This window comes from Sphingosinicella humi (assembly GCF_003129465.1).
Classification (GTDB): domain Bacteria; phylum Pseudomonadota; class Alphaproteobacteria; order Sphingomonadales; family Sphingomonadaceae; genus Allosphingosinicella; species Allosphingosinicella humi.
This window is the reverse complement of the sequence record NZ_QFFF01000001.1, coordinates 1,031,944-1,146,483: the sequence shown is the minus strand read 5'-3', so window position 1 is coordinate 1,146,483 and position 114,540 is coordinate 1,031,944. Positions and strand designations below refer to the sequence as shown.

97 protein-coding genes and 1 tRNA gene (2 of these 98 cut by a window edge) are annotated in these 114,540 nt (G+C 67.0%); 56 read left to right on the top strand and 42 right to left on the bottom strand.

What is annotated here, in order from left to right:
* Positions 1-1,782, bottom strand: the 5' portion of a protein-coding gene (gene mutS / locus DF286_RS05595) for a DNA mismatch repair protein MutS (RefSeq protein ID WP_243444732.1). It extends 840 nt beyond the left edge of the window; 1,782 of the gene's 2,622 nt are visible here — the first part of the coding sequence; its start codon is at positions 1,780-1,782; its stop codon lies beyond the left edge, outside the window.
* Between the two features lie 101 nt (positions 1,783-1,883).
* On the opposite strand from mutS, the gene DF286_RS05590 reads away from it, so the two are divergent.
* Entirely contained in the window at positions 1,884-4,148 is a 2,265-nt protein-coding gene (locus DF286_RS05590; RefSeq protein WP_109270534.1) for an NADP-dependent malic enzyme, read from the top strand.
* A gap of 31 nt (positions 4,149-4,179) precedes the next feature.
* Here DF286_RS05590 and DF286_RS05585 read toward each other — a convergent pair whose 3' ends face one another.
* Entirely contained in the window at positions 4,180-4,656 is a 477-nt protein-coding gene (locus DF286_RS05585; RefSeq protein ID WP_109270533.1) for an outer membrane protein assembly factor BamE, read from the bottom strand.
* On the opposite strand from DF286_RS05585, the gene DF286_RS05580 reads away from it, so the two are divergent.
* The 3 genes from DF286_RS05580 to DF286_RS05570 are packed head-to-tail and all read left to right on the top strand — an operon-like array spanning position 4,655 to position 6,266.
* Positions 4,655-5,311 carry a ubiquinol-cytochrome C chaperone family protein gene (locus tag DF286_RS05580; protein ID WP_243444731.1) on the top strand — a complete coding sequence of 219 codons (657 nt, stop codon included), beginning with the start codon at positions 4,655-4,657 and terminating at the stop codon, positions 5,309-5,311. The two genes, DF286_RS05585 and DF286_RS05580, sit on opposite strands and share 2 nt — an antisense overlap.
* Positions 5,308-5,844 carry a YceD family protein gene (locus tag DF286_RS05575; RefSeq protein ID WP_109270531.1) on the top strand — a complete coding sequence of 179 codons (537 nt, stop codon included), beginning with the start codon at positions 5,308-5,310 and terminating at the stop codon, positions 5,842-5,844. Before DF286_RS05580 ends, DF286_RS05575 begins: the two co-directional genes overlap by 4 nt.
* Positions 5,845-5,861: 17 nt before the next feature.
* Entirely contained in the window at positions 5,862-6,266 is a 405-nt protein-coding gene (locus DF286_RS05570; protein WP_109270530.1) for a VOC family protein, read from the top strand.
* Positions 6,267-6,384: 118 nt separating this feature from the next.
* On the opposite strand, the gene ssb is transcribed toward DF286_RS05570, so the two are convergent.
* Both ssb and DF286_RS05560 read right to left on the bottom strand, forming a co-directional pair.
* Positions 6,385-6,861: a single-stranded DNA-binding protein gene (ssb, locus tag DF286_RS05565; protein WP_109270529.1), complete on the bottom strand. Its 477-nt coding sequence runs from the start codon at positions 6,859-6,861 to the stop codon at positions 6,385-6,387.
* Positions 6,862-6,959: 98 nt separating this feature from the next.
* On the bottom strand, positions 6,960-8,936 hold the full coding sequence (locus DF286_RS05560; RefSeq protein ID WP_109270528.1) for a cytochrome c/FTR1 family iron permease: 1,977 nt from the start codon (positions 8,934-8,936) through the stop codon (positions 6,960-6,962).
* A gap of 180 nt (positions 8,937-9,116) precedes the next feature.
* Here DF286_RS05560 and yajC point away from each other — a divergent pair, with 180 nt between their 5' ends.
* Genes yajC through DF286_RS05540 form a run of 4 tightly spaced genes read left to right on the top strand, consistent with a single transcriptional unit; the run spans position 9,117 to position 12,416 of the window.
* Positions 9,117-9,452, top strand: a complete 336-nt coding sequence (gene yajC / locus DF286_RS05555; RefSeq protein ID WP_109270527.1) for a preprotein translocase subunit YajC — start codon at positions 9,117-9,119, stop codon at positions 9,450-9,452.
* A gap of 4 nt (positions 9,453-9,456) precedes the next feature.
* Positions 9,457-11,061: a protein translocase subunit SecD gene (gene secD, locus DF286_RS05550; protein WP_109270526.1), complete on the top strand. Its 1,605-nt coding sequence runs from the start codon at positions 9,457-9,459 to the stop codon at positions 11,059-11,061.
* 9 nt (positions 11,062-11,070) lie between these two features.
* The gene (gene secF, locus DF286_RS05545) at positions 11,071-12,039 is read left to right on the top strand and encodes a protein translocase subunit SecF (protein WP_109270525.1); all 969 of its coding nucleotides are present in this window, start codon (positions 11,071-11,073) and stop codon (positions 12,037-12,039) included.
* On the top strand, positions 12,039-12,416 hold the full coding sequence (locus tag DF286_RS05540) for an Mth938-like domain-containing protein (protein WP_109270524.1): 378 nt from the start codon (positions 12,039-12,041) through the stop codon (positions 12,414-12,416). The genes secF and DF286_RS05540 overlap by 1 nt, the downstream gene beginning before the upstream one ends.
* Position 12,417: 1 nt before the next feature.
* Here DF286_RS05540 and DF286_RS05535 read toward each other — a convergent pair whose 3' ends face one another.
* Complete coding sequence (locus DF286_RS05535) at positions 12,418-13,581, bottom strand: glycosyltransferase (RefSeq protein ID WP_109270523.1); 1,164 nt, start codon at positions 13,579-13,581, stop codon at positions 12,418-12,420.
* Between the two features lie 117 nt (positions 13,582-13,698).
* Here DF286_RS05535 and DF286_RS05530 point away from each other — a divergent pair, with 117 nt between their 5' ends.
* The 5 genes from DF286_RS05530 to DF286_RS05510 are packed head-to-tail and all read left to right on the top strand — an operon-like array spanning position 13,699 to position 19,438.
* Positions 13,699-14,514, top strand: coding sequence for an outer membrane protein assembly factor BamD (locus DF286_RS05530; protein ID WP_109270522.1), 816 nt, complete (start codon positions 13,699-13,701; stop codon positions 14,512-14,514).
* Positions 14,515-14,547: 33 nt separating this feature from the next.
* Positions 14,548-16,209, top strand: coding sequence for a DNA repair protein RecN (gene recN, locus DF286_RS05525; RefSeq protein WP_109270521.1), 1,662 nt, complete (start codon positions 14,548-14,550; stop codon positions 16,207-16,209).
* Positions 16,209-16,925, top strand: a complete 717-nt coding sequence (locus DF286_RS05520; protein ID WP_109270520.1) for a dienelactone hydrolase family protein — start codon at positions 16,209-16,211, stop codon at positions 16,923-16,925. The genes recN and DF286_RS05520 overlap by 1 nt, the downstream gene beginning before the upstream one ends.
* A gap of 6 nt (positions 16,926-16,931) precedes the next feature.
* The gene (ligA, locus tag DF286_RS05515) at positions 16,932-19,076 is read left to right on the top strand and encodes an NAD-dependent DNA ligase LigA (RefSeq protein ID WP_109270519.1); all 2,145 of its coding nucleotides are present in this window, start codon (positions 16,932-16,934) and stop codon (positions 19,074-19,076) included.
* A 44-nt stretch (positions 19,077-19,120) separates the two neighbouring features.
* Complete coding sequence (locus DF286_RS05510) at positions 19,121-19,438, top strand: hypothetical protein (protein ID WP_109270518.1); 318 nt, start codon at positions 19,121-19,123, stop codon at positions 19,436-19,438.
* Here the strand turns inward: DF286_RS05510 and DF286_RS05505 are convergent.
* The 4 genes from DF286_RS05505 to DF286_RS05490 form a co-directional block, all read right to left on the bottom strand.
* A complete protein-coding gene (locus DF286_RS05505) occupies positions 19,435-20,358 on the bottom strand; it encodes a 50S ribosomal protein L11 methyltransferase (protein ID WP_109270517.1) in 924 nt (307 codons plus the stop codon). The genes DF286_RS05510 and DF286_RS05505 overlap by 4 nt on opposite strands.
* A 101-nt stretch (positions 20,359-20,459) precedes the next feature.
* The gene (locus DF286_RS05500) at positions 20,460-21,167 is read right to left on the bottom strand and encodes an SDR family NAD(P)-dependent oxidoreductase (protein ID WP_109272035.1); all 708 of its coding nucleotides are present in this window, start codon (positions 21,165-21,167) and stop codon (positions 20,460-20,462) included.
* A 38-nt stretch (positions 21,168-21,205) separates the two neighbouring features.
* Entirely contained in the window at positions 21,206-22,513 is a 1,308-nt protein-coding gene (locus DF286_RS05495) for a methyl-accepting chemotaxis protein (protein WP_109270516.1), read from the bottom strand.
* Positions 22,514-22,586: 73 nt separating this feature from the next.
* Positions 22,587-23,918 carry a methyl-accepting chemotaxis protein gene (locus tag DF286_RS05490; protein ID WP_243444730.1) on the bottom strand — a complete coding sequence of 444 codons (1,332 nt, stop codon included), beginning with the start codon at positions 23,916-23,918 and terminating at the stop codon, positions 22,587-22,589.
* A gap of 146 nt (positions 23,919-24,064) precedes the next feature.
* On the opposite strand from DF286_RS05490, the gene sdhC reads away from it, so the two are divergent.
* Together sdhC and sdhD are read left to right on the top strand one after the other, a co-directional pair.
* Complete coding sequence (sdhC, locus tag DF286_RS05485) at positions 24,065-24,460, top strand: succinate dehydrogenase, cytochrome b556 subunit (protein WP_109270515.1); 396 nt, start codon at positions 24,065-24,067, stop codon at positions 24,458-24,460.
* A complete protein-coding gene (gene sdhD / locus DF286_RS05480) occupies positions 24,457-24,846 on the top strand; it encodes a succinate dehydrogenase, hydrophobic membrane anchor protein (RefSeq protein ID WP_109270514.1) in 390 nt (129 codons plus the stop codon). Before sdhC ends, sdhD begins: the two co-directional genes overlap by 4 nt.
* Positions 24,847-24,897: 51 nt before the next feature.
* Here the strand turns inward: sdhD and DF286_RS05475 are convergent, their stop codons facing one another.
* Positions 24,898-25,794 (bottom strand): LysR substrate-binding domain-containing protein, encoded by an 897-nt coding sequence (locus DF286_RS05475; protein WP_109270513.1) that lies wholly within the window; start codon positions 25,792-25,794, stop codon positions 24,898-24,900.
* Between the two features lie 281 nt (positions 25,795-26,075).
* Here DF286_RS05475 and DF286_RS05470 point away from each other — a divergent pair, with 281 nt between their 5' ends.
* The gene (locus DF286_RS05470; protein WP_170303939.1) at positions 26,076-28,382 is read left to right on the top strand and encodes a CDC48 family AAA ATPase; all 2,307 of its coding nucleotides are present in this window, start codon (positions 26,076-26,078) and stop codon (positions 28,380-28,382) included.
* Here the strand turns inward: DF286_RS05470 and DF286_RS05465 are convergent.
* Positions 28,345-29,622 carry an MFS transporter gene (locus DF286_RS05465; protein WP_109270511.1) on the bottom strand — a complete coding sequence of 426 codons (1,278 nt, stop codon included), beginning with the start codon at positions 29,620-29,622 and terminating at the stop codon, positions 28,345-28,347. The two genes, DF286_RS05470 and DF286_RS05465, sit on opposite strands and share 38 nt — an antisense overlap.
* A gap of 282 nt (positions 29,623-29,904) precedes the next feature.
* Between DF286_RS05465 and DF286_RS05460 the strand changes: the two genes are divergently transcribed.
* Entirely contained in the window at positions 29,905-30,417 is a 513-nt protein-coding gene (locus DF286_RS05460) for a class I SAM-dependent methyltransferase (protein ID WP_243444729.1), read from the top strand.
* On the opposite strand, the gene DF286_RS05455 is transcribed toward DF286_RS05460, so the two are convergent.
* The gene (locus DF286_RS05455) at positions 30,414-31,595 is read right to left on the bottom strand and encodes a phospholipase D-like domain-containing protein (RefSeq protein ID WP_109270509.1); all 1,182 of its coding nucleotides are present in this window, start codon (positions 31,593-31,595) and stop codon (positions 30,414-30,416) included. The two genes, DF286_RS05460 and DF286_RS05455, sit on opposite strands and share 4 nt — an antisense overlap.
* A gap of 118 nt (positions 31,596-31,713) precedes the next feature.
* Between DF286_RS05455 and rpoZ the strand changes: the two genes are divergently transcribed.
* Positions 31,714-32,055, top strand: a complete 342-nt coding sequence (rpoZ, locus tag DF286_RS05450; RefSeq protein ID WP_109270508.1) for a DNA-directed RNA polymerase subunit omega — start codon at positions 31,714-31,716, stop codon at positions 32,053-32,055.
* A gap of 16 nt (positions 32,056-32,071) precedes the next feature.
* Positions 32,072-32,644 carry a methylated-DNA--[protein]-cysteine S-methyltransferase gene (locus DF286_RS05445; protein WP_109270507.1) on the top strand — a complete coding sequence of 191 codons (573 nt, stop codon included), beginning with the start codon at positions 32,072-32,074 and terminating at the stop codon, positions 32,642-32,644.
* Here the strand turns inward: DF286_RS05445 and DF286_RS05440 are convergent.
* Positions 32,641-33,102 carry a winged helix-turn-helix transcriptional regulator gene (locus DF286_RS05440; RefSeq protein ID WP_109270506.1) on the bottom strand — a complete coding sequence of 154 codons (462 nt, stop codon included), beginning with the start codon at positions 33,100-33,102 and terminating at the stop codon, positions 32,641-32,643. The two genes, DF286_RS05445 and DF286_RS05440, sit on opposite strands and share 4 nt — an antisense overlap.
* A 116-nt stretch (positions 33,103-33,218) precedes the next feature.
* Here DF286_RS05440 and DF286_RS05435 point away from each other — a divergent pair, with 116 nt between their 5' ends.
* From DF286_RS05435 to DF286_RS05420, 4 genes are all read left to right on the top strand, one after another.
* Positions 33,219-33,509, top strand: a complete 291-nt coding sequence (locus DF286_RS05435; RefSeq protein ID WP_109270505.1) for a CC_3452 family protein — start codon at positions 33,219-33,221, stop codon at positions 33,507-33,509.
* A 45-nt stretch (positions 33,510-33,554) separates the two neighbouring features.
* On the top strand, positions 33,555-35,642 hold the full coding sequence (locus tag DF286_RS05430) for a RelA/SpoT family protein (protein ID WP_109270504.1): 2,088 nt from the start codon (positions 33,555-33,557) through the stop codon (positions 35,640-35,642).
* Between the two features lie 9 nt (positions 35,643-35,651).
* Complete coding sequence (locus DF286_RS05425; protein WP_243444728.1) at positions 35,652-36,125, top strand: DUF411 domain-containing protein; 474 nt, start codon at positions 35,652-35,654, stop codon at positions 36,123-36,125.
* Positions 36,126-36,202: 77 nt separating this feature from the next.
* The gene (locus DF286_RS05420; RefSeq protein ID WP_109270503.1) at positions 36,203-37,006 is read left to right on the top strand and encodes a tryptophan 2,3-dioxygenase; all 804 of its coding nucleotides are present in this window, start codon (positions 36,203-36,205) and stop codon (positions 37,004-37,006) included.
* Here the strand turns inward: DF286_RS05420 and DF286_RS05415 are convergent.
* From DF286_RS05415 to DF286_RS05405, 3 genes are all read right to left on the bottom strand, one after another.
* Positions 36,950-37,984: a M48 family metalloprotease gene (locus DF286_RS05415; protein WP_109270502.1), complete on the bottom strand. Its 1,035-nt coding sequence runs from the start codon at positions 37,982-37,984 to the stop codon at positions 36,950-36,952. The two genes, DF286_RS05420 and DF286_RS05415, sit on opposite strands and share 57 nt — an antisense overlap.
* A 124-nt stretch (positions 37,985-38,108) precedes the next feature.
* Positions 38,109-38,336, bottom strand: coding sequence for a hypothetical protein (locus tag DF286_RS05410; RefSeq protein WP_146193568.1), 228 nt, complete (start codon positions 38,334-38,336; stop codon positions 38,109-38,111).
* A gap of 475 nt (positions 38,337-38,811) precedes the next feature.
* On the bottom strand, positions 38,812-39,810 hold the full coding sequence (locus tag DF286_RS05405; RefSeq protein WP_109270500.1) for an NAD-dependent epimerase/dehydratase family protein: 999 nt from the start codon (positions 39,808-39,810) through the stop codon (positions 38,812-38,814).
* 265 nt (positions 39,811-40,075) lie between these two features.
* Between DF286_RS05405 and DF286_RS05400 the strand changes: the two genes are divergently transcribed.
* The 15 genes from DF286_RS05400 to DF286_RS05330 all read left to right on the top strand — a co-directional run bounded on the left by DF286_RS05400 (position 40,076) and on the right by DF286_RS05330 (position 71,211).
* A complete protein-coding gene (locus tag DF286_RS05400; protein WP_109270499.1) occupies positions 40,076-40,312 on the top strand; it encodes a hypothetical protein in 237 nt (78 codons plus the stop codon).
* 483 nt (positions 40,313-40,795) lie between these two features.
* Positions 40,796-42,541, top strand: coding sequence for a ShlB/FhaC/HecB family hemolysin secretion/activation protein (locus DF286_RS05395; protein ID WP_243444727.1), 1,746 nt, complete (start codon positions 40,796-40,798; stop codon positions 42,539-42,541).
* A complete protein-coding gene (locus DF286_RS15465) occupies positions 42,541-50,277 on the top strand; it encodes a hypothetical protein (protein ID WP_109270498.1) in 7,737 nt (2,578 codons plus the stop codon). The genes DF286_RS05395 and DF286_RS15465 overlap by 1 nt, the downstream gene beginning before the upstream one ends.
* Positions 50,274-53,375 (top strand): CHAT domain-containing protein, encoded by a 3,102-nt coding sequence (locus tag DF286_RS05385; protein ID WP_170303938.1) that lies wholly within the window; start codon positions 50,274-50,276, stop codon positions 53,373-53,375. The genes DF286_RS15465 and DF286_RS05385 overlap by 4 nt, the downstream gene beginning before the upstream one ends.
* A gap of 66 nt (positions 53,376-53,441) precedes the next feature.
* The gene (locus DF286_RS05380; protein ID WP_341533230.1) at positions 53,442-55,580 is read left to right on the top strand and encodes an autotransporter assembly complex protein TamA; all 2,139 of its coding nucleotides are present in this window, start codon (positions 53,442-53,444) and stop codon (positions 55,578-55,580) included.
* A gap of 17 nt (positions 55,581-55,597) precedes the next feature.
* Entirely contained in the window at positions 55,598-59,794 is a 4,197-nt protein-coding gene (locus tag DF286_RS05375) for a translocation/assembly module TamB domain-containing protein (protein WP_243444726.1), read from the top strand.
* An 80-nt stretch (positions 59,795-59,874) separates the two neighbouring features.
* A complete protein-coding gene (locus DF286_RS05370) occupies positions 59,875-61,179 on the top strand; it encodes a metal-dependent hydrolase family protein (RefSeq protein WP_109270496.1) in 1,305 nt (434 codons plus the stop codon).
* Positions 61,180-61,276: 97 nt separating this feature from the next.
* Positions 61,277-64,879, top strand: a complete 3,603-nt coding sequence (locus tag DF286_RS05365) for a hydantoinase B/oxoprolinase family protein (RefSeq protein WP_109270495.1) — start codon at positions 61,277-61,279, stop codon at positions 64,877-64,879.
* Positions 64,876-65,673: a DUF969 domain-containing protein gene (locus tag DF286_RS05360; protein ID WP_109270494.1), complete on the top strand. Its 798-nt coding sequence runs from the start codon at positions 64,876-64,878 to the stop codon at positions 65,671-65,673. Before DF286_RS05365 ends, DF286_RS05360 begins: the two co-directional genes overlap by 4 nt.
* Complete coding sequence (locus tag DF286_RS05355; RefSeq protein WP_109270493.1) at positions 65,670-66,605, top strand: DUF979 domain-containing protein; 936 nt, start codon at positions 65,670-65,672, stop codon at positions 66,603-66,605. The genes DF286_RS05360 and DF286_RS05355 overlap by 4 nt, the downstream gene beginning before the upstream one ends.
* Positions 66,605-67,606, top strand: coding sequence for a DUF2891 domain-containing protein (locus DF286_RS05350; RefSeq protein WP_109270492.1), 1,002 nt, complete (start codon positions 66,605-66,607; stop codon positions 67,604-67,606). Before DF286_RS05355 ends, DF286_RS05350 begins: the two co-directional genes overlap by 1 nt.
* Positions 67,599-68,759, top strand: coding sequence for an acetyl-CoA C-acetyltransferase (locus DF286_RS05345; protein ID WP_109270491.1), 1,161 nt, complete (start codon positions 67,599-67,601; stop codon positions 68,757-68,759). The genes DF286_RS05350 and DF286_RS05345 overlap by 8 nt, the downstream gene beginning before the upstream one ends.
* 72 nt (positions 68,760-68,831) lie before the next feature.
* The gene (locus tag DF286_RS05340) at positions 68,832-69,647 is read left to right on the top strand and encodes an enoyl-CoA hydratase family protein (RefSeq protein WP_109270490.1); all 816 of its coding nucleotides are present in this window, start codon (positions 68,832-68,834) and stop codon (positions 69,645-69,647) included.
* Positions 69,647-70,816, top strand: a complete 1,170-nt coding sequence (locus DF286_RS05335) for an acyl-CoA dehydrogenase family protein (RefSeq protein WP_109270489.1) — start codon at positions 69,647-69,649, stop codon at positions 70,814-70,816. The genes DF286_RS05340 and DF286_RS05335 overlap by 1 nt, the downstream gene beginning before the upstream one ends.
* A complete protein-coding gene (locus tag DF286_RS05330) occupies positions 70,813-71,211 on the top strand; it encodes a RidA family protein (protein WP_109270488.1) in 399 nt (132 codons plus the stop codon). The genes DF286_RS05335 and DF286_RS05330 overlap by 4 nt, the downstream gene beginning before the upstream one ends.
* Positions 71,212-71,230: 19 nt before the next feature.
* Here DF286_RS05330 and DF286_RS05325 read toward each other — a convergent pair.
* From DF286_RS05325 to DF286_RS05265, 13 genes are all read right to left on the bottom strand, one after another.
* Positions 71,231-71,306, bottom strand: a tRNA-Phe gene (locus DF286_RS05325).
* Between the two features lie 38 nt (positions 71,307-71,344).
* Positions 71,345-71,554, bottom strand: a complete 210-nt coding sequence (gene yacG / locus DF286_RS05320) for a DNA gyrase inhibitor YacG (protein ID WP_109270487.1) — start codon at positions 71,552-71,554, stop codon at positions 71,345-71,347.
* Positions 71,532-72,521: a ribonuclease E/G family protein gene (locus DF286_RS05315; RefSeq protein ID WP_109270486.1), complete on the bottom strand. Its 990-nt coding sequence runs from the start codon at positions 72,519-72,521 to the stop codon at positions 71,532-71,534. The genes yacG and DF286_RS05315 overlap by 23 nt, the downstream gene beginning before the upstream one ends.
* The gene (locus DF286_RS05310; protein WP_109270485.1) at positions 72,514-73,086 is read right to left on the bottom strand and encodes a Maf family protein; all 573 of its coding nucleotides are present in this window, start codon (positions 73,084-73,086) and stop codon (positions 72,514-72,516) included. The genes DF286_RS05315 and DF286_RS05310 overlap by 8 nt, the downstream gene beginning before the upstream one ends.
* Before the next feature lie 16 nt (positions 73,087-73,102).
* Complete coding sequence (infA, locus tag DF286_RS05305; RefSeq protein ID WP_010162480.1) at positions 73,103-73,321, bottom strand: translation initiation factor IF-1; 219 nt, start codon at positions 73,319-73,321, stop codon at positions 73,103-73,105.
* A 65-nt stretch (positions 73,322-73,386) separates the two neighbouring features.
* Entirely contained in the window at positions 73,387-74,655 is a 1,269-nt protein-coding gene (locus DF286_RS05300) for an adenosylmethionine--8-amino-7-oxononanoate transaminase (protein WP_109270484.1), read from the bottom strand.
* Complete coding sequence (gene bioD, locus DF286_RS05295) at positions 74,652-75,287, bottom strand: dethiobiotin synthase (RefSeq protein WP_109270483.1); 636 nt, start codon at positions 75,285-75,287, stop codon at positions 74,652-74,654. Before bioD ends, DF286_RS05300 begins: the two co-directional genes overlap by 4 nt.
* Positions 75,284-76,411: an 8-amino-7-oxononanoate synthase gene (locus DF286_RS05290; protein ID WP_109270482.1), complete on the bottom strand. Its 1,128-nt coding sequence runs from the start codon at positions 76,409-76,411 to the stop codon at positions 75,284-75,286. Before DF286_RS05290 ends, bioD begins: the two co-directional genes overlap by 4 nt.
* 91 nt (positions 76,412-76,502) lie before the next feature.
* Complete coding sequence (locus DF286_RS05285) at positions 76,503-78,662, bottom strand: sodium-translocating pyrophosphatase (protein ID WP_109270481.1); 2,160 nt, start codon at positions 78,660-78,662, stop codon at positions 76,503-76,505.
* A 165-nt stretch (positions 78,663-78,827) separates the two neighbouring features.
* The gene (gene thiL / locus DF286_RS05280; protein ID WP_109270480.1) at positions 78,828-79,778 is read right to left on the bottom strand and encodes a thiamine-phosphate kinase; all 951 of its coding nucleotides are present in this window, start codon (positions 79,776-79,778) and stop codon (positions 78,828-78,830) included.
* Between the two features lie 109 nt (positions 79,779-79,887).
* Complete coding sequence (nusB, locus tag DF286_RS05275) at positions 79,888-80,343, bottom strand: transcription antitermination factor NusB (RefSeq protein WP_109270479.1); 456 nt, start codon at positions 80,341-80,343, stop codon at positions 79,888-79,890.
* Between the two features lie 109 nt (positions 80,344-80,452).
* On the bottom strand, positions 80,453-81,352 hold the full coding sequence (locus DF286_RS05270; protein ID WP_109270478.1) for an alpha/beta fold hydrolase: 900 nt from the start codon (positions 81,350-81,352) through the stop codon (positions 80,453-80,455).
* 21 nt (positions 81,353-81,373) lie between these two features.
* Complete coding sequence (locus tag DF286_RS05265; protein ID WP_109270477.1) at positions 81,374-81,661, bottom strand: BolA family protein; 288 nt, start codon at positions 81,659-81,661, stop codon at positions 81,374-81,376.
* 36 nt (positions 81,662-81,697) lie between these two features.
* Here DF286_RS05265 and DF286_RS05260 point away from each other — a divergent pair, with 36 nt between their 5' ends.
* From DF286_RS05260 to cobT, 3 genes are all read left to right on the top strand, one after another.
* Complete coding sequence (locus DF286_RS05260; RefSeq protein ID WP_109270476.1) at positions 81,698-82,282, top strand: J domain-containing protein; 585 nt, start codon at positions 81,698-81,700, stop codon at positions 82,280-82,282.
* Positions 82,283-82,299: 17 nt separating this feature from the next.
* Positions 82,300-83,304: a cobaltochelatase subunit CobS gene (gene cobS, locus DF286_RS05255; protein ID WP_109270475.1), complete on the top strand. Its 1,005-nt coding sequence runs from the start codon at positions 82,300-82,302 to the stop codon at positions 83,302-83,304.
* 139 nt (positions 83,305-83,443) lie between these two features.
* Entirely contained in the window at positions 83,444-85,273 is a 1,830-nt protein-coding gene (gene cobT / locus DF286_RS05250) for a cobaltochelatase subunit CobT (protein WP_109270474.1), read from the top strand.
* 117 nt (positions 85,274-85,390) lie between these two features.
* Here the strand turns inward: cobT and DF286_RS05245 are convergent, their stop codons facing one another.
* Positions 85,391-85,786: a glycine zipper 2TM domain-containing protein gene (locus DF286_RS05245; protein ID WP_109270473.1), complete on the bottom strand. Its 396-nt coding sequence runs from the start codon at positions 85,784-85,786 to the stop codon at positions 85,391-85,393.
* A gap of 147 nt (positions 85,787-85,933) precedes the next feature.
* On the opposite strand from DF286_RS05245, the gene DF286_RS05240 reads away from it, so the two are divergent.
* A complete protein-coding gene (locus DF286_RS05240; protein ID WP_243444725.1) occupies positions 85,934-86,956 on the top strand; it encodes an esterase-like activity of phytase family protein in 1,023 nt (340 codons plus the stop codon).
* 36 nt (positions 86,957-86,992) lie between these two features.
* Here the strand turns inward: DF286_RS05240 and rpmB are convergent, their stop codons facing one another.
* Positions 86,993-87,283: a 50S ribosomal protein L28 gene (gene rpmB, locus DF286_RS05235; RefSeq protein ID WP_109270471.1), complete on the bottom strand. Its 291-nt coding sequence runs from the start codon at positions 87,281-87,283 to the stop codon at positions 86,993-86,995.
* 198 nt (positions 87,284-87,481) lie between these two features.
* On the opposite strand from rpmB, the gene DF286_RS05230 reads away from it, so the two are divergent.
* Together DF286_RS05230 and DF286_RS05225 are read left to right on the top strand one after the other, a co-directional pair.
* Entirely contained in the window at positions 87,482-87,763 is a 282-nt protein-coding gene (locus DF286_RS05230; RefSeq protein ID WP_109270470.1) for a hypothetical protein, read from the top strand.
* A 117-nt stretch (positions 87,764-87,880) separates the two neighbouring features.
* Positions 87,881-88,336: a nucleoside deaminase gene (locus DF286_RS05225; RefSeq protein ID WP_109270469.1), complete on the top strand. Its 456-nt coding sequence runs from the start codon at positions 87,881-87,883 to the stop codon at positions 88,334-88,336.
* Positions 88,337-88,343: 7 nt separating this feature from the next.
* Here the strand turns inward: DF286_RS05225 and DF286_RS05220 are convergent, their stop codons facing one another.
* Both DF286_RS05220 and DF286_RS05215 read right to left on the bottom strand, forming a co-directional pair.
* Positions 88,344-88,670: a hypothetical protein gene (locus DF286_RS05220; RefSeq protein WP_109270468.1), complete on the bottom strand. Its 327-nt coding sequence runs from the start codon at positions 88,668-88,670 to the stop codon at positions 88,344-88,346.
* 120 nt (positions 88,671-88,790) lie between these two features.
* A complete protein-coding gene (locus DF286_RS05215; RefSeq protein ID WP_109270467.1) occupies positions 88,791-89,468 on the bottom strand; it encodes a YiaD family glycine zipper/OmpA-like lipoprotein in 678 nt (225 codons plus the stop codon).
* 139 nt (positions 89,469-89,607) lie between these two features.
* On the opposite strand from DF286_RS05215, the gene DF286_RS05210 reads away from it, so the two are divergent.
* Positions 89,608-90,936, top strand: a complete 1,329-nt coding sequence (locus DF286_RS05210) for a hemolysin family protein (RefSeq protein WP_109270466.1) — start codon at positions 89,608-89,610, stop codon at positions 90,934-90,936.
* Positions 90,937-91,048: 112 nt separating this feature from the next.
* Here DF286_RS05210 and DF286_RS05205 read toward each other — a convergent pair whose 3' ends face one another.
* The 3 genes from DF286_RS05205 to purD are packed head-to-tail and all read right to left on the bottom strand — an operon-like array spanning position 91,049 to position 93,407.
* Positions 91,049-91,609 carry a hypothetical protein gene (locus tag DF286_RS05205; RefSeq protein WP_109270465.1) on the bottom strand — a complete coding sequence of 187 codons (561 nt, stop codon included), beginning with the start codon at positions 91,607-91,609 and terminating at the stop codon, positions 91,049-91,051.
* A 21-nt stretch (positions 91,610-91,630) separates the two neighbouring features.
* Positions 91,631-92,065 (bottom strand): hypothetical protein, encoded by a 435-nt coding sequence (locus DF286_RS05200; RefSeq protein WP_109270464.1) that lies wholly within the window; start codon positions 92,063-92,065, stop codon positions 91,631-91,633.
* Between the two features lie 58 nt (positions 92,066-92,123).
* A complete protein-coding gene (purD, locus tag DF286_RS05195) occupies positions 92,124-93,407 on the bottom strand; it encodes a phosphoribosylamine--glycine ligase (RefSeq protein ID WP_109270463.1) in 1,284 nt (427 codons plus the stop codon).
* Here purD and xseA point away from each other — a divergent pair.
* The 3 genes from xseA to DF286_RS05180 are packed head-to-tail and all read left to right on the top strand — an operon-like array spanning position 93,406 to position 95,865.
* Positions 93,406-94,770, top strand: coding sequence for an exodeoxyribonuclease VII large subunit (gene xseA, locus DF286_RS05190; protein ID WP_109270462.1), 1,365 nt, complete (start codon positions 93,406-93,408; stop codon positions 94,768-94,770). The two genes, purD and xseA, sit on opposite strands and share 2 nt — an antisense overlap.
* Before the next feature lie 13 nt (positions 94,771-94,783).
* Positions 94,784-94,984: a DUF2093 domain-containing protein gene (locus DF286_RS05185; protein ID WP_109270461.1), complete on the top strand. Its 201-nt coding sequence runs from the start codon at positions 94,784-94,786 to the stop codon at positions 94,982-94,984.
* Positions 94,981-95,865, top strand: a complete 885-nt coding sequence (locus tag DF286_RS05180; RefSeq protein WP_109270460.1) for a M23 family metallopeptidase — start codon at positions 94,981-94,983, stop codon at positions 95,863-95,865. Before DF286_RS05185 ends, DF286_RS05180 begins: the two co-directional genes overlap by 4 nt.
* A gap of 119 nt (positions 95,866-95,984) precedes the next feature.
* On the opposite strand, the gene DF286_RS05175 is transcribed toward DF286_RS05180, so the two are convergent.
* Entirely contained in the window at positions 95,985-96,524 is a 540-nt protein-coding gene (locus DF286_RS05175) for a hypothetical protein (protein WP_109270459.1), read from the bottom strand.
* A 331-nt stretch (positions 96,525-96,855) separates the two neighbouring features.
* Here DF286_RS05175 and DF286_RS05170 point away from each other — a divergent pair, with 331 nt between their 5' ends.
* Together DF286_RS05170 and DF286_RS15110 are read left to right on the top strand one after the other, a co-directional pair.
* Complete coding sequence (locus DF286_RS05170; protein ID WP_109270458.1) at positions 96,856-100,050, top strand: TonB-dependent receptor domain-containing protein; 3,195 nt, start codon at positions 96,856-96,858, stop codon at positions 100,048-100,050.
* 153 nt (positions 100,051-100,203) lie between these two features.
* On the top strand, positions 100,204-100,362 hold the full coding sequence (locus DF286_RS15110) for a hypothetical protein (RefSeq protein ID WP_158274636.1): 159 nt from the start codon (positions 100,204-100,206) through the stop codon (positions 100,360-100,362).
* Positions 100,363-100,584: 222 nt separating this feature from the next.
* On the opposite strand, the gene DF286_RS05165 is transcribed toward DF286_RS15110, so the two are convergent.
* Positions 100,585-100,830 (bottom strand): hypothetical protein, encoded by a 246-nt coding sequence (locus tag DF286_RS05165; protein WP_146193567.1) that lies wholly within the window; start codon positions 100,828-100,830, stop codon positions 100,585-100,587.
* Here DF286_RS05165 and DF286_RS05160 point away from each other — a divergent pair.
* The 5 genes from DF286_RS05160 to DF286_RS15105 all read left to right on the top strand — a co-directional run bounded on the left by DF286_RS05160 (position 100,823) and on the right by DF286_RS15105 (position 107,828).
* Complete coding sequence (locus tag DF286_RS05160; protein WP_146193566.1) at positions 100,823-101,431, top strand: MvdC/MvdD family ATP grasp protein; 609 nt, start codon at positions 100,823-100,825, stop codon at positions 101,429-101,431. The genes DF286_RS05165 and DF286_RS05160 overlap by 8 nt on opposite strands.
* Before the next feature lie 26 nt (positions 101,432-101,457).
* Positions 101,458-102,618 carry an aspartyl/asparaginyl beta-hydroxylase domain-containing protein gene (locus DF286_RS05155; protein WP_243444724.1) on the top strand — a complete coding sequence of 387 codons (1,161 nt, stop codon included), beginning with the start codon at positions 101,458-101,460 and terminating at the stop codon, positions 102,616-102,618.
* Positions 102,619-104,127 (top strand): 2OG-Fe(II) oxygenase family protein, encoded by a 1,509-nt coding sequence (locus DF286_RS05150; RefSeq protein WP_109270454.1) that lies wholly within the window; start codon positions 102,619-102,621, stop codon positions 104,125-104,127.
* A 440-nt stretch (positions 104,128-104,567) separates the two neighbouring features.
* A complete protein-coding gene (locus tag DF286_RS05145; RefSeq protein ID WP_109270453.1) occupies positions 104,568-107,552 on the top strand; it encodes a TonB-dependent receptor domain-containing protein in 2,985 nt (994 codons plus the stop codon).
* Between the two features lie 129 nt (positions 107,553-107,681).
* Positions 107,682-107,828 (top strand): hypothetical protein, encoded by a 147-nt coding sequence (locus DF286_RS15105; RefSeq protein ID WP_158274635.1) that lies wholly within the window; start codon positions 107,682-107,684, stop codon positions 107,826-107,828.
* 21 nt (positions 107,829-107,849) lie between these two features.
* Here the strand turns inward: DF286_RS15105 and clpB are convergent, their stop codons facing one another.
* From clpB to DF286_RS05125, 4 genes are all read right to left on the bottom strand, one after another.
* Positions 107,850-110,429 (bottom strand): ATP-dependent chaperone ClpB, encoded by a 2,580-nt coding sequence (gene clpB, locus DF286_RS05140; RefSeq protein ID WP_109270452.1) that lies wholly within the window; start codon positions 110,427-110,429, stop codon positions 107,850-107,852.
* 91 nt (positions 110,430-110,520) lie between these two features.
* Positions 110,521-111,417 carry a sigma-70 family RNA polymerase sigma factor gene (locus DF286_RS05135; protein ID WP_109270451.1) on the bottom strand — a complete coding sequence of 299 codons (897 nt, stop codon included), beginning with the start codon at positions 111,415-111,417 and terminating at the stop codon, positions 110,521-110,523.
* A gap of 7 nt (positions 111,418-111,424) precedes the next feature.
* Positions 111,425-111,889 (bottom strand): carboxymuconolactone decarboxylase family protein, encoded by a 465-nt coding sequence (locus tag DF286_RS05130; RefSeq protein ID WP_109272029.1) that lies wholly within the window; start codon positions 111,887-111,889, stop codon positions 111,425-111,427.
* A 101-nt stretch (positions 111,890-111,990) separates the two neighbouring features.
* Positions 111,991-113,604: a M28 family metallopeptidase gene (locus DF286_RS05125; RefSeq protein ID WP_109270450.1), complete on the bottom strand. Its 1,614-nt coding sequence runs from the start codon at positions 113,602-113,604 to the stop codon at positions 111,991-111,993.
* A 125-nt stretch (positions 113,605-113,729) separates the two neighbouring features.
* On the opposite strand from DF286_RS05125, the gene DF286_RS05120 reads away from it, so the two are divergent.
* Positions 113,730-114,540: the 5' end (the start) of a M16 family metallopeptidase gene (locus DF286_RS05120; protein WP_109270449.1), read on the top strand. 2,093 nt of this gene lie beyond the right edge of the window; only the first 811 of its 2,904 coding nucleotides appear in the window; the start codon lies at positions 113,730-113,732; its stop codon lies beyond the right edge, outside the window.

Here is a 114,540-nt window from a genome sequence, read left to right as displayed (position 1 = left end):
CGCGTCCTCCACCACCGGATGCCGCCCGGCTTCGATCTCGAAGCAGCTGTGCGTCTCGAAATGCGGGCGGCACCAGCCGCCCTCGGCCGCGCGTTCGGCCAGCGCCGCCGCGACATCGAGCCGCGCCAGCGCGTCGGCGGCGGCGGCGATCACGTTGGCACGTTCCAGCGCGGCCGCGATCAGCTCTTCCAGATGCGCGGCTTCGGCGGCGAGCGCGTGAGCGCCTGCCTGGCCGACCCGCACCGCCTGCTCGTGAAGGTCGGGCGCGTTGAAGCGGACGACGCCGGCCAGGGTCTGGCGGTGGGTGAAGCCCGAGTCCGCGCCCATCAGCTTGTCGGCATGCTTGGCCGGCACCTCGATATGGTAGCCGAGGACGCCATTGTGCCGGATCTTCAGCGCCGGAATGCCGGTCTGCTGACGGTATTTCGCTTCCAGCCCGGCGATCGCCCGCCGCCCCTCGCCACCGGTGGCGCGAAGCTCGTCCAGCGCGGCATCATAGCCCTCGGCGATATAGCCGCCCTGCGCGGTATCGATCGGCGGCGCAGGCACCAGCGCGCGCGACAGCAGGTCGACCAAGGCGCCGTGGCCGGTGAGCGTCGGCAGCAGCGCCGCGAGAAGCGGAGGCTGCTCGGCCTCGCGAGCCAGCCGGTCGTGAAGGCGGCGCGCTTCGTTGAGTCCGTCCCGGAGTTGCCCGAGGTCGCGCGGGGAGCCGCGGCCGGCGGCCAGCCGCCCGAGCGCCCGGCCGATGTCGGGAAGCGCCTTGAGCTGCTTCCTTATGGCGTCGCGGAAACCGGAATCGCCTTCGAACAACGCCACCAGGTCGAGCCGCGCTTCGATGGCCGAGCGGTCGAGCAGAGGCGCGCCGAGATCGGCGGCGAGCAGGCGGGCGCCGGCACCCGTCACGGTGCGGTCCACGGCGGCGAGCAGGCTGCCCGCGCGGGTGCCCGCCTGCGATTTGGTAAGCTCCAAGCTTTCCCGCGTCGCCGCGTCGATCATCATGTGATCGTCGGCCGCGAGCGCTACCGGCGGCCGGAGGAAGGGCAGCGATTCTCGCGCAACTTCCTCGAGATAGGCGAGGAGGCCGCCGGCCGCGGCGAGCGCGGCGCGGTCGAACTGGCCGAAACCGTCCAGGGTGGCGACCCCGAACCGCTCCTTGAGCCGCCGTTCGGCCGAGAGGCTATCGAACCCGGCGCGGCGCTCGATCACGCCCGTAAGCGGCTCGGGAGAGATTATTTCCGCCGCCCCCAGCCGCGCCAGCTCCGAATCGAGCGCCCCCGATGACACGGACGTCAATTCGAAGCGGCCGGTCGAAATATCGGCGGCGGCGAGGCCGAAGCGTTCGCCCGCCCGCGCCACCGCCACCAGCCAGTTGGAGGCGCGCGAATCGAGCAGCGCCTCTTCGGTGAGGGTCCCGGCGGTGACGACGCGGACTATGGCGCGGGCGACGACGGCCTTGGAGCCGCGCTTCTTGGCCTCGGCCGGGCTTTCGGTCTGCTCGGCGATGGCGACGCGGTGGCCGGCCTTGATCAGCCGCGCGAGATAGGATTCGGCGGCGTGGATCGGGACGCCGCACATCGGTATCGGCTGCCCCTCATGTTCACCCCGCGCGGTCAGGGCGATGTCGAGGCAGGCGGCCGCCGCCTTGGCGTCGTCGAAGAACAGCTCGAAGAAGTCCCCCATCCGGTAGAAGAGCAGGCAATCCTCCACCTCCCCTTTCAGCGCCAGATACTGCGCCATCATGGGTGTGGGCGCGGAGGCCGTTTCCTTGAGCTTGGTCGCCATCCGTTCAGCGATAAAGGCTCGGCACGCTTCATGAAACCGGCTTGTGGCTTGCCCCCATCGCAAATCGGCGCCTAGAGCAGGCGAAAATAGGAGAGGCCCGCATGAGCGAAGGCAGCAACGTCAAATTTTCCGAAGCCGAAGCGCTCGCCTTCCACGCCGAAGGACGGCCCGGCAAGATCGAGATCATCGCCTCCAAGCCGATGGCGACGCAGCGCGACCTGAGCCTCGCTTACTCCCCCGGCGTTGCCGTGCCGGTTCGCACCATCGCCGAAGATCCCGCCGCGGCCTACGACCTCACCGCCAAGGGCAATCTCGTTGCCGTCATTTCCAACGGCACCGCCATTCTCGGCCTCGGCAATCTCGGCCCCCTCGCCGCCAAGCCGGTGATGGAAGGCAAGGCGGTCCTGTTCAAGCGCTTCGCCGACGTCGACTCGATCGATCTTGAGGTCGCGACGGAGGACGTCGACGCCTTCATCAACGCGGTCGCCCTCCTGGAGCCGAGCTTCGGCGGCATCAACCTCGAGGACGTCAAGGCGCCGGAATGCTTCATCATCGAGCAGACGCTGCGCGAGCGGATGAACATCCCCGTCTTCCACGACGACCAGCACGGCACCGCGATCATCACCGCCGCCGGCGTGATCAACGCCTGCTACCTGACCGGCCGGGATTTGAAGGACGTGCGGGTGGTGGTGAACGGCGCCGGCGCGGCCGCGATCGCCTGCACCGAGCTCATCAAGTCGATGGGCGTGCGTCCCGACAATGTGATCATGTGCGACCGCAAGGGCGTGATCTATCGAGGGCGCGAAGGGAGCATGGACCAGTGGAAGTCCGCCCATGCGGTGGACACCGACCGCCGGACCCTTGCCGAGGCGCTGGACGGCGCCGACATCTTCCTCGGTCTCTCGGCGGCCGGCGCGCTGAAACCCGAGATGGTGAAGGCCATGGCCAAGAGCCCGATCATCTTCGCGATGGCCAATCCCGATCCCGAGATCACGCCGCCCGAAGCCAAGGCAGCGCGGCCCGACGCCATCATCGCCACCGGCCGCTCCGACTATCCCAACCAGGTGAACAACGTGCTGGGCTTCCCCTTCATCTTCCGGGGCGCGCTCGACGTGCGCGCAACCACCATCAACGACGAGATGAAGATCGCCGCCGCGCAGGCCCTCGCCGAGCTCGCTCGCGAGGCCGTGCCCGAGGAGGTCGCAGCGGCCTATGGCGGCAAGGCGCACAGCTTCGGCGCCGACTATATCATCCCCGCGCCTTTCGACCCGCGGCTGATGGAGGTCGTGCCTGCCGCGGTCGCCAAGGCAGCCATGGAGAGCGGCGTCGCCCGCTTCCCGATCAAGGATCTCGAGGAATATCGCACCCAGCTGAAGTCGCGGCTCAATCCCACCACGTCGGTGCTCACCCTCGCCTATGAAGGCGCGAAGGCCGATCCAAAGCGGGTGATCTTCGCCGAAGGCGAAGAGGATGTCGTGCTTCGCGCCGCCATCGCCTTCCGCGACGGCGGCTATGGCATTCCCATCCTCGTCGGCCGTGACGATGTGCCGGACCGGCTTCGCGCGCTCGGCGTCGACGACCCCGAAAGCTTCGAGTTCGTCAACAGCCGCACCTATGGCCGCGTGCCGGAAATGGCCGATTATCTATACGAACGGCTGCAGCGGCGCGGCTATCTTCGCCGCGAAGTCGAGCGCATGGTGAACCAGGACCGCAACACCTTCGCGGCGTTGCTGCTCGCGCTGGGCGAGGCCGACACGCTGATCAGCGGCGTGACGCGGCCCTATGGCCAGACCATACGTCAACTCCGCCGCGTGCTCGACGCCAAGCCGGGCTGCACGCCGTTCGGCATCCATGTGCTGGTCGGCCAGAGCCACACCATCTTCATGGCCGACACGACCGTGACCGAGCGGCCGACCTCTGAACAACTCGCCGATATCGCGACGCAAACCGCGGCCGTGGCGCGGCGCATGGGCCATGAGCCGCGCGTCGCCTTCCTCTCCTATTCGACGTTCGGCAATCCGGAGGGCACCTTCCTCGAGAATATAAGGGGCGCGGTCCGCCTTCTCGACCAACGCGGCACCGATTTCGAATATGAAGGCGAGATGGCGCCCGACGTGGCGCTCAACCGGTCGCTCGCGCCCATCTATCCGTTCAGCCGCCTCACCGGCCCCGCCAATGTGCTGGTCATGCCCGGCCTCCAGTCGGCCAACCTGTCTGCGAAGCTCTTGAAGGAGCTGGGCGGCGACGCGGTGATCGGACCGATGCTGGTCGGCATGGCGCAGCCGGTGCAGGTCGCCGCGATGACCTCCACCGCGTCGGACCTCGTCACCCTGGCCGTACTGGCGGCGGGCGGAATCGTGCGCTGAACGCCGGCCGTCCCATCGGCGGCCGGAACGGTCAGTCCCGGTTGCTCGTGGGCGCGTTCATGCCGCCGGCACCGACCTGGCCGATATTGCCGAACAGCTCCCGGAAGAAGCCGCGCTTGCGGCCGAGGGTCGGCGTCTCGGCGTTCATGGGATCGATCCCCACCACCTGATCGAGGCCGGATTGCTCGACGGAGGCGACGTTGCCGGCTTCGTCGAAACGCACATGGAGCACCGTCTGGTCGACCGGCTTGGGATTGTTGAAGGCGAGCTGACGCGTCTGGCGCGAGACATAATACCAGTCGCGCTCGGTGAACTGGCCGGTGAAGGTCGGCCGGCCGAGCGTCGCCTGCACCGACTGCTGGTTGTCGATCCCCGGCTGTATCGCCGAGACGAGCACGGGATCCATGACATAGCCCTGGCGGTCGGGGATGGCCGTGCAGCCGGCGGCGGCAAGGCCGAGGAACAGCGCCAGTGCGGGTCCGGCGAAACGGGCTGAGGCGAGAGTCATGCGCGAAAGTCTCCTGAAAACGGCCGGCGCCCTGCTCCGCCGCCGGGGCACGCCTTGCGGGCGGCCGCGTCTCGCCCCAATATGCAAGATCGACCTACAGGCGCAAGAGCGCCTCGCTCCGACTCAAGAGGATAGTTTGGCCTTCCTGTCGCGAATCTTCGGCGAAAAGCGCGATCGCGAGCGCCTTCGCCCGCTCTATGCGGAGATCGTTGCGCTCGCGCGCGACCCCGCCTGGTATCGAGAGGGCGAGGTCCCCGACACGCTCGACGGCCGCTTCGACATGGTCGCGGCCGTGCTGGCGCTGGTGCTCCTCAGGCTGGAACGGGAGGGCGACGCCGCGAAGGACGAGTCGGTGCTCCTGACCGAAGCCTTCATCGCGGATATGGACGGCAGCGTGCGGCAACTGGGGATCGGCGATTTGATGGTCGGCAAGCATGTCGGCCGGATGGTGAGCGCGCTCGGCGGCCGCGTCGCCGCCTTTCGCGAAGCGGCCGCTGGCCCCCTGGATACGCCGGTGACGCGGAACATCTTCCACGAGTCGCCGCCCTCCGAGGCGGCGGTGCGCTTCGTGAGCGCCCGGCTCGCCGATCTTCGCGACCGGATGGCGGCCTTTCCCGCCGACCGGCTGCTGGCCGGGGAGGTGCCAAGGTCATGATGCCCGAGTTCAGCCGGACGGTGCGGATCGACACGCTGGGCGATGCCGCCCGGACGATGGAGATCGCCGCCGACGCGCCGGAGCGGGCGGCACTGGCCGAGCGTTTCGACCTTGCCGCCATCGATCGGCTCTTCGCCCGGCTGTCGATGAGCCGGAAAGGCGACAGGATCGCGGCGAACGGCACATTGCAGGCAGCCGTCACCCAAAACTGCGTCGTGACCGGCAATCCCGTGCCGGCCGAGATCGAGGAGCCTTTCGCCCTCGAGTTCCGGCCGCAGCCAGCCACCGGGGCGGAGGAAGAGATCGAGCTGGGCGAGGCGGAGATGGACGTCATCTTCTATGACGGAGCCATGATCGATGTCGGCGAGGCGGTGGCGGAGACCCTGTCGCTCGCCCTGGAGCCCTACCCCCGCTCGCCCGAAGCCGAGGCGGCGCTGGACGCCGCCGGAATCAAGGACGAGACGCAGGCAGCGCGCGAAGAGGCCGAGGCCAAGGAGAAGCGCAGTCCATTCGCCGTCCTCCGCAAGTCATAGACGGAAGGGAGAGCATCATGAACGGCGTCACACCCTATCTCACCATTGGCGGCGGCCGAGCGAATGAGGCGGTCGATTTCTATAAGCGCGCCTTCGACGCCGAGGAGCTCGGCCGTCATCCGGCCGATGACGGCAAGCGGCTGATGCACGCGCATCTCTCCGTCAACGGCGCCGACCTCATGCTGTCCGACGATTTTCCGGAATTTCATGGCGGCGGTGCCGCGCCGGCACCCGCCGGCGTCAAGATTCACCTGGCGGTCGAGGATGCCGATCAGGCCTGGTCGCGCGCGGTCGGCGCCGGCGCGGAGGTGACGATGCCGCTCGCCGACCAATTCTGGGGCGATCGCTACGGCCAGCTCAAGGACCCGTTCGGCCACCGCTGGTCGATCGGTGCCCCCAGCCGGGAACCCGATCAGGGCTAGATTGAGCCAATCTCTGGCATTTGCCGCATCGTCATTGCGAGGAGCAAAGCGACGAAGCAATCCAGCTGAGGGACTGGATTGCTTCACTGCGCTCGCAATGATCTAACGGTCTAACGGGTCAGAACGGGACGTCGTCGTCCAGGTCGCTGTCGAAAGCGGGCTGCGGGCGAGACTGGGGACGGTTGCCGCCGCCGAAGCCGCTGCTGTCTCCATAATCGTCGCCATAGCCACCGCCGCCCGATCCGCCGCCCTTGCTGTCGAGCAGGACGAGCTCACCGCGGAAACGCTGCAGCACGACTTCCGTCGAATATTTGTCCTGGCCCGACTGGTCCTGCCATTTGCGGGTCTGGAGCTGGCCTTCCAGATAGACCTTCGACCCCTTGCGCAGATAGGATTTGGCGACGCGGCCGAGATTCTCGTTGAAGATCACGACGCGGTGCCACTCGGTCCGCTCCTGGCGGTTGCCGTCCCGGTCCTTCCAGCTCTCGGACGTGGCGACGCGAAGGTTCACCACCTCGCCGCCATTGTTCAGCGACCGCGCCTCGGGATCGTCGCCGAGGTTGCCGACCAGAATCACTTTGTTCACGCCCGCCATCGGCCATTCTCCTAACCGTCACGCGGCAACGCGCCGCGCCTCTTGCGCACCACCTACGCGATTGTCGCGACGGAATCCAAGGCCTTGCCGACGGCGGATCACTCGGCGGGAGTAGCCGCGGCCTCGCTCTTGCTCCGCCGGGTCGAGCGGAAGCCGAAGATGACGATCAGCAGGGTCAGGAGCTGCGCTCCCAGCGCCTCGGCGGTCGGCGAGATACCGAGGATCGGCACCCTCGGACCATCGGGCACCAGCGTGATCGGGAGCATGCCCGCCTCCTGCAGCGCGGCCACGCCCTTGCCGGCGAGAACGACGGCGAGAACGGCGATCAGGATCGAGCTGTAGGCGAAGAACTGCGTGATCGGCAGCTTGCGGCTGTAGCGCAGCATCACCCAGGCGATGATCGCCAGCAGCACCAGCGCGGCCACCGCGCCGGCCAGAATCGTCCCGCCATTCCCCTGCGTCCACAGGGCGGCGTAGAAGAGGATCGTCTCGAACACCTCCCGATAGACGACGACGAAGGCGAGGGCGGCCATGAACCAGGCCGAGCCGCGCGAAAGCGCGCTGTTCATCTTCGACTGGATGTAGCGCCGCCATTCGTCGGCCTGCGACTTGCCGTGCATCCAGATGCCGACGGACAGCAGCACGACGGCCGCGAGCAGCGCGCCGAAGCCTTCGGTCAACTCACGGCTCGCGCCGCTGATGGTGATGAAATGGGTGGCGGCGAACCAGGTGGCGACGCCGGCGACGAGGGCCGCGACCCAGCCGCCATGGACGTAGCGCAGCTGCTCGGTCCGGTCGGCCTTGCGCAGGAAGGCGATCATGGCGATCACCACCAGCAGCGCCTCCAGCCCCTCGCGCAGCAAGATGGCGAAGGCGCCGAGGAAGGTGGAGAGCTCGCTCGCCGCTTCGGGGGCCAGCGCGGTCTCGGCGCGGGCGAGGAGCCCGTCGATTTCGGCAAGCTGCTGCCTGAGCTCCGCCTCCGGGCGACCGGCGGAAACCGCCGCCCGGTAGCCGGAAAGCGCCTGTTCGACTTCCAGCATCAGCTTGCCGTCGCGAGTCGCGAGCACCGCCTCGACCGGCTCGAAGCCGTCGAGATAGGCCGAAAGAGCGAGCTCCACGGCGGCCTTCCGATCGCCTGTAGCGTAGGCGGCGAGGCTCTGCGCGAGCTTGTCGCGCACCATATCGAGCGAACCCGAGCCGCCGGTGGCCACGACCGCGCCGGGATTGGCGCGGAGATAGGCGATCACCGCATAGGCCTGCTCTTCGCCGATCTTGTCCGCGAGCGCCGCCGGGGTGATGGCGGTCAGCGCCGCCATGTCGGGAATGAGCCGGCGCAGCTCCTCATTGTCGTTCCAGATTTGCTCGCCCTCGGCGGCGCCTTCGAAGGCGATTCCGCCGACATAGGAGGCGAGCGCCCAGCGGTCCTGATCCGGCATCGACGCGAAGCTCTGCATCGTCGTGCCTTCGAGGCCTTGCGTGATGACCTGATAGAGGCCGAAGACGCTCCGCTCCCTCGCCCGCTCGCGATCCGTGAAGTCGATCGGCGGCGGATCGAGCGCGGCGAAGGCGGCCGGGGGCGACTCTCCCGCGGCGCCGTGGCAGGCGGCGCAGTTCTGCGCGTAAAGCGCGGCCGCGCTGTCGACATCCGGAGCGGTCGTCGGCGCGAGCGGCACCGGATGGGCCGCCAGCAGGTCGGCGGCGAGGCCGCGCGCGAGCGTGGCTACCTCGGAAGGGGGCACCTTGGCCACGATCGCCTCCCGCAGACGGCTCGCATCCGCCGTCAATTCGGCCTGCGCCGGCGACGCGGGCAGCGCCGCGATGCGCTCGCCGACCGAGTTGGAGAACTCGACCATTTCGTCATATTCGAACTGGCTGACGATCCGGCCGTCCTGCACCGCCGCTCCATAATCGACGGCGATATAGTCGAGCAGCCGCCACGTGGTCTGCACGCCGTTGTCGCCGGACTGCGCCTGGGCGGGCAGCGCGAGCACCAGGAGAGCAAGGAAAAGCGAGCAGAGGAGGGCGGGAGCCAGCCTGGAGGAGAGGCGGCGCGGAGCGTGAGCGGTGCCGGTCATGCGGCACGATTAGCATGCTGCGATTGATTATCAATAACGAATGGAAGCCGAAGCGCGGATGTCTCAGCCCGGGTCTCCCGACGCGACCGGCCTTGCTTGCCTAACGGGCCATCGCCATGATAGTCGCGCGCCCTTCTGGACGGGTCCGCCCCGGATCGCTTCTCATCAGGTAAGATATTCATGTTCGCAACGCCCGCTTATGCCGCAAACGGCGCCGCCGCCACGGGAGGAGCCGCGGGGTTCTTCGTCTCGATCTTCCCGCTGGTCCTCATCTTCGTCATCTTCTACTTCCTGTTGATCCGTCCGCAGCAGCGCCGGATGAAGCAGCATCAGGCGATGATCCAGGCGGTGAAGAAGAACGACATGGTCGTCACCGGCGGCGGTTTGGTCGGCAAGGTCACCAAGGTCGACGAGGCCGAGGTCGAGGTCGAGATTGCCCAGGGTGTCCGGGTGAAGGCGCTCAAATCCACCCTGTCCGACGTGCGCCCGCACGGCACCAAGCCCGCGAACGACTGACGCCATGCTCGATTTCCCGCGCTGGAAGGTCTGGTGGGTCAGCCTATTGCTGGTCGTCGGCGTCGCCTTCGCCGTCCCCAGCTTCTTTCCTGAAGAGCAGGTGGCCAAGTGGCCGAGCTTCCTCCCGCGCATGCAGGTCAACCTTGGCCTCGACCTCGCCGGCGGCAGCCACCTGCTGCTCGAGGCCGACACGAGCGACGTAGCCCAGCAGCGCATCGCGCTGATGGAGGAGACGGTGCGCACCGAAATGCGCCGCGCGTCGCCTCGAATCCAGATCGGTGATATTTCGACCTCCGGCGGCAAGGTCAGCTTCATGGTGCGCGATCCCGCCCGCGTCGACGCGGCGGTGGAGATCATGCGATCGATCACCCAGCCGATCGGCCTCGGCGGCCAGCGCGACTGGAACGTCAACGTCATCGACACCAGCCGCATCGTGCTGACGCCGACCCAGTCCGGCCTGGGAGCGGCGCTCGACAGCGCCATGGATGTGGCCCGCGAGGTGGTCTACAACCGCGTCGATCCGGACGGCACGCGCGAGGTGACGATCGTTCGCCAGGGCAGCGACCGCATCCTCGTCCAGGTCCCGGGCCTCGATGATCCCGAAGGCCTGAAGGAGCTGCTCGGCAAGACGGCGCGGCTCGATTTCAAGCTGGTCGATCTCGATGCCGATCCGGCGCAGCTGGCCCAAGGCCGGGCGCCGCCGGGAAGCCAGGTCCTGCCCTATCCGGATAATCCCATGGGCGTCCCCTATATCGCGGTCGAGCGTCGCGCGATGGTGACCGGCGACCAGCTGATCGACGCCCAGCAGGGCTTCGACGCGACGACCAACGAGCCGGTCGTCAACATCCGCTTCGATGGTGCCGGCGGGCGTCGCTTCGCCCGGGTGACGCAGGACAATGTCGGCAAGCCCTTCGCCATCATCCTCGACGACGTCGTCATCTCGGCGCCCAACATCAACGAGCCGATCCTCGGCGGCCAGGCGCAGATATCCGGCAGCTTCACCGTCGAGAGCGCCAACGACCTCGCCATCCAGCTGCGCTCCGGCAAGTTGCCGGTCGAGCTGAAGGTGGTCGAGGAGCGGACCGTCGGCCCCGACCTCGGCGCCGATTCCATCCGTCTCGGCATCATCGCCGGCGTGGTCGGCACCGTGCTCGTCCTCGCCTTCATGCTCCTCACTTATGGCCGCTTCGGCGTCTACGCCAATATCGCGCTGATCCTGAACGTGCTGCTGATTCTCGGCATCATGGCGATCTTCAACGCGACATTGACCCTGCCCGGCATCGCCGGCTTCGTGCTGACGATCGGCGCGGCGGTCGACGCCAACGTCATCATCAACGAGCGCATCCGCGAGGAAGCGCGGCGGGGGCGGACGATCATCTCGTCGATCGAGCATGGCTACAAGGAAGCGCAGACGGCGATCTTCGACGCCAACATCACCAACGTCATCGCCGGCATGCTGCTCTTCTATTTCGGCTCCGGCCCGGTGCGCGGCTTCGCGGTCGTGATGATGATCGGCATCGTCACGTCTGTGTTCACCGCCGTCACCGTCACCCGCATGTTCGTGTCGCTATGGCTGGGCCGCAAGCGACCGACGGCGCTCAGGATTTAAGGGACCGACATGCGTCTTCTCAAACTGGTTCCCGACAATACCAACATCGATTTCCTGCGCTGGCGCGGGATCGCCATCACCTTCTCGGTGATGATGATCGTGGCGTCGGTCGCGCTGGTCGCCGTGAAGGGCCTGAACTTCGGCGTCGATTTCGCCGGCGGCCAGATGCTTCGCGTGAGCTTCGCCCAGCCGGTCTCGCTCGACGAGCTGCGCGACGATGTCGGCGGCATCGGCCTCGGCGAACCCAGCATTCAGGAATTCGGCTCTCCCAGCGAGGTTTCGATCCGGCTGCCGCTGCCCGAGGGCGGCGAAGAGGGCGCCAACGCCGCGGCCTCGCGGGTGCGCGACATGCTCGAGGCCGAGTATCCCGGCTCCCGCATCGACGCGGTCGAGACGGTCTCGGGCAAGGTCTCGGACGAGTTGGTGCGCGACGGTGCGCTGGCGCTGCTGCTCGCGATGATCGGCATCGCCATCTACATCTGGATTCGGTTCGAATGGCAGTTCGGCGTCGGCTCGCTCTTCTCGCTGTTCCATGACGTGACGATCACGCTCGGATTCTTCGCGCTGACCCAGATGGAGTTCGACTTGAACGTCATCGCGGCGCTGCTGACGCTGATCGGCTATTCGTTGAACGACACCATCGTCATCTACGACCGAGTGCGCGAGAATCTGCGCAAATACCGCAAGATGGACATTACTTCGCTGCTCAACCTGTCGATGAACGAGACGCTGGCGCGCACCATCGCGACCAACCTCGCCATGCTGCTGGCGCTAGGCTCGCTGATGTTTCTCGGCCCCGACGTCATCCAGAGCTTCACCACGGCCCTGCTGATCAGCGTCGTCATCGGCACCTACTCGACGATCTACATCGCCGCGCCCTGGCTCGTCTGGCTGAAGGTCAATTCCGACAGCTTCATCCCCAAGACGGCCGCGCCGGGCGGGGCCGAGCGGGTGGCGAGCCACAACGAAGGCTATTGATGCCCAGGATCGACCGCGATCCCGCGGCCAGCGGCCCGGTTGTCCAGGGCTTTGCCGGCGGCGGCTTCTCGGTCGACGGGGGCATCTACAAGGCGCTGCTGCTGACGCCGGAGCGGGCGGACTCCTGGGAGCCGCCCGAGCTTCGGGCATTGACGGTCGAGCATCTGGCTCCGCTCCTCTCGCTCGATCCGCAGCCTGAATTCATCCTCATCGGCACTGGCGCGGTCACGTCCTTTCCGCCGCGCGCGCTGGTCGCGGCGCTGGAGGCGCGCGGCATCGGCGTCGAATCGATGGACAGTCGCGCCGCGGCCCGGACCTGGGGTATGCTTCGCGGCGAGGAGCGCTGGATCGCGGCCGCCCTTCTTCCGCTAGGCTGATCTATCGAACGAGGGCGCCGAGATGCTCTCGTAGCTCGCGGGCATTCCGGTCCCAGCTGAACCGCTCCGCCGCGGCGCGCGCGGCGGCGGGTGCTGGAGGCGCGGCCAGAAGGTCGCGGACGGCGGCGGCGATGGCTCCCGCCTCGCGTCCCACCAGTCGGCCCGCTTCCGACCGGTCCACCACCTCGCGGGCGCCGCCGACGTCGCTGATCACGATCGGCGTGCCGCAGGCGAGCGCTTCGACCCAGACATTGGCGAGACCTTCGGACTGTGAGGCGAGGACCATCACGTCGGCCGCCGCGAGCAGCCTTGGCAATTCCTCGTGCGGCCGGTTGCCGAGGAATCGCACCCGTCCGGCAAGCCCGTTGTCGCGCGCATATCTGTGCAGGGCGCTTCTGTCTGGCCCGTCCCCGACGATGAGCAGAGTCGCGTCGTCCAGCTCGCTCAGCGCCTCCAGCACCAGGTCTTGTCCCTTGCGCGGGACCAGCGCTCCGGCCGTGACGAGCAGCGGTCCTTCCACGCCCAGCCGGGCCTTGGCCGCGTGCCGGTCGATGGGTTTGAACCGGTCGAGGTCGACTCCGGTATAATGAACGCGAATCGGCTCCGCCGGCAGGCCGAGCGTCACCATATCCGCCTTCAGCGCCGAACTGACCGCCAGCAGCCCGTCCGCCGCCCTGCCCGCTTCGAGGATCTGCTCGCCGATACCCGGTCGGGCGCCCCAATAGTGGATATCGGCTCCCCGCGCCTTGATCGAAAAGGGGACGCCCAGCGCCCGCGACAGGTGCATGGCGGCCGCTCCGTCAGGCCAGAAGAATTCCGCGGCGATCACGTCGAAGGGAAAGCGCGACCTCAAGGCGCGGAGCCGCGGCAGCAGCGCCTTCGCCATGGCGCGCGCCGCCTGTGCCTTGCCTACCTTCGGCATCGCCCGAAACCGGGGCCGGTGGACAGTCAGACCTTTCCAGTCTTCCTGCCGCGGCAGCCGCGCCCGAGGGGCATAATGGGGGTGCAGCAAGGCGGGCCAGGGTGGAAGGCCGAGGGCGGACACCACCTCGAGCCCCACGTCGTCGAGGCTCGCGAGACCCAGCGTCTGCCGCTCCACGAACACGCCCAGCGTCGGCTGCGCCGCATGGGGAAACAGCGTCGAGAGAGTGAGGACCCTGAGCATGAAGCGCGCATAGCAGGCGCGCCTTGTCAGCTGATTAAAGCGCGGTTCAGGCAGTCGGGCGTCTTTCGGTCCCTATCCCGCTTGGCCTCGCCCCGAGCCTTCGCTAAGAAGCCCGACATGCTGCATAACATGCCACGCCCCCTTGCCGCTCTTCTGGTCGCCGCCGCGACCGCCTCGCTCGCTGCCTGCGCGGGAGGGAGCGGTAACAAGGATGTTGATACTTCCTACGTCGCTCGCGACGTCAGCACCCTCTATTCCGCGGGCAAGACGCGGCTGGAGCGAGGGCAGTTCCCGCTGGCGGCCGGCCTGTTTGACGAGGTGGAGCGTCAGCACCCTTATTCGGTCTGGGCTCGGCGCGCGCAGCTGATGAGCGCGTTCAGCTATTATATGGCGCGCGATTACACCAAGGCGATCCAATCCGCGCAACGCTTCTTGTCGATCCACCCCGGCAACAAGGATGCGCCCTACGCTCATTATCTGATCGCGATCAGCTATTATGAGCAGATTGCGGACGTGAACCGCGACCAGAGCATTTCCCAGCAGGCTCTGGCGTCGCTGGGCGAGCTGGTCCGCCGCTATCCCAACACCGACTATGCCGCCGACGCGCGGCTGAAGATCGATCTGGTGCGCGATCATCTCGCCGGCAAGGAAATGGAGATCGGCCGTTTCTACCAGCGGCGGAACCAATGGCTCGCCTCGGTGCTGCGCTTCCGCAACGTCGTCGAGGAATATGAGACGACGACTCACGCGCCCGAGGCCTTGATGCGGCTTACCGAGTCCTACCTGGCGCTCGGCATCCCGGAGGAGGCGCGAAAGGCTGCGGCCGTGCTCGGCGCCAACTATCCCGGCTCCAAATGGTATGAGCGCGCCTATGAGCTGGTGCAGAAGAACGCCCCGGCGCCGACCCAGACGGCGGCCAAGCCTGGCGCTTGATCTGACGAATCCCGCAATGGCAAAAGCCGGTATATGCTGACCGGCCTTTCCATCCGCGACGTCGTCCTCATCGACACGCTTGACCTGGAGTTCGGGCCCGGGCTCGGCGTCCTCACCGGCGAGACGGGCGCGGGAAAATCCATCCTCCTCGACGCGCTCGGCCTGGCGCTCGGCGCCCGCGCCGACAGCGGCCTCGTGCGGGACGGCCAGCCGCAGGCGGTGGTCAGCGTCAGCTTCGAAGTGCCTCACGATCACCCCGCGCTGGACCTGCTTCGCGACAATGCGCTGGAGCCCGAGCCTGGCGAGCCGCTCGTCATCCGCCGCATCGTCAAGTCGGACGGCGGCAGCCGTGCCTTCGTCAACGACCAGTCCGCCTCGGTGGGCCTGCTCCGCGACCTCGGGTCGCTGCTGGTCGAGATTCATGGGCAGCACGACGATCGCGGCCTGCTCAATCCGCGCGGGCACCGCGCCCTTCTCGATGCCTACGGCCGAATCGACACGTTGGCCTGCGAAGGCGCCTATCGCGACTGGCGCACCGCTGAGGCGAAGCTCGCCGCCACCCGCGAGGAAATCGAGCTCGCCGCCCGCGATCGCGATTATCTCCAGCATGCGGTCGCGGAGCTCGCCAAGCTGGCACCGCAACCGGGCGAGGAGGAGGAACTCGCCGAGCTACGGGCCAATATGCAGAAGGGCGCGAGGCTCGCTGAAGACATCGCGGTGGCCGGACAATTGCTGGAGGGTTCGGAAGGGGGGCTCTCCCTCCTCCGCCAGGCCGCGCGGCGCCTGGAGCGGATCGCCGACGAGCATGAGAAATTGGGCGAGGCGCTCGCCGCCCTCGACCGCGCCGTGATCGAGGCGGCCGATGCCGAGGACCGCCTCGCCGAAGCCGCCGAGGCGCTCGCCTATGATCCGGCCCGCTTGGAGGAAGCCGAAGCCCGCCTGTTCGAAATCCGCGCGCTTGCCCGCAAGCACCGGGTCGAGCCCGACGCGCTGCCGGCCCTCGCCGAGGACCTCGCCGCCAAGCTCCACGCGATCGAGGTCGGCGACGAGAGCCTCGCCGCGCTCGAGACGGCGGCGCACGACGCGCACCGTCGCTACGCCGAAGAGGCGGCCCGGCTGACCGACGCGCGGGCCGGCGCGGCGGAGCGCCTCGATGCCGCCGTGGCGGGCGAGCTGGCTCCGCTGAAGCTCGATGCCGCCAAATTCCGCACTGTCGTCGAGTCGCTCGACGAAGCGCACTGGTCGGCCGCGGGCCGGGACCGGGTGGAGTTCGAAGTCTCGACCAACCCCGGCGCCCCCTTTGCGCCGCTCATCAAGATCGCCAGCGGCGGCGAGCTCAGCCGCTTCATCCTGGCGCTGAAGGTCGCGCTCGCCGAGGAAGGCGGCGCCACCACCATGATCTTCGACGAGATCGACCGCGGCGTCGGCGGCGCGGTGGCGAGCGCCATCGGCGAACGCCTCCACCGGCTGGCGGAGGGCGCGCAGCTGCTGGTCGTCACTCACAGCCCCCAGGTCGCCGCGCGCGGCAACCGCCACCTGCTCATCGAGAAGAGCCACCAGGGTCTGGTCACCCGCACCAGCGTCCACGCCCTGGGCGAGGACCGGCGCCGCGAGGAGATCGCCCGGATGCTCTCGGGGGCCGAAATCACCGACGAAGCGCGCGCCCAGGCGACGCGCCTGCTGGAGGCTGCCTGATGACCATCGAAACACGCTGCGTGGAGACGACGCACGACGGCGCCCTGCTCGAAGGCGTGCTGGCGTTTGATCCCGCCGCGGCGCCGCGCCCGACGGTGATGATCTTTCACAGCTGGGCCGGCCGCTCGGACGCCGAGGTCGAGGTCGCCCGGCGCATGGCGGCACTGGGTTATGCCGGCCTTGCCTGCGATCTCTACGGAAAGGGCAAGCGCGGCACCAACAAGGAGGAATGCGAAGCCCTGATGAATCCGCTGATGGCGGATCGGGACTTGCTGCAATCGCGCCTTCTTCATTGGCTCGAAACCGTGCACGCGCTTCCCGAGGTCGACGGCGATCGGATCGCGGCGCTGGGCTTCTGCTTCGGCGGCCTCTGCGCCCTCGATCTCGCCCGGACCGGCGCGGACGTCCGCGGCGTCGCCAGCTTCCACGGCCTGTTCATCCCGCCCGGCAACCGCGAGGGCACGCCGATCCAGGCGCGCGTCATCGCCTTCCACGGCTGGGACGATCCGATGGCACCGCCCGACCATGTCGGCGCCCTGGGCGAGGAGCTGACCCGCGCCGGCGCGGACTGGCAGATCCACGCTTATGGCGGCACGATGCACGCCTTCACCAATCCGGGCGCTGCCGATCCCGCCGCAGGCCTCCTCTACAATCCGACGGCCGCCGGCCGAGCCTGGACGTCCTTCGAGGCCTTCCTCGCTGAAATCTTTGGCTGAGGCGGCATGACGGAAGTGCCCGAACGGCTGGACGAGAAGGCCGCCGCCGCCGAACTGGCGCGGCTCGCGGAGGCGATCGCCCACCACAACCGCCTCTATCATGCCGAGGATGCGCCGGAGATTTCCGACGCGGCCTATGACGCGCTGGTCCGCCGCAACGCGGAGCTGGAGGCGGCCTTTCCGCATCTGGTGCGAGAGGACAGTCCCTCGCGGCAGGTCGGGGCGGTGCCGGCCGGGCCGCTCGCCAAGGTGCGTCACGCCGCGCCGATGCTCAGCCTCGACAACGCCTTTTCCGAAGAGGATGTCGCGGATTTCATCGGTCGCGTCAGCCGCTACCTCAATCTCGCGCCGGACGAGCCGATCGCCGTCACGGCGGAGCCCAAGATCGACGGCCTCTCCTGCTCCCTGCGCTACGAGAGGGGCCAACTCGTCCTCGCCGCGACCCGCGGCGACGGCACCACGGGGGAGGACGTCACCCCCAATGTGCGCACCATTTCAGACATCCCGCAGCGCCTGAGACTCCGTTCGTCGACCGAGGTTGAGTCGGAAGTGCCCGATGTTTTCGAAGTCCGGGGCGAGGTCTATATGTCCAAGGCCGATTTCGCGGCCTTGAACGAGCGCCAGGCGGAAGCGGGCGGCAAGATCTTCGCCAACCCGAGGAACGCCGCCGCCGGGTCGCTGCGCCAGAAGGATGCCGCCGTCACCGCCGCCCGGCCCCTGCGATTCCTCGCCCATGGCTGGGGCGAGGTGTCGGAGCTTCCCGCCGACACGCAATGCGACATGATGCGCGTCATCAGTGGCTGGGGCCTGGCCGTGTCGCCGGATTTCCAACGGTTCACCGGCCTGGACGCGATCTTCGCCCACTACCGCGCCATCGAGGCGAAGCGCGCCGACTTGCCCTTCGACATCGATGGCGTCGTCTACAAGGTCGACCGGCTCGACTGGCAGAAGCGGCTGGGCCAGGTGGCACGCGCTCCGCGCTGGGCGATCGCTCACAAATTCCCGGCGGAAAAGGCGCAGACGACCCTCAAGGCCATCGACATCCAGGTCGGCCGCACCGGCAAGCTCACCCCGGTGGCGCGGCTGGAGCCGGTCAATGTCGGCGGCGTCACCGTCACCAACGCCACCTTGCACAATGCCGACGAGATCGAGCGGCTCGGCGTCCGTCCGGGCGACCGCATCGTCATCCAGCGCGCCGGCGACGTCATTCCCCAGGTGCTGGAGAATCTGACCCGGGATGAGGATCGGCCAGCCTATGTCTTCCCGACCGAATGCCCCGAATGCGGCTCCGATGCGGTGCGGGAGGAAGGCGAGGTCGACATTCGCTGCACCGGCGGCCTCATCTGCCCGGCCCAGCGGGTCGAGCGGCTCCGCCACTTCGCCAGCCGTCACGCGCTCGACATAGAAGGGCTCGGCCTCGTCCATATCGAGAGCTTCTTCCGCGACGGCCTCATCCAGTCGCCGGCGGACATCTTCAAGCTCACCAAGGAGCAGCTCCTTTCCCGCGAACGCTGGGCGGAGCTGTCGGCCGCCAATCTGATCGCCGCCATCGATGCCCGGCGCCAGCCGCCGCTCGACCGCTTCCTCTTCGCCCTTGGCATCCGCCATGTCGGCGAAGTGACGGCGCGCGATCTCGCCCGGCGCTATCGCTCCTTCGACAATTTCATGGCGATGATCGACCGGGCGCTTGCCGTGCGCGCCGAGACCCGGCCGACGCCGGCCGAACCGGATCGGAAATTCGCCCAGCGCCGCGACAAGGCGGTGGTGGCGGTGATCGACACGCCCAATATCGGGCCCGAGGTCGCCAATGCGATCCTCGACTTCTTCGAGGAACCGCACAATCGCGAGGTGGTGGGCGACATCCTCGCCTCAGGCGTCGCGCCGCAGGACGTGGTCCACGAAACCCGCGCCTCGCCGGTCAGCGGTAAGACCCTGGTCTTCACCGGCAGCCTCGAAACCCTGTCCCGCGACGAAGCCAAGGCGCAGGCCGAGTCCCTCGGTGCCAAAGTGTCGGGTTCCGTCTCGGCCAAGACCGATTTGGTCATCGCCGGCCCCGGCGCCGGCTCCAAGCTCAAAAAGGCCCAGGAACTCGGGGTCGAAGTGATCGACGAGGCGGCCTGGGCCGAGATCGTGCGGCAAGTGGCGGGCTGACTCTCCCTGACATCGTGCTAGAATTGCGGACAAGGAGAGGGAGTATGCGCACCCTGAGCCTTATCGCCATGGCCGCGATACAGCTCGCGCCTGGCGCCGTGCCGACCATCGCGAAAGCGGCCTCCGAACCTGCCGACGGCGAAGCCAGCCAGGTCGATCGCCAAGGCGCCACGACCGTTCATCGGTCCGATTGCCTGTCCATTCAGCGGCAGGTCGCCGGCGAAGATCGGCGATATCCGGGCATGCGGCTGGACCAGCAGCCCCCGGGCCGGCTTCTTCATGCCGTCGACCGCCAGGTGGACGGCTGTCGCACCGTCACTTTCGTGGCCGAGGAGCGCGTGCGGCGTTCGCGGGAGCGCTAGCGCCAGCCCAGCGACTTGCGCTTGCGCATGACCAGGGTCGGCCAATCGCCCCGGACGATACTGGAGCTCAGCATCAGCCCCTGCCGGCGATAGGCGGCGGCCACGGCATCGGCCTGATGGTCGAGCAGACCGGCGAGCATCAGGCGGCCGCCGGGCTGCAGCGCTGCCGCGACCGATGGAGCGAGCTCGATCAGCGGCCCGGCAAGGATGTTGGCGATGATGAGGTCATAGGGGGCGCGCGCCTTCAGCCGCGCATGCTCCAGCCCCGGCGCCACGGCCAGCTCGACCTGGCCCCGCGCGCGGCCGAGCGCGATTCGGTTGATCCCCGCATTCTCCTCGGTCACTTCGATCGAGACCGGATCGATGTCGGAGGCCGTCACCCGCGCCGCCGGCCAGAGCTTCAGCGCCGCGAAGGCGAGGAGGCCGGTGCCGGTGCCGAGATCGAGGATGTTGGAGAAATGGCCGCCCGTCGCCTTCAATCGGTCGAGCGCCATCAGGCAGCCGGTCGTCGTCTCATGCTGGCCGGTGCCGAAAGCGCGGCCGGCGTCAATCTCCAGTGGCACGGCTTCGGCCGGAACCTTGTCGCGATGCGCGGGGGTGTGGACGAAGAAGCGGCCGGCGCGGATCGGCTCCAGACCTTGCTGGGAGAGCGTCACCCAATCCTCGTCGCTGAGCTTCTCGACGACGGGCTCCGCATCGGCTGCGCTCGGTGTCAGCGTCTTTAGCGCCGCAAGCGTCTCCGCCCCGGGCTCCTCGTCGAAATAGGCCTCAAGCAGCCATTCCTCCGGCCGCGCGGGATCGGGCTCGCGCGTCATCAGCACCGGCGTCGTCTCCAGCAGCACGAGCTGCGAGATGTCGGCCGCGACCGCTTCCGCTTCCGCCTTGGTGCAGGGCAGGGACGCCTTCCAGCTATCGGACATCGATGCGACTCCTCATCGTCATTGCGAGCGGAGCGAAGCAATCCAGCCTTGCGCCGACCTGGACTGCTTCGCCGCTCCGCTCCTCGCAATGACGAGGGCTGTTATCGGACAAAGCTGGCTCCGTTGACGTCGATCACGGCCCCCGTCGCCGACGCGGGCGCGTCCACGGCCAGCCAGCGCACCGTCTCCGCAATCTCGTCGGTCGTCGCGACGCGGCCGAGCGGGATGTCGGCGAGCAGCTTGGAGCCACCGCGGCTCTCAACATAATCCTCGGCCATGCCGGTCATGGTGAAGCCGGGGCAGACCGCGAAGGCGAGGATGCTCTCGCCCGCATAACCGCGCGCGATCGTCTTGGTCATGCCGATCATGCCGGCCTTGGACGCGGCATAATGCCAGTGCTGCGGCGAATCGCCCCGATAGGCCGCCCGGCTCGCCACATTGACGAGGCGCCCGCTGCCACGCTCGCGAAAGTGCAGCACGGCAAGCCGGCAGAGCTCGGCGGAGGCCGTGAGATTGACGCGCATCGTCCGCTCCCAGGCGGCGAGCCAATCGTCATGCGGCTGGTCGATCGGCGCCGCCTCGAAGATGCCGGCATTGTTGACCAGAACGTCGATGCGGCCGCCGAGCCGCTCCAGCGCCTCGCTCCAGAGCCGTTCGGGCGCGCCGGCCTTAGAAAGATCGGCGGCAATGCGATGATCGTCGCCGTCGCGGCTCGAATGGCCGACGACATTGTGCGCGGAAAGCGCGGCGGCGATGGACTTGCCGATGCCCCGGCTGGTGCCGGTGACGAGGATGTTGAGCTTGGTCATGCCCCGGCGATAGGCGGGCACGGCGCCGAGGGGAAGGCCTAGGCCGCGAAGCTGCTCACGAACTCGGCGGTCGTCGCGCGGAAACGGGCGAGCTGATCGTTGACCCGGACGAAGCCCGATTCGACCTCGTCGATCTCGGTCGTGACCCGATCGGTGTCCGCCCGGATCGCCGCGATGGTCGACGACATCGAATCGGCGGCGAGCGCGGTCTCGTCGACGGCGGCGGTGATCATGGTGACGGTCTGTGCCTGCATCTCCATCGCCTGGCGGATGCGGTCGGCCGAGGACTGGACCTCCCCAACCGTCTCCTGGATCGAGCCGTTCGCCTCCACGGTCTGGCGGGTGGCAGCCGTGATCGCGGTGATCTTGGCGGTGATGTCGTCGGTCGCCCGGGCGGTCTGGCTGGCGAGGCTCTTCACCTCCTGCGCCACCACCGCGAAGCCGCGCCCGGCGTCGCCCGCCCGCGCCGCCTCGATGGTGGCGTTGAGGGCGAGAAGGTTGGTCTGCCCGGCAATGTCGCGAATGAGGCCGAGGATCGATTCGATCGCCTCGACATGGGTGGACAGGGCCTGGCTGATCTTGACCGCTTCGGAAGCCTGCGAGCCCGCTCGTGTGGCGACGCCGGCGGCGACTTCCACTTCGTTGCGCGCGTCCTCGATCGCCTGGATGAGGCCGGCCGCCGTCTGCGCCGCCTCGCGCATCGCCACCGCCGACTGCTCGGCCGCTGCCGCGACCTCGCTCGTCTTGCCGAGCATGCCCCTGGCGGCGCCGGACGTGGCGGCGGTGCGGTCGCGAAGGCCGGAGGATTCCTTGGCCGTCGCGGCGATCAGCTCGGCTACGGTGCGTTTGAAAGCCTCGCTCTGCTTGCCCCGCGTCTCGGCGGCCTCGTCCGCTTCAAGGAGGCCGATCTGGGCGAGGATGATGTCGGTTTCATAGGCGCGCAGCCGCACCAGCGTCTGGGTCGCGCGGGCGAGCGCCGGCTCGTCGGCCGTAAAGGCGCCGCGCAGCGCTCCGATCAGTTCGGCGGTGAGGCGCGCGCCCCGGTCGATCACTTCCGGCACGGAGAGGCAGCGGCTGTAGAGTTCGATGCCGCAGGCGGCGATGCCATGAACCCAGTCGGCGTCGAGGGGGCGGGTGCACCGCTCCTGAAACTGCCGCGCCACGGCTTCACCGGCCCGCGCCTCGATGATCGGGGCGAGCACTTCGCCCGCGTCGCGCCACAAAGCCTCGAGCTCAGCCTGGAATGGCCCGTCGGCATTATAGGCGGCGAGGCGGTTGGCCACCTGCTGCTGCGTCAGCTTCTGCAATTTCCTGCCATCCTCATTCACATGAAAATCGGCCGTCATGACGCGTCCCCAAGCTTCCGAGATCACGGACTTCGATTAGCACGGCCGCGGTAAAGGAGAGCTTAGTGGAGGGTCAGGCGGCGAAACTGCCGACGAACCGCCCGGTCGCTTCCTTGAAGGTGGCCATCTGCTCATCCACCCGGCCGAAATTCTTCTCCACGTCGCCGATCTCGCTCACCACCGTCTCGGTGTCGGAGCGAATCGCGGCGATCGTCGACGACATGGAGTCGGCGGCCAGCGCGGTCTCGTCAACGGCGGCGGTGATCATGGTGACGGTCTGCGCCTGCACCTCCATCGCCTGGCGGATGCGGTCGGCCGAGGACTGGACCTCCACCACCGTCTCCTGGATGGAGCCATTGGCTTCGACGGTCTGCTTCGTCGCCTGCTGGATGGCGGTAATCTTGGCGGTGATGTCGTCGGTCGCCCGCGCCGTTTGCGACGCCAGCGACTTCACCTCCTGCGCCACGACCGCGAAGCCGCGCCCGGCGTCGCCCGCCCGCGCCGCCTCGATGGTGGCGTTGAGGGCGAGAAGGTTGGTCTGCCCGGCAATGTCGCGAATGAGGCCGAGGATCGATTCGATCGCCTCGACATGGGTCGACAGCGCCTGGCTGATCTTGACCGCTTCGGAAGCCTGCGAGCCGGCGCGGGTGGCGACGCCGGCGGCGACTTCCACTTCGTTGCGCGCATCCTCGATCGCCTGGATGAGTCCGGCTGCTGTCTGCGCCGCCTCGCGCATCGCCACCGCCGACTGTTCGGCCGCCGCCGCGACCTCGCTCGTCTTGCCCAGCATGCCGCGCGCCGCTTGGGAGGCATCGGCGGCCTGGCTGCGCAAGGCCCGGCTTTCGGTCGCGGTCCGCTCGACCACGCCCAGTATCTCGCTGTTGAACTCGGCGCCCTTCGCCGTCCGCTGCTCCTGCTCGGCGCGGGCGCGGATAAGGTCGTAATGGGCCGAGAAGATATCGACCTCGAGCAGCGTCGCCTGGCTCACTGCACGGTTGAGCCGGGCCAGCCGCTCGGCATCGCCGGCGACGCCCTTAGCGACCATGTCCTGGATCTTGGCGCCGGCGGCGGCGATGCCGGCGATGATGGCGGTGAGCGGCGCCAGCCTGGCCGCAACGGCGGCGAGATTGCCGGCGACGTCCACCCATTTCTGGTCGGCGAGATCCGGGAATTTGAGCGCGACATAGGGAAGGGTGAGCTTCACCAGCTCCGCTTCCCGCGCCGGATCAATCGACTCGCCGGGACTGTAGGAGGCGACATATTGGTGAGCGAAGGCCCGGCTGACCTCCTCGGCCTGCGGCTCGATCAGCGACCATATCTCGCGGCCCATGGCCGCCAAGGTTCCATCCTGGTCGAACAGGGGAAACCGGTCCTCGATACGCACTTTGCCGCTTTTGGTCGCCACGCCTTTGCCCTCGCTTCGCGAAAATAGCCTTTCCGTCCGCTGCTAAGGGTCAGTGGTTAAGATGCCGTTAGTGATCGGCGGCGACCGGCATACGTTGCAAATGGCGTCGCCCCGCGTAATAGCGGACGCGTCCATAGGGGAAGTCCATGCACCGCAATCCATCGCGCCCGCTTTCGCCCCATCTCAGCATCTGGCGCTGGGGGCCGCATATGCTGGTTTCGATCCTGCACCGGGTGACCGGTTCCGGCCTGGCCGTGGTGGGCGGGATCGTCTTCACCTGGTGGCTGGCGGCCGCAGCGAGCGGGCCGGAGGCCTATGACAGCTTCGTCGGCCATGCGACGAGTTGGTACGGCGTCGTAGTCTGGATCGGGCTCACCTGGGCGTTCTTCCAACACACCGCCTCGGGGCTGCGCCATTTCGTGCTCGACATGGGCGCGGGCTACGAACTCGGCACCAATAAATTCTGGGCCAATGTGACGGTCGCCGCCTCGGTCGTGCTGACGGCATTGACCTGGCTCTACATATTGGGAGTGAGCGCATGAGGATGGAAACGCCGATCGGGCGCGTGCGCGGGCTGGGCTCGGCCAAATCGGGCGCGCATCATTGGTGGCTGGAGCGGCTGACCTCCGTTTCGACCTTGCTGCTCTTCGTCTGGTTCGTCGTCTCGCTGCTCAGGATGCCGAGCCTCGATTATCGGTCGGTCGTCGAGTGGCTGTCGGAGCCGCTGGTCGCGGTGCCGATGCTGCTGCTCATCGTCTCGACCTTCTGGCATCTGAAATTGGGCCTGCAGGTCGTGATCGAAGATTATGTGCATGAGGAGGGGATGAAGTTCTTCTCCATCACCTTGCTCAACTTCTTCACCATCGCCCTCGGCGCGCTCGCGCTCTTCTCGGTTCTCAAGATCGCCTTTGCCGGGGGTGCTGCCTGACGGGATGCCCGAAGCTCATGGATAGCGCGGCGGGCCTCGATTTCTGAACGGCTAAACCTCGCGGGTCGTCGGGGCGACATTCTCGAACAGCCAGTCGTGGAAGATCTTCACCGGCCTGCGCCGTAGCGCCGAGCGGCGGCAGGCGAACCAGTAGCTGTAGGGGCTCTCCACGACGATATCGAACAGCTGGACGAGGCGCGGATCACGCGCCTCCTTCAAATGGCTTTCGAGCATCAGCGCGACGCCGAGGCCCTGCGCGGCGGCGTCGAGGATGAGAGGGCCGGAATCGAAATGGTCGACGGCGGCGGGCTGCAGATCGGGCAGGCCAACCGCCTCGCGCCAATGATCGAACGTGTCGGGCATGTCGCGGTGGACGAACACCGTCGCCTGGGCGAGTTGGGAGGGGTGAGTGAACCCCCCTGGCGTATCCTGGAGCGCGCGCGCGCCGATCGCGATGACGCGGTTGCTGTCGATCCGCCGCGAATAGAGGCTCGCGTCGACCTCCGGCGCGATCGCGATGGCGGCATCAAGTCCCTCGTCCAGGCGGGCGAAGACGTGGGCGCCGGTGTCGATGTCGATGTGAAGCGACGGGTGCAGCGCGCGCAGCTTTGCAAGGTTGGGTATCAGCCGCTGCGAGGCGAAGAGCGGCGGCACGCCGAGACGCAGTCGCATCAGCTCGCCGCTCCCGGTCGCCCGCTCCATGGCGAGGGTGAGCGCGTCGAGCGATGGCGCGATCTCGGCGAGCAGCCTTTCGCCGTCACCGTTGAGGTGGACCGCCTGGTGGCGCCGCTCGAACAAAGGCTGGCCGACGAAGCGCTCTAGCGCCTGGACACGGCGGCTGAGCGCCGGCGACGACAGCGCCAAGGACTCGGCCGCGGCCTTGACCGAGCCCAGCCGCGCGACCTGAACGAACGCCTCGATGGCGGTAAGGGGGGGCAGTCTTCGCATGCCGCTGTGTCACTCTCCAATTTTGCAGTGCAACTATGATGTTGCATCCGCTGCACGCCCGGAATTCAGCTAAAGTCCGGTTGCGTTCCTTGCATCTGTAGCAAAGCTCTTCGCAATTGCACAATGGCTCGCTTTGGACGAAGAGGTCCCTGCCTTTCAGGCATCCTCTCCTAAAAACTTCCGGGCCGGTCCTTCGGGATCGGCCCTTTTTTTGAACCCTCGGCTGGAACCGCCGTTGTCTCTCCTTATCTGTCTTACGGGGCATAAGGAGACGAATTTCCATGGCGGATGAGGAACGCGAGCCCAAGCGGCTGCAGGTTGCCAACATGCGGCCGGACGACAGCGGACGCGGCCTGGCGCGATTGCCGAGGGCGATGATGAACGCGCTCGGCCTCAGCGAAGGCGACGTCGTCGAGTTGGTCGGTAAGCGCTCCACTCCCGCCCGCGCGCTCTATCCCTATCCGGAGGATGAGGGTCTGGACATTATCCGGCTCGACGGCCTTCAGCGCGCCAATGCCGAGATCGGCTCGGGCGACTTCGTCGAGATCCGCAAGGCCGAGACGAAGCCCGCCCAGCGCGTCGTCTTCGCGCCGGCACAGCGGAACCTCAGGCTCCAGGGTTCGGCCAACGCGCTGAAGCGCAGCTTCGGCATGAAGCCGGTAACCGCCGGCGACGTCGTCGCGACCACCGGCCAGCAGCGGGTGGAGCGCAGCGACATCCCGCCCGAGCTGCGCGCCATGCTGAACGCGCCTGCCTTCGCGCTGCAGGAGATCAAGCTCACCGTCGTCTCGACCGTGCCCAAGGGCATCGTCCATATCGACGCCAATACCGAGGTCGAGCTTCGCCCCGAATATACCGAGGCGCGGGAGGCGCGCCGCGCCGACGTCACCTATGACGATCTCGGCGGCATCGGCACGACCATCGACCAGCTGCGCGAGATGGTCGAGCTGCCGCTGCGCTATCCGGAGATTTTCGAGCGTCTCGGCGTCGACCCGCCCAAGGGCGTGCTGCTCCACGGGCCGCCCGGCACCGGCAAGACGCGCCTCGCCCGCGCCGTCGCCAACGAGAGCGACGCGAGTTTCTTCCACATCGCCGGTCCGGAGATCATGGGCTCGGCCTATGGCGAGAGCGAGAAGCGTCTGCGCGAGCTGTTCGAGGAGGCGGGCCAGGCCGCGCCGTCGATCATCTTCATCGACGAGATCGATTCGATCGCCCCCAAGCGCGGCCAGGTGCAGGGCGAGACCGAGAAGCGTCTCGTCGCCCAGCTACTGACCCTACTCGACGGGCTGGAGCCGCGGCAGAATCTGATCGTCATCGCGGCGACGAACCGGCCGGAGGCGCTGGACGAGGCGCTGCGGCGGCCGGGGCGTTTCGACCGGGAGATCGTGATCGGCGTGCCCGACGAGAATGGCCGGCGCGAGATCCTCGCCATCCACACCCGCGGCATGCCCTTGGGCGACGGCGTCGACCTTCGCGAGCTGGCGCGCAAGACCTACGGCTTCGTCGGCGCCGACCTCGCCGCCCTGGCCCGGGAGGCGGCGATCGAGGCGGTGCGGCGCATCATGCCGAGGATCAACCTGGAGGAAGGCACGATCCCGCCCGAAGTGCTCGACGAGCTTTCCGTCTGGCGGGAGGATTTCGAGGATGCGCTGAAGCGCGTCCAGCCCTCCGCCATGCGCGAGGTCATGGTGCAGATGCCCAATGTCGGCTGGCACGATATCGGCGGCCTCGACGATGCGCGCGAGCGGCTGCGCGAGGGCGTCGAGCTGCCGCTGAAGGACCCGGAGGCGTTCCGCCGGCTCGGCATCCGGCCAGCCAAGGGTTTCCTGCTTTATGGCCCGCCGGGCACCGGCAAGACCCTCCTCGCCAAGGCGACGGCACGCGAGGCGGAGGCGAATTTCATCGCCACCAAATCCTCCGACCTCCTTTCCAAATGGTACGGCGAGAGCGAGCAGCAGATCGCCCGCCTCTTCGCCCGCGCCCGCCAGGTGGCCCCCACCGTGATCTTCTTCGACGAGCTCGACAGTCTCGTCCCCGCTCGCGGCGGCGGCCTGGGCGAACCCCAGGTCACCGAGCGGGTCGTCAACACCATCTTGGCCGAAATGGACGGCTTGGAGGAGCTCCAGTCCGTCGTCGTGATCGGCGCCACCAACCGACCGAATCTGATCGATCCGGCGCTGCTCCGGCCCGGGCGCTTCGACGAGCTCATCTATGTCTCCGTGCCTGACAAGACAGGGCGGCGGCGGATTCTCGGCATTCACACCGAGGACATGCCGTTGGCCGACGATGTTGATCTCGACGACCTGGCGGCCCGGACCGAGCGGTTCACCGGCGCGGACCTGGAGGATCTGGTGCGTCGCGCCGGTCTCTTCGCGCTCCGGGAATCACTCGAAGCCCGAAGTGTCGCCGCCGAGCATTTCGAGCGGGCGCTGAAGGAGACACGCGCTTCGGTAACGCCGGAGATGGAACAGGAATATGCCCAGATCGAAGCGAAGCTGAAGCAGGACGCGGCGAGCCCGAGCGGGATCGGCTTCGTCATGCCGGGAATGCTTACCCCGCGGGCGCAGAAGGATGGAAACGAAGGCTGACCCATAGAGCGAGGCCAAGCATCAGCGCGCCAGTGACCAGGAAGGGCAGCGGCATCCAGAGGCCGTAAAGGCCCACACCCACCGCGGGCGCGGCGATGAAGGCGACACCGTTCACCGAGGTGACCATGCCGGCGACGGCATTCTGCTCCTCCGGCTCGACCGACAGGGAGGCGCCGCTCGTGTAGCCCGGTCGGAAGAAACCGAAGCCGAGCGATGCCAGCGCGAAGCCCAGGGTTATGCCGTAGACCGTTTCGGAAACGCCTGTGATCACCGTACCGGCTGCGGAAAGAAGCGAGCCCCAGACCACAAGGCCATGGGGGTGCAGCGCCAGGCGCGGAATCAGGCCCCATTGCGCCAACAAGGTCGCTCCGGCGCCGGCCATCAGCACCAGCGCGATGGATTGCTGGGCGTCGTCGAGCGGCAGCGCCAGGCGGTCGATGATGAGGAAGCCGATCACGCCCAGCAGCGCGGCATGGCCATGGCCGCCGATCGCGCCGATCAGATGCCAGACGAAGACACGCGGATCGCGCCAGCGCAAAGGACTGGCGGCGCCTCCGTCGCGGGTGAGGGCGGAGCCCTTGTTCGCGCCGCCGATCCAGGGTTCGCCGACAATCTGTCCCCGCGCCGGATTTTTCGGCGTGTCGTCGGGCAGGCGGACCGCCAAGGCGACCAGTACGGCCGCGCCGAGGAGGGCGAAGACGATGAGCGGCCCCGACAGGCCCAGCGGATCGAAGATGAACAAGGGTGCCAGCGCGGGACCGATGATGGTGCCGAGCCCGAAGGAGGAAGCGATGGCGGCGAGAGCGTTGGTGCGCTGCTCGCCTTCGGTGCGGGCGGCGACATAGGCCTGCACCGCCGGCGGGGACGCCGATCCCCAACCGCCGTAGATGGCGCGCCCCAGGATGAAGACGATGAAGACGATCATCGGCGACAGCAGCCCCGCCAGGCCGGCGGCAAGGACGGAGCCGCAGACCAGCATCGAGATGATGAAGCCGTAGAGACCGAGTCGCATCAGCGCACGTCGGCCGCGCCGATCGGCCATCCGCGCCCAATGCGGCGCCGTCAGCACCCAGACCACCGCCGACAGGCTGAAGGCCACCGCGACCCATAGATCGGGCACCCCCAGCTCCCGCCCGATCGACGGCATCAGCGACTGCATGGCCGTGTTGCCGGAGGCGGCAACCAGCATGACCGCGAACAGGAGGGCGAAGCGCTCCTTGGAGAGGCTATAGCCGTTCATCCGGGCCGGACATCCCGGGCATTCATGGGTCTGACTCCTCGCTGGAATGCGTCCGGCGCGGAAAAATATCGACCCGTCCCGATCGATCCGAATTCGCCGCCGCTGATGCCTCGCCCTTGCCATTGCCGCGTTGATTTGCCAACGCACCTTGTTGCTCCAGGAGCTTACGGGACCATCATGACGTTATCGGCCGACCAAGCACAACGGGACGGAGCTTTCACGCGCAATGCGCCCGGCGGTCCCCTTTTGCATTTCCTACGCGGTTTTCTGAAGCACCCGGTGATGGTGGGGTCGGTCATCCCGTCCTCGAAGATCCTGATCGACAAGATGCTCGATCCGGTCGACTGGGACAGCGTCAGGCTGTTCGTCGAATATGGGCCGGGCGTGGGCACCTTCACCCAGCATATTCTCGAGCGGCTGTCCCCGGACGCGACCTTGCTGACGCTCGACACCAATCCCGACTTCACCGACTATCTGAACGGCAAGTTCACGGATTCGCGGCTGGAAGCGGTCACCGGATCGGCGGCCAACGTGCGCAAGATCATGGCCGACCGCGGCTTCGAGAATGCCGACTATATCCTGTCCGGCCTGCCCTTCTCGACCCTTCCGCCCGGCGTCGGTCCGAAGATCGCCGCGGAGACGGCGGAGGCCCTGCGGCCGGGTGGAGCCTTCCTCGTCTATCAGTTCTCGCCCAAGGTGCGGGACTATATCGCCCCCCATTTCAGCCGGATCGACAAAGGCTTCGAGTGGATCAACATCCCGCCGGCGACTCTCTTCTGGGCCTGGAAGGATTAGGAGGGCGTCGGCTCATCGCCGAAGTTGAGGCGGTGCGAGATGCTGTAATCGGCGATCGCCACCAGAAAATAGCCGATGCCCCAGCGAATGCGGTTGAACCAGGTCCGCTGGGCGGCGTGGCCTTCCATCGTGATCCGCACGCTCTGTTCCAGCTCGCCGTCGACATAGCGGCGCATCAGGTCGGCAAAGCCCTTGTCCTCGATCCGAAGCATCATTTCGAGGTTGAGGAAGAGGCTGCGCATGTCGAAATTGGCCGAGCCGATATGGACCACGTCGTCGAGCACGAACAGCTTGGTGTGCAGCTTCGTCGGCTGATATTCGTAAATCTCGACGCCGCGCTTCAGGAGCAGCGAATAGCTGTGGCGGGCGGCGGCGATGGTTGCACGATTATCCGATTTCGAGGCCGTCAGGAGTCGCGCCCGCCCGCGGCGACCGACATTGGCCGTGCGGCGCAGCAGGGCCGGGTTCGGCGCGAAATAGGCCGCAACCATGTCCAGCCTTTCGGCCCGGTTCATGTCCCGCCGCACCGCTCGTGCCCAGGGGCTGAGCCGCCGCGTCGGGCCTCCGAACAGCCAATGGAGCTTTCCGTCGGTTTCGCTGTGCTTGTGGAGCATGCGGCGAAGGTCGCGGATCTTGCCGTCGGGGTCCTTCGTCCAGCGGAAAAGGCTGTCGAAATAGCCGACGAGGCAATGGATATCGTCCCCTTCCACCTCGAGGCCCAAGTCCCTCCATGCCCCCGACTCGACGGTGCCGAAATAGTCGTCGGAGACGTTGAAGCCGCCGATGATCACCCGGCGTCCGTCGGCAAGCGCAAGCTTTTGATGATTGCGCAGGAGGTAACGGCGACCGAAGCGGGGGCTGAAGCGGCAGAACTCGCAGTTCGTCTCGATCAGCGGCGCGAAGAAGTCCGCCTGGGCGTTGTCGCTCCCGAAGCCGTCGATCAGCAGCGATACCTTCACGCCCCGGTTCGCCGCGGCGACCAGCGCGTCGCGCACGCGGCGACCGGACTCGTCGGCGCAGAAGATGTAATAAAGGATGCGGAGCGACTCCTTGGCTCCGTCGATGAGGGCGATCAGCGCCTCCAGGCGCTCCGGCCCGTCGATGAGCAGGGTCAGCCGATTGTCCGCCACGGTCGCGGTAGGGGCGGGCGCGGATTTCCGGGGGCTTGCGTCAGCCATCAGGCGGAGATGCGATGCCGAAGGAACAAGCGCAAGTCCCCGGAAATATTGACAAGAGCGGGCCAGGCTGGTAGCCGCCCCGCTTTCCCACAAGCCTCAATGCGAGCGGAGCTGCTTCATGGCGCGCGTAACCGTCGAAGATTGCGTCGACAAAATCCCGAACCGGTTCGACCTGGTCCTGCTTTCGGCCCAGCGGGCGCGGCAGATTTCGGGCGGCGCCGAGCTGACGCTCGATCGCGACCGCGACAAGAATCCGGTCGTGGCCCTGCGTGAGATTGCCGAGCAGACGGTGAAGCCGAAGCATCTCGAAGAGGCTCTGGTCTCCAACCTCCAGCGCGTCCAGATCGATGACGAGGAAGCGCCGGACGAGGTGGGCTCGATCAGCCAGTCGGCCGAAGCGCTGCGCCTCACCGCCGCCGCTCCGCCGCGCAACACCAATCTCGCCGGCGACTACGAGTAAGCGGCCGGGGGCGGTCATGGACCGGCCCGGCTTCGCGCTCTTCGACACAGCCATAGGCTGCTGCGCCCTTGTCTGGCGCGGCGGCTTGATCATCGGTGCCGCCCTTCCGGGAGCCTCCAAGGCCGAGACCCGCCGGTTTCTCGACCGGCGTTTTCCCGACGCGCGCGAAGCCGATCCGCCCGAATTCGCCCGCACGGCGATCGCGGCCATTCAGCGCCTGTTGAGCGGATCGCAGGAGGACCTCTCCTTCATCCAACTGGATCTCTCCGAGGCGCCCGAATTCGAGCGGCGCGTCTATGCCGCGGCCCGGTCGATCCCTCCTGGAGAGGTCAGGACCTATGGCGAACTCGCCGAGGCGATCGGGTCTCCCGGCTCGGCGCGGGCCGTCGGACGCGCGCTCGGCCGCAACCCGGTGCCGATCATCATACCTTGCCATCGCATCCTCGCCAGCGCCGGCGGCAGCGGCGGCTTTTCCGCGCCCGGGGGTGTTTCGACGAAGCTCAAGATGCTGGAGATAGAGGGCGCGAGGCGAAGCGCGGAGCCGGAGCTGTTCGAAAGCCTGCCCTGGATGGCCAAACCGACTCCCTAGCGGGCGGCCAGATCGGAGCGGTCCACCCACTCCAGCTCGCTCAATGTCAGCGGCCGACCGTCTGCGGCCCGGACGGCGATCCGCGCGACGGGGCATCGGCTATTCTTGTCGACCAGCACCGGGTTGCTCGGTACGCCCGAAACCCAGCGCTCGCCCCATTGTCGAAGGGCGATCAGGACCGGCAGCAGTTCCCGCCCCTTGTCCGTCAGCGTGTAGGCCACCTTGCGGCGGTCAGACGGGTCGGGCTCGCGCTGCAAAATCCCGTGCTCGACCAACCGGCCCAGCCGATTGGAGAGGATGTTGCGGGCGATGCCGAGGGTCGACTGGAACTCCTCGAAATGATTGAGACCGTTGAAGACGCCGCGAAGGATCAGGAAAGACCAGCGCTCGCCCACGGCTTCCAGTGCGGCGGGAAGCGCGCATTCTCTCAGTAGAGCCTTATGATCCTCGATCCGCATCGACGCAGGCAACCTACGCCTTTTTTCGGCCTTGTCATCCCGCCAAGGAAAACAGTTGTAAAATAGGACGAGGAGAGTTATCGAGTTGCAGAGTGAAACTGAAACTCGAGTGAGACATGCTGAGATCCACCGTTCTTGCTTTCGCCTTGGTCGCCGCGCCGGCGCTTGCTGCTCCCCATTATCGTGCCGAGCCCGCCGCGCAGCCGGCGGAAACCCGCTTTCCCGTTCGCGACGTGATGTGGACCTGCGGCGAGGGCAGCTGCATGGGCGGCGAGAGCAACAGCCGTCCCGCCATCGTTTGCGCGCTCCTCGCGAGGGAAGTGGGCACGCTGCTAAGTTTCAGTGCCGCCGACAAGCCGCTGCCCCCCGAACAGCTGGAAAAGTGCAACGCCCGGGCCCGCCCCTAGTTTTTTGCATTGCAACGAAGCCGCCTCGCACCCCATGTTGGTGGGGTGCTGAGGCAATATGAGCTTGTCGAAAAAGTAAGGTCCTACGACCCCGACGCCGACGAGGCGATGATCAACCGCGCCTATGTCTTTTCGATGAAGGCTCATGGCGGGCAGAAGCGGGCGTCGGGCGATCCCTATTACAGCCATCCGATCGAGGTGGCGGGCATTCTCACCGACCTCAGGCTCGACGACGAGACCATCGTCACCGCCATTCTTCACGACACGATCGAGGACACGGTCGCGACCCCGGAGGAGGTGGAGCGGCTGTTCGGCAAGAGCGTCGCCCGGCTGGTCGACGGCGTTACCAAGCTCTCCAAGATCGAGGCGCAGACCGAGAACCAGCGCGCGGCCGAGAATCTGCGCAAGTTCCTGCTCGCCATGTCGAGCGACATCCGCGTGCTGCTGGTGAAGCTCGCCGATCGCCTGCACAACATGCGCACGCTCCACTTCATCAAGAATGAGGAGAAGCGCCGCCGCATCGCGCGCGAGACGATGGACATCTATGCGCCCCTTGCCGAGCGGATCGGCATGTATGAGTTCATGACGGAGATGCAGACGCTCGCCTTCCGCGAGCTCGAGCCGGACGCCTACGAATCCATCTCCAAGCGGCTCGAGCAGCTGCACGAGGGCGGCGGCGACCTCATCGAGCGGATCGGCCGCGGCCTCAAGGCCCATCTCGAGGCGAACGGCATCGAGGCCGAGGTGCAGGGGCGCGAGAAGCATCCCTATTCCATCTGGCGCAAAATGGCCGAGCGCCACGTCAGCTTCGAGCAACTATCCGACGTGATGGCTTTCCGCGCCATCGTCGACAGCGTCGAGGATTGCTACCGGACCCTCGGTCTTATCCACCAGCGCTGGCCGATGGTGCCGGGGCGCTTCAAGGACTTCATTTCGACGCCCAAGCGCAACGGTTATCGCTCGCTCCATACCTCGGTCATCCATGACGAGCAGATGCGGATCGAGATCCAGATCCGCACCCGCGAGATGCATGCGCAAGCCGAGCACGGCCTGGCCGCCCACTGGGCCTATAAGGAAGGCAAGGATGCGGCGCGCACGCGGCATCCCTGGATCAACGATCTTATCGAGATATTGGAGCATGCCGGCAGCGCCGAGGAGCTGCTCGAGCATACCCGCATGGCGATGTATCAGGACCGGATCTTCGCCTTCACGCCCAAGGGCGAACTGATCCAGCTGCCCAAGGGAGCGACGCCGGTCGACTTCGCCTACGCCGTCCACACCGACCTCGGCGACCAGACCGTGGGCGCCAAGATCAACGGCCGCGTGATGCCGCTCCGCACCCCGCTCGCCAACGGCGATCAAGTCGAGATCCTCGTCTCCAAGGCGCAACACGCCCAGCCTTCCTGGCTGAACTTCGTCGTCACGGGCAAGGCACGAGCCAAGATCCGCCGTTTCGTCAAATCCAAGGAGCGCGAGGAAACGATCGCGCTCGGACGCAAGATCTTCGACGAGATCGTCGAGCGGCTGCCGGCCCCGCTCGGCTGGGAAGCGATGGCCGAGGCCCTGAAGCGCCTCAACCTCCATGACGACGATGCGCTGATGGAGGCGATCGCGCTGAAGCGGGTCGACGACTTCGCGGTGATGGAGGCGCTGATGCCGGGCTCGACCGGCACCGCCGGCGTCAAGCCGCCGCCACAGCGCCAGGCGATCTCCATCAAGGGCCTGACTCCCGGCGTCGCCTTCGATCTTGCTCAATGCTGCTATCCCATCCCTGGCGATCGCATAGTCGGCCTCCGGCGGGAAGGCGCGGGGATCGAGGTCCACACCATCGACTGCGAGAGGCTCGCCGATGGCGTGGACGCCGACTGGGTGGACCTTGCCTGGGGCGACGAGACGGACGGCGGCGCCACGCGCCTGTGCGTGGTCATCAAGAACGAGCCGGGGTCGCTGGCGGTGATCACCGGCATCCTCGGCAATCACGGCGCCAACATCGTCAGCCTCGACCAGGTGAGCCGCGACGGAAGCTTCCACACCTTTCATCTGGACGTCGAGGTGCACGACGTGCAGCATCTGATGCGCATTCTCGCGGCGCTCAGGGCGACCGACGTCGTGTCGACCGCCGAGCGACTCTAGGAGACGAACGTGAAGGGAATCATGGACCGCCGCTCTTTTCTAAGCGCGCTGGCGGTGGCCGCCTGCAGCGGCCTGGTCCGCCCCGCCCAAGCGGCCGCCAAGGACGGCTTCGTGATGTGGCACAGCCCCGGCTGCGGCTGCTGCCTCGAATGGGCGAAGCGGATCGAGGCCAGCTTTGGCCGAAGGCTGCCGATCATCGAGGTCGATGACATCGCCCAAGTGAAGCGGGCACAGGGCGTGCCAGCTGACCTCAACTCCTGTCACACCGCCCTGATCCATGGTTACGTGGTCGAGGGGCATGTCCCGCCCGCCGACATCAAGCGACTGGTGAAGAGCGGCAGTCAGGCCATCAGAGGGCTCGCCGTTCCGGGCATGCCGGCCGGTTCGCCCGGCATGGATGTGGGGCATGATCAGAAACAACCTTACAAGGTCTACGCCTTCGCGGCGAACGGCAAGCGCGGCGTCTTCGCCAGCCACGGTTGATGGCAAGCCCGTTCAGATCCCAGCAGGCCTGGCCTAGCCGTATTCCTCGGTCACCCTGTGGCATGTAGAGCGCAACCATGAACGACGACCCTTCCACATCGCTGACCTATGGCAGCTATCTCACCCTGGACCAGCTTCTCTCCGCGCAGCACCCGAGCTCGGATTTGCACGACGAGATGCTGTTCATCATCATCCATCAGACTAAAGAGCTGTGGCTGAAGCAAATCATCCACGAGCTGAAGCTCTCGCGCGACCTGATCCGCGCGGACAAGCTGATCGAGGTCCACAAGAGCCTGTCGCGCGTGTCGCGCATCCAGGCGGTGATGACCTTGAGCTGGGACGTATTGGCGACGCTGACTCCCGCCGATTACATGAGCTTCCGGGACGTGCTGGGCACCAGCTCGGGCTTTCAGTCGGCACAGTTCCGTCAGGTGGAGTTCCTCCTCGGCATCAAGGACAAGGCGCATTTGCGCTACCAGGAGGAGGGGTCGGAAGGTCATTCCGGGCTTTCCGCGGCGCTTCACCAGCCGAGCCTGTGGGACGAGGCGAGCGCCGCGCTGGCGAGGGCGGGCTTCGCTCTCCCGGCGGAGGTGCTGGAGCGGGACTGGAGCCGCCCCTATGAGCCGAGCCCGGCCGTGGAGGCCGCCTGGCTCGAAGTCTATCGCAATACCAGCAAATGGTGGCCGCTCTACCAGCTCGCGGAAAAGCTGGTCGACGTCGACGATGCCATGGCGACCTGGCGCCATAAGCATGTGATCACGGTCGAGCGGATCATCGGCTTCAAGCGCGGCACTGGAGGCACGGCGGGTGTGCCCTATTTGCAGTCAACGCTGTCGAAGCGCGCCTTCCCCGAGCTCTGGTCGCTGCGTACCCAAATCTGAATCGGCTCCGTCCAGCTCCGCTATCACGTCCCGGATCAGCCGCTCGCGAGCGCCAAGGCTGGGATGGGTCCGGAACAGCTGCGGCAACCGGTCATATTTACCGTAGTAACGGCGCCAATAGGGAATGGCGGCCGTGACATCATAGCCTGCCGCCCAGGTGAGCCTTATGCCCAGGCGATCCGCTTCCTCCTCCGTCTTTCTCACCCGGCTCGCATTCTTGCCGAAGCTGCGGAGGGGACCGCCCTGGGGAACGCCCAACGCCTCCAGCTCCGCCGGATGACGCAGGATGGTATGCGCGATCTCATGCCCCAAGACGACGGCGAGCTCGTCGTCGCTCTCGAGAAAGTCGAGCAGCGCCGTCGTCATGATGGCATAGCCGCGATTGGCGAAGGCGTTGACCTGGCTGGATCGTGCCAGCCTTACCCGTGCCGGGCAGCCGGCTAGAGCCTCCAGGCGCACCGACACTTCCTGCTCCCCGCGGAGGAGCGTCAGGCTGGCGGGACCGGATTCCAGTTCCGCTTCCAGCATCGCCTCGCTCGCCTCGATGGCCGGTCGTGCTTCCTCATTGTCGCGACCGCGCGCCATCTCCACCGGCGACGGAAAGGCACGGCCGTTGACGGCGAGCAGGACGTCGCCCGCGATCAGACCTGCGTGCGCGGCGGGGCTGTTCTCGACGACGGCGAGCACTCCCGGCCCGCGGTCGAGGCCGTAAAGCTCGGCCGCCTTGGCACGGTCGGCAGCGCCATATTCAGCGAGATGATGCAAAGACATCCCCGTGAGCGGATAGGGCTCCGGGCAAAATTCCCGGCCGGCGAGGCCGATGCGATAGCCTATTTTCGCGACCCTATAGTCCGCCTCGCGGAGGAAGGAGGGCGAACCCGCGGCGGTTTCGGCCTCCGATCGAGGGGATGCCGCGGCCGGTACGGACTGAGGCGTCGCGGCGCCGGCGGCGATCAGCAAGAGAAGGGGGAGCGTCATGCCCTGCTGTCTTAGCGCAGGATGTAACCCGCTCCAACGGCTGCGACCGCGATTATTGGGTACAAAGCAAATGGCCGGATGAGAGCGATCTCACCCGGCCAATATCTTTCCGAAGAGCCGTAAGTTACGGGCTGACCGGAGCGTCGTCGCCGTTGCTGGCCGCAGCCACGACACCGCCGATGACGGCGAGAATGGCGAAGGCGGCGATGATCCAGCCCGAGCTGCTCATCTGCTCGGAACCGCTGACCGTCTCAGACGCCGGAGCGATATTGGCAGTGTTGCCCGCGGCGATCGCCGGGGTTGCCGCAAGAGCAACAGCGGCCGTCGCGGCGATAAGTCCCTTGAAAACCACGTCAGCTTCTCCCTTCATTACGCATAAGCTTATTCTTGATCTGGCGGACCTAATTATCCGAGCCACCTCTGACTGTCCACCCCGAAAAGCCACGCGAAGGAACAGCGCTGAGCCGCATAAAGGAGCGGTGGTTACCATCGTCTTAAGGCAGTCGATGCGCCCTCGGCCGGAAGCGCCCGATGTGTGTTCGCGGGTTGAGCGGCGGTTCTGAAGGGTGAAGAAAAGGCAAATAAGAACAACCGGTTAGCAGCGCTCTAAGCCAGCTCGGTTTCTCCCGATGTAACGAGTTCGCCTGTATGCGGGTGGAGGATACGGCCGCCGCTGAGGCAAGCGAGGGGCGGGAGAAAAATCAATGAGCCATTATGGCTTTGCTGCAACACCCGAAGAAATCGACCAGTCGAGTAACGATCCGGACCTCGTCTTGAGCTGTTCCTGTGCCTGTCCTGGTGCGCGGAGATGACGACCTCAAATTCGGTCAGATTCGGTGGTAATCGCGATACCAAGCGACGAATTGGGGGATGCCCTTTTCGATCGAGGTGGTGGGCCGGAAGCCAAGGTCGCGCTCGATGGCGCTGATATCGGCATAGGTATCGCGGACGTCGCCGGGCTGCATGGGCAGCCGAATCTTCTCGGCAGTCATGCCGCAGGCGGCCTCGACGATCTCGATCATATGGCCAAGCGGTTCGCTGCGGTTGTTGCCGATATTGTAGATGCGGTGCGGCGCCTTGCTCCCGCCCGCCTTTGTCTCCCCGTCATCCTCGGGCGGATTGTCCAGGGTGGCGACGACGCCGCTCACAATGTCGTCAATATAGGTGAAGTCGCGCCGCATCCGGCCCTCGCCGAACACCTGGATGGGGCGTCTCTCGAGAATGGCCTGGGTGAAGAGCCACACGGCCATGTCGGGGCGGCCCCAGGGCCCGTAGACCGTGAAGAACCGAAGGCCGGTCTGCGGGATGCGATAGAGATGTGCGTAGGTTTCGCTCATCAGCTCGTCCGCCTTCTTGGTGGCGGCGTAAAGCGACAGCGGGTGGTCCACCCTGTCCTCGACCTTGAAGGGCAGCGCTTCATTGCCGCCATAGACCGATGATGACGAAGCGTAGACGAGGTGCGGACAGTCCCGCCGTCGCGCCAACTCGAGAATGTTGAGATGACCGGCGAGGTTCGAGCGGAGATAGGCGCCGGGATTCTCGATGGAGTAACGCACCCCCGGCTGCGCGCCCAAATGAAGGATGCGGTCGAACGGCGTCGCGTCTATGGCGGAAGCTAGGGCATCTTCGTCGGCGAAATCCACCTCGACGAAACGAAAGGCGTCGCCATGCTCCTGGCGGAGCCGCTCCACGCGAGCGGCCTTGAGCGCGACGCTGTAATAGGGATTGAGATTGTCGATGCCGACGACCGCTTCGCCCCGTGCCAGCAGCCGGCGCGCGGCGTGAAAGCCGATGAAACCCGCGGCGCCGGTAACCAGGATGCTCATTGTGGCCCCACTGCTGGACGACACCGGGTCTTTAGGGGAGCGCCGACGGCGGCACAATGGACCGGCCGATATGGACTACCGCCCAATATATAAAGGTACTCGATACATCGGGCTGTGCCGGTTCCGATGGGGAATCGGCCATTGTGTCGTTCAAGCAACAACTTGCCTGTTCAGAAGCAGGCCTTGCTGAAACGCTGGAAAAGTCCAGTTCCCGTCGCTATTGTGCGCGCACCCAGCGATTCAGCTTGGTAACAGGGAGATAGTAATGGCCTCCAAGTTAGTCTCTGCTCTTGCTGCCGGCGCCATGCTGGTTGCGACGAGTTCTGCGTTCGCGCAAACCGCGAACTCACCCTCCGTCAACACCGCCGCGCTGCTCCAGAGCGGTGCTGGGGAGTCGGAAGCTACCACCTGGCTCATCATTGGCGGCGTTCTCGTCGCGATCGGCCTCGTTGTGTGGGCCGGCGGCGATGACGACGATCAGGGCGCGCCCGTCAGCCCGTAAGCGCTGATGGACGAGATTATGGGGGGCGTCCCGGCCTGATCGGGGCGCCCTTTTCTTTTGCCTGCGTCTGCTCTTGATCCGAACCACAGGCTCGAAGTCGATCCAACTCTTCTCCGCCATTACTGGGCGCGGGCGGCAACCAATTTGTCGCCGGAGCGAAGAAGCGCCCGAAGCTTTGCCGCCTTGTCAAGACGTCTCAGTGGCGACGTCTTCCCGAATTAGATCAGCTCCTTAAAAGCTCTTTCACCGTTCCACCGAATCCGTCTATGATGCCGAATCTCGTCATTGGCGACAGTTCATGACGACAGGGGGCTCCTATGTGGGATGGTCATGAGGGAAGAAAAAGGGGGAGGCGCTCGCCGAGCTGATCTTCGGCGCGCGAACGAAATCAACGTCGCGACAGGCGGGGGACAAGAACATCCTGCGCATGAGGGGGGCATTCGCAAATATGCCCATGCGGCGGGACTATGCCTGGTCGCGGCCGTGCTCGCATGGGAGCCGGCCACGGCGCAGGACGTCCCGACCGGACCTATCGCGCCGACGCGCGAGGAGGTGGAGCGCGTGCCGCTCAGCCCCACCGTCGAGGCGCAGCCGCGGCTCACGGTGGAGGGTGGCATAGAGCGCGCGCCCTGCGCGCTCGCCGATCCCGCCTATCGCGACGTCACCTTCACGGTCAGCAACGTCATATTCGAGGATCTGAAGGCCGTTTCGCCTGAGATCCTTCGTCCCGCCTATGCCGACTATCTCGGGAGCGAGCAGCCGATCGCGGTGGTTTGCGAGATACGCGACCGTGCCGCCACGATCCTGCGCGACGCCGGCTATATCGCCGCCGTGCAGGTGCCCGAACAGCGCATCGCCGACGGCACGGTCCGCTTCAAGGTGCTGATGGCGAAGCTGGTGGGCGTCCGCGTGCGCGGCGACGCCGGCCGTGCCGAGCGGACGATCGCCGCCTATCTGGAGCGGCTTACCGAACAGGAGGTGTTCAACCGCTTCGATGCGGAGCGTTACCTGCTGCTCGCCGGGGATCTTCCCGGCTATGACGTCCGTCTTTCCCTGCGGTCCGCCGAGGCGGCGCCGGGCGAGGTGATCGGTGAGGTCGCGGTCCTGCGGACGCCCGGCCAGGTCGATTTCAACGTCCAGAATTTCGGCTCGCGTGATCTCGGCCGCTGGGGCGGGCTGCTGCGCGGCCAGTTCTACGGGCTGACCGGTCTCGGCGACCGCACCACCGTCGCCTTTTTCAGCACCGCCGATTTCGACGAGCAGCAGACGCTGCAGCTCGGCCATGACTTCCGCCTCGGCGGCGAGGGGCTGACCCTTTCGGGCCAGTTCACCTATGCCTGGGCCGACCCCGATCTCGGCGATCCGCGGCTGGATGTGAAGGCGCGCACGCTGCTCGCCACGGTCGAGGCCGCCTACCCCCTCATCCGCACCCAGGCGCAGACGTTGAGAGGGGCCGCGGGGCTCGACATCATCAATCAGAAGGTGCGGTTCAACGACCTGCCGCTGACGCGCGATCAGCTGAGGGTGGCATTCGCGCGACTGGACCTCGAGGCGACCGACCCCGACAGCATCAATCGGCTGGGGGGATACTCGATCGCGGAGCCGCGCTGGCGCTTCCTCGGCGGCCTGGAACTGCGGCAAGGTCTCGACCTGCTGGGCGCCAGCGATGATTGCGGCCCGAGCTTCGCGCGCTGCCGGGCGGCGGGCGCCGTGCCGATCAGCCGGCTCGAAGGCGATCCCACCGGCACCGTGTTCCGTTTCAACGCTTATGGCGAGTATCGGCCGGTGCCGAACATCGCCTTCGCCCTCGGCATGAAAGGCCAGGCGACGCGCGATCCGCTGCTGAGCTTCGAGGAGTTCTCCGTCGGCAACTACACGGTCGGGCGCGGGTACGATCCGGGCACGCTCCTGGGCGACAACGGCCTCGGCTTTCAGGCAGAAGTCCGTTTCGGGAGCATTATTCCGCAGACGAGGGACAGCTTGTCCGTCCAGCCATACCTGTTCGTCGACACGGCCTGGGTTTGGAACGAGGACCGGCTGAACGCCCGCGACGTCCGCCAGGACCTGACGTCGATCGGCGGCGGCCTGCGCGCCCTTTATGGCGATCGGTTGCAGCTCGACGTCGCGCTCGCGGTGCCGCTGGAGCGCGCCGGCGTCCTCGCGACGGAAAAGCCGGACCCGCGCCTCCTCGTCTCCCTCACCACCCGCTTATGGCCATGGAGCTTCTGATGACGGCTCAGTGCATGATGCTCGAACGGTCTTCCACATCCCGCCTGAGGGCGCGTCGCCGAGGGCTTCTTCTCGGCAGCGCCCTTGCGTCCGCGCTCGCCTTCCTCCCCGCCGAACAAGTTTCGGCGCAGGCCTTCCAAGGCACCCCCGACGGAGGCAGCTTCGAACGGTCGACCGGCGTCGGCACGGAAACTATCCTCCTGTTCAGCGACCGTACGATCATCAATTGGACCCCGAACGACAGCTCTGGCACCGGCAACATCGATTTCCTGCCCGCCAACAACGTCGCCACCTTCGAGAATGGCGACCCCAGCATTACCGGCTTCTCCGTCCTCAACCGGATCTTACCTTCCGATCCGACTCGCATCGTCGAGTTCAACGGCACCGTCATCAGCCAGTTGCGCGACGCCAGCCAGACGACGGTGCGGGGCGGCACCGTCGCCTTCTACAGCCCCGGCGGAATCCTTGTCGGCGCCAACGCCACCTTTGACGTCGGCAGCCTCCTGCTCACCACGCTCGATCCGGTCGACGATGGCACCGGCAATTGGGACGGCGGCGGCAACTTCATTCAGCTGCAGGGCGCGCCGAACAGCACGGCTTCCATTGTCACCATGCCGGGTTCGCGAATCATCGCCAGTCCGGAAGGCAGTTATGTGGCAATGGCAGCGCCACGCATTCAGCACGCAGGCTCGGTCGATGTGAATGGAACCGCTGCCTATGTCGCGGCCGAGGCGGTGGACATCTTCATCGACCAAGGCCTGTTCGACATTCTCGTTTCCGCCGGCACCGGCGATGCGAATGGCATCGTTCATACGGGCACGACAGGCGGCGATGCGAGCACCGGCGTCGGCGACAATCACCGCATCTACATGGTCGCGGTGCCGAAGAACCAGGCGCTGACCATGCTGCTCGAAGGCACGGTCGGATTTGATGCGGCGACAAATGTCGCGGTCGAAAATGGGCAGATCGTCCTTTCGGCGGGCCACGAAATCTTTGACACGGGCTTCTCTTCCGAGCCGGCTGCCACGGGCCCGGCCAGCCTCCACATCAACGGGGGCGACTGGACCTCCGACGTGCTGGGATTCGCCGCGACCGACTTATTCGCCGCGAGCGGAACGCAGTCGACCAACTTCGCCGGCGATCTAATCGTGCACGGCGGCGTGCGGGCGCATGTCGGCGCGGTGAGCGGCCGGACGGTGACGATTGGCGGCAATGTCAGCGTCGACGCGAGCCGCGACCTGTCCTTTTCGAGCAATCCTTCCTCCTTCGATGCCGTGGCGGGCGAAGCCCTTCTCTACGCAGAGGGGGGCGGCACGCTGACGGTCGGCGGCAGCGCCCATGTCAGCGCCAACGGCACCGGCGGCGTCGATTTCGAGACGAACAGCGCCGGCACCGGCACTGGCGGGACCGCGCTGATATTCGCGAATGTCAATGGCACCGTAGACATCGCGCAGGATGCGCTCATTGAGGCGAATGGGCAGGGCGGCGTTTCCGAAGGCCTCCCCTCGCAGGGCGGAGCGGGAACGGGCGGCTTCGCGCGCCTCTTCGCGCAGAATGGCGGCGCGGTCACCGTTCAGGGTAATGCCGGACTCGATGCGAGCGGCGTGTCGGCGCGCTTGCTCGGCGGCACGGGGACGGTTGTCGCGGCGGCGACTGGCGGCGAGGCGACCCTTTCCACGGGCGATTTCGATCCCGCCGTCGGCGGCGGCACGCTGACGATCAACGGCAACGTGACGGCGCAGGCCGAGGGCCGGGGCGGCAATATCGATTCGAGCGGCGGCGGCACGGGCGGGGCCGGCACCGGCGGCCTCGCCGCCGTCACCGCCTTCGCCGGCCAGATCGACATAACGGGGTCGACCCTTCTCAGTGCGGATGGGGACGGCGGCTTCGGCCAGGCCGGAGGCGCCGGACAGGGCGGCAGCGCCGGCATCACGGCTTTCGCAGGCACCGTCAATCTCACCACCGCCAATATTTCCGCAGTCGGCACGGGCGGCGATGCCTCCTTGGAATTTGGCGGCACCGGCGGCGCCGGCACCGGCGGCACCACCTATATCGAGGCGCGCCAGACGGCGAGTGCCGGCGGCACCATCACCGGCGGCGAAGCCTTGCTCGATTCGTCGGGTACCGGCGGCCTGGGCGGTGCGGGCGACGGCAGTGCCATCGCGGCCGGCGCGGGCGGCGAGGGTCGCGGCGGCCTGTTCGACGGCACGGAGGACTCGGGCGGCGCCTTTGCGTTGGCGCAGGCGGATCGCGGCAGGCTCACCCTCGGCAACGTTACGCTACTGGCCAATGGGCTTGGCGGCGCGGGGGGCATCGGCGGAACGGGGCAGGCCGGCGGCGCCGGCGGTGCCGCTTCCGGCGGCACGACCCAGGCCGGCTCCTTCCTGGGTGACGGCGACGGGCTGACTCTGGCGGGCAGCGCCAGCTTCGGAACCCTGGACCTCAGCTCGGATGCCGAAGGCGGCGACGGCGGGACGGGCGGCGCGGGCAATGGTAATGGCGGGGCCGCGACCGGCGGCGCGACCTTCCTCACGGTCAGGGGCGTTTCCGTCGAGGCGACCAGCGCGGACATGCACGCCTATGGCCTTGGCGGGGCGGGCGGCAGCGGCGGCAACGCGACCGGCGGCGCCGCCGAGATTCTCGCGACCGGGGGCGGTGCCCTCACGCTGACCTCCGCCTTCCTTGCAGTGGACGGGTTCGGCGGCGACAATATCGGAAGCTCGGGCGCGAGCGGGACCGGCACCGGCGGGTCCGGCTCAATGCTGGCGGAAGCGGGCAGCAGCCTCGCGGTATCCGGCGACGCCAATGTGCTCGCCTCCGGCTATGGTGGCGGTCTCGACACCGGAACGGCGGGTGGTAGCGCAAACGGCGGAAGCGCGTCGATCGGAGCCGACGGAGGGACCGTCTCCATCGGCGGCGATGCCCAGGTCTATACGACGAGCTTCGCCGATTCGAACTTCAACGCCAGCGCCGATGCCGATGGCGGCAGCGCGACGGGCGGCACCTCCATTTTGTTCGCGAATAATGGCGGCTCCCTCGCCGTGACGGGCGAAGCCCGGGTTCAGTCGGATGCCTTCGGCGGAAACGCGGGAGGTGCCGGCACCGGCGGCGGCGCCACGGGCGGTTCCGCGCGTCTGACGGCCGATGGTGGCTCGATCACCGTCTCGCGTGCCTCGCTCCAGGCCCTGTCGAGCGGCGGGGACGGCACTGTCGGCGGCACTGGTCTGGGCGGGACCGCGTCGGTTTCGGCCGTGAATGGCGGCAACGTTTCCGCCACGAATGATCTTTTCCTGATCGCGGAAGGCGGCGGCGGCGGTGGATCGCAGATCGGCGGCACGGGCACCGGCGGCCTCGCCGAGATTGCCGTCCGGAGCGGCTCGGCATCATCCCAAATAAATGCGGGAAGCGCGCGCGTGCTGGCCGAGGGCTTCGGCGGCTTCGGCACCAGCAGTCACACCGGCTCGCTGTCGACGGGAGGGCGCGGCGGCGATGGCACGGGTGGAACGGCGACCGTCCTGGCCGACGCCGGCAACAGCCTCGCCATCGGAGCTCTCGACGCTTTCGCAGACGGCGTGGGCCGTAACGGCGGCCCGGGCGCCGACAGCCAGACCGGGGTCGGTGGCACCGGCGGCAATGGAGGCAATGGCATCGGCGGCCTGACGCAGCTTGTCGTCGGCGGCACGGCCACCTTCTCGACGGTGTCGCTCTACGCTGGCGCGACGGGAGGCGCCGGCGGTCAGGGCGGAGCTGGGCCGGGCGGGCAGGGAGCCTTTGGCGACGGCGGCACGGGCACGGGCGGTGAGGCCCGTGTGCAGACGACCGGCGGTCAGATCACCGCCAACTATGTCTATGTGGACTCCGCCGCCCTCGGCGGCTCCGGCACGACCGGCGGCGATGGTACGGGAGGACGCGCGATCCTCGCCGCCGACAGTGGCTCGATCAACGTCCAGGGCGGAACCAATACTCAAATTTCCGTGACGATCGAGGCCGACGGCGACGGGGGCTTTGGGACCCAGATCGGCGGCGACGGGACCGGCGGACTGGCATCGGCTTCCGCCACCGCGGGGCAGCTGAATGTCAGCGGCAACCTCGTCATCGAAGCCGGCGGCTTCGGCGCCGGCTCCAGCGCGGTGGCGACCGGTGGCGCGGGACAGGGAGGAACGGCGCTCCTGTTCGCCAACGGGACGGGGGGTGTCACAGTCGGGGGCGCCACCACCGTAACCGCCAAGGGTAGCGGCGGTGCGGCCGGACCGGTGGGCGTCGGAGGCGATGGAACCGGCGGACGAGCGGAAGTCTTCACCAATCCCGGCACCGTCACTTTGGCCGGCGTTACGCTCGATACGAGCGGAACCGGCGGCAACGGTGGCTTCGGCGGCGCTGGCTTCGGCGGCGACGGCCCCGGCGACGAGACCGGCGGCGGCAGCTTCCTCGACTCCTTCGGTGGCGGGCAGATCACAGCTACTTCGGCGACGATCATCTCGAACGGCACGGGCGGGGACGGGTTGGCCGGCGGAGCAGGAGGCAACGGCTTCGGCGGCTTTGCCGCGGTCACAGCGTTCAACGCGGCCACGCCCAACCTGGTCGACATCGACACGGTGACGCTGACGGCGGTCGGCACGGGTGGTGACGGCGGTGCCGGCGTGAGCGGTGGCGCCGGCGGCGCCGGCGGCCTCGGTCAGGGCGGCAATCCGAGCGCCATCGCGCAGTCGCTCAACGGCACGCTCCGGATCGACACGCTAAGCGTCAATGCAACGGGCCAGGGCGGCGTCGGCGGAGCCGGCAACGGCAGCGGCGCGGGCGGGCGAGGCGGCGACGGGCTCGGCGGCTTCCCGGTCAACATCGGAACGGCCAGCGGCCTCGGAGACGGCACGCCGACAGGAGCGGCGGTCTTCAATGCCGTGAGCGTCGACGCCAGCGGCTTCGGCGGGGCCGGCGGCACCTCTTCCGGCACCGGCGGTGACGGGGGCGCCGGCGCCGGGGGCAGCGCGGGCATTCTGGCGCGGGGGGGCACCCTCTCTGCCTCGACGGTTCTGCTGACGGCCAACGGCACGGGCGGTGCCGGCGGCAACGGCTCGGCGCAAGGTGGGGTCGGTTCGGGCGGCGACGTCGGTGCGCTCCTCACCAACCGCTTTGAGACGACCGACCGGGCAACGGTGACGATCGGTACGCTGACCGGCAACACGGCCGGAATCGGTGGCCAGGGCGGCGTCGATGGGGAAAGCCAGTTCGGGAGAGCCTCTCTGGAAGTGGTCCAGAGCGATGCCACCTTTGCGGATGTGCACCTGACCGTGACCGGCGATACGCCGCGCCTGGATCTGGTCGGCGATACTTCGACTCCCACACCTGTCGCTCCGTCGCTGGTGAGCGTCGACGGCGGCACGCTCACCGTCACCGATAATACTACCCTCCAGTTGAGCACGGATGGCGATCTCACTCTCGAGGCGGTGAACGGCGGCAGGGTCCAGGCGGCCAGCCTCGTCACGGACTCCGGAGGGAGCACGCTCGTTCAGGTCGACAACGGCGTCATCGCCAGCAGCGGCAATGCCCTGATCCAAGCCGATGGAGATCTCGCGGTTCAGGCCGCCGGGTCCGGGAGGCTCGACGTGGCCGGCACGCTCCAGATGGCTTCCACCGGCAACTTCACCGTCTCCCACAGCAACCCGCCTGTCGGCGCCGACACGATTCGGGCGGGCTTCGTCGACTTCACCAGCGCTGGCAATTTCAACGCGGGCGCCGGAAGCCGGATCAATGGCCTGAATGGCGTCGACGTCACTTCCGTCGGCGACCTCAGCATCGGCCATGTCGGCACCGGCACGAGTACCGGCACCGTCTTCCTCGAAACCTCTGGCACGGCCGGTTTCACCGGGACGGTGAGCGGCGGAAACATCATCGTGCAATCCGCCGATATCAACATCGCTCAAGGGGCGAGGCTTGGCTCTGGTGTCGACACCTCGTCTGTTACGCTTGACGTGGCGGCCGGGGGACAGCCCGCCGTGATCGGCGGTGATGGCGCCGGATCCGGCTATGTGCTGGATGCCGCCGAAGCGCTCGCTTTCAACGCCGCCTTCGTCTCGATCAACGCGCCGAACGTGGGCACGGGCGGCGGTCCGGCCATCATCCTCCAAGACCTGGTGCTGAGAGGTTCGCAGGCGCCGTCCGGGAGCAGCTTCTTCCACATCGAGACGCCGGGCATAATCCAGGTGGCGGGAGCGGTTCGGTTCCAGGACGCGGGCGAATCCGACGTCCTCAGCCTGATCGGGGACGAGAGGATCGACGTGGCCTCAGGCGCGGGGCTCGGGGTGACCGGGCCCGACGGCGCGCTTACCGGAGCCTTGTCCCTCCTCTCTGCCGGGACCGTGAACGGCGCGCCCGGTTCTCTGCTCGCCGCCGGAGGGGTCATCGTCGAGGGTGTCAACGGCATCACCCTGGGCGACGTGGAAGGCGGTAACACCGCCGTCCTGATCACCGACGGCAACGCCACTTTCCTCGGCGAGATCTTCGCGCCCACCATCTCCGTCCTGTCGGCCGACATCGATATCCGGGATGGCGCGGCGCTCGGGGCTCCGGGCACGTCCTCGGTCTTCTTCACGGCGCTCGGCAACGGTAACCCGATCGTGATCGGCGGCGCCAGTGAAGGGCCGGGCTACACGCTGACCGACGCAGAAGCGTCGCGGATCGAGGGCGAGTCCGTCGGAATCTTCGGGCTGACCGGGACGAGCGAAAGCCTCGCCCAGATCATTGTCCGCGACCTCATGATCGATGGAGCGGGTGACGGGGGACTCGCGTCTGCAAGCCTCTTCAGCGATGGGAGCATTCGGATCGAAGGCAATGTTCGCTACGCCAATGCCGGGGCCGAGGATTCCCTCCTGATATTCGCTAACGAGCGGCTCGAAGTCATCACCCCGACGGGCAGCATCACGATGCGCGATTCGGCGGGCGGTCTTGCGGGCGAGCTTAGCCTGTTCGCGAACAATGTCGTCGTGGCGAGCACGTCGCTCGCGGGGCAACTCGCCGCCGATCCCGATTTCACGGGCCGCAATGCGGCGTTGCTGAACAACGACGGCCCGGTCAATCCCGCCGGTTACATCCAGGCAGGAGGCGTGGTGCTCCTCACGGGCGGAACGCTGTTCGTACAGAATACGGGAACCGCGAACGATTTCGCCGGCATCACGGTGGGGTCGGGCGGTCTGTTCGTGGGCAGCACCACGGCCGAAGCGCCAGCGACCGTGATCGCCTTCGGCCGCCGCGAGAATGCCGATGGCAGCTTTGTCACCGGGAATGCCTTCTTCAACGAGGTCGAGTTCTTCGGCGGCGCCACCGGCTTCAGCGAACAATCGGAGTTCAACACGGTGAACATCCTGGAGGGCGCGCCACCCCCCCCGCCGCCGCCGCCGCCGCCACCGCCGCCACCACCACCACCACCCCCGCCGCCGCCACCACCACCACCCCCGCCGCCGGGCGAGGAGGTGCCGCCGCCGGTATCGGGATCGGAGGTCGTGCTGGGGCCGATCGAAGGACCGGGCGGATCGTCGGGCGGCGGTTCGGAGGCGAGCGGCGGTGGTGACGGCGATGACGGGCCGGGAGGCTTCGGCGCCGGGTTCGTCGGCTTGGTCAATACCAGTTCCCTCTCAAGCGACGCGCTGATCGAGGAGCCGGTAGCCAGCGGCGGCGACAGCACGATGTGGACCGAGGACGACGAGGAAGACGAAGAAGACGAAGGCGGGGACGAACAATGAGCCAGTGGACGAGACCCATTGTCGCGGCGGCGCTTGCCGCCATGACCTTCGCCTCCGCGTCGGCGGCGGGGGCGCAGTCGATCAGCCTCAGGGATTCGTTCCGCATCGGCTCCGGCGGCGGCGTGCTTTGCTCGGCCCAGACGAGCAGCTCGGACAAGGCGCTCAAGGACATGTTCGACCGCGCCTATTCGGTCGTCTGCCGCGACGCTGCGGCGCCGGTCGGCCGTCTCTACGCCTTAAAGACCAGAGGCGAGGATCCCGCGGCGCGTTTGGCGGCGCTTAGGGCCGATACCGCCGAATGCGGACCGACGGGTGGAGAAGCGATCGACGGCCTCGGCTCGGTCCAGGCAGCAACCTGCCGGATGAAGGAGCTCGACGTCGGCTACCGCGTCTATCAATGGCGCGAAGGCGACACCCTCTATGTCGCCGAAGGCCTTGCCGGCTATGATTCGGCGCTCCGTCTCGGCCTCCGCACCGTCGTCGCCGATGAGCCCGTCGATGGGGAGGTATCGATCGCCACGACCGAAGCCGGCGATCCCGCCGCCTTCGCGCGCGTCCAGGCCGGCACGCTGGATCCGGAGCGGGCGCTGGCAGAAGCCTATCGCCGCAACAACAGCGGCAGCTACGCCGAGGCGGCCGAATTCTTCGGCGCCCTCCTTGCCAATGGGGACGGTGCCAATCGTGGCGAAGCGCTGGTGAACCAGGCGCTGCAGCAGTCGAACCTAGGCAATTTCGCCGAGGCCGACCGGCTGTTCGCCGAGGCCGTCGCCGCAGTCGCCGGCGACCCGGTCGTCACTCGCATGCTCCGCAATTACCGCGCCATGCATCTGCTCAACCGGCAGCGCCCAAAGGCGGCGCTGGCTGAGCTCGAGCGCCCGCTGCCGGACAGGACCGCCACGGCCGGCGCCGACGTCGAGAAGCTCGTCATCGACGCCGACACGGCCGCGATCCTCAACGCCGAGACGGCGATGGGGCGCCAACTGAGCGCCGCCGGCTCCGGACTTCTGCCGGAGGAGAAGGTCCAGATATTGGAAAGCCAGGGCCAGCAGCTGCGCGGAGCCATATTGCGCATGCAGGGCCAGCCCGATGCGGCCGCCGCGGCCTATAATGCGGCTCTCGGCCGCTTGGCTTCGATCCGCGGCGGGCGCGTTGCCTCAGCCGTCTGGATGCGGGGACAGCTGCTCGGCGGCCTCGCCGACATCGCCGAGGAGCAAGGCGATCGCGCCGGGGCGGAGCAGCGGCACAAGGAGGCGGTGGCGCTGGTGGGCGCTTATTATCCCGGCTCGGCGGCGCTGCTCAACACGCAGGCGCGGCTGGCCGCCTTCTATTCGCGCACCGGCCAGACCGAGCCCGCGCTGGCACTTTATCGCCAAATCGTCGATGCCAACGCCGAAAGCGGCAACAGCTCGGCGACCCTGCGCCGGACGCTCGCACCCTATTTCGCGCTGCTCGCCGACCAGTCGGCGCGTCCGGAAGCCGTCGCCGACATGTTCAAGGCGAGCCAGGTCCTGGTCCGCCCGGGCGTGGCCCAGACCCAGGCGGTGCTGGCCCGTGAGCTCAGCGGCGGCAGCGACGAGGCTTCGCGGCTGTTCCGCCAATCGGTGACGCTGACCCGCGACATCGAGCGCGCGCGGGTGGATATTTCCCGCCTGTCGGCGCTCCCCGAACCGACCGCGTCCGAAGCGGCGCGGCTGGCGGAACTGCGCACTCAGCTCGCGCAGATGGAGAAGGACCAGATCGCAACCCAGGCCAAACTCGCCGAATTTCCGCGTTACCGCGTGGTGTCGGCGGGAGCGATGACCCTCCCCGACCTGCAGCAGGTGCTTCGCGATGGCGAAGCCTATTTCAAGATGATCATGGTCGAGGATGACGGCTACGCCCTCTTCATCACTCCGACCGTGGCGCGGGCCTTCCGCCTCGGCGTCGCGCCGGATGAGCTGGAACGGCAGGTCGATGCCCTTCGCGAGACCATTTCCACCGTGGAGAATGGACAGCTGGTCACCTACCCGTTCGACGTGGAGCTCGCTCACAAGCTCTATGGCGAGCTGTTCCAGCCGGTGAGCGCGGAGCTGGCGAGCGTCAGGCACCTGATCTTCGAGCCCGACGGGGCGATGCTGCGCCTGCCGGCCAACCTGCTGGTGACGGAGCGCGCTGGGGTCGATGCCTATCTCGCCAAGGCGGCGCGGCCGGACAATGACGGCTTCGACTTCACCGACGTCCAATGGCTGGGCCGCGACCGCGACGTCAGCACCGCCGTCTCCGCCCGCTCCTTCCGCGACGTGCGCCAGGCGGCGCGTTCGGATGCCAAGCACGACTATATCGGCTTCGGCGAGAACGCCCCTCCCGCTGGCGTGATGCGCACCGAGAGCCTGTTCCGCGGCCTGATGAGCGAAGGCGCCGACTGCTCCTGGTCGATCGCCGAATGGGGCCGCCCGATCTCGTCCGAGGAGCTCGTCACCGCCAGCCGAATACTGGGCGGCGAGGACACGGCGATCGTGACTGGCGAGGCCTTCACCGACAGCTCGATCAAGAAACGGGACGATCTGTCGCAATATCGGATCATGCATTTCGCGACGCATGGTCTGGTGACGGCGCCGCGTCCCGAATGCCCGGCGAGGCCCGCGCTGATGACCAGCTTCGGCCAAGACGGCTCGGACGGTCTCCTCACCTTCCGCGAGATCTTCGACCTCCGCATCGACGCCGACCTCGTCATCCTCTCGGCCTGCGACACCGCCGGCAAGGCGACCGTGGCGACGACTCGGGAAGCGGGCGTCACCACCGGCGGCGACTATGCGCTGGACGGCCTGGTGCGCGCCTTCGTCGGAGCCGGCGGCCGCTCGGTCGTCGCCAGCCACTGGCCGGTGCCGGACGACTATGACGCGACCAAGCGGCTGATCTCCGGCCTGTTCACCGCGGCGCCCGGCACTTCGACCGCGACCGCGCTGAGATCCGCGCAGACGGAGCTGATGAGCAATCCGCTGACCTCCCATCCCTATTATTGGTCGGGCTTCGCGATCATCGGTGACGGCGCCGCGCCGGTCATTCCGTCGGCCGAAGGCACGACGGCGATGGCAGGCCAGGAGGTTGCATCGCGGTAAGCGCTTAACCGCGCGGCACTTTCTTCGGGGAGAAGCGTTTCACCTTCAAATCGGGGGCGGAACGTCTTGGACAAAGCAGGGCTGATCATCGCAATGGCAGCGAGCGGAGCGCTGATCGCTCCGTCCGTGGCTTCGGCTCAGGCGCAGGAACAACCGGAAGCCGAGACGACGGGACCGATCGTCTCCGACGAAGAGTTCGAGGCGCAGCTACCGTCGCTCGATCCCGCCCTGGCCCAACCCCTGGAACCGCTCGAGGAGTTCGAGGGACCACCCCCGCCACCGTCGCCACCCGACGCCGATGGGGTTACGCCCGTGCCGGATGCTGGCCTTCCCGATCCCGCGCTGACGGAGCCGCTGCCGCCCCTCTCCACCTTCGACGTCAGAGTTCCCGAGACGACGGTCACGGAAGCCGATGAACAGCCGGCGCCGGTGCGCTACAGCCTCGTCGTCGAAGGGTTGAGCGACGTCGGCCTCGAAGGCGAATTCCGTGACTTGTCGGCCCTTGAGGAGGCGGACGGCGAAGCGGCGAACGGGGCGATGATCGCGGCCCGGGCGCGGGAGGACGAGGCGCTCGCCATCCGCCTGCTGCGCTCCGAAGGCTATTATGACGGCACTGCGATCGCGACGATCGAGCAGGTGCCGGAGCAGCCCGGACAGGTGAGGGTGGTGCTCACCGCCGCGCCGGGCCAGCGCTACGATTTCGGCTCGATCATCGTCACCGGTCCCGCCACCGTGCCGCCGGGCCTGCCGCGATCGGAGCTTCCGCTGAAGGTCGGCGATCCGATCGTCGCCGCCGTCGTGGAAGGCGCGGAAGCGACCTTGCTGCTGCGGCTGCCTGAGCAAGGCTATCCCTTCGTCGACATCGGGCCGCGCGACATCCTTCTCGACCCGGCGACGGGGCTTGGCGACTATACCCTGCCGGTCGATCCGGGTCCGCGCGCCCGCTTCGGCGGCTATCGCACCGAAGGCGATCTCGCCTTCGATGCCGAGCATGTCGGCGTCATTGCCCGCTTCGAGCGCGGCGAACTCTACGACAGCCGCATGGTCGACGATCTGCGCGAAGCCATGGTTGCCACCAACCTGTTCAGCAGCGTCTCCGCTGAGCCGGTGCGCACCGGCGAGACCGCGCCCGACGGCACCGAATATGTCGACATATTGGTCCGGCAGGATGCGGGGCCGCCGCGCGCGCTGACCGCCACGGCCGGCTTCAGCACCGGCCAGGGCTTTCGGCTCGAGGGGGCGTGGGAACATCGCAATCTCTTCCCGCCCGAAGGCGCGCTCCGGGTCGCCGGCGTGGCCGGCACCCAGGAACAGTCGCTCGGCGTTACCTTGCGCCGCTCCAACGCGGGGAAGCGCGACCGCACGGTGCTGCTTAGCGCCGAGGTCGGCCGCCGCGACTATCCGGCTTTCGAAGGATACACCGCCCTCATCTCCGGCCGCATCGCGCGGGAGTCGACGCCGATCTGGCAGAAGCGCTGGACCTGGGCCTATGGCGCCGAGCTGATCGCGACCAACGAGACCCGCTTTCGTCGCCCCCGCGTCGATCAGCCGAGCGATACCTATTTCATCGGCGGCCTGGTGGGGCAGCTCGGCTACGACGCCAGCAATGATCTCCTGAACCCCACCAGCGGCTTCCGCATACTCGGGCGAATAAATCCCGAAGTCTCGCTCCAGAACGGCACCAATCCCTATATCCGCAACCTCATCGAGGGCAGTGCCTATTATCCGGTGAGCGACGATCTGGTGATCGCCGGCCGCGCCCGGTTCGGTTCCATTTTCGGTATCGACCGCGCGAATCTGGCGCCCTCGCGCCGCTTCTATGCGGGCGGCGGCGGCTCGGTGCGCGGGTTCGGCTTCCAGGAGCTCGGCCCCCGCTCCGTCGTGCCGAACCCCGATTTCGACCCGGAAAATCCCGACAAGGCGCCACCCACGCTTTTCTTTCCGATCGGCGGCCGCAGCCTCACCGAGTTCGCGCTCGAGGGCCGCTACCGCTTCGGCAATTACGGCGCGGTCGCATTCGTGGACGCGGGCCAGGTCTATGAAAGCCAATATCCGAAATTGTCGGACCTCCGCTTCGGCGTCGGAATAGGCGCGCGCGTCTATACCAATTTCGGTCCGCTCCGCGTTGACGTCGCGACGCCGATCGACCGCCGGCGCGGTGAATCGCGCATCTCCGTCTACATCTCGATCGGGCAGGCCTTCTGATGGCGGAAGAGGCGGACATGGCCGCCGAAGAGGCCTCGCCCCGCCGTCTTCCTTGGCGCACGGCCGCCAAATGGGTCGGGATCGTCCTCGCCGGCCTGCTGCTGCTGATCGCGCTGGCCCTGGTCGGCATCAACACCGATCCGGGCCGCCGCATGCTCGTCGACCAGATCAACAAGCTCGAGACCGCCTCCGGTCTCGATATAGACATCGGCCGGATCGAAGGCTCCATCTATGGCGAGCTCACCATCCACGATCTCACCTTGCGGGATCCCCGCGGGACCTTCTTTATCGCGCCGATCGTGGAGCTGGACTGGAGCCCCTTCGCGTATCTCCGCAATCATATCGACATACAGTCGCTGACGGTCCCTGAGGCCCGACTCATGCGCCTGCCGGAGCTTCGGCCCGGCGATCCCAACGCGCCGCTCCTTCCCGACATCGACATAGACATTGATCGTCTCAAGGTCGGAAGGCTGCTGATCGATCCCGCCGTCACGGGACAGCGCCACCTCGTCACCCTCGCCGGCAATGCGCACATCGCGGATGGACGCGCCCAGATCACGGCCAATGCCGAGACGCTGCGCGCGCCGGGAATGGCCGGCGGCGACCGGTTGGTCCTCCGCCTTGATGCCGTTCCCGAAGCCAACCGCTTCGACATCGAAGCGCGGCTTCAGGCGCGGGCCGGCGGCTTCGTTGCGGGACTCACCGGCTTCGACCGGCCGCTCGCCGTCATGATCGACGGACGCGGCGATTGGGAGAATTGGAGCGGACGCGCGCGCGCCACGCTCGGCGGCGAGGCTCTGGCCAACCTCGCCATTATCGGCCGGAACGGCACTTTCCAGATCGACGGGCCGACCCGGCCGGGCCTGGTTCTGGCCGAAGGCCCGCTCCATCGTCTCGTCTCGCCGCTGGTCCAGGTGAACCTTGTAACCAGCTTGTCGGAGCGACGAGCCGACACGCGCCTCCGCCTCCGCTCCTCGGCGCTCGCCGTGGCCGCGGAAGGGCTGGTGGATCTCGGCGAAAGTCGGCTCCAGGGGCTGCGCGTCGCTGCCCGGCTGCTCCGGCCCGGCGCGATCGCTCCCAATCTGAGCGGCCGCGATGTCCAGCTGGCGATGGTGCTGAACGGGCCCTTTGCCACGCCCGTCGTGGCCTATGATCTTCGCGCCGCCGCGCTGGGTTTCGACGAGACGGTGGTGCAGGGACTCCGCGCCAGGGGCCGGGCGCGCGTCGACACCGACCGCATCACGATACCCGTCTCTGCCACCGTCCAGCGGATCACGGGCCTCAATGAGGCGGTGGGCGGCTTGCTCACCAATGTGCGGCTGGAGGGCACGCTCAACATCGCCGGCACCCGCATCCTTTCCGATGATCTTCGCATCGGCTCCGACCGGATCAACGCCACCGCCATCATCGTCGCCGATCTGGCGAAGGGCGAATATCGCGCCGGCCTCCAGGGGCGGGTGAACAATTATCTGATCGAGGGCATCGGGCTTCTCGACATCGACAGCGACCTCGACGTGGTGAGCCGGGGCGAAGGCTTCGGCATCACCGGCCGCGTCGCCATCCGCACCCGCCGCATCGACAATGCCTCGGCCCGCGATTTCCTCGGCGGCCAGGCGATCGTCACCGCCGCCATCGACATGGACGAGCAAGGCACGGTGCGCATCAACGACATCCGCCTGAATTCGCCCAACCTTCGAATAACGTCCGGCCGCGGCGTCTACCGGCCCAGCGGCGCCATCGACTTCAGCCTGGCCGGGGTCTCGACGGCCTATGGGCCGCTCGCCGTCGAGATCAGCGGCACGATCGACCAGCCCAATATCCGACTCCGCGCCAGGAGCCCGGGCTTCGGCATCGGCCTTGCCAATGTCGAGGCGGATGTGCGCTCGACGCCGCAGGGCTATCGCATCACCGCCCGCGGCGATTCCGATTACGGGCCGTTCACCGCCGACATCACCATCCTCTCCCGCGCGGGTCCGCTCACCGTCGAGGTTCATCGCCTCACCATCGCCGGGATCACGCTGACGGGCCGGGTCGTGCAGACCAGCGCCGGGCCTTTCGCCGGAACGCTTGCCCTGAGCGGCTCGGGCCTTGACGGCACCGTCCGCCTCGCCGCCGCCGGCCAATATCAGCGCGCCGACATTTCCGCTCGTGCCAACGGCGCCCAAATCCCCGGCGAGACGCCGATCCTCGTCCAGCGCGGAATCATCGAGGCGACGGCGATCCTCTACCCGAACGCGCCCTCGATCGTCGGCGATGTTCAGCTGGCCGGCGTCCGCCGAGGCGAAATGGCGATCGAGACGGCGCGGGCCAGGATCAACTATCGCGACGGACGCGGCCAGGCGCAGCTCGTTGCAAATGGCAGCACGGGCGTGCCGTGGCGGGTCGGCGCCAATGTCGCGCTGGCGCCCGACCATGTCCGCGCCGCCGCCAAAGGTACGATCAACCGGGTCGACTTCCGCTTCGCCCAGCCGGCCGATGTGAGGAAGGTCGGCAACGACTGGGTGCTGGCGCCGACCACCATCGTCTTCCCGCAGGGCGGCATCCGCCTCGCCGGCCGCTTCGGCGACGGGCTGGTCATCCAGTCGCGGATGAACGATCTCGACCTGTCGCTGGTCAACGCCTTCGTGCCCGATCTCGGCCTCGGCGGCCGGATGACCGGCAGCCTCGACTTCTCGCAGCCCTCCGGCGCCTCCTTCCCGAGGGCCGATGCTCGCCTTCGGATCGACGACTTTACCCGCACCGGCGTCGCGACCCTGTCCGAGGCGGTGGACATCGCTTTCGCCGGCCAGCTCCGGCCGGAGGGGGGCTCGGCCGGTGCGGTGTTCCGCCGGAACGGCGGCATTATCGGCCGCGCCCAGGCACGGCTCCAGCCGCTCGCGCCCGGAGCCGGAAGCTGGATGACGCGGCTGCTCGCCTCGCCGCTGTCAGGCGGCGTTCGCTACAACGGCCCCGCCGACGTGCTCTGGTCCCTGACCGGCATCGCCGACCAGCAGCTTTCCGGCCCGATCGGAATCGCCGCCGATTTCAGCGGCCGGGTCCAGGACCCGCAGTTCAACGGCGTCGTCCACGCGAACAACCTGACCCTGGTCGACGAAACATACGGCACGCGCATCACCAATATGGCGCTGCACGGCCGCTTCACCGGCTCCCGCTTCGAGATCAGCGAGCTCAGCGGCCGCGCCGGCAGCGGTACCGTCACCGGCCGGGGCAGCGTCGATCTTTCGTCCGCCGCCGGCTTCCCGATCGACGTGCGCCTGGTCTTCAATCGCGCGCAGCTCGCGCGGAGCGATGCCATCGGCGCCACCGTCACGGGCGACGTCGCGATCACCAACGGCCCGGGCCGGCCCGCCCTCATCAGCGGCGACCTGCAGCTGCCCGAAGTGCGCTACCAGATCATCCGCCAGGGTGCCGCCCAGATCGCGGAGCTGGAGGGCGTGCATAAGCGGGGCGAGCCGCTGCCCCGGCCCGACGAGGTCAACCAGCGGCCCACCGTGCCCAGCATCTGGAATCTCGATCTTCGAGTTCGTGCCAATAACGAGGTGTTCGTTTCCGGCATGGGCCTGGAGTCGGAATGGTCGACCGACCTCCGCATCGGCGGCACCTCGTCGCATCCGATCGTCACCGGCACGGCTGAGGTGATACGCGGCACCTACAGCTTCGCCGGCACGCGGTTCGAGCTCACCAACGGCGATATCACCTTCACCGGCAGCGACCCGATCGATCCACGGGTCGCCATCACGGCCAGCGGCGACGTCGAGGACATCACCGTCACCATCAACGTCAGCGGCCGCTCCAGCGACCCGCAGATCGTGTTCAGCTCCTCGCCCGCTCTGCCGCAGGATGAGATCATGGCGCGGCTGCTGTTCGGCGGCTCGGTGACGGAACTGTCGGCGCTCGAGGCCGTCCAGCTCGCCGCCTCCCTCAATTCGCTGCGCGGCGGCGGGGGCGGGCTCAACCCGCTCGGCCAGCTCCGCTCCGCGACCGGTCTCAGCCGCCTCCGCATTCTCGGCGCCGACGAGGCGACCGGTCGGGGCACCGCCCTCTCGGCGGGCTTCTATCTCGGCGACGACATTTACCTGGAGGTCATCACGGACGCCCGCGGCTTCACCGCCACCCAGCTCGAAATCGCCCTGTCGAGAAGCCTCAGCCTCCTTTCGCAGGCGGGCTCCTTCGCCGGCACCAGCGCCAGCATCCGCTACCGGAAGGAATATTGACGCTGTCTAAGTAGAAACCGCAATCTAGCATCCGTCCCTCGATTGCGCTTTAGTGCGCCGCTCATTTCCGGGGGACTCCTATGCGCCTTGTCTTCGCCGCCCTTCTCTCCGCCGCCCTCGCCACTACGGCGCTCGCCCAAACGCCCCCAACGGGAGGCGACGTCTTCATCCACGCCGGCACCCTGCTCGACCGGCCGGGACAGGAGCCGCGGCAAAACGCCACGATCCTCGTTCGCGATGGCCGCATCGTCTCCGTACAGGACGGTTTCATCCAACCCTCGGCCGGCGCCAGGCTGATCGACTTGTCCGACAGCTTCGTTCTGCCGGGGCTGATCGACAGCCACGTTCACCTCTCCTCCGACCGCGCCGGTCAGGAGGGGCTGGTCGCGAGCTTCACCGAGAGCGAGCAGATGGCGGCCTACGAGACGCTGTGGAACGCGCAGAAGACGCTCCAGGCGGGCTTCACCACCGTCCGCAATCTCGGCGACGAGGGCGCGACCCTGGCGCTTCGCGACGCCATCGCCCGCGGCTGGGCGACCGGGCCGCGCATCGTCGATGCGGCCTCCTCCATCTCGACGACGTCGGGCCACATGGATTCCCGCCTCGGCATCCGCGAGGAGCTTCACGATGCCATCCCCCACGAGAATCTCTGCGACGGCGCCGACGATTGCCGCAAGGCGGTGCGCCGGCAGATCGGGCGCGGCGCGGACGTCATCAAGATCGCCACCACCGGCGGCGTCAACAGCCGCATCGGCGCCGGGCTCGGCGCGCAGATGTTCGACGACGAGGTGAAGGCGATCGTCGACACCGCCCATCTCTACGGCAAGAAGGTCGCCGTCCACGCGCATGGCGCCGACGGCATCGTCCTGGCGCTGGAGGCTGGCGTCGATTCGATCGAGCATGGCACGCTCCTCGACGACGAAGGGATCGCGCTTTTCAAGAAGACGGGCGCCTATTACGTCCCGACCCTGTCGACGGTGAACGGCTATCTGGAGCGCATCGCCGCCAACCCCGACGCCTATCCGCCCGAAGTCAGGAAGAAGATCGACTGGCGCATCGGCATCACCGGCAAGTCGCTCCAAAAGGCCGTGCCGGCGGGCGTGAAGATCGCCTTCGGCACGGACGCCGGCGTCTCCAAGCATGGCCGCAACGCGGACGAGTTCGAGCTGATGGTGAAGCACGGCATGACCCCCACCGCCGCCATCAAGGCCGCGACGGTCAACGCCGCCGACCTCCTCGGCCTCGCCAATGAAATCGGCACGTTGGAGGCCGGCAAGGCGGCGGACATCATCGCCGTCTCCGGCAATCCGCTCCAGGACGTGACGGAGCTGAAGGACGTCGATTTCGTGATGAAGGGCGGCAAGGTCCACAAGGACGAGAATTGATCCTTGCACCGTTAATGCGAGCGGAGCGAAGCACTCCGGTGCTATGGATGGATGCAGGATTGCTTCGCCGCCCCGCTCCTCGCAATGACGGTGCCTCATGACTCGCGATTGGGAATTCTGGATCGATCGGGGCGGCACCTTCACCGATGTCGTCGCCCGGCGGCCGGACGGCGCGCTCGTCACCTTGAAGCTGCTCTCCGACAATCCTGAGCAATATGAGGACGCCGCCGTCGCCGGTATCCGGGCGCTGCTGGGGGAGCATGGCCCAGGCTTTTCTGGCGCGTCCATCCGCGCCGTGAAGATGGGCACCACGGTCGCCACCAACGCGCTGCTGGAGCGCAAGGGCGAGCCGGTAGTGCTGGCGATCACCCGAGGCTTTGGCGACGCGTTGAGGATCGGATACCAATCGCGCCCTCATATCTTCGCCCGCAACATCGTCCTGCCCGAGCCGCTCTATAGCCATGTGGTGGAGGCGGACGAGCGGGTGACCGCCGCCGGCGAGGTCCTCCGGCCGCTCGACGAGGCGAGGGCGCAGGCGGATTTGCAGGCGGCATTCGCGCAGGGATATCGCGCCATCGCCATTGTCCTCATGCACGGCTGGCGCTGGACGGCGCATGAGGCAGCGCTCGCCGAAATGGCGCGCGAAATCGGCTTCACGCAGATTTCTGCCAGCCATCGTGTGGGACCGCTGATCAAGCTCGTCGGACGCGGCGACACGAGCGTGGTCGATGCCTATCTCTCGCCCGTGCTTCGCCGCTATGTCGACCGGGTCGTGACGGCTTTGGCAGGCACAGAGTCGAACGATGATGGCGGACGGCTCTTCTTCATGCAGTCGAGCGGTGGCCTCACCGACGCCGCCGCCTTCCAGGGCAAGGACGCGATTCTCTCCGGTCCCGCCGGCGGGATCGTCGGCATGGCGCGGACAGCGGCCGAGGCAGGATTCCACCGTATCATCGGCTTCGACATGGGCGGCACCTCGACCGACGTCTCCCACTTCGCCGGCGCTTATGAGCGCAGCACGGAGAAGATGGTCGCGGGAGTCCGCGTCCGCGCGCCGATGCTGGAGATCCATACGGTCGCGGCCGGCGGTGGGTCGATCTGCAGCTTTGATGGCGCTCGTCTTCGGGTCGGACCGGATTCGGCCGGGGCCGTGCCGGGTCCGGCCTGTTATCGACGCGGCGGTCCGCTCACCATCACCGACTGCAACGTCATGCTGGGCAAGATCCGCCCCGAACATTTCCCCGCCACCTTCGGGCCGAACGCCGATCAGCCGATCGACGGGGACGTTGTGGAGCGAAAATTCGAGGCTCTCGCGAAGGAGGTCAAGGCTGCCACCGGCAATCGCCTTTCGCCGCAGGAGATCGCTCAAGGTTTCGTCCGCATCGCGGTCGACAACATGGCCAATGCCATCAAGCAGATCTCCATCGCCCGCGGCCACGATGTCACGCGCTACACGCTGGCCTGTTTCGGTGGCGCCGGCGGCCAGCACGCCTGCCTGGTGGCCGATGCGCTCGGCATGGGCCGGGTCATGATCCACCCGCTGGCAGGGGTCCTTTCAGCCTATGGCATGGGCCTCGCCGACATGACCGAGCTGAGGCAGCGCACCTTCGGGCGGAGGCTGGAAGAGGCGGAGACGCTGGGGCCGCTTCTGGACGAATTGGCTGAGGACGGAAGAGCCGCGCTCCTCGCTCAAGGCGTCGATGAGGGCGCCATCGAGGTGCAGCGCCGCGCCGCCCTACGCTACGACGGCAGCGACAGCACGCTGGAGGTCGAGGTCTCCGAGCCGCAGCGCATGCGCTCCGAATTCGAAGCCCTCCACCGCGCCCGCTTCGGCTTCGTCGCCGAGGAGACTCCGGTGGTCATCGAAACCGCCATTGTGGAGGCGATCGGCCGGGCCGCTTCCGAGAAGCCGTTCGTGCCGAGCGAAGTCGAGGCGCGCCCGCACCAACGCCCCTCGACTTCGCTCGGGACGAATGGAGTCATCGAGCGGGACGGATTGGAGTGCGGCACTCTCATCCCCGGTCCCGCCATCATCGTCGATCCGTCCTCCACGACCGTGCTCGAGCCCGGTTGGCAGGCCGAGGTGGACGGGTTCGGCAATCTCATCCTCACCCGCGCCGAAGCGCGTGAGGAAGCATTCGCCATTGGAACACAGGTCGACCCGGTGATGCTGGAGATCTTCAACAATCTTTTCATGGCGATCGCCGAGGAAATGGGCGTCGCCCTCCAGAACACGGCATCTTCCGTCAATATCAAGGAGCGGCTCGATTTCTCCTGCGCCGTCTTCGACAGGGGGGGCAGCCTTATCGCCAACGCACCGCATATACCGGTGCACCTTGGCTCGATGGGCGACAGCATCCGCACCATCATCGAGGCGCGCGGGAACGCGCTCGACGGACGCGGCATGAAGCCGGGCGACGTTTACGCGCTGAACGCGCCCTACCGCGGCGGCACGCATCTGCCAGACATCACGGTCATCATGCCGGTCTTCGTCGATGGGGACGATGATCCGGCCTGGTATGTCGCGGCGCGCGGCCATCATGCCGACATCGGCGGCATCGCCCCGGGCTCGATGCCGCCGGACAGCCGCACCGTGCATGAGGAAGGTGTCCTGATCGACAATCAGCTGCTGGTCGACGCCGGCCACTTCCGCGAGGCGGAGATGCGGGCGCTGCTGGCCTCCGGCGAATGGCCGGCGCGCAAGCCCGATCGCAACATCTCGGACCTCAAGGCCCAGATCGCCGCCTGCGCGCGGGGCGCGGCCGAGCTTCGCCGCGTCGCCGCCGAATATGGGCGCGAGGTGATCGATGCCTATATGGGCCATGTCATGGCCAACGCCGAAGAGGCGGTGCGTCGCCTGATCGATGGCCTGAAGGACGGCCATTTCGCCTATGAGATGGACAATGGCGCGGTGGTCCAGGCCACTATCTCGGTCGATCGCGCTAGCCGCTCCGCCGTCATCGACTTCTCAGGCACCAGCGACCAGCAGCCCAATAATTTCAACGCACCCTATTCGATCTGCCGCGCGGCGACGCTCTACGTCTTCCGCACCCTGGTCGACGACGTCATCCCGATGAACGACGGCTGCCTTCGGCCGATCACGCTCAAGGTGCCGGAAGGCTCCATGCTCAATCCGCATTATCCTGCCGCCGTGGTGGCGGGGAACGTCGAGACGAGCCAGGTGATCACCGACACGCTCTTCGCCGCCTGCGGCGCGCTGGCGCCAAGCCAGGGCACGATGAACAACTTCACTTTCGGCAACGATCGCCATCAATATTATGAAACCATCGCTGGCGGCGCCGGGGCCGGGCCGGACTTCGATGGGGCGAGCGCGGTCCAGACCCACATGACCAACAGCCGCCTCACCGATCCGGAGATATTGGAGACCCGCTATCCCGTCCTGCTGGAGCGTTTCGCCATCCGACGCGGCTCGGGCGGGGAAGGTCGGCATCGCGGCGGCAATGGGGTCGAGCGCCACCTCCGCTTCCTGGAGTCGATGCGGGCCAATATCCTGTCCAACCGCCGCCGGGTGCCGCCGGCGGGGCTGGCGGGCGGCGGTCCGGCGAAAGCGGGCATCAACCGGGTGGTACGGAGCGACGGCGCCGTGGAGGAACTCACCGCCACGGCTTCAGCGGAAATGGAAGCCGGCGACATGTTTGTGATCGAAACGCCGGGCGGCGGGGGCTTCGGCCCGACATGAGCGATCTCCTCGTCCTCTCCGGTATCCTGATCGTCGTCATCGGTTTCCTGCTGCGGCTCAATCCGCTGCTGGTCGTGACGATTGCGGCGCTGGCCACGGGCTTCGCCGCCGGCCTCGATCCGGTGGCCGTGATTTCCGCCTTTGGGAGAGCGTTCAACGAGAACCGCTATGTCAGCATCGTCTGGATCCTGCTTCCCGTCATCGGCCTTCTCGAACGCTACGGGCTGCAGAACCGGGCGCGCGCCCTTATCGGACAGCTCAAGAGCGCGACGACGGGCCGATTGCTCCTTGTCTACCTCCTCTTCCGCCAGGTGACCGCGGCGCTGGGCCTGACCTCCGTCGCCGGCCATCCCCAGACCGTTCGCCCCATCGTCGCGCCCATGGCCGAGGCCGCAGCCGAACAGCAGCATGGCGAACTGGACGAGCCCACTCGCGAGAAGGTGAAGGCCTATTCCGCCGCCACCGACAATGTCGGCCTGTTCTTCGGCGAGGATATCTTCATCGCGATCGGCTCGATCCTGCTGATGAAGGGCTTCCTCGAACAATATGGCATCATCCTGGAGCCGCTCGACCTCTCCGTCTGGGCCATCCCCACCGCCATCGCCGCCTTCCTGATCCACGGGACCCGGCTGATGCTGCTGGATCGACGCCTCGCCAAGAATCCCAGCATCGTTCGTGCCGAGCGCAGTCGAGGCGCGCCTGCGCAAACGCCCCTCGACGCAGTTTATCCTGAGCGGCTGCCGCAGGCAGGCAGCCGAAGGGCTCGGGACGAGCGGGGGGAGGAGACGCGATGATCGGTCTTCCCTGGCTCTACGCCCTTGCCGGCGCCATGTTCGCCGCCTTTTCGCTGCTGAGCGTGCTCGATCGGAGCAACAGCAAGCGCTTCGGCAATGCCGCCTTCTGGGGTCTGCTGGCGGTGAGCTTCTTTGCCGGCGACCAACTCGGCGATTTCGGCAATGGCATCCTGGTCCTGTGTCTGGTGGGGCTTGCCGGCTTCCACGCCTTGGGGCGGGGCAATCCGCCGACGTCGAGCGAAGCCGAGCGCGCCGACTATTCGATGAGGTTCGGCAACAAGCTGTTCCTGCCCGCGCTCGTCATCCCGGCCACCGCTCTCCTCGGCACTTTCTTTCTCAAGGACAGCGGGCTCATCGATCCGGGACAGGTGACGCTCATCTCGCTCGGTCTCGGCGTCTTGATCGCGCTTGCCGTCTGTTTCGCCTGGCTGAGGCCGCCGGCGCTGGCGCCGCTTCAGGAAGGTCGGCGGCTGATGGATTCGGTGGGCTGGGCGGCGGTCCTCCCGCAGATGCTGGCCGCGCTCGGCGCGGTGTTCGCGATGGCAGGGGTAGGCGAGGTCGTCGGCGGCATCGCCGGAGAGGTCATTCCCGAAGGCAATCTCTTCGCGGCCGTCGCCACTTTCGCGGTCGGCATGGCGCTCTTCACCATGATCATGGGCAACGCCTTCGCCGCCTTCCCGGTGATGACGGCCGCCATCGGCCTGCCCATCCTCATCCAGCAATATGGTGGCGAGCCGGCGATCGTCTGCGCGATCGGCATGTTGGCGGGCTTCTGCGGCACGCTGATGACCCCTATGGCCGCCAACTTCAACATCGTCCCCGCCGTCCTCCTCGACCTCAAGGACCAGAACGGCGTGGTGAAGGCGCAGGTCGGCACCGCCATACCGCTCTTCATCGTCAATCTCTTCCTCATCTACTTCCTGGCCTTCTGATGTCTCATATTCTGACCCCCGAAACCGCCGCCCGCTTCGCCGAACTCGCGCTCGGCCATGTCACGCGCGAATATCCACACAAGCTCGACCATGTGATGGACGGGCCGGAGGACGTGCTCGGCCCGCGCGCGTTGCACCCCATCTTCTTCGGCAGCTTCGACTGGCACAGCTGTGTCCATGGCTATTGGCTGCTGCTGACGGTACGGCGGCTGTTTCCGGACCTGCCCATCTGCCGCCGCATCGAGGCGCTGGCCGACGAGATGCTGACCCCGGAGAACGTCGCCGGCGAGCGCGCCTATCTGCTCCGCGCTTATTCGGGCGGGTTCGAGCGGCCCTATGGCTGGGCCTGGCTGCTCGCGCTGCACCGTGAGGCTACGCAGCACGGCGACAGGGAGTGGGGCGCGGTGCTGGCGCCGCTCGCCGAGGATTTTGCCGAGCGCTTCCGCCTGTTCCTGCCGAAGCTTACCTATCCGATCCGCACCGGCACCCATTTCAACACCGCCTTCGCCCTCATCCTCGCGCTCGAATGGGCGGAACGGCATGATGGGACATTGACGACCCTGATCCGCGCCCGCGCCGTCGATTATTTTGGGGATGACCGCGCCTGTTCCGGTTGGGAGCCGGGCGGGGACGACTTCCTGTCTTCCGCTTTGATCGAGGCGCTGTGCATGAAGCGGTGCGTCACGCCGGCCGCGTTTCGAACCTGGCTCGAAGGCTTCCTGCCCGATCTCATCGCCGGAGAACCGCGCAGCCTGTTTACGCCGGCCACCGTGTCCGATCGGTCCGACGGCAAGATTGCCCATCTCGACGGCTTCAACCTGAGCCGCGCCTGGTGCTGGCGCGGATTGGCCGACGTGTTGGAGCCCGATCTGGCGGCGCTCGCCCGGGACACCGCCGAGACGCATCTCGACGCCAGCCTGCCCTATGTCGCCGGCGACTATATGGGCGAGCACTGGCTCGCCACCTTCGCCTTGCTCGCCCTGGGAGCCGCCAATGTCTGAAGCCTATATCGTCGAAGCCCTGCGAACCGCCGGCGGCCGCCGCGGTGGCGCGCTGAAGGACTGGCATCCGGCCGATCTCGGCGCCGAAGTGTTGAACGCGCTCGTCGACCGCAGCGGGATCGACCCGGCGGCGATCGACGACGTCATCGTCGGCTGCGTCAGCCAGGTGGGCGAGCAGAGCTTCCATGTCGGCCGCAACATGGTGCTCGCCTCCAGGCTTCCCGACAGCGTTCCCGCCGTCACCATCGACCGGCAATGCGGCTCCTCGCAGCAGGCGCTCCACTTCGCCGCTCAGGCCGTGATGAGCGGCACCCAGGATGTCGTCATCGCCGCCGGCGTCGAAAGCATGACGCGGGTGCCGATGGGCACGCCCTTCATCCTTCCGGCGCAAGCGGGGATCGGCACGGGCCCCTGGACGCAGAGGATCCGCGACCGCTACGGCGTCACCGAATTCAGCCAGTTCACCGGCGCCGAGATGATCGCCGACAAATATGGCTTCAGCCGCGAGGAGCTGGATCGCTTCGCCCTGGAGAGCCATCGCAAGGCCGCGCGTGCTACCGATGAAGGTGCTTTCGATCGCGAGATCGTGCCGGTCTCGGTCGATGGCCAACAGCACAAGCGAGACGAAGGCATCCGCTTCGATGCGTCAATGGAAGGCCTCGCCTCTTTGAAGACGCTGAAGGACGGGGGGCGGGTCACCGCCGGCAATGCCAGCCAGATTTGCGACGGCGCCAGCGGCGTTCTGGTGGTGAGCGAAGCGGCGTTGAAGGCACACGGCCTGACGCCGCTCGCCCGTATTCATAATCTCACCGTCACCGCGGGCGATCCGGTGATCATGCTGGAGGAGCCGATACCCGCCACCCGCCGCGCGTTGGATCGCGCCGGAATGCGCATCGACGACATCGATCTTTACGAGGTGAACGAGGCCTTCGCGCCGGTTCCGCTCGCCTGGCTGCGCGAGATCGACGCCGATCCGGAGCGCCTCAACGTCAATGGCGGCGCCATTGCGCTCGGCCATCCGCTGGGTGCCTCGGGTGCCAAGCTGATGGCGACGCTCGTTCACGCCCTTCGTGCCCGGGGCAAGCGGTGGGGCCTTCAGACCATGTGCGAAGGCGGCGGCATCGCCAATGTGACGATCATCGAGGCGCTGTGAGTCCGGAGGCTTTGCCTTCCTGAAAGCGGGCCGGTAACAGAACAAGGCAGCGCCGTGCGTGGGGGAGGTGATGTGATTTTCGATCCGGAGAGCTTCGAGCCGGAGCATTTTCGCTGGAGCTTCGAGGAGGGCGTCGCGACCGTCACCTTGAACCGCCCGGAGCGCAAGAACCCGCTCACTTTCGAGAGCTATGCCGAGTTGCGCGATACGTTCCGGCAGCTCGTCTATGCGCCGGCCGTCAAAGCCTTGGTGGTGATGGGTGCGGGCGGCAATTTCAGCTCGGGCGGCGACGTCCACGAGATCATCGGGCCGCTGACCGGAATGGACATGCCGGGCCTCCTCGCCTTCACGCGTATGACCGGCGACCTCGTCAAGGCGATGCGCGCCTGTCCCCAGCCGATCGTCGCCGCGCTCGACGGCGTCTGCGTCGGGGCGGGCGCGATCGTGGCCATGGCCTCGGACATGCGCCTGGCGACGCCAGCAACCAAGACGGCCTTCCTCTTCACCCGCGTCGGTCTTGCCGGCTGCGACATGGGCGCCTGCGCGATCCTGCCGCGCATCATCGGACAGGGCCGCGCGTCGGAACTGCTCTTCACCGGACGCGTGATGACCGCCGAGGAAGGCGAGCGCTGGGGTTTCCACAACCGGCTGGTCGAAGCGGGTGCGCTGCTGAACGATGCCCAAGCGCTGGCCCGCAGCCTCGCCACCGGCCCGACCTTCGCCCACGGCATCACCAAGACCCAGCTCAACACCGAATGGGCGGTCAGCCTGGAGACGGCGATCGAGATGGAAGCCCAGGCCCAGGCGATCTGCATGGCGACGAACGACTTCCGCCGCGCCTTCGAAGCCTTTGCCGCCAAGCGGACGCCCGAGTTCAAGGGCGACTGATGGCGGATCGCGCCTTCCTCGACTGGCCGTTCTTCGACGACAGCCATCGCCGGCTCGCCGACGATCTCGAAGCCTGGTGCGGGGCGGAGCTTGGCGATGGCCACGATGAAGAGGATGTCGATGAGATCTGCCGGGATCTCGTCCGGCGTCTGGGCGAGGACGGCTGGCTCCGATACTGCGTCCCCGGCGAGTATGGCGGCGTCAGCGACAGCCTCGACGTTCGGTCGCTGGCGCTCATTCGCGAGACGCTCGCCCGCCATTCCGGCCTCGCCGACTTCGCCTTCGCGATGCAGGGGCTCGGCTCGGGCGCCATCACCCTCTTCGGCACCGAAGCGCAGAAGCGAAATTATCTTCCCGCCGTCGCCCGAGGAGAGAAGATCGCCGCCTTCGCGCTGACCGAGCCGGTCTCGGGCTCCGACGTCGCCGCGATGGAGACCAGCGCCGAAGAGGCGGATGGCGGCTATGTCGTGAGCGGCGCCAAGACCTATATCTCCAACGGCGGCATCGCCGATTTCTATATCCTTTTCGCCCGCACCGGCGAGGCGCCGGGGGCGAAGGGCCTCTCCGCCTTCATCGTCGATGCGGACACGCCCGGCCTCGATGCCAGCGAACGCATCCGCGTCATCGCCCCGCATCCGCTGGCGACGCTTCGCTTCGAGGGGATGAAGCTTCCGGCCGGGGCCCTGCTCGGCGAGCGCGGCAAGGGCTTCGCGCAGGCGATGGCGACCCTGGACGTGTTCCGCACGACCGTCGGCGCCGCGGCGCTGGGCTTCGCCCGGCGCGCGCTGGACGAAGCGACCCGCCGCGCGCTCACCCGTAGGCTCGGGGAGGGCACGCTCGCCGACAATCCCATCACCCAGTCGAAGCTCGCCGAGATGGTGCTCGACGTCGAGACGTCCGCGCTGCTCGTCTATCGCGCCGCCTGGCTGCGCGACGTGAAGGGGCAGCGCAACAGCCGCGAAGCCGCGCTCGCCAAGCTCCACGCCACCGACAGCGCCCAGGCGGTGATCGACAAGGCGGTGCAGATGTTCGGCGGCCTCGGCGTCACCCACGGCGTGCCCGTCGAAAGCCTGTACCGCGAGATACGCGCCCTGCGCATCTATGAAGGCGCCTCGGAGGTGCAGAAGGTCGTCATCGCCCGCGCCCATCTGGAGAGCTACCGGACATGAAATCGCTCCTGCCGCCGGGCTGGCCGAGGCCGAAGGGCTATTCCAATGGCATTTCGGCGCGGGGCCGGCTCATCTTCACCGCCGGCGTCATCGGCTGGGACACCGATGAGCAGCTGGTATCGTCGGACGTGGTCGACCAGTTCCGTCAGGTCCTCCTCAATACGCTTGCCATCCTGGCCGTGGACGGGGCGGGGCCGGAGCACGTTGTCCGCATGACCTGGTACGTGGTCGACCGCGACGACTATGTCGCCAACCTCCCGCGAATCGGCGCCGTCTACCGCGAGCTGATGGGCCGCCATTATCCTACCATGGCGGTCGTCCAGGCAGCGGGGCTGGTCGAGCCGGGCGCCCTCATCGAGATCGAGACGACGGCGGTTGTCCCGGAGGACAATTGAATCAGGGAGGGGAGGAGGATGGTGCCCAGGGGCGGAATCGAACCACCGACACTGCGATTTTCAGTCGCATGCTCTACCAACTGAGCTACCTGGGCCTATCCGGCGAAAGCGGACCGAGCGCCTATAGAGGGGGCTAGCGTTCGCTGTCCAGCCCATCCGGCGCAAAATCGCCTGTTTCCATGTCGGCGGGCGGGCCAGGCACCCGATAGCCGTCGCCCAGCCAGTTCAACAGATCGCGATCGCGGCAGCCTTGGCTGCAGAAGGGCGCGTGGCTCTGGCTTGGCGGCTTGCCGCACAGCGGGCAGGCGTCGCGCTTACGCTTAGGATTGGCGGCTGTGGACATGGCCCGCCGATATGGCGAGCCCCGGTTCCGGCTGCAAGGCGACGCCGCCGCCGATACGGGCGGAAAGAGCCTGAACCCAGTCCGGCTTGGCCTCGATTCGGGCAACAACCGGAGGGGCGGCATGGAGGACGCAGCCGCCGGACTGGTCCGAACGTTCCGCCCGACGGAGCAATATTCGCGCCGCGGCCCCGACCGGGTCGCCCTGCAGAAGCTCGGGCAGCGACGGCCTCGCGCGCTTGCGGACGATCTGCAGGAAACCGAAGCCGTTGACCGCGGTCCGCTCGAAAGGCTGGGGCAGAACGGCATCGAGCGCCGCCGCCGCCTTCTGCCGCTCCTCCTTCGACGATAAGGTGGGGAGATCGATGCCGATCGAGCCGCCGATGCCGAACTTGCGGATGGCGCGACCGGCCGCCTCCGCGCCCGCCACGGCGAGGTCATCGGGAGGCAAGGCGCCGTCGACGTCGAACAGGGTCATCGCGGGCGTCAGGCTCATCCTCAAGGCGCCGCCGGGAAAGGCGATCTCCCCGCCCAGCGCTTCCTCCATCAGCTCCGACCAGCCCGCTTGCTCCAGCCGATCCTGGCCGAACGGGCTGAGCCTGGTCACCGCACCGCCCGCGGACAATCGTTCGAGGAGGCTGGCACCCGCCCGTTCGTCCATATCCGTCGCTCTTGCCTTGGGCAGCTTCGGCCTACCGGGCTCGGCGATAGCCTCGCGCACGATTTCCACATGCAGCGCGGCGCCTTCGCTCAGCTTCGCCGGCACCGGCTCCATCAGGGCCTGGCCGCCTTGCGCGAGCGTCACTACGGCCCTGCGGGCGGGAATGAGGATTTTGGTTAGGCGCGCCGCCGCGACGGTCCCGGCCCGAAGCTCGTCCGGCAATTCGATCGCGGCCTCGACGATGATGTCGTCTTCTACGAGCGCGGCCCGGTTCTCGCCGATGCCTTCCTCGTAGAGCCACTCAGCCAAGAGGGTAGCCTGCGGCGCGCAGCAGCGCCCGCGTCTCGTAGAGCGGCAGTCCCACGACGCCCGAATGGCTGCCGGACATGGCCCGCACCAGCGCCTCGGCATGGCCCTGGATCGCATAGCCGCCGGCTTTCCCCCGCCATTCGCCGGTGGCGAGATAGGCGTTGAGCTCGGCGTCGCTGAGGCGCTTGAAGGTGACGATCGAGGTCGAGAGGCGGTGGCGCGCCACGCCCGCCGCGTCGATCAGGGTGACCGCCGAGTGAACCCGGTGGCGCCGCCCCGAGAGGAGCGAGAGGGCGTGGCGGGCTTCGGCCTCGGTTTCGGTCTTGGGCAGGATACGCCGCCCGACCGCCACCACCGTATCGGCGGCGAGGATCAGCGCGCCCGGCTTTCCCTCGCGCACCGCGGCCGCTTTCTCGGCAGCCAGCCGCGCGGCGTGGGGCGCCGGAAGCTCGCCTTTCACAGGGCTTTCGTCGATGTCGGCCGGGATGATCGCGTCCGGCGTCACCCCGATCCGCTTCAGCAGATCGAGCCGGCGGGGGCTGGCGGAGGCGAGGACGAGCCGCATGGAGCGGGCGCGCGTCTTACTTGAAACGGTAGGTAATCCGACCCTTGGTCAGATCGTAAGGCGTCAGCTCGACGAGCACTTCGTCGCCGACGAGCACGCGGATACGGTTCTTGCGCATCTTGCCGGCGGTATGGCCGAGGATCTCATGGTCGTTTTCGAGCTTCACGCGGAACATGGCATTGGGCAGCAGCTCGACCACCTGCCCGCGCATTTCGAGGAGTTCTTCCTTGGCCATCCGGTTTCTTCGTCTCGGTAAAAAGGTGGCCGGCCTTTAGCGATTATGCGGCCGAAAGGGAAGCGTCACCGACGAGCGGTCCCGAAACGATCGCCCGCTTCAGCGATGGCGCCGAATAGCCGGTCCAGCTGTTCGTTCGTCGTGCAGTAAGGCGGCATCACATAGAGGATGTTGCCGAGCGGACGCAGCAGCAACTGGCGTTCGAGGAAGAAGGCGCGCAAGGCCGGGGCGATGTCCGAAAGATAGCCGGTGTCGCCGGTCTTGAGATCCACGGCCGCGATCGTGCCCAGTTGCCGGGGATTGGAGAAGGCGGGATGGGCCGACAGCGTCTCCAAATGGTCCCCGATGTCGCGCGCCAGCGCTCCGATGCGGCCGAGCACGTCCTCCTCGCGCCAGATCTGCGTATTGGCCTTGGCGGCGGCGCAGGCGATCGGGTTCGCGGTGTAGCTGCTCGAATGGTAGAACATGTCGGCCCGGTCGTTGGACCAGTGCGCCTGGAATATCGGCTCGCTGGCGAGGGTGGCGGCCAGCGGCAGGGCGCCGCCGGTGAGGCCCTTGGCGACGCACAGGATGTCGGGCGCCACACCGGCCTGCTCCACGGCGAAGAGGGTGCCGGTGCGGCCCCAGCCGGTCATCACCTCGTCGGCGATCCAGAGGACGTCGTGGCGCCGGCAGATCGCCGCCATCTCTGTCAGCACCGCAGCGGAATAGACGAGCATGCCGCCCGCGCCGAGGACCAGCGGCTCGGCGATGAAGGCGGCGGGCTTGTCTGGGGCGGTGCAGGCGCGTTCCAAGGCATCGAGCGTCGCCTGCTCGCGCCCTTCGGCCGGGAAGGGAATGGTGCCGACGTCGAACAGCAGGGGCTCGTAGCGGCGGTTGAAGACGCCGCGCTCGCCGACCGACATCGCACCGATCGTGTCGCCATGATAGCCATGCTCCAGCACTAGGATGCGGTGTCTCGGCTCGCCGCGGCGGTGCCAATAGCCCAAGGCCATCTTGAGGGCGACTTCGACCGAAGTGGAGCCGCTGTCGGAGAAAAAGACGCGGGTCAGGCCTTCGGGGGCGAGGTCGACCAGTTCCCGCGCCACGGTCTCGGCCGGCTCGTGCGTGTGTGCGGCGAAGATAAGCTGATCGAGCCGTCCCGCCTGCTCGGCGATCGCCGCGGCGATGCGGGGGTGGCAATGGCCGTGGGTGGTGACCCACCAGCTTGAGATGCCGTCGATCAGGGTCGAGCCGTCGGCGCAGTAAAGTAGCGCTCCCTCGGCCCGCTCCACCAGTGGGATCGGTTCCTTCAATCCATGCTGGGTGAAGGGGTGCCAGACGGGCGAGCTCACAAGGCCCTCTCCAGCGGGGTGAGATCGATATGCGCCTGCATCGCTTGGCGAAGTGTGTCTCGGCTGAGCGGGTCGAGGAGCGGCAGGCGGCCGAGGGAGGGAACTCCGGCGAGCTTGGGGATGATGCGCTCATTCTCCTCGTGCGGATCGCCGATGAAGGCGAGGCCGAGCACCGGCACTCCGGCGCCCTGAAGCGCGCGCACCGTCAACAGGCTGTGGTTGATCGTGCCGAGACCGGTGCGGGTGCAGACGATGGCCGGTGCGTGCCAGGAGGCGAAAAGGTCGACCGTCAGCAACGTCTCGCTGAGCGGAACGAGCACGCCGCCTGCACCCTCGATTACCAGCGGATCCTCCACCTTGGGCAGCGCCAGGTGTTCGATTTCGAGGGTCAGTCCCTCTTCCCGCGCCGCGAGGTGGGGCGAGGCCGGTATTTTGAGGCGGTAGGCTTCGGGCAGGATGCGGTCCGCCGCAAGGCCGGAAAGGGAGGCTACCGTTTCGCTGTCGCCTTCCGGATCGGTGCCGGCCTGGACGGGCTTCCAGTAACGGGCGCCCAAGATTCCGGCGAGCCCGGCGGCGAAGACGGTCTTGCCGATGCCGGTGTCGGTGCCGGTGACGATGATGGCGCGGGTCATGCCGGCACCGGGTTCAGGGCTTCGGCGAGAGCCCCGGCCAGCGCCTCGATATCCGACGGCGTGACGTTGAGCGTCAGGGAAATGCGTAGCCGCGACGTGCCTTGCGGCACCGTCGGCGGACGGATGCCGCGCACGTCGAAGCCGCTCCCGCGAAGGGTTTCGGCGACGGCCATCGTCCGGCGCTCGTCTCCGAGAATGACGGGAATGATCTGGCTTGGGGGAGCCGGGAGGGCGAGCAACTCGCCGGCATGGCTCCAGAGATGACGGAGGCGTTCGCGCCGATCGTCGGCCTCGGCAACCCGATCCAGCGCCGCCGCGGTCGCAACGGCCATCAGCGGCGAGGGCGCGGTCGAGAAAATGAACGGGCGCGCCCGGTTGATCAGGAAATCGACGATCGAGCGGGAGGCGCAGACGAGCGCGCCTTCGATGCCGAGCGCCTTGCCGCAGGTGTGGAGGGAAACGACATTCTCCGCCCCTTCGAGCCGGGCGGCGAGGCCGCGGCCCTGATGGCCGAACACGCCGGTGGCGTGGGCTTCGTCGATCAGCAGCCAGGCGTCTTCGGCCCGCGCCAGCGCGGCCAGCTCGTCGATCGGAGCGATGTCGCCGTCCATGCTGTAGAGCGTCTCGAAGGCGAGCCAGGCCCGGCCGCGACCGCCGGCGGCACGCCATTTGCGGATCTGATCGGCGAAGGCGCCGACGTCGTTGTGAGAGGCGAAGCAGTGTTCGGCTCGGCCGCGACGGAGGCCCTCGTGAGCGCTGGCGTGGACCAGCGCGTCGGCGACGATGAGGTCGCCTTTTTGCGGCAGGGTCGAGAAAAGAGCCATGTTGGCCGCGAAACCGCTCGAGAAATAGAGCGCCGCCTCGGAGCCGAAGAAGCGGGCGGCCTTGTGTTCCAGCGCTTCATGCTCCGGCGCGTTGCCGCGCAGAAGGCGGGAGCCGCCCGAGCCGACGGGAACGCCCCGAGCGATGGCTTCCGCGACGGCACGGGCGATGGCCGGATCGCCGGCGAGAGCGAGATAGTCGTTAGACGAAAAATCCAGGCCGACGCGCGGCTCCAGGCGGCGCAGCCTGCCCGCGGCGTCTAGTGCGGCGAGCTGGTCATCGAAGACGTCGGCGTGGGACATGGCGGCCCTGATAGTCCTCCGCCCACGGTCCGCAACAAAAAGCCCGCCGGAATCGCTCCCGGCGGGCCTTGAAATAGGCTGGAGTCGACGATCAGATCGCCGGACCGCCCGCCGCCAATGCCGCGAGCAGCAGCAGGGCGACGATGTTGGTGATCTTGATCATCGGGTTCACGGCCGGGCCGGCGGTGTCCTTGTAGGGATCGCCGACGGTGTCGCCGGTCACGGCCGCCTTATGGGCTTCGGAGCCCTTGCCGCCGTGGTTGCCGTCCTCGATGAACTTCTTGGCATTGTCCCAGGCGCCGCCGCCCGAGGTCATCGAGATGGCGACGAACAGGCCGGAGACGATGACGCCCAGCAGCAGCGCGCCCAGGGCCGCGAAGCCGTTCGCCTGTCCCGCCACCGCGGTAATGACGAAGTAGACGACGATCGGCGCCAGCACCGGCAGCAGCGACGGCACGATCATCTCGCGGATCGCCGCCTTGGTGACCAGGTCGACGGTGCGGGCGTAGTTGGGCCGCGACGTGCCGTCCATGATCCCGCTATTGCTGCGGAACTGGTCGCGCACGTCGATGACGACGTTGCCCGCCGCGCGGCCGACCGCGGTCATGCCCATCGCGCCGAACAGATAGGGGAGCAGGGCCCCCAGCAGCAGGCCGACGACGACGTACGGATTGGAGAGCGAGAAATCGACCGCGACGTCGGCGAAATAGCGGTCGAGGTCGGTCGTGTAGGCGCCGAACAGGACGAGCGCGCCAAGGGCGGCCGATCCGATCGCATAGCCCTTGGTCACCGCCTTGGTCGTGTTGCCGACGGCATCGAGCGCATCGGTGCGACCGCGGACCTCGTCCTCCATCCCGGCCATCTCCGCGATGCCGCCGGCATTGTCGGTGACCGGACCGTAGGCGTCGAGCGCCACGACCATGCCCGCCAGCGCCAGCATGGAGGTCGCCGCGAAGGCGATGCCGATAAGGCCCGCCAGCTGGTAGCTGACGATGATACCGACGCAGATGACGATCGTCGGCATGGCGGTCGATTCGAGGCTGACGGCGAGCCCCTGGATGACGTTGGTGCCGTGGCCGGTCTCCGACGAGCGCGCGATCGAGCGCACCGGGCGGTAGTTGGTGCCGGTATAATATTCGGTGATCCAGACCAGCAGGCCGGTGACGCCGAGGCCCACCATCATGCACCAGAACAGGTCCATGCCGGTGAAGCCATCGGTGACGGCGGTGGCGGCGACGGTCGGATCGATGTCGAAGCCGGCCGCCTCCTGCGCGCCGCCGATGACGGCGTTCATGTCGCCGAGCGTCTGGGTGGTGACATAATAGAGCGCCGGGATCGACAGGATCGCCGTCGTCCAGAAACCCTTGTAGAGCGCGCCCATGATCGACTGGTTGCCGCCGAGACGGACGAAATAGGTGCCGATGATGGAGGTCAGGATGCAGACGCCGCCGATGATGAGCGGAAGGCTCATCAGGCTGGTGAGCTGCTCGGTCGTGCCGGCGACCAAGAGGGCAATCAGCACCATGGTGGCGCCGACGGTGACGACATAGGTCTCGAACAGGTCGGCGGCCATGCCGGCGCAGTCGCCGACATTGTCGCCCACGTTATCGGCGATGACGGCCGGGTTGCGGGGGTCGTCCTCGGGAATGCCCGCCTCGACCTTGCCGACCAGGTCGGCGCCGACGTCGGCGGCCTTGGTGAAGATGCCGCCGCCGAGGCGCGCGAAGATGGAGATGAGCGAGGCGCCGAAGGCGAGAGCGACGAGCGCGTCGACGACCACGCGGTCGGTCGGGCCGTGGCCGAGGCCCTCGACGAGCACATAGAAGAAGACCGAGATCGCCAGCAGCGCCAGGCCCGCGACCAGCATGCCGGTGATGGCGCCGGCCCGGAAGGCGACGGTGAGGCCGCGCTGCAGACCGGAGCGCGCCGCTTCGGCGGTGCGGACGTTGGCGCGGACCGAGATGTTCATGCCGATATAGCCGGCCGCGCCCGACAGGACCGAGCCGAGCACGAAGCCGATGGCGGATGTCACGCCAAGGAACAGCCAGACGAGGACCGCGACGACGACGCCGACGATGGCGATGGTCGTATATTGCCGGCCGAGATAGGCCTTGGCGCCTTCCTGGATGGCGCCCGCGATGTTGATCATCTTTTCGGAGCCGGCCGAAGCGGCGAGCACCTGACGGCTGGTAATGAGGCCGTAGAGCACCGCGGCCAAGCCGCAGGCAATGGCGATGAGCACGACTGTCATGAAACTTCCTTCCCCTGAAAGTTCCCGGGCAGGTTTTTACCCCTCTTGGCGGACGCGCCCGGTCTTGCCGAGGTCTTACGGTGAAGACTCGGAGGTTTCAACTGGCTGCGGTCGGCGGGGGAAGGTGACTGAGTCGACGCTCGAGGTTGATTTCTCAAGAGCGTCTTAGGCCGGCGTCCGATGCTCGTAGCCGAGCCGGTCGGGAAGGGGCACGGCCTTGCCTCCGTCGAGCAGCGCCAAGCCTGTGCCTTCCCGGCACCGCCCTATGGGGTTGAGCGGCACGCCCAGCCTTTCCGACAAGGCGAGCAGCTCCGGCGCGCGTTCCTTGGCGGCGGTGAACAGCAGCTCATAATCGTCGCCTGCGGTGGCGGCGAACAGTCTTGCCTGCCGTTCCTCGCCCAGCATCTTCAGGAAGGCGGAGGACAAGGGGATCGTGCCAAGGTCGATCTCGATCGAGACCCCGCTGGCCTCCGCCATGCGTGATGCGTCGATCAGCAGGCCGTCGGAGACGTCCATCATCGCGCCGACCAGCGGCGCGAGCGCGAGGCCGAGTTCGAGCCGTGGGCGGGGACGGCGATAGCGTTTGATGAGGTCGGCGGGGCCGTCTTCGCCCCCCAGGATGCGGAGGCCGGCCCCGGCGTCGCCGATCGAGCCGCTGATCCAAAGCTGCTCGCCTGAGCTTGCTCCCTCGCGGGAGGGCGCGCGCGCGGCTGTGCCGATGGCCGTCAATCCGAGGGAGCGGGGAGCGCTCTGTGGCACCGACACGGTGTCCCCGCCGAGCAGGGCGACATTGAAAGCGTCCAGCGCCTGTCGCAGGCCCTCGATGAACGCCCCATCCCATTTCCCCTCGCCGGCGAGCGAGAAGCCGAGCAGCACGCCCAGCGGCTGGGCACCCTTGGCGGCAAGGTCGGAGAGGTTCACGGCGACCAGCTTCCAGGCGACGTCGTCCGGCGGATCGTCGGCGAGGAAGTGAACGCTCTCCACGATCATGTCGTGCGTCAGGACGAGATTGGTGCCGGCGATTTCCAGCACGGCCGCGTCGTCCATGAGTCCGCGGGCGGCGGGATGGGTCGCCAGCGCGCGGAGGGAAGCGATGAAGTCGGATTCAGTGGTCACGGATGCCCGTATAGACATCCGTTCGTCCCGAGCGAAGTCGAGGGGCGCTTCTCAGACTCCATGCCAACGCCCCTCGACTGCGCTCGGGACGAACGGAGCCTGGGGAGGCTTAGCGCCTTACCTCTTTGGCGACCGCATCCAGGAGGCCGTTGACGAAGGACGCCTCGCGCTTGTCGTAGAAGGCCTTGGCGACGTCGACATATTCGGAAATGACGCTGCCGGTGGGCACGTCGATGCGGGCGACGAGTTCGTAGGTGCCGGCGCGGAGAATCTGCCGCATCGGCTTATCGAGGCGGGCGAGCGACCAGCCTTCGGCGAGCTTGCCGGCGATGATCCCGTCCAGCTCCTCACGGCGCGCATCGACGCCCGCCACGATGTCGTCGAAGAAGTCGATCTCGGCATCCGCATATTCGACGTCCTCGATGGTGGCGCCGAGGCGGTGGTGGTGGAATTCGTGCAGCAGGATGGGAAGCGGCGTCTTCTCCATCTCCTGCTGGTAGAGCGCCTGCACGGCGGCGAGGCGGGCGGCGGAACGCGATTTGGCACGGGCGGGGGTGTCGGACATTGGCGGGGCCATAGCGGATGCTTTTTCCTCCGTCACCCCGGCGGGCGGCCAGTCGTGAAGGCCCGCAGTGACATCTTGTCCCGAGATCCCGGTCGTCGCCGGGATGACGTCAGGGCGAAGGAGTCTCGGCGATGAAATCGCGGATAGCGCCGGTCACGACCTCGGGCCTTTCCCAGGGGATGAAATGGCCGGCCTCCTCGACCGTGACGAGGCGGAGGTCGTCGACGAGGTCGTGAAGGCCATCGAGCTGGACCGGCAGCAGCGCCTTGTCCTTCATCCCCCAGACGACCAGTGTCGGCACCGACAGGCTGGGGAAGGGGGCACGGGTCCAGAGCGGCAGCTCGGCGTCTTCGCCGACGGCCGGCACCTCGATCTTCGAGGCGCGATACCAGTTGAGCATGGCCGTGAGCGCGCCCGGCCGCGACCAGTCGCGGAGATAGGCCGCCTTCTCTTCCGGCGGAATGGCGGCAAGGTCGACATGGGCGCCGAAGCTTTTCTCGAAGAAGGTCTCGAGACCCATGGCTTCGATCATCCGCTCCATCGCGGGATTGCGGAAGGCGCGGATATATTGGGAGGCGCCGCGCTGAGCCTCGTCCTCGATCAATGACTTCTGGAAGACGAGGGGATGCGGCGCGTTGACGATGATCAGACGTTTGACGCGCGAAGGGCAGGTCAGTGCCGCCAGCCAGGCGACGGCACCGCCCCAATCGTGGCCGACGAGGGTGAAGCCGTGGAGGCCGAGGGCGTCGGCCAAAGCGACCAGATCGGAGACGATCTTGTCGGCTTCATATTCCTCGACGGCAGCCGGTCTATCGGAAGCGGCGAAACCGCGCTGGTCTGGCGCGACGACGAAATGGTCGCGGACGAGGTCGGCCAGTTGGCGACGCCAGGTGCGATGCGATTCGGGAAAGCCGTGGAGGAAGACAATCGGCTCGCCCTCGCCGCCGAGGCGGACGTTGAGCGTGATGCCGGTGGAGAGGGCGATCCGCTCTTCGCGCAGGGCCTGCACCGATCGCCTCTCCTTCGGACGTTAGAGTTCGCTCGGCGCCATGGCCTTGATCGCCAGTGCGTGCACGCGATCTTTCAGCAGCGGCGCGAGGGCGCGATTGACCGCGCGCTGGCGCGCCACCCGGTTCTCGCCTTCGAAGGCGGCGGAGACGATCTCGACGGTGAAATGACTTTCCCCGCGCGGGTCGTGGCCGGCATGGCCGCGATGCTGCTCGCTGTCGTCGCGGACGACGAGGTGCGCCGGATGGAGGGTCTCCGTCAGGCGTCTGGTGATCTCGGCCGCAACGGGGCCGGTTAAAGGCTCGCTCATGTCGGCCTATATAAGGGGTTTGGGAAGGAGCGTAAGTTGGCGAGTTCGGGAAGGAGGCAGAGCCGGTTCCACGGCCGCATCGAAGGGTATGAGCAGCCCTGCGCCCATCCCGGCTGTACCGAAGCGGGCGAGTTCCGCGCGCCCGCGGGCCGGGGACCGAGCTTCGACGGCCCCGGCGACTGGCGCTTCCTCTGCCTCGATCATGTCCGGCAATTCAACACCGGTTACAATTATTTCGAGGGCATGAGCCCGGAGGAGATCGAGGCGGCGCAGACGCCCTATGGCGGCTGGGAGCGGCAGACCCGAGCCTTTTCCGCCAACGGCTCGCCGCCGCCCAGATGGGCCGATTTCGTCGATCCGCTCGACGCGATCGGCGCTCGCTTCAAGCCGGCCGAGGCGGCGCGCAGGGACGGGCAGCCGCTTAGCGAGGCCGACCGCAAGTCGCTGCGCGTGCTCGGCCTTGGAACCGACGCCGACCGCAATGCGCTGAGACGGCGCTATGCGGAACTCGTCCGCCGCTATCATCCCGACCGCAACGGCGGCGACCGCGGGCATGAGAAAGCATTGCAGGCCGTGATCGAGGCCTATACGCAGCTCAAATCCCGCCCCGCCTTCGCCTGACTTTTTTGGACAAACCCATGGCCGAGATCCCCAACGTCAACCCCGACAGCCGCGCCGCGACCGTGATGGAGACGCCCGACAAGATCGTGAAGGTGCGCGAGCTGTTCGGCATCGACAGCGACATGGAGGTACCCGCGTTCAGCGAGGCCGACGAGCGGGTGCCGGACCTCGATCCGGCCTATGTCTTCGATCCCGACACGACCCTCGCCATCTGCGCCGGCTTCGCCAAGAACCGGCGGGTGATGGTCCAGGGCTATCACGGCACCGGCAAGTCGACCCATATCGAGCAGGTGGCGGCGCGCCTCAATTGGCCGCTCATCCGAATCAATCTCGACGCCCATATCAGCCGCATCGACCTCATCGGCCGCGACGCCATCGTGCTGCGCGACGGACAGCAGGTGACGGAGTTTCGCGAGGGGCTGCTCCCCTGGGCGCTGCAGACGCCGACGGGGCTCGTCTTCGACGAATATGACGCCGGCCGGCCCGACGTGATGTTCGTGATCCAGCGGGTGCTGGAGACGGAAGGCAAGCTCACCCTGCTCGATCAGAATCGGGTGATCCGTCCCAATCCATGGTTCCGCCTGTTCGCCACCACCAATACGGTGGGCCTCGGCGACACGACCGGGCTCTATCACGGCACGCAGCAGATCAACCAGGCGCAGATGGACCGCTGGAACATCGTCGTCACGTTGAACTATCTGCCGGCCGAGACGGAGGCCCGCATCGTCCTCGCCAAGTCCGGCGAATATGATCATGAGGGCGGGCGCGAGGAAGTCGACCGGATGATCAAGGTCGCGGACCTCACCCGTCAGGGCTTCATCAACGGCGACATCTCGACGGTGATGAGCCCGCGCACCGTCATCACCTGGGCCCAGAACGCGCTCATCTTCGGGGATATCGGCTTCGCCTTCCGCGTCTCCTTCCTGAACCGCTGCGACGAGGCGGAACGGCCGCTCATCGCCGAATATTATCAGCGCGTGTTCGGCAAGGACCTGCCGGAAAGCGTGGTGAGGAAGGCGTGACGGCTATCCTCCCCGGGACGGGGAGGGGCCCCAGCCGCAGGCTGGTGGAGGGGGGCCGCGCCTCCACGCTCGCTGCGCTCGCCCCCCACCACAACCGCCTGGCGGCGGCGGTCCCCCTCCCCGTTCCGGGGAGGATTTGATGCCTCAGACCGACAACCCCCTGGAGCTGTTTCGTCAGGTACTGACCGGTGCGAGCCGCGCGATCGCGCGGGAGGCGGAGTTGGAGCTGAGCTTCACCGCGGACGCGCCGATGGTGTCCGGCAAGTCGGTGAAGGTGCCCATGCCTGGGCGGACGCTGCCCGAACGGGAGGTTGCGGAGGCCAGGGGCCATGCGGATGCCGCCGCGCTGAAGCTGCGCCATCACGACGCCGCCCTTCACGCGCGCAACGCCCCCGCGGACGAGACGGCACGGGCGGTGTTCAACGCCGCCGAACAGGCCCGCGTCGAGGCGCTCGGCGCCCGGGCGATGCAGGGCGTCCGCGCCAATCTCGCCCGTGCGGTCGAGATGCGGATGCGGACGGATCCGATCACGCGGGCGAGGAACCGGGAGGAGGTGCCGCTTTCGACCGCTGTCTCGCTGATGGTCCGCGAACGGCTGACCGGCGAGGCGCCGCCGGAAGTGGCGCGCGAGGGGCTGGGCTTCGTGTCCGACTGGATCGAGGAGAAGGCCGGCGCCGATCTCGACGCGCTGGGGCTGGCGCTCGACGACCAGGCGGCGTTCGCCGCGCTCGCCAACAAGCTGCTGCGCGACCTGGAGCTGGTCGAGGGCGACCTCGAGGCCGAGCGGGAGCCGGAAGACGGCGAGGACGGCGAAGGCGAGGACCAGGACGAGGGCACAACCGACGAGGATAGCGACGACGATGCCGGCGGCGGCGAGGGCGAGGCCGAGATGCGCGTCGAGCAAGGCGAGTCCGACGACGAGGACGGCGACAGCGACCATAATGACGAGGAAATGTCCGAAGGCGACGAAGGACTCGGCGAGGAGGGCATGGAGGGAATGCTCCCCGTCCGCCCGAACCGCCCGCTCTCCGATCTGCCGCCGCAATTCGACTATCGAATCTTCACCGACCGCTTCGACGAGGTAGTGGAAGCGACCGAGCTATGCGACGAGGAGGAGTTGGGGCGGCTTCGTTCCTATCTCGACCAGCAGCTCGTTCATCTCCAGGGCGCGGTCACCAAACTCGCCAACCGGCTCCAACGGCGGCTGATGGCGCAGCAGTCGCGGTCATGGGATTTCGACCAGGAGGAGGGGCTGCTCGATGCGGCGCGGCTGGCGCGCGTCATCATCAACCCCGCCCATTCGCTGTCCTACAAGGTCGAAAAGGACACCGAGTTCAAGGACACGGTGGTCACCCTGCTGATCGACAATTCGGGATCGATGCGCGGGCGGCCGATCTCGATCGCGGCCATCTCCGCCGACATCCTCGCCCGGACGCTCGAGCGCTGCGGCGTGAAAGTCGAGGTTCTCGGCTTCACCACCCGCGCCTGGAAAGGCGGGCAGTCGCGCGAGCGCTGGCTGACCGAAGGCCGGCCGCCCCATCCGGGCCGCCTCAACGATTTGCGGCACATCATCTACAAGAGGGCGGATGAGCCGTGGCGCCGGGCGCGGCGGAACCTCGGGCTGATGATGCGCGAGGGGCTCCTGAAGGAGAATATCGACGGCGAGGCCTTGCTCTGGGCGCACAACCGCCTGATCGGTCGTGCCGAGGAGCGGCGGATCCTGATGGTCATCTCCGACGGCGCGCCGGTCGACGATTCGACGCTGTCGGTGAACAGCGGCACCTATCTGGAGCGCCATCTGCGCCAGGTCATCGCTTGGATCGAGAACCGCTCGCCGGTGGAGCTCATCGCGATCGGCATCGGCCATGACGTGACCCGCTATTACAGCCGGGCCGTCACCATCATGGACGCGGAGCAGCTCGGCGGAACCATGATCGAGCAGCTGGCTAGCCTGTTCGACGCCCAATAGCCTGCGGGCCTGCGCTCTCGCGGCAACGCGTCCCTGCCGCCAATATGTTGAGGCCCGGCGCGATCTCTCGCACCGGGCCCCGCCCTCGTTACGCGACTCGAGGGGTATCGTTAAACCTTAGCAATCGCGGTCGATCGCGCGGCCGGCCAGCGCGCCGGCGGCCCCGCCGATGATGGTGCCAACGGTGCGGTCACCGCGTCCGGCCACTTCATGGCCGAGGAGACCGCCGGCGATGGCGCCGATGATGGTCCCGCCATTGCCCTCGTCGCGGCAATAATTGCCCCGATGACGGTCGCGATAGTAGCGACGATCCGCCCGGCGGTCGTAGCGACGCTGCTGGCGCTCCCAGCGGCGGTCGTCGCGGCGGTCATAGCGGTCGTAGCGATCATAGCCGGCGTCGTAATAGCCTGCGCCATAATAGCCCGGGGAATAATATTGCGCCTGCGCGGCAGTCGGCGCCAGGGTGGCGGCGGTGAGCGCGGCGGCGGCGCCAAGGGCGAATTTCTTGAACATACTCTACACTCCTTCCGGTCGACTTCTGTCGGCGTCGGCGGGGCACCAATGCCTTTCCCCTTCGTCGACTTGCCCCCCTTATTCCCCGATTCGTTTGAGCCGGTCCTGAATGCCGCCGTCAGCCGCCGTTCATGGACATTAACGCGTGTGACGAGAGCCCGGCGCGGCTATCACAGCGTCATGCGTCTCCTGCTCGCCTTGGCGTCCCTTCCCCTGCTGACGACTTTCGCCCCCTTCGCCCTTTACGAAGAGCCGCCCGTGCCGCCGGTCGCCTCGATCCGCTTCCAGCCGGTGCCGCTGGACGAAAGCGATCCGGCCCGACGTCGCGTCGGGACTCTCCAATTCCTCGGCGGCTGGGCGATCGGAAGCGACGATCCCCGATTCGGCGGCATTTCGGCCATGCATGTCGAGGCGGGCGAAGTGGTGGCGCTCAGCGACGCGGGATCGATCATCCGCTTCACCCTCCCGGGGCAGGAGCCCGCCCGGCTGACGATCCGCCGGCTGATGGACGGGCCCGGATCGGCCGCGAGCAAGTTCGATCGGGATATGGAGGCCATGACCGTTTACGGCGGACACGTTTGGGTCGGCTTCGAATGGCGAAACGCAGTCTGGCGCTATCGCCGCGAGAGCTGGCGTAGCGATGGCGCGGCCCGGCCGCGGGCGATGCGCGACTGGCCCAGCAACAGTGGCGCCGAAGCGATCGTCCGGCTTGCCGACGGCCGCTTCCTGATCTTTTCGGAAGGGGAGGGGCGCAGGGATGGCTCCACCGAGGTCCTGCTGTTCGATGGCGATCCTGTGCGTGCGGGCACCCGGGAAGTCGCGCTCGGCTATCGCGCTCCCAACGGATACCGAATCACCGACGCCGCCCTTCTGCCCGACGGGCGCCTTCTTCTCCTCAACCGGCGCTTTTCGATTTTCGAAGGCATGTCGGCGAAGCTCGTCATCGCCGATCCAAGCGGAGCGAAAGCCGGCAGCGTCCTCACCGGAGCCGAGATCGCCCATTTCGAGGCGCCGCTCACCGTCGACAATATGGAAGCGTTGAGCGTCACCCGGGAAGGTGGCCGCACCATCGTCTGGATCGCGTCAGACGACAATTTCAGCGCCGTGCAGCGGACGCTGCTTCTCAAATTCGCTTTGGCCGAAGACACGACAAAGGCGCCGCAGCCCTGAGGCGCGGCGCCTTGTTCAGCGCGCGGCGAGCAAAGCTCAGGCCGCGGCGGCGGTCTTCTTCTCGATCTCGCGCTTCAGGCGGCGGGCCTTGAGGCTCAGCTTCTCGTCCGACGTCTTGGCCAGCCAATTGTCGAGGCCGCCGACATGCTCGACCGAACGCAGGCCGCTCATCGACACGCGCAGCTTCACGGGGCGCTCCAGCGCGTCCGACATCAGCGTCACATTCTGCAGGTTAGGCAGGAAGGTGCGCTTGGTCTTGTTGTTGGCGTGGGAAACATTGTGACCCACCAGCCGGCCCTTGCCGGTCAGCTCGCAAATGCGCGACATCGTACATCTCGTCCTGGATTTGGGAACTTCATGTCCCCGGAAAGTGGGCGCCGATAACGCTCCAGGGGCTTTTCGTCAACCGCGTTCCCCCTTTTGCGACCGGGCGCGGCCCAGAAGATCGTTGCGGCAGTGCAACCGATTCCTGCTCGCTGCGTTGTGGGTTCCGAAGCTGCTAGGGTCAAATGGAGGAACTCTCTAATGTCACGTAAGATTCTCGCTATTCTCGCCATCATCGTCGTGGTCGTCATCATCCTGTTCGCGACCGGATTCTGGGATGTCCAGCAGACGCAAGAAGGCGAGCTTCCCAATGTTGACGTAAGTGCCGAGGGCGGCGAGCTGCCCGCGTTCGACGTCGATTCGAAGGAAGTCGTGGTCGGGACGACCGAAACGAACATCGAGGTTCCGGAGGTCGATGTCGACACCAAGGAAGCCGAGGTCGAGGTGCCGGTCGTCGGCGTCAAGGACAACGGCGAAGAATAATCAGGAAAAGGGCTGCGCCACAGCCGTCGCTTCGGCGCGCCTTGCGGGAAACGCGCTGCCCCGGTCTCTGGCCGGGGCAGCAGTCGTATTTGACGACCATCCGCGCTAGGACGCGCCATGGCTTTTCCGCTCCCCCCTCCGATGCGGCTGGCGCTCGACCGGGCGCGGGAGGCGGCGCTGGACGGCGAGGTGCCGGTCGGCGCCGTCGTCACATGGGGCGAGGAGGTGGTCGCCCTGGCCGGCAACGCCACGCGCCTGGGCCACGATCCCACCGCCCATGCCGAGATGGTGGCTCTCCGCCAGGCGGCGCAAAGGCTCGGCAGCGCCCGCCTCGACGAATGCGACCTCTGGGTTACGCTGGAGCCCTGCGCCATGTGCGCCGGGGCGATCGCGCTGGCGCGCATCCGCCGTCTCTATTTCGCCGCCGCCGATCCCAAGGGCGGGGCCGTGATCCATGGGCCCCGACTCTTCGCCCAGCCGACCTGCCACCACGCCCCCGACATCTATCCGGGGATCGGCGAGGAGGAAGCGGGAGACCTGCTCCGAGGCTTCTTTCGAGAGCGGCGGGCCTGAACGGCCGCTATTGACCGCCTACCTTGTTACCGATGTTGCGGCCGCGCCTGGCCATGAGGAAGAGCATGAACGGCCAGACGAGCGTGTTGAGCACGTCGGCGATGGACCCCCAGAGGGGCCATGGCTCGGGGCCGATATAGTCGACGACTTCATTGGCGATGCCGAAGAAGGCGACTGCGACCAGCGGCCAGGGAGAGCGCATGCGGCGCTTCAACAGCAAGGCCGTGACGACGAAGATGATCAGGCCGAAATGAACATGGAGCAGTCCCTCGGACGCGCCCGTATAGTCCCCCAGCCAATTCTTGAGCGCCGCATAGCGCGCGATGATTTCCACTGTGCAGTCTCCGACGCCGCTCTTGGAAGCCGTGCAAGCCAAGGTCAACCGCCGCCCGGCCAAATGAAATGGAGCGCCCCCTTGCAGGGACGCTCCACCCTTCTGTCGGGACGCACCCGGTTACATGTTCGTGGCCTCGATCGGGACGATGCGGATCTCCACGCGGCGGTTGGCGGCGCGGCCTTGCTCGGTGTCGTTGGAGGCGACCGGCTGGCTCTCGCCGAAGCCCTGGGTCGCCATCCGCGCCGAAGCCACGCCGCGCGTCGTCAGATAGCTGGCAACCGACTGCGCCCGGTTCTGCGACAAGGTCATGTTGTAGGCGTCGGTTCCCACCGAATCGGTGTGGCCGTAAACATCGATATAGGTCGAGGGGTAGGCCGACAGCGTCTGCGCCACCTGGTCCAGGGTCGTGCGGAACTGCGGCTGGATGTCGTAGCGATCGAAGGCGAAGGTGATCGCGGACGGCATGTTGAGGATGATCTCGTCGCCCTGGCGAACGACGTCGACGCCCGTGCCGGCCGTGCGTTCGCGAAGCTCACGCTCCTGCCGGTCCATATAGTTGCCGACCGCGCCGCCCGCGATCGCGCCGATGCCGGCGCCGACGATGCGCTCCGTCCGGTCTCGACGGCCGCCGATCAGATCGCCGGCGAAATAGCCGGCGATCGCACCGGCGGCGGCACCGATGGCGGTACGGGTGGCCAGCTCACGCTCGCCGGTGACCGGATCGGTCATGCAGGCGGTGGTGGTGAGCAGTGCCGCCGCGATCGCGGCACCTGTGAACGGCTTGGAAACTCGCATTACACATTCCTTTCCCATTCAGGGCTTGAAACGCAGACAAAGCGAATATCCATTCGGCTTGTTCCACATCCGCACCGGACGGCGGATGACGAAGAGGTTGTCGCCCTCAAAGAATCGCGGCTAAGAGGGCGCAGCAGCCATGTCGCCCGCAGCCCCCCTGACACCCTTTCCCTGGTTCGACGTCGTCGTCATCCTCCTGCTGGTGACCCTGAACGGCGTCTTCGCCATGTCGGAGCTGGCGATCGTCTCGTCGCGGCGGCCACGGCTCAAGGCGATGGCCAAGAATGGACGCGCGGGCGCACAGACGGCGCTCAACCTCGCCGCCGACCCCGGCCGCTTCCTGTCGGCGGTGCAGATAGGCATCACCCTCATCGGCATCGTGGCCGGCGCCTATTCCGGGGCGAGCCTTGGCGGGCCGACTGCGGAAAGGCTGATGCGGCTCGGCGTGGATGCCGAGACGGCCCAAAGGCTTGGATTCGGTCTCGTCATCGCCCTCACGACCTACGCCTCGCTGGTCATCGGCGAGCTGGTGCCAAAGCAGTTCGCCCTGCGCTCGCCCGAACCGATCGCCGCACTCATCGCCGTGCCGATGCTCTGGCTGTCGCGCCTCACTGCCCCTTTCGTCTGGTTGCTCGATCGCACCAGCGCCCTCGTTTTCCACCTGCTCGGGCTGCGGCGCGAGGCCTTGAACAAGGTGACCGCGGAGGAGCTGAACCTGGTCGTCGCCGAGGCGCACAGCGCCGGCGTCTTGGAGGAAAGCGAACGCGCGATCATCAGCGGCGTGGTGCGGCTCGCCGACCGGCCCACCCGCGAGGTGATGACCCCCCGCACCGAGGTCGACTGGATCGACGCCGACGCGGACGCGGAGACGATACGCAAATGCCTGCTGCAGACTCCGCACAGCCGCCTGCCGGTGGCGGAGGGATCGGTCGACCGCCTCATCGGCGTCGTCCAGGCACGCGACGTCGTCCGCGCTTTCATCGAGGGACGCCCCCTCGACCTCAAATTGTTGATGCGGCAGGCGCCGGTCGTTCCCGACCAGATGGATGCGATGAACACCTTGTCGGTGCTCCGCGACGCGGACGTGCCGATGGCCTTCGTCCATGACGAATATGGCCATTTCGAAGGCTTGGTGACGCCCGCCGATCTGCTGTCTGCGCTGGCCGGCGTCTTTGCGTCCGACGTCGACCTTCATACCGAGCCTCCCTTGGTGGAGCGGGACGACGGCAGCTGGTGGGTGTCGGGCTCGCTCGGCGCCGACGCGCTCGCCGATACGCTCGGCTTCGATTTGCCGGCGGACCGCGATTATGCCACGGCGGCCGGGTTCGCGCTGTCGGTGCTGAAGCACCTGCCGGAAGTGGGCGAGCGCTTCAGCCATGGCGGATGGCAATTCGAGATCGTCGACCTCGACGGCCGCAAGATCGACAAGCTGCTGGCGTCCAAGATCGTGAGGAAAAGGCGGGTCTAATTCCGCTGGGGCTCCGTCGTTGCGAGGAGCGTAGCGACGAAGCAATCCAGCTAGGCATCACCGCTCTCCTGGATTGCTCCGCTTCGCTCGCAATGACGTCCGCGTCTTAGACTTAGCCCAGACTGCCGAACTTGGCTTCGAAACCGTCCCTGTCATCGCGGGCGAGGTAGCTGGCCTGCTCGACGACGCGGTCGCGGGTGAGACGGCCTTTGAACGGACCCAGCTTGTCCTCGAGTATCGCCACCTCGTTGGGGCTGAGCCGGGCGAGCTGCTCGAAACGGATGATGCCATTCTCGTTGAGCTTGGTCGCGAGCTTCGGGCCGACGCCCTTCAGCATCTGCAGATTGTCGGGCGGGCCGCTGGCGCCGGGAAGCTGCGAGTGGACCTTGACGCCCAGAACCTGCCCCGCCACGTCGGTCGTGGCCGCCGCCCCCTGGTCGATGAGGCTGTTGCCTTCCGGACCGTCGGTGCGGATCGGCGTGGGCGTGGGCGTGGGTTTGGGAGCCTCGACCGGCGGTGCGGCAGGAGGGGCTTCCACCGTCTCGCCGGGACGGTGAGCGTCCCCGACGACCTTGTCGGCGGACGTCCGCCGGAACGCCCACCAGGCGATGACGGCGCCGATCGCCAAGGCGATGAGGATGGGGACCAGATAGGCTTCGAACACACTCGTCATGGACGCGGATCCTTCGCTATGTCAGTCGAGAAAACTCTGCTTCCTGCGCCGGCCGAAGAGGAGCCAGCCCAGCCCCAGGCCGATCAGATAGGCGGCCATCATCCAGATTAGCGCTTCGAGGATCAAGGGCACGCCCCGGCGCAGTTCGCCTTCGTCGGTCCATTGGACGTCCGAGACACCGTCGACCTCCGCGACCAGGTCGTTGAGCCCCTTGAGCTCACCCTGGCCTTGGCGTTGGAACTCGTCGGCCGGACCGGACAAGGTGGCGAGGCGCGACAGCGGTTCGCGGCCGAGCCGAACCTCGATGCCGGGCACCTCCGTGCCGGCCATAACGCGCCTCGCCTCACTCTCGGCGCGATCGATGAAGGTCGTCCCGACGCCGACCGGGCCGTGATAAACCCAGGTCGTGACGAGCACCGCCGCCAGGCCGATCAGGATTTTGGCGTTGGGCGACATGCTGCTTCTCCCTCGCATGATCCAGCGGACGGACTATTCCCCTTAAGGCGGCTGCGGTTCAAGAGGCGGCCTTCAGCCGCTCCACCTCGCGCCATCCGATGTCGCGACGATAGAAGCCCGTCGCAAAGTCGATCAGGCCCGCCGCCTCATAGGCTTTCGCCTGGGCCTCTCGCACATCCTTGCCCTTGGCGGTGACGGAAAGAACGCGCCCGCCGGACGCGACCAGCTCATCTTCGCGAGCGGCAGTGCCCGCCTGGAAGACGGTCGCTCCCAAGGTTTCGGCCGCCCCGATATTGGCTATGCGGCCGCCTTTTTCCGCCGTTCCCGGATAACCCCTGGCGGCCATCACGATGGTGAGCGCGGTCTCCGCCGAGAAGCGGGGCGCGTCGATCTCGGCCAATTCCCCGCGCGCCGTCGCGCGCATCAGCTCGAGAAGGTCGCCCTCCAGTCGCGCCATCAGCACCTGGCATTCCGGGTCGCCGAACCGGACATTATATTCGATGAGGCTCGGGCCGTCCGCCGTCAGCATCAGGCCCGCATAGAGGACGCCGGAATAGGGCGTGCCATTCTCCGCCATGGCGCGGACGGTGGGACGGATGATCTCCGCCATTACCCGCTCTTCCAGCTCCGGCGTCAGGATGGAGGCGGGGCTGTAGGCGCCCATGCCGCCGGTATTGGGGCCGGTGTCGCCGTCGCCGACGCGCTTGTGATCCTGCGCCGAGCCGAAGGGGAGGGCGGTGGTGCCGTCGGTGATCGCGAAGAAGCTCGCCTCCTCGCCGGTCAGAAACTGCTCGATCACCACCTCGGCGCCGGCCGCGCCGAAGCCGCCCTCGAACATGATGTCGAGCGCCGCCTGCGCCTCCTCTGCCGTTTCGGCGATGATCACGCCCTTGCCGGCGGCCAGGCCGTCGGCCTTGATGACGACCGGCAGGGCGAAATCCGCCAGCGCCGCTTCCGCGGCGAGCTTGTCGGATGCGCGGACGTAGCGGGCGGTCGGGATGCCGTGGCGGGCGCACAGGTCCTTGGTGAAGCCCTTGGAGCCTTCGAGCTGGGCCGGGATCCGGTTGGGGCCGAAGACGCCGAAGCCCATAGTGCGGAGGTTGTCGGCGAGGCCGTCGACCAGCGGCGCCTCCGGGCCGATGACGATCAGCTCGACCGAGTTTTTGAGGCAGAAATCGACGGTGCCGCGATGGTCCGCCGGGTCTATATCGACGAGCTGGGCGTGGCGCGCGATTCCCGGATTGCCCGGTGCGGCGAAAAGCTTGCCCAGCATCGGCGATTGCGCGAGCTTCCACGCCAGCGCATGCTCGCGCGCGCCGGAGCCGATAAGCAGGACATTCATGGACGATTTCCCTTCAACTGATGCGGGGCTGTTAGCAACCGAGACGCCCGGCGACAACGCGCCGGCGCTATCGGTCTCCGAACTCTCCTTTGCGCTGAAGCGAGCGGTCGAGGATGCGTTCGGCCATGTCCGGGTGCGGGGCGAGATTTCGGGATGGAAGCGGGCGGCGTCGGGCCATTGCTACCTGACCTTGAAGGACGAGAATGCCTGCATCGACGGCGTCCTGTGGCGGACGCAGGCCTCGGCGCTCCGCTTCCGGCCGGAGGACGGCATCGAGGTGATCGCCACCGGCCGGCTCACCACCTATCCCGGCCGTTCGCGCTACCAGATCGTGATCGAACGGCTGGAGCTCGCGGGCCAGGGCGCGCTGATGGCACTGCTCGACAAGCGCCGCCGCGCGCTGGAGGCGGAGGGCCTGTTCGCGGCGGAGCGCAAGAAGCGCCTGCCCTTCCTGCCCCGCACCATCGGCGTCGTCACCTCCCCGACCGGCGCCGTCATCCGCGACATCCTCCACCGCCTCGCTGACCGCTGCCCCAGCCATGTCGTGATATGGCCGGTGCCGGTGCAGGGCGAGGGCGCGGCGGCCCAGATCGCGGCGGCCATCCACGGGTTCAACGCCAGGTCGGAGCGACCCGACCTCCTGATCGTCGCCCGCGGCGGCGGCTCGATCGAGGATTTGTGGGCGTTCAACGAGGAGGAGGTCGTCCGCGCCGTCGCCGCGTCCGCCATCCCGATCATCTCCGCCGTCGGGCACGAGACCGACACTTCGCTGTGCGATTTCGCCGCCGACATGCGCGCGCCGACACCGACCGCCGCCGCCGAGATCGCGGTGCCGGTGCGGGCCGAGCTTCTCACCCAGCTCGGACAGCTGGGCCTTCGCGCCAGCCGGTGCGCCGAACGGACGCGCGAGCGGGCGGCGGAGCGTCTGGAAGCGTGCCTGCGCCACTTCCCGGCGCGAGATTCGCTGCTTGCGCCGCAGCATCAGCGGCTGGACGAACTAGCCGAGCGGCTGCCGCGCGGGCTCGGCGGGCGGCTCAGCCACGCCCGCGCCGATCTTGGCCACGCCGCCGGCGCACTCAGGCCGTCGCTGCTCGCCGCCACCTATCGCCGCGCCGGCGACCGGCTCGAATCGCTTTGGCGGCTGGCCCAGCTCGCTCACCCCAACCGGCCGCTGGAGCGAGGCTATGCGCGAATCGAGGATCGGGACGGGCACACGCTTGTTTCGTCGGCCGCCGCCAAGTCGGCCGGGCGCCTCCGCCTCGTCTTCAGCGACGGCCGGGTCGATGCCACGGTCGACGGGGTTGAGCGGCCGCGCCGCGCCTCCTATGTCGCGCCCAAGCCCGACCAGCCTAAGCTCTTGTAACGGAAGAATGTCGATGCTCATGTCCAACACGGGCCGCCCCGCCAAGCTCCATTACATGGCCGGCACCTTCCGCATGCTGAGCCCCGGCGATCACGTCGTCTGCGCGGTAACGGGCAAACCGATCCCGCTCGATGCGCTGCGCTACTGGAGCGTCGCGCGCCAGGAAGCCTATGTGGACGCCGAGGCCGCGGCCCGGGCGGAAGAGCGGGCGTGAGGCACCGGATCGGCGACCTTCTTCTCTTCCTTCTCCTGGCCAGCCTTCTCCCGGCGGCGTCCCTCTCGGCCGCCGCCCCGGTCGAGACCTCCAGTCCTGTTTCGCTGACTGAGCCGGCAAGCGCCGACTTCGCCCTGACCGGCACCTTCTCCCAAGGCGGTCTCATCCTCGGCACCGCGCCCATCGGCACCCAGAGCCTCACCTTTGACGGCGATCCGATACCATTGGGCGAGGGCGGCCGCTTCCTTGTCGGCTTGGATCGAGACCAGGGCGCCACGGCTGTCCTCGTTGCCCGTCTCGCGGGCGGTCGCTCGGTGCGACGGGATCTCGCCATCGCACCTCGTGCCTGGGCCATCGAGCATGTCGATGTTTCACGTCGCCAGGGCCGACCGAGCGACGAGTTCCTCCGCATCCGTGAGCGCGAGATCGCCCGAATCGAGGCAGCCCGTGCGCAGCGCTCGCGGGTGGACGGCTGGCGGCAGGATTTCATCTGGCCCGTGACAGGGCGGATCAGCGGCCGCTTCGGATCGCAGCGAATCTATCGCGGCGAGCCAGCCGCCTATCATAGCGGCGTGGACGTCGCTCCGGGTGCCGGCGCTCTCGTCGTCGCCCCGGCCGACGGGGTGATCGTGCTCGCCGGCCCGCCGATGTTCAGCCTGGAGGGCAATCTCGTCCTCGTCGATCATGGCATGGGGCTCAACAGCGCCTTTCTCCACCTCGCTACTGTCGCCGTCGAGGCCGGGCAGCGGGTGCGGCAGGGTCAACCGATCGGCACGGTCGGCGCCACCGGCCGCGCGACCGGGCCGCACCTCCATTGGAGCCTCAAATGGAACGACGCTCGGCTAGACCCGCTGCTGCTGGCCGGGCCGATGGCGCGCTAACGACCTTCTGGAGCCAGATTAGTCTTTGCGAGGAGCGTAGCGACGAAACAATCCAGTATGCCGCGAGCCGGCTGGATTGCTTGGCTACTCTCGCAATGGCTGGCTACGGATGACGAACCTTAGCGCAGCCGCTCGACCCGAATCGCATTCTGCTCGTTGATATTGGCCATGTAAGACCCAAGCACGCCGCGCTTGATCAGGATCGGCTGCCCCGCCTTGGGCCAGCGCGGAAGGTTGCGGTCGTCGGTTTGCGCCCAAACGGCGCCTGTCTCGAGCGTGATGACCCAGCGGCCATAGGCGCCGCGGTCCGCCCTCTTGATCGTGCTCTCGATCTGGGAGACGCCGTCTTCCTCCTCGTCGCCTGAACCGCCGCCGAAGATGCCGAGATCGGGGAGGGCGAGGCCGAACAGGGTCCGCCGCGTCTTGCGGATCTGCTCCCGGTCGACGACTACCAGTTCGTTGGCAGCCTCGGCCGCGTCGATCGAGGCGACCTCGCGATCGAAGCAGGCGAGCCGCTCGGTGCCGTCGGTGATCGACCGGCAGTCGACCAGGCGCTTCAGGGATTCGGACCGGGGCGCGTCGCCCGTTCGCGCCAGCGCCGGAACGGCGAGGATACCGAGCGCGACCGCGACGATGAGGCTGCTGTGACCGGTTTGCATCGGGTGCTCCTTGAATGACGAACGGATCGTAATGCGGTCCGCCGGGCGCTGGCAAGCGGCCGTGAGGAGCTCTCGCGATCGACTCGCCGGGTGTCCGCGCGGCGACCTTCCACGCTGCCGGTTCACTGTGGCCAAATTGCTACAGCCCCTTGGATATCGGCGGATTTCTCGCAGTTCTCGTTGCTTCCCGTTCATCTGCTGGCATAAAGCCGCTGTTGGGAAACGGGCTTTTTGGCCGTTTTTGCAATCTGCGGGGGCGCCGGTTTCATCGGCTTTTCCGTTGGTTCTGGGAGTTTTAGACGGCGCGCCGTCGCTTGCTAGGGGACTTAATATGCAATCCACTTTCCGTCAGCGCCTTCTGGCGTCGACCATCATTCTCGGTGCGGCGAGCCTCGCTGCGCCGGCCTGGGCGCAGGACGTCGAGGCGGAAGAGCCGGGCGCGTCCGTAACGGGTGCTTCCTCGGTCGCCGACCAGGCCGAGATCGCCACTCAGCAGGCGACCACCGGTGAGGCGATCATCGTCACCGGCTCGCGTATCGCCCGTCCCCAGCTCGAAGGGGCCAGCCCGGTCACCGTCGTCAACAGCCAGGAAGTGAAGCTTCAGGGCATCACCCGGACGGAAGACCTTCTGAACTCGCTGCCGCAGGTCTTCGCCGGCCAGGGCGGTAACATCGCCAACGGCGCGTCCGGCACCGCGACGCTCAACCTGCGCGGCCTCGGCTCGCAGCGCACCCTCGTCCTGGTCAACGGCCGCCGCCTGCTTCCGGGCGACACCGGCTCGTCGGCCGCCGACATCAACATCATCCCGGCCGCGATGATCGATCGCATCGACGTGCTGACCGGCGGCGCCTCGTCGGTCTACGGTTCGGACGCGATCTCGGGCGTCGTCAACTTCGTCCTCGACACCGATTTCGAGGGCATTCGTCTCGACACCCAATATTCCTTCTACCAGCACAACAATGATGCTGGTGCTCGCGTGATCGACGCGCTTGACGCGCGCGGCTTCCCGTATCCGACCGGCAGCGTCGCTGACGGCGGCACCTTCGAGGTCACCGGCGTGATCGGCGCCGGCTTCGACGATGGCCGCGGCCATGTCACCGCCTATGCCGGCTACCGCAAGATCAACCAGGCGCTGCAGCGCGACCGCGACTACGGCGCCTGCTCGCTGGCGGCTTTCGCGGACTCGGATGGCTTCTCGTGCAGCGGCTCGGGCACCAGCGCTCGCGGCACCTTCCTCACCAACGTCGGCAACTTCACGGTTGGCCCGAACCGGACATTCATTCCGTCGAACAGCACGACGAACCCGCCGTTCAACTTCGGTCCGTACAACCATTTCCAGCGTCCGGACGAGCGCTATGTGCTCGGCGCCTTCGCCAACTATGAGATCAGCTCGGCCGTCCAGCCCTATCTCGAAGTCATGTTCATGGACGATCGCACGGAGGCGCAGATCGCTCCGTCCGGCATCTTCTTCAACACGGGCTTCATCAACTGCGACAATCCGTTCCTCTCGGCTCAGCAGCGGGGCATCATTTGCGCTCCCGCCGTCTACGATCCGGCGGACGCTGCCGCCATCGCGGATAATCCCGCCACGCCCGTCAATGAAGCTGCATACCAAAGCTTCTTCGGCAACCTGGTGGGCAACACGCCGATTTTCGGCGACGATCCCGATGGCCCCAATGGTCCTCTGCGGGCGCCGCTCCTCGGCTTCGAAGCGCCGACGGCGTTCCCGGGCACCGCGGGTCTCCCCGACTTCAACCGCGCGGTCTTCTATCCGGGCCGTCGTAACGTCGAGGGTGGCGGTCGCGTCAGCGACATTCAGCACTCGGACTTCCGCATCGTTGGCGGTGTCCGCGGTGACCTGAGCCCGGCCTGGTCGTACGACGCCTATTATCAGTTCGGCCGCGTCACCAATCCGAGCATCTCGCGCAACGACTTCTCGGTCCAGCGTATCGGTCGCGCGCTCGACGTCGTCGCCGATCCGGACACCGGCGCTCCGGTGTGCCGCTCGGTTCTCCAGGGCATCGAAGACGGCTGCGTGCCCTACGACTTCTTTGCATTCGGTTCTGTTGACGCTGCCGCGCTGGGCTATCTCCAGACGCCGGCGATCACCATCGGCCGGACGGAAGAGAGCGTGTTCAACGCGTCGATCACCGGTGACCTCGGTCAGATGGGCCTGCGCTTCCCCTGGGCGAACGACGGCATCGGCATCAACGTCGGCACCGAGTATCGCAAGGAGTCGCTGGACTTCCTGCCCGATCGCGCCTCGCAGGAGGGTGACCTCGCCGGCTCCGGCGGCGCCTCGACCCCGATCAGCGGCTCGTTCGACGTCAAGGAAGTCTTCGGCGAAGTTCGCGTTCCGATCATCCAGGACGGCTTCATCGAAGAACTGGTGCTCGAAGCGGGCTATCGCTATTCGGATTATTCCACCGGCGTCACCACGGATACGTATAAGATCCAGGGTGAACTCGCGCCGACCCGGGATATCCGCATCCGCGGTGGCTATAACCGCGCCGTCCGTGCCCCGAACGTGGTCGAGCTGTTCTCGCCGCAGAACGTGGTGCTAGTCGGCACGAACGATCCGTGCGACGGTCTCGTCGGCGGGGATCCGGAGGACGATCCCACGCTGACCGCGGCTCAGTGCGCCTTCACCGGCCTCGACCCGGCCCTCTATGGCCGTGTCCCGGAGAACCCGGCGTCGCAGTATAATGGCCTCGTCGGCGGCAACCCGAACCTCGATCCGGAAGTTGCGGACACCTACACCGCCGGTGTGGTGCTCACCCCGACCTTCCTCCCGGGCTTCGCGGCGACTGTCGACTACTTCGACATCTCGCTGGATGGCGCCATTTCGACGCTCAATGCGGACGTGGTGGTGCAGCGCTGCGGTGAAACGGGCGACGCGTTCCTCTGCAGCCTGATCAACCGCGACAGCCGCGGCTCGCTGTGGATCGCGCCGGATGGCTTCGTCGTCGCGACGAACCAGAATATCGGTTCGCTCTCGACCAGCGGCGTCGATGTCAGCGTCAGCTACAACACCGAGATCGGTTCTCTGGGTTCGCTGAGCGCCAGCATGGTCGGCACGTGGCTGGACGAGCTGATCACCGACGACGGCATCAACGAGCCCTATGACTGCACCGGCCTCTACGGTAACGTCTGCCTCACGCCGAATCCCGAATGGCGTCACAAGGCCCGTCTCACCTGGACGACGCCCGACGACATCGGTCTCTCGGTCCAGTGGCGTCACTTCGGCAGTGTGAAGCAGGACACGACGAGCAGCCAGCCCGCGCTGGAAGGCACGTCGCAGCCGGCTCACGACAAGCTCCGGGCGATGAACTACATCGACTTGGCGGCGACGTTCCGCGTGATGGACAACTACAATTTCCGTCTCGGCGTGAACAACGTGTTCGACAGCAATCCGCCGCTGGCCGGATCGCAGGCGTGCCCGGCCGTCATCTGCGCCAACACTTATGCGCAGGTTTACGACGTGCTCGGCCGTTACATCTACGCCGGCGTCACGCTCGACTTCTAAGTCGATCGCGACACGCAGAAACTTGGTGGCGGGTCCTTCGGGGCCCGCCATTTTTTTTGGGCCGTTTGATTGATCCGTTACGGACCAGGTCCGGCTTCGGGCAACTTCGCCTCGCCGCTACCGTCCGACATTCCAACAAGAGGGAGTCATAGGATGACCAAACAGCCTGCTAACAAAAGTGAACAAAGCCATCTGCTCGCGTGGGACATGTCCTACGAGAAGGAACAGGTCGACCTTGGCTCGAACCACGGCCGGTCGCGGACCTGGACCATGCCTGTGGGACCCTTCGAAGAGGGCGACGCCCACGTCTAAGCGACGTTGGCGTAAGGGAGAGCTCCGCCAAACCGGCGGGGCTCTTTCCATTTCCGTATGTCCATCCTCATCTTTGGCAGCCATCAAGACCCGCACGTGGCGGGCCTCCATTGGGCCCTGGCCGGCCTAGGCCGGCGTTGCGTGGTGCTGGACTACTCGGCTTTCCCGATCGAATGGCGCAATTCCTGTGCCGTCGATAAGCACGGCGTTGTGCGGACATCGTCAGAACTGCCGGGTCTGGCGGATCTTGTCTGCCACCACGACTTCGATACAGTCTGGAATCGGCGGGCGCGGCCGGTCGGCCATATGCCCAGCTTGGCTGCCCCTGAGGTTCAGGTGGCTCGGACCGTCGGGCGCCTGCACCTCGACAACATGAGAGCTCTCGAAAATGCCGGCCAGACCTGGGTCAATCCGAGAGCACGGCAAAGAGAGCGTCGGATTGAGGATACCCAGGACACTGATGTCCAACGATCCCGCTACCGTGCGGGACTTTGTCGCGACATGCGTCAGCGCGGTCGTGAAACCCATCACGCCGATGTTCTGGAGCCTCGATGACAACGTCCGTGCCATGGCGACGCGGGACGTCACCCTGGCTGACCTTCAATCGGACGCTGCATTGTCAGCGTGCCCGATGATATATCAAGAAAAGGTCGAAAAGCTCTTTGAGCTCAGGATAACCTTCTTCGGCGACGAGCTTGTTTGCGGGCGCCTTGAAAGCCAAGGTCATCAAGCTTCGAAAACTGATTTCCGCACGATCGATCCGGCCAATCTGGCCGTTCGGGAGGTCCCGCTGGAGCCCGCCATCCGTTCGAGTCTTCAGCTTTTCAGGAAGCGTGCAGGTCTCCTCCACGGATCGTTCGACCTGGCCGTGGACAAGGACGGGAACCACATCTTCTTTGAGATCAACGAGCAGGGCCAGTTTCTGTGGCTTGAGGAGGTCAACCCCGATATCCGCATGCTCGACCGGCTCGTCTCCTTCATGGAGGATCCCTCCGATGGCTTCCGGTGGGATGGGCGAGAGCGCTTCGCTTTCTCCGAATGGGAGGCGCAAGAGAGCAGTTGCCCCTAGGTCACCTTTTGGGCGATCAGGGGATCGTGAATCACGACATTCCACACAGTGAGATCGAAGCCGACGCCGCAGCCGCGCGCCAGGATTTCGGCGCGGCGCGGCAATTACTGCAGCGAGCAGTCGCCGAAATGCCCGGCAGGCTCGAAGGCTGGATGAAGCTCGCCGCCATGTGCCGCGCCGCCGGTGATGTCGACGCGGCGCTGGAGGCGGTGTCGGGAGCCCTCAGAGCGGATCCCTACGACTTCGTTGCGAGGCTGTTGAAGGCGAACCTCCTGGAGAAGACCGGAGCCGCCGAACGGGCGCGGGAAGCCTATGGAGAGGCGCTGGCGCAGCGCCCGGACCCGATCCCTCCGCACCTGGTCTCGATGGTCGCGCACGCCGAAGCGCAATATGCGTTGTTCATCTCTGACACCCAGAGACGCCTGGCAGACGCAACGGTTGATGTAGTGTCGCGGGCTACGCCGGCGGAGGCGGCGCGGATTGCCCGATTCGGCACCAACATCGCACGGGTGACGAAGCCCTATCATTCAGAGCCGACCCATTTCCACTATCCGGGCCTCATCGAGCGCGAGTTCCACGATCGGGAGGATTTTTCCTGGCTCGAGACGCTCGAAGCCGCGACCGATGCGATCGCGCAAGAGTTCGAGGCGGTCGTGAATGCGGAGCGGGCGGAGCTCGTGCCCTACATCCAATATTCCGAGGACCTGCCGCTTCGGCAATGGAAGGCCCTCAACAAATCACGCGACTGGACCGCGATCCACCTTCTCCAGAACGGCCATCGCATCGAGGCCAACGCCGCCCACTGCCCGCGCACCATGGAAGCGATCGCCGCCATCCCGCAGCCGCGCATCCGCGACCGCACCCCCAATGCCATGTTCTCCCTGCTCGCGCCCGGTACGCGCATCCCGCCCCATGTGGGCGTCGCCAATATCCGGCTTGTCTGCCACCTTCCGCTGATCGTGCCCGACGGCTGCTGGTTTCGCGTCGGGGCGGAGACGCGTAAATGGAAGCGAGGCGAAGCCTGGGTCTTTGACGATACGATCGAGCATGAGGCCGCGAACGACGGCGAGAAGCTCCGCGTCATCCTGATCGTCGACTGTTGGCATCCGGGCCTCTCGCCGACGGAGCAGGAAGCGGTCGCCGCGGCGATGTCGGCCAGCGACGTCGGCCTGGGCAAGTCGATCTAGATGATCGGCTCGGTCACCATAGGACCCGCGGGAACGACGCTCGCGCCGGATGCGGCCGCCAATCTCGGCCTGGCGGCCTTGAAAGAGGGGACGGAGGCGGCGGTGTTGCCCCGCCTCGAGGCCGCCGCGCGGGCGTCTCCGCGCCACGCGCGCTTGTGGCAGGTGATCGCGCTCATCAATCGGTCGCTCGATCGCCTGGCGCCCTCGGTGGCGGCGTTTCAACGAGCCGCCGAGCTCGCCCCGAACGACGCGCTGATCGCCCACGGTTTCGCCCAGGCCACGCTCGAGGCAGGACTGCCGGCGACCCGGCTGTTCGACCGGGCGCTCCGCCTTGATCCGACCAAAGGCGACGTCCTGCTGGGCCGTTCCGCCGCCCTTCTCGCCGAGGCCGGCCCCGAGGCGGTCATTCCCGATGTCGAGGCGGCAGTTGCCGCCCATCCGGGATGGATGCCAGGTCAGGCGTTGCTGGCTCGGCTCTACTGGCTGATCGGCGACCGTGACGGCTTCACGCGGGGCTACGAGCGAGCGATCGAAACCGCGCCGAAGGATACGCGGCTATGGCGGGAGCTCATTTCGAAGCTGCTGCATGCCGAGCAATTCGACAAGGCGCTGGATGCGATCAGGCGCGGCCGGGCGGCGGCGGGCCCGAGTTCGATGTTCGATGTCCACGAAGCGATTTGCGTCGACGAGCTGGGCGACATGGCGGAGGCGGATCGGCTGTTCGCGGCTGTTGCCGTCGATCGTATCCTGATCGCGGTTCGCCTGGTCCGTCACCTGCTTCGGGCCGGTCGGCCCGACGAAGCCGCAGCAGAGGCCGAACGCTGGATCGGCGACGCCGAAGCCGAGCTCATGTGGCCCTATATATCGCTGGCCTGGCGATTGACGGGCGATTCGCGCTGGCAGTGGCTGGAGGGCGATCCGAGGCTTGTCCAGGCGTTCGACATAGACGAGCTTCGGCCGGGGCTGGCGCGCCTCGCCGAAGTATTGCGATCGCTCCACAATGCGACGCATCAACCGCTGGAGCAGTCGGTCCGGGGCGGATCGCAGACGGACGGCATCCTGTTTCGAAGGATCGAACCCGAACTCCAGGCATTGCGCGCCGCAGTCGCGCGGACGGTGGAGCGCTACGTCGCCGCCCTGCCGCCGCCCGATCCCAGCCACCCCTTTCTCCGGGCTCCCCGCGATCGTCCGGTTCGTTTCGCCGGGTCCTGGTCCGTGCGCCTGGTGCGGCAGGGCCGCCACTCCAACCATATCCACCCCGCCGGCTGGATCAGCTCGGCGCTCTATGTGGCATTGCCCGACGAGGCGGAACGCGGGCCCGCCCCGGCGGGGTGGCTTCAGTTCGGCGTGCAGTCTGAGCTGGGACTCGATCTGGAGCCGACCCAAAGAGTGGAGCCAAAGGCCGGCCGACTGGTCCTCTTTCCATCGACCATGTGGCACGGGACCGTGCCGTTCGAGGAAGGCGAGCGGCTAACCGTCGCCTTCGACGTCGCTCGCCCCCGCCCCTAGCGGCGCACGCGTCCGAGCTAACGCCTTCATTTTACCGTCTGAATTGGTCGGCCGCTGCCGCTCGGTCGCGATTCGTCGGACCACCTCACGAGGCAGGAATGACCGGTTTTCCAGGCAGTGAACCGATTTGGCTCACAGGCTGCCATTTGCCAGCCACAAATTCTTTTGGATCCGGATGATAAAAGCGAGCAGGAAACTTCAGTACTAAAGAAAAACGCGTTGTTTCTCGCAACTTAGCTGTCAAGCTGTCCGTTCCCGCAATTGCTTGATTTGTTGCAGAAAAGCGACAGATTTCCGCAGCGGCGCGATACGGTAGAAACCGCCGCTTGCCCCTCAACGCCTCCCCGGACTAGCCGGCTCCCGTCCCCCGCACGCCCTCCCTACTCCCATCTCCCGGGGAGGGCGTGCACCTTTGTTTCCTGACAGGAGCTTTAGCGTAAATGGATAATCGTCTTCGTCAGCGCCTAATGGCCTCGACACTGCTGATCGGCATCGCCGGCGGCGCCGCTCCGGCGTTCGCCCAGGACGCGGCCGTCGCTCCCTCCGAGGAATCCGCCGTCGCCGCGGACAGCGGCAATGCGATCGTCGTCACCGGCTCGCGCATCGCCCGGCCGGAGATCGACTCCGTTTCGCCGATCCAGGTGGTGAGCCAGGAGGCCATCCAGAACTCCGGCGTCACCAATATCCAGGACCTGCTCCTCGAAAATCCGGTGTTCGGCACACCCGCGCTCAGCCGCACCAACTCGGCGTTTCTCACCTCCGGGACGGGTGCCGCCACCGTTGACCTTCGCGACCTCGGCTCGGACCGCACCCTGGTCCTCATCAATGGCCGCCGCGTCGTCGCCGGCCTGCCGGGTTCCTCCACCGTCGACCTCAACGTCATTCCGACGCAGTTCATCGAGCGCGTCGACATCCTGACCGGCGGTGCCTCGTCGCTCTACGGCTCGGACGCCGTCGCCGGTGTTGTCAACTTTGTCTACAAGACCGATTTCGAAGGCCTCGTCGCCGATGCGCAGTACGGCATCACCGAGCGCGGCGACGATGCGAACTACCGCGTCAATCTGACCTATGGCGGCAACTTCGCCGACAATCGCGGCAACCTCATGGTCCATATGGGCTATACGAAGCAGGAAGGTCTGCTGTCCCGCGACCGCAAGAACACCGTTTACGACGACGCCGACAAGTGGGCCTATTTCACCGGTGATCCAGCCGACTTCGGAACCTCGGTTGAGCCCTATTTCTCAAGCTTCGCGCCGCAAGGTCGGTTCGTCGCTAACGGCCGTAGCTTCACCTACGACGCCAACAACAATCTGAAGGAAGGCTTCTCTACCAACGGCCCGAACGGGGATGGCGTGGGCGCGGACGGCTTCAATCGTCAGTTCTATCGCACCATTGCGGTTCCCGTGGAGCGGTATCTTTTCGCCGCTCGGGGTAATTACGAGGTCACTGACGACATCAACTTCTTCGCGGAAGGCACTTACGCAAACACCAACTCCTCCCGCGAGATCGAGCCCTATCCGTTGGGTTCGGATGACATCTTCTCGAGCTCTGGCGGTCTCGTTCCGATCGAGACGCTGGTCGACGGCGTCGTGCGGGTGAACCCCTTCGTTCCGGCCGCAATCGCCGCGGCCGCGGTCGATGAAGACGGCGACGGGCTGCGTGACATCAGCTTCTCGAAGCGTCTCGCGGATCTGGGCAGCCGCAACGGCAGCACCAACCGTGACTTCTACCGGGTCGCGACCGGCTTCGAAGGCAGCATCTTCGACGATTTCCGTTGGGACGTCAGCTACGTCTACGGCCGCACGACGGAATCCCAGCAGTCGAACGGTCAGCCGAACGTGCTGAACTTCGCCAACGCGCTGGCCGCCGTTCAGGACATCGACGACCTCAACAATAACGGGTCGACCACCGACGTGATCTGCGCGAGTGCCGAAGCACGTGCCCAGGGCTGCGTCCCGGTCAACATCTTCGGCTTCAACTCCATCTCGCCGGAGGCCGCCCGCTACATCGCCGCGGAGCAATCGTACAACACCAGCATCTCGCAGCATGTGGTTTCGGCCAACCTGTCGGGTTCGCTGCTCACCCTCCCGGCGGGCGACCTCGGGGTGGCTATCGGCACCGAGTATCGCAAGGAGAGCAGCTCGGAGAATTGGGATGCGCTCACCAATGCGGGCCTCAACGCCGGCAACGCGCTTCCCGACACCAGCGGTTCGTTCGACGTCAAGGAAGTCTACGGCGAAATCAACGTTCCGATCCTCGCCGACACGCCCTTCTTCGACATGCTGGCTCTGCGTGCGGCCGCCCGTCTCTCCGATTATTCGACGGTCGGCACGGTCTACACCTACAACGTCGGCGCGGAATGGTCTCCCATTCCCGACATCAAGTTCCGGGGCGGCTATGCCCGCTCGGTGCGCGCACCGAACGTGGGCGAGCTGTTCACCGGACCGTCGCAGACCTTCCCGAGCGGCCTCGTCGATCCTTGCGCAGGCATCGGCCTCACCGGTGGCGGCGTGATCGGCGACAACTGCCGTGCGGATGCGGGCGTACTCGCCAACATCCGGCAGAATGGGGAATTCACCCTCAACCAGTCCGATCGCCAGGGGATCAGCGGCTTCAACAGCGGCAACCCGAATCTGAACGAAGAGAAGTCCGATTCCTACACGGTGGGTGTCGCGATCAATCCGCGTTCGATCGACGCGCTGCGTAACCTCACGCTGACGGCCGACTATTACAACATCAGCATCAAGGACGCGATCGTATCGCCGCCGCGCCAGTTCATCCTGGACCAGTGCTATGGCGGGGGTGACGCGTCGTTCTGCGACCTGATCGACCGTCGGGCGACGAACACCGCCATCAACAGCGCCGGCTCGCTCGAGTATATCGACTCGCCGCTGTTCAACGGCGGCAAGCTCAAGGTCGAGGGACTGGACGTCGCGGTGGCCTACACCACGGCATTCGGTGCCCTTGATCCCGATGGACGCCTCAGCGGCCGGATCGCCTACACGCATCTGTTCGACGGCTTCGTCGTGCCGGTCCCGGGCGCCGACAAGGATCCGTTCGTCGGCGAGGTCGGCAACTCGAAGGACCGCTTCACGGCCAACCTCGGCTATGGTCAGGACGACTTCAGCCTCAACTTCACGGGCACCTATGTCGGCAAGGCCCGCGAGGATGACCAGCTGTTGGCGGCCTACGGCCTGGAACCGGATGCCATCAAGATCGGCTCCGAATTCTATCTCGACAGCCAGGCCCGCTTCATCGCGGACGAGCGCTTCGAGTTCTATGTCGGCGTCGACAACCTGCTGGACAACAAGGCACCGCGCCTGCTGTCGGGCACCTCGTTCAACACGACCGGCACCGACACGGCTGCCGACGTCTACGATGTGTTCGGCCGCCGCTTCTACGCCGGCGTCCAGGTTCGCTTCTAAGAACGGGCAACAGGGGAAATGAAGGAGGGCAGGGCTTCGGCTCTGCCCTTTTTCGTGTCCTCCATGCGGCGAGCCGAGGAACGGCAGCCGTTAACCGGAGTTAATGGGCCAACCTGAAATGGGGTGGGCATGACGACCGATCCGAAAGAAGAAAGGCTGCGCGAGATCGAACGCGATCAGGAGGGGTTGCGCGCGAGCATCGACGACACGCGCCGCCTTTCCGAAAAAGTGCAGGAACTGCTGGAGCGGCGACGGGCGAACGCGCCCAGCGAATAGCCGCCGCTCGCGTCTTCAAGATCAGGCCGCGGTCGCCAGCAGCAGCTTCCCGTCGCCTTCCTCGACGCGGACCGTCGAGCCGTCCGGCACTTCGCCCTTGAGGATCGCGTCCGCCAGCGGATCCTGCAGATATTTCTGCACAGCCCGCTTCAGCGGCCGCGCGCCGTAGACCGGATCGTAGCCGACGCGGCCCAGCCACGCCCGCGCCCCATCGGTCAGCTCCAGCTTCACCTTGCGGTCGGCGAGCAGCTTCTGGACACGCGCGACCTGGATATCGACGATCGGCGCCATATGGGCCTGGCCCAGGCGGTGGAACAGGATGATCTCGTCGAGACGGTTGAGGAATTCCGGCCGGAAATGGCCGCGGACGACGTCCATCACCTGCGGTTCGACATCCTCGACGCTCTGCTCGTCCGTCATCGACGAGAGATACTGGCTGCCAAGGTTCGACGTCAGGATGATGAGGGTGTTGGAGAAGTCCACGACATGCCCCTGGCCGTCGGTCAGGCGGCCGTCATCGAGCACCTGGAGGAGGACGTTGAACACGTCCGAATGCGCTTTCTCAACCTCGTCGAACAGCACGACCTGATAGGGTCTCCGCCGCACCGCTTCGGTCAGCACGCCGCCTTCCTCATAGCCGACATAGCCGGGAGGGGCGCCGATGAGGCGGGCGACGCTGTGCTTCTCCATGAACTCGGACATGTCGATGCGGACCATCGCGCCATCGTCGTCGAACAGGAAGCCGGCGAGCGCCTTGGTGAGCTCGGTCTTGCCGACGCCGGTCGGCCCGAGGAACAGGAAGGAGCCCAGCGGCCGGTTCGGGTCCTGGAGGCCGGCGCGTGAGCGGCGAACGGCGGCGGAGACGGCCTTCACCGCATCCTCCTGGCCGATCACGCGCTTGCCCAGCGCTTCCTCCATGTTGAGCAGCTTCTCGCGCTCGCCTTCCAGCATCTTGTCGACGGGAATGCCGGTCCAGCGCGAGACCACCGAGGCGATGTCCTCGGCCGTCACTTCCTCGCGCAGCATCGCGCTTTCGCTGGCCGACTGAGCTTCGGCGAGCTGCTTCTCCAGGGTTGGGATGGTGCCGTAGGCGAGCTCGCCGGCCTTGGCGAGATCGCCGGCGCGCTGCGCCTGCTCCAGCTCCAGCCGCGCTTGATCGAGCTGCTCCTTCAGCTTGCCTTCGGCCTGGATCTTCTCCTTCTCGCCCTGCCAGCGCTGGGTCAGCTCGCTCGACTGCTGCTCCAGATTGGCGAGCTCCGCCTCGAGCGCGGCCAGCCGGTCCTTGGAGGCCTTGTCGCTTTCCTTCTTCAGCGCCTCCCGCTCGATCTTCATCTGGATGATGCGGCGGTCGAGCGTCTCGATCTCCTCGGGCTTGGACTCCACCTCCATGCGCAGGCGCGAGGCGGCCTCGTCCATAAGGTCGATCGCCTTGTCGGGGAGGAAGCGGTCGGTGATGTAGCGGTTCGACAGCGTCGCGGCCGAGACGATCGCGCCGTCCGTGATCCGCACGCCGTGGTGCAGCTCATATTTCTCCTTGAGCCCGCGCAGGATCGAGATCGTGTCCTCGACGGTGGGCTCGCCGACGAACACCGGCTGGAAGCGCCGCTGCAGCGCCGCGTCCTTCTCGACATATTTGCGATATTCATCGAGCGTGGTGGCACCGATGCAATGGAGCTCGCCGCGGGCGAGGGCGGGCTTCAGCAGATTGCCCGCGTCCATGGCGCCTTCGGCCTTGCCGGCGCCGATCAGCGTATGCATCTCGTCGATGAAGAGGATGACCTCGCCCTCGGCCTGGCGGACCTCGTCGAGCACGCCCTTCAGACGCTCCTCGAATTCGCCGCGATATTTGGCGCCAGCGATCAGCGCGCCCATGTCGAGCGCCATAAGCCGCCGGTCCTTCAAGGTGTCGGGCACGTCGCCATTGGCGATGCGCAGCGCCAGTCCTTCCGCGATCGCGGTCTTGCCGACGCCGGGGTCGCCGATCAGCACCGGGTTGTTCTTGGTTCGCCGCGCCAGGATCTGGATGGTCCGCCTGATCTCCTCGTCGCGGCCGATGACCGGGTCGAGCTTGCCGTCCCGTGCCGCCTGCGTCAGGTCGCGCGCGAATTTCTTGAGCGCGTCGTAGCGATCCTCGGCCGAGGCCGTGTCCGCCGTGCGGCCGCCGCGTAGCTCGTTGATCGCGGCGTTCAGCGCCTCGGGCTTGACGCCCGCATCGGTAAGCGCCTTGCCGGCATCCGTCTTGGACATGGCAAGCGCGAGCAGAAGCCGCTCGACGGTGACGTAGGAATCGCCCGCCTTCTGCGCGATCTGCTCCGCCTGATCGAGGACGCGGATCGTCTCGCCGTCCAGCGCGGGCGCGGCAGTGGCGCCGCTTCCCGAGACGGCGGGTATTTTCGCCAAGGCTTCGTCCGTCTCCCTCAGCGCCGCCTGGGCGCTGCCGCCGGCCCGGGCGATGAGGCCCGAGGCCATGCCCTGCTCGTCCTCCAGCAGCGCCTTCAACAGGTGCGCGGGCGCGATGCGCTGGTGGTTCATGCGTACGGCGACGGTCTGGGCCGACTGAAGGAATCCGCGTGCCCGATCGGTGAATTTTTCGAGGTTCATGACTGCCCCTTCTACTGGTCGGGTGCGATGTAATGTTGCATTTTCGCAACACAAGACCCCGCATGCCGCCGCAAAAGGCTCATTGCCACAGTCAGTCGAAAGTTCCGAATTGCCTCAGCTTCTCGGGATTGCGCACGACGTAGATCGCCTTGATGCGGCCGTCCTCCACCTCCAGCGCCGTGGTTTGGGGCAAGCCATCTGGCTCCAAGGTGACGATCCCTGGCGCGGCATTGATCACGCCGACATGGAGGATCTCCGGCAGCACGCCGCCGCCCTTGCGCGCGAAGCCGGAGAAGAAGGCGATGATCTTGTCGCGGCCGCTAATGACGTTGAGTGCGGCGGGGCGCAGGCCGCCGCCATCGGTGTGGAGTTCGACTTCCTCGGCAAGCAGCGATTTGAGGGCCTCGGCATCCCCCTCACGAGATGCTTTGAGAAAGGCGGTGGCGAGGCGCTCGGCTTCCTCCCGCTTCGCCCGGTAGCGCGGCCGTGCGGCGCGAATGTTCTTGCGGGCGCGGGCGGCGAGTTGCCGGCAGCTCGCCTCGCTTCGCTGCAGCGCTTCCGCCACCTCGCCATAATCGAGATCGAAAACGTCGTGCAGCAGGAATGCGGCGCGCTCCAGGGGCGAGAGGCGTTCCAACGCCAGCAGCAGCGAATAGCTGAGGTCGTCGGCCAGCTCGATCGCCTCGCCCGGCAAGGGGCCCTCGTCGACGATCGGCTCGGGGAGCCAGGGACCGACATATTGCTCCCTCTGGGCGCGCGCCGATTTGAGGCGGTCGAGCGACAGGCGCGTCGCGATGGTGGAGAGGAAGGCACGCGGCGAGGCGACGGCCTTCCGGTCCGCCGCCTGCCAGCGCAGATAGCTGTCCTGCACCACGTCCTCGGCCTCGGCGAGCGATCCGAGCATGCGATAGGCGAGGCCGAGGAGAAACTTCCTGTTCGCCTCGAACAGGCTCGCGCCGTCGCCGCCTGGGATCGTTGCCGTGGTCATGGTCTCCTCACGCCGCCGCGCGCTCGGCCGTCTCGACCGGGTGGACCGCCCGGAAGCCGATGGCGATGCGGTTCCACGTGTTTATTACCCCGATGAGCAGGGTAAGCTTCACCTTCTCCTCATCCGAGAAATGAGCGTCGAGCCGGGCATAATCCTCGTCCGGCGCATGGGTATCGGCGACACGGGTCAGCGCCTCGGTCCAGGCCAGCGCCGCGCGCTCGCGGTCCGAATAGATCGGGCTCTCGCGCCAGGCGTCGAGCAGGTAGATGGCCTCCTCAGTCTCGCCCATCTTGCGCGCTTCGGTCGTGTGCATGTGGATGCAATAGGCGCAGCCGTTGATCTGGGACGCCCGGATCTTCACGAGCTCGATCAGGCTCCGCTCGAGGCCGCTCGCATGGACGCTTTCGCTGAGCGCCAGCATCGGCTTCAAATCGGCCGTGGCGGTGGCGAGCGGGTCCAGTCTGGGCTTCATCGTCATGTTCGGTCTCCAGCTTTGCTGCTTCCCGGAAGCGGGAAGCTCGCTGGGTTGACGAGCGAGCTCCCGCGCTTGTGACATGACTATGGATTTTTCCCTTACGGCGCTGTCGCCTTGCTCGCCTTGGGCGCGAAGGTGTCGCCGAAGAAGTCGTTCGCGTACCAGCGCGGCGCCTCTGGAGCGTCGGCGATCTCGCGGGCGATCAGATAGTTGATCCGCGCGAACTTGGCGCCGGCCTGCCAGTCGAAGGGAAGGGCGATCTCGTCGCTGACGGTGTGATAGTTGGTGGAAAGGAAGTGGGTGAACTTCTCCTTCCCGCCATTGGAGAAGCCCGTCATCAGGAACACCGAGGGCACGCCTTCCTGGACGAAGCGATAATGGTCGGAGCGCGTGAACAGGCCCTGTTCCGGCATGGGGTCCTCGGCGAGAGCGACATTCATCCGGGCCGCGGCGCGCTCGACGATGAGGCCCAGGGTCGAATGCTCGGCGCCGAAGGCGATGACGTCGGTGAAATCGTAGAGCAAGACCGGCATGTCGAGATTGACGACTCCGACGACCTTGCCGTCCACCACCGGGTTCTTAGCCAGATATTGGGAGCCGAGCAGGCCGTCCTCCTCGGCGGTGACGGCGGCGAAGAGGATCGGGCGCTTCGGCCGCTCGGGCGAGGTCGCCATGGCGCGGGCGACTACCAGCATGGTGGCGATGCCGCTGGCATTGTCCATCGCGCCGTTCATGATGCGGTCCTCGCCCTCGTCCTTGACGCCGTCATGGTCGAGATGGGCCATGAGCAGCACATATTCGTCGGCGAGGGCCGGGTCGGAGCCGGGCAGCACCGCGACCACATTAGGGCTGGTGAGCGCGGTCTTGACGCTGCTGCGCTCGAATTCGACCGACGGCTTCAGCGTAAAGCCCTTGGGCTTGCCGCCCTTCTTTTCGGCGAGGTCGAGCACCGCCGACAGGGATTTGGGGGCGCCGGCGAACAGAGCTTCCGCGGCCGGCGTGTTAAGCGACGCGCTGAAGCGGATGCCGGGTGCCGAGTCATAGGGGGTGCCGTCCTTGGCTACCCAGGTGAGCGACGGTTCGTCGGCATATTTCTGGCGGCGTTCCCACGAAAAGGTCTTCAGCGAACTGCGGGTCGGGATGCTGAGGATGCCGATCGCGCCATGCTCCTCGGCCATACGTGCCTTCTCGGACGCGAGATGGGCGCCGAGCTCGCTCGGCGTGCCCTTGGGAAAGCCGCTCAGCATGGCGACCACCTTCCCCTTGATGTCGAGGCCGGCATAATCGTCGAAGCCACTCTCCGGCGCATCGAGGCCGAAGCCGACGAAGACCACCTCGCCGCTCAGTTCCTGTCTGGGCTCATGGGTGCTGGGGCCGATCAACACATTCTCGCCATTGGCGAAGCTCTTGCCGCCGATGGTGAGCGTGGCGGGTGCTTCGCCGAGCCGGCTCTCCTGGAAGGGCACCTGCTGATACCAGCTTCCCTCCGCCGCGGGCATCAGCCCCAGCGCCTCGAAGCGGGTGGCGACGTAGCGGGCGGCGAGGTCGTAGCCGCGCTCGCCGGTATTGCGGCCCTCGAGAAGATCGTCGGCGAGAAAGGCGACATGGGCGCGGAAGGCGTCGGCGGTGAAGGTGGGTTCCGCCGCCTGCTGGGCCAAGGCCGCGGCCGAAAGGGACAGGGCCGTGGCTGCGGTCAGTATCTTGAAGTGCATGATTCCCCCGGAAGAAGAAAGGATGTGAACAACTTGTCGGCAACTTGGCCGCGATGCACAAGAGCGTATTGCATGTATAAATCAGATCGTTAGGGTCGCGGCAAACCGAGTGGGAGGAATCACCGATGCGCCTCTTGAAGCTACCGATCACGCTTCTCTCTGCTTTGGCGCTCGCGGCCTGTTCGGCCACGACGGTGAGCGACAGCCCCGCGCCGGCCGCGGTCGCAGCCAACGCGACGGCGCAGGCGCCGGCGCCCGCACCGATCTCGGAGCTCGTCCAGGCTGTCGATATTCCCTATGAGCAGTTCACCCTCGACAACGGCCTGCGGGTCGTCGTCCACGAGGACCGCAAGGCGCCGGTAGTGGCGGTGTCCATCTGGTACAATGTCGGCTCCAAGGATGAGCCGGAGGGCAAGACCGGGTTCGCCCACCTTTTCGAGCATCTGATGTTCAACGGCTCGGAGAACGCTCCGGGCGAATATTTCGAGCCGCTCGCCCGCATCGGGGCGACGGACCTCAACGGCACGACCTGGTTCGATCGCACCAACTATTTCCAGACGGTGCCGCGAGCGGCGCTGGAGACGGTGCTTTTCCTCGAAAGCGACCGCATGGGCCATCTCCTCGGCGCGGTGACCCAGGAGAAGCTCGATAATCAGCGCGGCGTCGTCCAGAACGAGAAGCGCCAGGGCGACAACCAGCCCTATGGTCTCGTCGAATATGCGCAGCTCGAAGCGCTCTTTCCGGAGGGGCATCCTTATGCCCATTCCACCATCGGCTCGATGGCCGACCTCGACGCCGCCAGCCTCGCCGATGTGAAGAAGTGGTTCACCGACAATTACGGGCCGAACAACGCGGTCCTGGTCCTTGCCGGCGACATCAATGCGGCCGAGGCGCGACCGCTGGTCGATAAATATTTCGGCGACATTCCGCGCGGGC

What these genes read in the sequence shown, in the direction of transcription:
- DF286_RS05590 (WP_109270534.1), top strand. Translation starts at nt 1,884, where the DNA reads ATGAGCGAAGGCAGCAACGTCAAATTTTCCGAAGCCGAAGCGCTCGCC.
- DF286_RS05580 (WP_243444731.1), top strand. Translation starts at nt 4,655, where the DNA reads ATGCGCGAAAGTCTCCTGAAAACGGCCGGCGCCCTGCTCCGCCGCCGG.
- DF286_RS05585 (WP_109270533.1), bottom strand. Translation starts at nt 4,656, where the DNA reads ATGACTCTCGCCTCAGCCCGTTTCGCCGGACCCGCACTGGCGCTGTTC.
- DF286_RS05575 (WP_109270531.1), top strand. Translation starts at nt 5,308, where the DNA reads ATGATGCCCGAGTTCAGCCGGACGGTGCGGATCGACACGCTGGGCGAT.
- DF286_RS05570 (WP_109270530.1), top strand. Translation starts at nt 5,862, where the DNA reads ATGAACGGCGTCACACCCTATCTCACCATTGGCGGCGGCCGAGCGAAT.
- ssb (WP_109270529.1), bottom strand. Translation starts at nt 6,861, where the DNA reads ATGGCGGGCGTGAACAAAGTGATTCTGGTCGGCAACCTCGGCGACGAT.
- DF286_RS05560 (WP_109270528.1), bottom strand. Translation starts at nt 8,936, where the DNA reads ATGACCGGCACCGCTCACGCTCCGCGCCGCCTCTCCTCCAGGCTGGCT.
- yajC (WP_109270527.1), top strand. Translation starts at nt 9,117, where the DNA reads ATGTTCGCAACGCCCGCTTATGCCGCAAACGGCGCCGCCGCCACGGGA.
- secD (WP_109270526.1), top strand. Translation starts at nt 9,457, where the DNA reads ATGCTCGATTTCCCGCGCTGGAAGGTCTGGTGGGTCAGCCTATTGCTG.
- secF (WP_109270525.1), top strand. Translation starts at nt 11,071, where the DNA reads ATGCGTCTTCTCAAACTGGTTCCCGACAATACCAACATCGATTTCCTG.
- DF286_RS05540 (WP_109270524.1), top strand. Translation starts at nt 12,039, where the DNA reads ATGCCCAGGATCGACCGCGATCCCGCGGCCAGCGGCCCGGTTGTCCAG.
- DF286_RS05535 (WP_109270523.1), bottom strand. Translation starts at nt 13,581, where the DNA reads ATGCTCAGGGTCCTCACTCTCTCGACGCTGTTTCCCCATGCGGCGCAG.
- DF286_RS05530 (WP_109270522.1), top strand. Translation starts at nt 13,699, where the DNA reads ATGCTGCATAACATGCCACGCCCCCTTGCCGCTCTTCTGGTCGCCGCC.
- recN (WP_109270521.1), top strand. Translation starts at nt 14,548, where the DNA reads ATGCTGACCGGCCTTTCCATCCGCGACGTCGTCCTCATCGACACGCTT.
- DF286_RS05520 (WP_109270520.1), top strand. Translation starts at nt 16,209, where the DNA reads ATGACCATCGAAACACGCTGCGTGGAGACGACGCACGACGGCGCCCTG.
- ligA (WP_109270519.1), top strand. Translation starts at nt 16,932, where the DNA reads ATGACGGAAGTGCCCGAACGGCTGGACGAGAAGGCCGCCGCCGCCGAA.
- DF286_RS05510 (WP_109270518.1), top strand. Translation starts at nt 19,121, where the DNA reads ATGCGCACCCTGAGCCTTATCGCCATGGCCGCGATACAGCTCGCGCCT.
- DF286_RS05505 (WP_109270517.1), bottom strand. Translation starts at nt 20,358, where the DNA reads ATGTCCGATAGCTGGAAGGCGTCCCTGCCCTGCACCAAGGCGGAAGCG.
- DF286_RS05500 (WP_109272035.1), bottom strand. Translation starts at nt 21,167, where the DNA reads ATGACCAAGCTCAACATCCTCGTCACCGGCACCAGCCGGGGCATCGGC.
- DF286_RS05495 (WP_109270516.1), bottom strand. Translation starts at nt 22,513, where the DNA reads ATGACGGCCGATTTTCATGTGAATGAGGATGGCAGGAAATTGCAGAAG.
- sdhC (WP_109270515.1), top strand. Translation starts at nt 24,065, where the DNA reads ATGCACCGCAATCCATCGCGCCCGCTTTCGCCCCATCTCAGCATCTGG.
- sdhD (WP_109270514.1), top strand. Translation starts at nt 24,457, where the DNA reads ATGAGGATGGAAACGCCGATCGGGCGCGTGCGCGGGCTGGGCTCGGCC.
- DF286_RS05475 (WP_109270513.1), bottom strand. Translation starts at nt 25,794, where the DNA reads ATGCGAAGACTGCCCCCCCTTACCGCCATCGAGGCGTTCGTTCAGGTC.
- DF286_RS05470 (WP_170303939.1), top strand. Translation starts at nt 26,076, where the DNA reads ATGGCGGATGAGGAACGCGAGCCCAAGCGGCTGCAGGTTGCCAACATG.
- DF286_RS05465 (WP_109270511.1), bottom strand. Translation starts at nt 29,622, where the DNA reads ATGAACGGCTATAGCCTCTCCAAGGAGCGCTTCGCCCTCCTGTTCGCG.
- DF286_RS05460 (WP_243444729.1), top strand. Translation starts at nt 29,905, where the DNA reads ATGGTGGGGTCGGTCATCCCGTCCTCGAAGATCCTGATCGACAAGATG.
- DF286_RS05455 (WP_109270509.1), bottom strand. Translation starts at nt 31,595, where the DNA reads ATGGCTGACGCAAGCCCCCGGAAATCCGCGCCCGCCCCTACCGCGACC.
- rpoZ (WP_109270508.1), top strand. Translation starts at nt 31,714, where the DNA reads ATGGCGCGCGTAACCGTCGAAGATTGCGTCGACAAAATCCCGAACCGG.
- DF286_RS05445 (WP_109270507.1), top strand. Translation starts at nt 32,072, where the DNA reads ATGGACCGGCCCGGCTTCGCGCTCTTCGACACAGCCATAGGCTGCTGC.
- DF286_RS05440 (WP_109270506.1), bottom strand. Translation starts at nt 33,102, where the DNA reads ATGCGGATCGAGGATCATAAGGCTCTACTGAGAGAATGCGCGCTTCCC.
- DF286_RS05435 (WP_109270505.1), top strand. Translation starts at nt 33,219, where the DNA reads ATGCTGAGATCCACCGTTCTTGCTTTCGCCTTGGTCGCCGCGCCGGCG.
- DF286_RS05420 (WP_109270503.1), top strand. Translation starts at nt 36,203, where the DNA reads ATGAACGACGACCCTTCCACATCGCTGACCTATGGCAGCTATCTCACC.
- DF286_RS05415 (WP_109270502.1), bottom strand. Translation starts at nt 37,984, where the DNA reads ATGACGCTCCCCCTTCTCTTGCTGATCGCCGCCGGCGCCGCGACGCCT.
- DF286_RS05405 (WP_109270500.1), bottom strand. Translation starts at nt 39,810, where the DNA reads ATGAGCATCCTGGTTACCGGCGCCGCGGGTTTCATCGGCTTTCACGCC.
- DF286_RS05400 (WP_109270499.1), top strand. Translation starts at nt 40,076, where the DNA reads ATGGCCTCCAAGTTAGTCTCTGCTCTTGCTGCCGGCGCCATGCTGGTT.
- DF286_RS15465 (WP_109270498.1), top strand. Translation starts at nt 42,541, where the DNA reads ATGACGGCTCAGTGCATGATGCTCGAACGGTCTTCCACATCCCGCCTG.
- DF286_RS05385 (WP_170303938.1), top strand. Translation starts at nt 50,274, where the DNA reads ATGAGCCAGTGGACGAGACCCATTGTCGCGGCGGCGCTTGCCGCCATG.
- DF286_RS05375 (WP_243444726.1), top strand. Translation starts at nt 55,598, where the DNA reads ATGGCCGCCGAAGAGGCCTCGCCCCGCCGTCTTCCTTGGCGCACGGCC.
- DF286_RS05370 (WP_109270496.1), top strand. Translation starts at nt 59,875, where the DNA reads ATGCGCCTTGTCTTCGCCGCCCTTCTCTCCGCCGCCCTCGCCACTACG.
- DF286_RS05365 (WP_109270495.1), top strand. Translation starts at nt 61,277, where the DNA reads ATGACTCGCGATTGGGAATTCTGGATCGATCGGGGCGGCACCTTCACC.
- DF286_RS05360 (WP_109270494.1), top strand. Translation starts at nt 64,876, where the DNA reads ATGAGCGATCTCCTCGTCCTCTCCGGTATCCTGATCGTCGTCATCGGT.
- DF286_RS05355 (WP_109270493.1), top strand. Translation starts at nt 65,670, where the DNA reads ATGATCGGTCTTCCCTGGCTCTACGCCCTTGCCGGCGCCATGTTCGCC.
- DF286_RS05350 (WP_109270492.1), top strand. Translation starts at nt 66,605, where the DNA reads ATGTCTCATATTCTGACCCCCGAAACCGCCGCCCGCTTCGCCGAACTC.
- DF286_RS05345 (WP_109270491.1), top strand. Translation starts at nt 67,599, where the DNA reads ATGTCTGAAGCCTATATCGTCGAAGCCCTGCGAACCGCCGGCGGCCGC.
- DF286_RS05335 (WP_109270489.1), top strand. Translation starts at nt 69,647, where the DNA reads ATGGCGGATCGCGCCTTCCTCGACTGGCCGTTCTTCGACGACAGCCAT.
- DF286_RS05330 (WP_109270488.1), top strand. Translation starts at nt 70,813, where the DNA reads ATGAAATCGCTCCTGCCGCCGGGCTGGCCGAGGCCGAAGGGCTATTCC.
- yacG (WP_109270487.1), bottom strand. Translation starts at nt 71,554, where the DNA reads ATGTCCACAGCCGCCAATCCTAAGCGTAAGCGCGACGCCTGCCCGCTG.
- DF286_RS05310 (WP_109270485.1), bottom strand. Translation starts at nt 73,086, where the DNA reads ATGCGGCTCGTCCTCGCCTCCGCCAGCCCCCGCCGGCTCGATCTGCTG.
- infA (WP_010162480.1), bottom strand. Translation starts at nt 73,321, where the DNA reads ATGGCCAAGGAAGAACTCCTCGAAATGCGCGGGCAGGTGGTCGAGCTG.
- bioD (WP_109270483.1), bottom strand. Translation starts at nt 75,287, where the DNA reads ATGACCCGCGCCATCATCGTCACCGGCACCGACACCGGCATCGGCAAG.
- DF286_RS05290 (WP_109270482.1), bottom strand. Translation starts at nt 76,411, where the DNA reads ATGTCCCACGCCGACGTCTTCGATGACCAGCTCGCCGCACTAGACGCC.
- DF286_RS05285 (WP_109270481.1), bottom strand. Translation starts at nt 78,662, where the DNA reads ATGACAGTCGTGCTCATCGCCATTGCCTGCGGCTTGGCCGCGGTGCTC.
- nusB (WP_109270479.1), bottom strand. Translation starts at nt 80,343, where the DNA reads ATGTCCGACACCCCCGCCCGTGCCAAATCGCGTTCCGCCGCCCGCCTC.
- DF286_RS05265 (WP_109270477.1), bottom strand. Translation starts at nt 81,661, where the DNA reads ATGAGCGAGCCTTTAACCGGCCCCGTTGCGGCCGAGATCACCAGACGC.
- cobS (WP_109270475.1), top strand. Translation starts at nt 82,300, where the DNA reads ATGGCCGAGATCCCCAACGTCAACCCCGACAGCCGCGCCGCGACCGTG.
- cobT (WP_109270474.1), top strand. Translation starts at nt 83,444, where the DNA reads ATGCCTCAGACCGACAACCCCCTGGAGCTGTTTCGTCAGGTACTGACC.
- DF286_RS05245 (WP_109270473.1), bottom strand. Translation starts at nt 85,786, where the DNA reads ATGTTCAAGAAATTCGCCCTTGGCGCCGCCGCCGCGCTCACCGCCGCC.
- rpmB (WP_109270471.1), bottom strand. Translation starts at nt 87,283, where the DNA reads ATGTCGCGCATTTGCGAGCTGACCGGCAAGGGCCGGCTGGTGGGTCAC.
- DF286_RS05230 (WP_109270470.1), top strand. Translation starts at nt 87,482, where the DNA reads ATGTCACGTAAGATTCTCGCTATTCTCGCCATCATCGTCGTGGTCGTC.
- DF286_RS05225 (WP_109270469.1), top strand. Translation starts at nt 87,881, where the DNA reads ATGGCTTTTCCGCTCCCCCCTCCGATGCGGCTGGCGCTCGACCGGGCG.
- DF286_RS05215 (WP_109270467.1), bottom strand. Translation starts at nt 89,468, where the DNA reads ATGCGAGTTTCCAAGCCGTTCACAGGTGCCGCGATCGCGGCGGCACTG.
- DF286_RS05210 (WP_109270466.1), top strand. Translation starts at nt 89,608, where the DNA reads ATGTCGCCCGCAGCCCCCCTGACACCCTTTCCCTGGTTCGACGTCGTC.
- DF286_RS05205 (WP_109270465.1), bottom strand. Translation starts at nt 91,609, where the DNA reads ATGACGAGTGTGTTCGAAGCCTATCTGGTCCCCATCCTCATCGCCTTG.
- DF286_RS05200 (WP_109270464.1), bottom strand. Translation starts at nt 92,065, where the DNA reads ATGTCGCCCAACGCCAAAATCCTGATCGGCCTGGCGGCGGTGCTCGTC.
- xseA (WP_109270462.1), top strand. Translation starts at nt 93,406, where the DNA reads ATGGACGATTTCCCTTCAACTGATGCGGGGCTGTTAGCAACCGAGACG.
- purD (WP_109270463.1), bottom strand. Translation starts at nt 93,407, where the DNA reads ATGAATGTCCTGCTTATCGGCTCCGGCGCGCGCGAGCATGCGCTGGCG.
- DF286_RS05185 (WP_109270461.1), top strand. Translation starts at nt 94,784, where the DNA reads ATGCTCATGTCCAACACGGGCCGCCCCGCCAAGCTCCATTACATGGCC.
- DF286_RS05175 (WP_109270459.1), bottom strand. Translation starts at nt 96,524, where the DNA reads ATGCAAACCGGTCACAGCAGCCTCATCGTCGCGGTCGCGCTCGGTATC.
- DF286_RS05170 (WP_109270458.1), top strand. Translation starts at nt 96,856, where the DNA reads ATGCAATCCACTTTCCGTCAGCGCCTTCTGGCGTCGACCATCATTCTC.
- DF286_RS15110 (WP_158274636.1), top strand. Translation starts at nt 100,204, where the DNA reads ATGACCAAACAGCCTGCTAACAAAAGTGAACAAAGCCATCTGCTCGCG.
- DF286_RS05160 (WP_146193566.1), top strand. Translation starts at nt 100,823, where the DNA reads ATGTCCAACGATCCCGCTACCGTGCGGGACTTTGTCGCGACATGCGTC.
- DF286_RS05150 (WP_109270454.1), top strand. Translation starts at nt 102,619, where the DNA reads ATGATCGGCTCGGTCACCATAGGACCCGCGGGAACGACGCTCGCGCCG.
- DF286_RS05145 (WP_109270453.1), top strand. Translation starts at nt 104,568, where the DNA reads ATGGATAATCGTCTTCGTCAGCGCCTAATGGCCTCGACACTGCTGATC.
- DF286_RS15105 (WP_158274635.1), top strand. Translation starts at nt 107,682, where the DNA reads ATGACGACCGATCCGAAAGAAGAAAGGCTGCGCGAGATCGAACGCGAT.
- clpB (WP_109270452.1), bottom strand. Translation starts at nt 110,429, where the DNA reads ATGAACCTCGAAAAATTCACCGATCGGGCACGCGGATTCCTTCAGTCG.
- DF286_RS05135 (WP_109270451.1), bottom strand. Translation starts at nt 111,417, where the DNA reads ATGACCACGGCAACGATCCCAGGCGGCGACGGCGCGAGCCTGTTCGAG.
- DF286_RS05130 (WP_109272029.1), bottom strand. Translation starts at nt 111,889, where the DNA reads ATGAAGCCCAGACTGGACCCGCTCGCCACCGCCACGGCCGATTTGAAG.
- DF286_RS05125 (WP_109270450.1), bottom strand. Translation starts at nt 113,604, where the DNA reads ATGCACTTCAAGATACTGACCGCAGCCACGGCCCTGTCCCTTTCGGCC.